A 111,737-nucleotide genomic window follows, 5' to 3' on the forward strand; every position below is an offset into this window, starting at 1 on the left:
CGCCCGCGTCCGGCGGGCTACTGCTGCGCGCCCCGCCCCAGCGCATGCTGGCCGGCATGCCCGCCCCCTTGCGTCACATCGTCATCGACACCCATGCTCTGCCCACCCCGGCCCGCCCCGCCCCGCTTCTGGGCGGAGGCACCGAGCCGGTGGGCATCTGCTTCACGCCGGTTTCGGGCCGCAAGGTCGTCACGAACCGTCTGCACCTCGACGCCCGCCGAGTTCTGCGGTGTCCGCCCAACCGCCCGTCCGCCCATCCGCCCGAAGGAGACCCCCAATCAGCCAAGGCGGCCCCCCCCCGGGCAAGCGGCCGTCACTGTTCCTCCCGCAGCCGCAGAAGGTACGTCGCTGTCAGCGCGACGGCGCGGTCCGTGTCCTGCGAGAGCTCGGTGAGCGCAGCTGACGCCCTCGCCCCGGGGACGCCTGCCAGCGCCTGGGTCAGGCGTCCGCGGGCCGGCGCTTCCGTGGTGGCGCGGGTGAGGCGGTCGACGAGCCTGGCCGCGATCTGATCAGCCCTCGCGGTGTCGCTCGACAACACGCTCAGCGCATCGGCCGCGTCGGTGTCGTTCCTGCCCGCCACGATCATGTCGACGAGCGTCGGGATCGCCTCGGCCGTTCCACGGGACCCGAGCGCCAGAGCCGCATGTCCCCGGACCACGACGTCGGAGTGCGCGAGAGCATCCCGCAGCCGCTCCGTGGCCTCGTCACCGGACAGCTCGGCCAGGGACTGAACGGCGCGTTCCCGCACCGCGGGCGCCGGTGAGCCGAGGCCCTCGGTCAGGAGGGCCGGGGCGCCGTCTCCCGATCGGGCCAGCGCCCAGCGAAGGGCCCCGGCGACGTTCGGATCCGCCTCGTTCAGGGCCGCGTCGACCAGGGCCTCCACCGGCACCGGAACCTCGTCGGCCGAGGAAAGGGCCGCGCGCTGGCGCGTGTCGGCGTTCTTCGAACCCAGTGCCTGGAGGAGCGCCACGACCTGGAGGACGTCCTCCCAGCCGGTGGGGTCCGCGGCATCGATCCGGCGCAGCCGCGTGAGCAAGTCGGTCTCGGCCGCGATGCGTTCACGCGTCCGACGGACGAGATCGCCGACGAGCGCCGACGGCGTGAAGCCGGGATCGTCGAGCGCGCGTCCGATCTCACGCAGCGAAAGCCCCAGTGACCGCAGGCTCTCGACATGGAAGATCCGCCGGATGTCCCCTCCGGAGTACTCCCTGTAGCCGGAGCCGGTACGGCCCGAGGGCCGTACCAGACCGAGCGACTCGTAATGCCGGAGCATGCGGGCACTCACACCGGACCGTCGCGACACCTCACCGATCAGCACGCCCTATTGTCCCTCCCGGCCGGACCCGCCGAGGGCCACGGCACGCTTCGCCTCCTCGATCGCGAACTCGAACCCGGCGTCCGGATCCCGCAGCAGCCGCTCTGTGGCGAGCGCGTGCGCCCGCATGCCCGGGCCTTGGGCCTTCGCCGCGGCACGCAGCGCCGGCACGATCACTTCACCCAGCGCGACCAGCGCTCGGCTGAGGCTCAGCTGCGTCTCCCGCCCACCGCGCCCGAGCTGCGTCGCCAGCACCGTGGCCAAGGCGGGCTCCTCGCCCTCCGGTACGAGCACGACCGCGGCCCGCCAGGCGCTCCGCGCCACCTCGTCGTCGGTGTCGGACAGGAGCGCCCGTGTGATGACCGGCCACGCCTGCCGGTCCCCGATCTTGGACAGGGTGTGCAGCGCCTGGCTCCGTGCCTGCGCACGCTCCGAGCGGACTTCGAGGACCAGCGCGGGGAGCGTCACGGACACCGGGTGACGGGTGAGCGCCCAGGTCAGCATGTCGCGAACGAAGAACTCTGGCTCGACCGCGCATCGCTCGACGAGCGTCTCGACGCAGCGCGGGTCGGGCTGCGTGCCGACCGCGAGAGCGGCCCGAAGCCGCACGGAGGAACGGCGGTCCTCCAGCCCTTGGAGTGCCCGTGTCGCATCTGTGTCCTGTCTCGTGATCGTCATGGAGACCACCTCCTTGGTCAACAGTGAAGGCCTTGTCACTGTGTCAAGGTCAACCGGTCAACCGGTGGTCACAGCCCGCCCCCCTAGTCGTCCAGCTGCGTCCGCAGCCACTCCTCCACCTCTCCCACGTGCGCCGCCGCCGCGGCCCTCGCCGCCTCCGGGTCCCGGGCGACCAGGGCCCGGTGGATCCGGGCATGCTCGCGGCGGGTGCGTTCGAAGGCGCCCTCCTCCTGGTAGCCGCGCCACACCCGTGCGCGGAACGTGCGTGACGACAGGCCCTCCAGGATCGCCGCCATCGTGTCGTTGCCCGCCGCGAAGGCGATCGTGCGGTGGAACGCCAGGTCGTGGGAGAGGATCTCCTCCGGGTCGTCCGTGGCGTTCATCGCCTCCAAGTGCTTTTCCACATCGGCCAGTTGATCCGCCGAGATGCGCGCAGCGGCCAGCGCCGTCGCCGTGGATTCGAGGACCCGGCGTACCTCAAGAAGCTCCACGAGGCGTGGTCCGCGGGACAGGTCCGCCACGACGCCGAAGGTTTCCAGGAGGTCACCGGCTTCCAGCTGGGTGACGTAGATGCCCGAGCCGTGCCGGGCCTCCAGGACCCCCATCACCGTGAGCGCGCGGATCGCTTCCCGCATGGAGCTGCGCGAGATGCCCAGCTGGGTGGCCAAGTCCCGTTCCGTGGGGAGCCGTTGGCCCGGTTCGAGCCTGCCCTCGCCGATCATCGCCTTGATCTGCTCGATGGCCCGCCCGGTCACGGTGCCCTTCTGCGGGGCGGTCTGGTCCACGTAACACTCCTCCACTAGCCGAGTGCGCCGCAGTCTAATCAGAGATGTGGTCGGACCACTACGGCTTGAAAGCGGGAAAACTTGGCGTCGAGGGGTGTTGTGAGCGCCAAGTGGTCTGATAAATATTCGCCCATCAGTCGCTAGGACTCCCGATCCACTCCCGATCCACTCCCGATCCAGACTCGATCCACACTCGACTCACGCTCGATGAGGAGCCGTCAGATGGCCGGCAGAACAGTGCGCAACAGGTCCAGCAGGGCGGGGACTTCGCGGGCGGCGCGGATCGCCGCCGCGGCGGCCTGCGCGTCCCTCGTGCTCACGGCATGCGGCAGTACGAAGGACAGTGCGGCGCCCGCGGGCGGGGAAGGCGGCGGGGAGGGCAAGGTCGGAGTGATCCTGCCCCTGCTGACCTCGCCGTTCTGGCAGTCGTACAACGACTACGTGCCGAAGATGGCGAAGTCCGAGGACGTCGACGCGATGAAGACCGTCAACTCCAACAGCGACCCCTCGCAGCAGATCACCGACATCAACAACCAGCTCAACCAGGGCATCAAGGGGCTTGTGGTCGCGCCGCTCGACAGCGCCGCGATCTCCGCCGGACTCGACCAGGCCGAGCGCAAGGGCGTGCCTGTGGTCGCCGTCGACGTCGCCCCCGAGAAGGGCAAGGTCGCCATGGTCGTGCGGGCCAACAACGTCGCGTACGGCGAGAAGGCCTGTGACTACCTCGGCGAGCAGGTCAAGACCGGCAAGGTCGTCCAGATCATGGGAGACCTCGCATCCGTCAACGGCCGTGAGCGCTCCGAGGCGTTCCGCACCTGCGTGAAGAAGAAGTTCCCCAAGCTCAAGGTGCTCGAAATTCCCGCCAAGTGGGAGTCCGACACGGCCGCTTCGAAGCTGGACACGCTGCTCAACTCCAACCCCGACATCAAGGGCATCTACATGCAGGCGGGCGGCGTCTACCTCGCGCCCACCCTGCAGACCCTGAAGTCCAAGGGAATGCTGAAGAAGGCGGGCGAGAAGGGGCACATCACCGTCATCTCGAACGACGGCATCCCGCAGGAGTTCGACGCCATCCGCAAGGGCCAGATCGACGCCACCGTCTCGCAGCCCGCCGACGCCTACGCCAAGTACGGGATGTACTACATCAAGGCCGCGATGAACGGGAAGAAGTTCAAGCCGGGCCCGACCGACCACGACTCGACCATCGTGAAGCTGCCCAGCGGCATTCTCGAGGACCAGCTGCCCGCACCGCTGGTCACCAAGGAGAACGTGGACGACTCCAAGTTGTGGGGCAACACGGTCAAATGAGTACGCCGATGACCGAGCCCCCGACCGGCAGGGCGACGACTCCGCTCGTCGAAGCGACCGGCATAGTCAAGCGGTACGGACCCACCGTCGCCCTCCAGGACGGGCAACTGACCGTCCTGCCTGGTGAGTCCCACGCCCTCGTCGGCCGCAACGGCGCGGGCAAGTCCACCCTCGTCACCATCCTCACCGGACTCCAGGCCCCGGACGCGGGCACCGTCCTCTTCGACGGCGAGCCCGCGCCACCGCTCACCGACCGCGACGCCTGGCGCCGCAAGGTGGCCTGCGTCTACCAGAAGCCAACTGTCGTTCCTGATCTGACCGTTGCCGAGAACCTCTTCATCAACCGGCAGCCCGAAGGGCGCGGCGGCTTCATCAGCTGGCGCAAGCTGCGCGCCCAGGCCGCCGAGGTGCTCGACACCTGGGACGTGCGGGTCGACCCGGACGCGCGCACCGCCGACCTCAAGGTCGAGGACCGTCAAATGGTCGAGATCGCAAGGGCGTTGAGCTTCGGAGCGCGCTTCATCGTCCTGGACGAGCCCACCGCGCAGCTCGACAACCGTGAGATCGAGCGGCTCTTCACGCGCATGCGAGCACTCCAGGAATCCGGGGTCACTTTTCTCTTCATCTCACACCACCTCCAAGAGGTGTACGAGGTGTGCCAGACCGTCACGGTCATGCGCGACGCCCGCTGGATCACCACAGCGCCCGTGGCCGACCTGCCGTGCGCCGCCCTGGTCGAGGCGATGGCGGGCGAGGAGGCCCTGCGGGAGAAGGAAGCCGCCGAGGAGTCCGTCGCCCGGACCGAGGTCCCCGCCGACGCCCCAGTGATGCTCGACGTCAGGGGTCTCACCAGCGAGTCGTACGCGGACGTCGACCTGACCGTCCGCAAGGGCGAGGTCGTCGGACTCGCCGGATCCAGCGGCAGCGGCAAGATCAACCTCGCCGAGACCATCGCGGGACTGCACGCGCCGACCGGCGGGAGTGCTCAACTAGACGGTAAGCAGCTGCCGTTCGGTGATGTCACCGCCGCGCTGCGGGCCGGCGTCGGCTGCGTACCGCGTGACCGGCACGACCAGGGTCTGGTCTTCGGGATGACGATCGGCGACAACGCCACGATGACCGTGCTCGACCGGCTCGGGAAGTACGGCTTCGTCGGCACCGAGCGCAAGCGCGGCTTCGCCGAGGAGCTGATCGACCGCCTCGACATCCACGCCGAGGGACCCGACCAGCCCGTGTCCGACCTCTCCGGCGGTAACGCCCAGAAGGTCGTCATGGCGCGCGCCCTCGCCTCCGACCCGCGGCTCCTCGTCCTGATCAACCCCACCGCGGGCGTGGACGTGAAGTCCAAGGAGTCACTGCTCGCCCGGATGGACAACGCCCGTGAGGACGGCACCGCCGTACTCGTCGTCTCCGACGAACTGGACGACCTGCGGCGCTGCGACCGCGTCCTGGTCCTCTTCCACGGCCGGGTCGTCGCGGAGCACGCGGCGGGCTTCACCGACAACGACCTGATCGCGTCGATCGAGGGGGTGGGCCCCGAAAGGGGCGCGGGGCCTTCACATGTGCGGCTCCGCCGCGCGGGCGCGACAAGCCCCCACCGGCCCGCGCCCGAAGAACAAGGAGAAGATCGTGGCTGACACGAAGGCCCCGTCGGCCTCGACCGCACCGGACCTGACCGCGAAGACCGACAACGCCCGAGCCCAGGCACGCTCAGTGCTGCTGAGGCGGGCCCGCGAACTCGCCCTGCTACCTGCCCTGTTGCTCCTCGTCCTGCTCGGTACCCTGGTGAACGACTCGTTCCTCACCGAGCGCAACCTCATCTCCATCCTGGGAGCATCCGCTGCCCTCGCGATGGTCGTGCTCGCCGAGTCGCTCGTCCTCATCACCGGCAAGTTCGACCTGTCCCTCGAATCGGTCGTCGGCATCGCGCCCGCCGTCGGCGCGCTGCTCGTGCTGCCCGCCGCCCAGGCCGGATTCGGTACCGAGATGCCCGCCGCGGTCGCCCTGCTCGCGATCCTCGTCGTCGGCGCGGTCATCGGCGCCTTCAACGGCATCCTCGTGGTGAAGCTCAAGCTCAACGCGTTCATCGTCACGCTCGCCATGCTCATCGTGCTGCGCGGGCTGCTCGTCGGCGCGACCGAGGGCAAGACGCTCTTCGGCATGCCCGACGCCTTCTACACCCTCGCCACCTCGACGTTCCTGACCATCCCGCTCTCCGTGTGGATAGCCGCCCTCGCCTTCGGTATCGCGGGCTTCGTGCTCAAGTACCACCGCGTGGGACGCGCCCTGTACGCGATCGGCGGCAACGCCGACGCGGCACGCGCCGCCGGCATCCGCGTCGAGCGCGTCATGCTCGGTGTGTTCATCGTCGCCGGGTGCCTCGCCGCCGTCGGCGGACTCATGCAGACCGGCTACGTCGGCGCGATCAACGCCAACCAGGGCCAGAACATGATCTTCACCGTGTTCGCGGCCGCGGTCATCGGCGGCATCAGCCTCGACGGCGGCAAGGGCACCATGTTCGGCGCCCTCACCGGCGTCCTGCTGCTCGGCGTCGTACAGAACCTGCTCACACTCGCCCAGGTGCCGTCCTTCTGGATCCAGGCCATCTACGGCGGAATCATCCTGGTCGCCCTGATGATCGCGCGCGTCACCACCGGCCGCGCACAGGACTGACCCCGCTCCGGGTTCCCCGTCTCCTTGCCCCTTTCCGGAAAGGCATCCTGTGTCCCCGACTCCCGCCCGCATCACCGCGGTTGACACCTATGACGTACGGTTCCCGACCTCACGGGAGCTGGACGGGTCCGACGCGATGAACCCGGACCCCGACTACTCCGCCGCCTACGTGGTCCTTCGCACCGATGCCGACGACGGCCTTGAGGGGCACGGCTTCACCTTCACCATCGGGCGCGGAAACGACGTCCAGGTGGCCGCGATCGAGGCGCTGCGCCACCACGTGCTCGGCCGGTCCGTCGATGAACTCTGCGCCGATCCGGGGACGTTGAACCGCGACCTGATCGGGGACAGTCAGCTGCGCTGGCTCGGCCCCGAGAAGGGCGTGATGCACATGGCCATCGGCGCCGTCGTCAACGCGCTGTGGGACCTGGCGGCCAAGCGTGCCCGTAAGCCGCTGTGGCGGTTCCTCGCGGACGCCGAGCCCCAATGGCTCGTCACCCAGATCGACTTCCGCTACATCGCCGACGCCATCTCCCCGCAAGAGGCCCTGGAAATGCTCCAGTTGGGCCGCCACGGGGCCGCGGAGCGGGAAGCCCTGCTGCTGGAGCGCGGCTACCCCGGCTACACGACGTCGCCGGGCTGGCTCGGCTACAGCGACGAGAAGCTGACCCGCCTCGCCCGGCAGGCCGTGGCGGACGGCTTCACCCAGATCAAGCTGAAGGTCGGCGCGGACCTCGCGGACGACGTACGCCGCTGCCGCACCGCCCGCGAGGCGATCGGGCCCGGCATCCGCATGGCGATCGACGCCAACCAGCGCTGGAACGTCGGCGAGGCCGTCGAATGGACGCGCGCCCTGGCGGAGTTCGACCCGTACTGGGTCGAGGAGCCCACGAGCCCCGACGACGTCCTCGGCCACGCGGCGATCCGTGAGGCGGTCGCCCCGGTCAAGGTCGCCACCGGCGAGCACGTGCAGAACCGCATCGTCTTCAAGCAGCTCCTCCAGGCGGGCGCCATCGACGTGCTCCAGATCGACGCCGCTCGCGTCGGCGGTGTCAACGAGAACCTCGCGATCCTGCTGCTCGCCGCCAAGTTCGGCGTCCCGGTCTGCCCGCACGCCGGCGGCGTGGGTCTGTGCGAACTCGTCCAGCACCTATCGATGTTCGACTACGTGGCGCTGTCCGGCACCACCGAGAACCGCGTCATCGAGTACGTCGACCATCTCCACGACCACTTCATCGACCCGGTCGTGCTGCGCGAGGGCCACTACCTGGCACCCGCCGCGCCGGGCTTCTCGGCCACCATGCGGGCCGAGTCCCTCGCCGAATTCACCTATCCGGACGGCGCCTTCTGGGCCGCCGACCTCGCTCAGGGCAAAGGAGCAGCCGCATGACTGACGCCCAGGATGCCCAGGACGTCACGGACTTCCAGGACTTCGAGGGCTTGAAGGCCCTGGTCACCGGCGGAGCCTCCGGCATCGGGCGGGCCACCGCCGAGCTGCTCGCCGCGCGCGGCGCCCACGTCGCCGTGCTCGACCTGGATCCGAGCAGCGTGGAGAAGCCGCTCACCGGCCACCGCGCCGACGTCTCCGACGACGCCTCGGTGCGCGAAGCCGTCGCCGCCGCGGTGGCCGGCCTCGGTGGACTCGACGTACTGATCAACAACGCGGGGATCGGCGCGCAGGGCACCGTCGAGGACAACGACGACGACCAGTGGCACAAGGTGCTCGACGTGAACGTCCTCGGGATAGTGCGCACCACCCGCGCCGCCCTTCCGCACCTGCGAGTCTCCACCCACGCGGCGATCGTCAACACCTGCTCCATAGCCGCCACGGCCGGTCTGCCGCAGCGCGCCCTCTACTCGGCGTCCAAGGGCGCGGTGCTCTCCCTGACACTCGCCATGGCCGCGGACCACGTACGCGAAGGGGTGCGCGTCAACTGCGTCAACCCCGGCACCGTCGACACCCCGTGGGTCGGCCGCCTCCTGGACGCCGCGCCCGACCCGGCGGCCGAGCGTGCCGCACTCGAAGCCCGGCAGCCGACCGGCCGCCTCGTGTCGGCGGACGAAGTCGCGGGCGCCATCGCCTACTTGGCGAGCCCCCTCTCCGGCGCCACCACCGGCACCGCGCTCGCCGTCGACGGCGGCATGCAGGGCCTGCGACTCCGCCCGGCGGGCCGGTGAGCGGCATAGCGCGGCGCCGCATCGGACCCGGTGGCGTCGAGGTGACCGAGCTGTCCTTCGGCGCCGCCGGCCTCGGCAACCTCTACACCCCGGTCACCGACGAGGAGGCCGCCGCGGCGATCGACGCCGCCTGGGACGCGGGCATCCGCTACTTCGACACGGCGCCGCACTACGGCATCGGCCTGTCCGAGCGGCGGCTGGGCGAGGCACTGCGGGCCCGCCCACGGGAGACGTACGCCCTCTCGACCAAGGCGGGCCGCCTCCTCGAACCGTTGGAGAGGCCCGGGGGCGACGACCTGGCCCACGGCTTCGCCGTGCCCGCCACGCACCGCCGGGTCTGGGACTTCAGCGCGGACGGCATCCGCCGCTCCCTGGAGGCCAGCCTCACCCGCCTCGGCCTCGACCACGTCGACATCGTCTACCTCCACGACCCGGACGACCACGCCGAACAGGCCTTCCGCGAGGGATACCCGGCCCTGGAGCGGCTGCGCGCCGAAGGTGTCGTCGGGGCGATCGGCGCGGGCATGAACCAGACGGCGATGCTCACCCGCTTCGTCCGCGACACCGACGTCGACGCAGTGCTGTGCGCCGGCCGCTACACGCTCCTGGACCGGAGCGCCCTGGCCGAACTGCTCCCGGCCGCGCACGAGCACGGCACGGCGGTGGTGGCCGGCGGCGTGTTCAACTCGGGCCTGCTCGCCGACCCCCGGCCCGGCGCGACCTACGACTACGCGACAGCACCCCGCGCCCTCCTGGACCGCGCCCTTCATCTGAATGCGACGGCCGAGCGGCACGGCACCACACTGCGCGCCGCAGCCCTTGCCTTCCCCCTGGCCCACCCGGCGGTGACCACCGTCCTGGTCGGGGCCCGTTCGCCGTACGAAGTCCACGACGCGGCGGCGCAGTTCGCGGACACCGTCCCCGACGAGTTCTGGAAGGAAGCCCGCGCCCAAGGCCTGCTGCCCGCAGACGTACCCGTCCCCGGAGAGGACCCCGCGTGAGAATCGCCCTGCACACCAAGGTCCGCGCCGACCGTCTCGCCGAGTACGACGCCGCGCACCGCGAGGTGCCCGCCGAGCTGGTCGTCGCCATCCGCGCGGCGGGCGCTACTTCCTGGACGATCTGGCGCAGCGGCACCGATCTCTTCCACGTCCTGGAGTGCGAGGACTACGCCCGTATGCTCGCCGAGCTGGACAAGCTGCCGGTCAACATCGCCTGGCAGGCGCGCATGGCCGAGCTGCTCGACGTCGTCCACGACTACTCGGCCGACGGCGCGGACGCGGGGCTGCCCGTCGTATGGGAGCTGCCGTGACACCACACGTCGTCGACTCCCACCACCACGTGTGGGACCTCTCCGTCCGCGACCAGGAATGGATCACCGGCGAGGCGCTCGCCCCGATCCGCCGGAGCTTCTCCCTGACCGACCTCCTGCCCGAGGCCCACGCGGCCGGTGTCGCCGCGACCGTGCTCGTCCAGACGGTCACCGTCGCGGAGGAGACCCCCGAGCTGCTCGCCGCGGCGGCGGACAGTGAGCTGGTGGCGGGAGTCGTGGGGTGGACCGACCTGACCCGGCCCGACATCACCGACACGCTCGCGGAGCTGGTACAACTCCCGGGCGGGCAGCACCTGGTGGGCATCAGGCACCAGGTGCAGGGCGAGCCCGACCCGCAGTGGCTGCTGCGGCCCGACGTGCGCCGGGGTCTGGCCGCGGTCGGCGCGGCAGGCCTCGCGTACGACCTCGTGGTCCTGCCTCACCAGCTCCCGGCCTGCGTCGAGGCGGCCCGGGAACACCCCGGACTCACCTTCGTCCTTGACCACTTGGGCAAGCCGCCCATCGCCTCCGGCGCCCTCGAACCCTGGGCCGCTTCGGTCCGCTCGCTCGCCGCGCTCCCCAACACCGTCTGCAAACTCTCCGGCCTGGTGACCGAGGCCGACCCGAAGTCCTGGACGGTGGATGACCTGCGCCCGTACGCGGACACGGTCCTGGACGCCTTCGGGCCCGAACGGCTGATGTTCGGCTCTGACTGGCCTGTCTGCACCCTGGCCGCCACATACGCCGAAGTCATGCACGCAGCACGGCAGTTGACCCACTCGTTCAGCGGCAGCGAACGCTCCGCCCTCTTCGCAGGGACCGCGACCCGCGTCTACCGCCTCTGACTCACCGGGGCGACGACACCCGCGTCGGCGGCAGAAACTCCCGCACGTACGTCCGCTCCCAGCAGGCGCCCGTCTCCCGCAGCTCGCGCCAGGTCGTGTAGCGGTAGCGGTAGAGACGGGCGCGGATGTACGTGGGAGGCGCGTCCGGCGGGAACGGGACGTGGCGCAGCAGCCGCAGCGTGTCCCGGTCGCCGTCCAGGAGCCGCTCCACCAGCGGGCCGAACCACGACCGCGCGTAGGCGGGGGAGAGCGCGGCGAACCACATCATCCAGTCGAGCCGCAGATGGTAGGGCGCGAACTGCCGCGGCCAGCGGCGCACATCGCCCGGCTTGCCCTTGAACTCGTACTCCCGCCACTCCGATTCCTGGCGGGGTGCCGTGTCCGCCGTGCCCTCGATGACCACTTCCTGGCGGACGCGGCTGACGCTGCCGAACGCGCCGTACGCGTTGACGAGATGGAGCGGGTCGAAGGAGTAGTTCATGATCTGCCGACGCGAGAACAGATTGCGCGCGGGCCGGTAACTCAGCCCTAGGATCAGGGCCGTCACCGCGATGACGCCCACCTCGTACCAGAGCGGGGGAGAGGGTGACGTCGACGGCGCTCCCGCGCCGCCCAGGTCCACGACGGACACGGCGAGCACGATCGTCAGCCAGTTCAGCCAGGCGAAGTTCCCCGAAAGGACGAGCCACAGCTGGGTGGCGATCATCAGGCAGGCCGCGGCCGTCGCGATCGGCTGCGGCGTGAACAGCAGGACGGGCACGACGAGTTGGGTGAAGTGGTTCGCCGCGACCTCCATCCGGTGGACCGGCTTGGGCAGATGGTGGAAGAACCAGCTCAGCGGGCCCGGCATCGGCTGCGTCTCGTGGTGGAAGTACAGGCAGGTGAGCTTGCGCCAGCACGCGTCGCCGCGCATCTTGATCAGCCCGGCCCCGAACTCGACACGGAACAGCACCCAGCGCAGCAGGAAGAGGACGAGCACCGGGGGCGCCGTCTCGTCGTTGCCGAGGAAGACGGCGAGGAAGCCCACCTCCAGGAGCAGCGACTCCCAGCCGAAGCCGTACCAGGTCTGCCCCACGTTCACGATCGAGAGGTACAGGACCCACGGCACCACCCACAGGAGCATGCCGCCCCACAGGGGGAGGAGACCGTCGGCGCCCGCGAGCAGCGCCACCGCGCAGGCGCAGCCCGACCACGCCACGAGGGCGAAGAAGCGGTCCGAGTAGTGCAGCTGGAAGAGACTCGGCGCCCGGCGGAAGGGCACGCGCTCGACGTAGCGCGGCACCGGCAGCATGCCGCGCTCCCCGATCAGCGCACGGAACTGCAGCGCCGCGCCGAGGAACGCGACGAGGTAGAGCACGGCGAGCGCCCGCTGGAAGACGAGGCGGCCGAGCCAGTACTGCTCCGCTGTGAACCACTCCACAAGGCCATCTTGCGTCAAACCGGCCCGGCTCCCCTCCCGGCCTGCGCGGCTGCCCGGCCCCCTCCCGGCTTGCGCGGCGGCTCCGACTGCCTCAGAGAATGGGGCAAAGTTCCCGACAGCAGGCGGGAGAACACGGTGCGTGTGCCCACCAGGCCCACCAGGACCTTCGCGACGGTCTTCGCGATATCCGCGGCCCTCGCCGTCGCGGGATGCTCCGGCGGAGGCGGCGAGAACTCCGCCGCCAGCGGCCCCGAACTGTTCATGCAGCCGGCCGCCGCCCAGGGCCCCGATCCGTTCACCGACTCCACCGCGACGTCCACGGCGACGCCCTCGCCCGTCACCCGTTCGCCGCAGCCGTCGCCGACGGGAACCTCCTCACCCACGGCCCAGGGCGTGCGCTCCCTGTCGGGCGGTACGCCGGGGCTGTACGGCGGCACGCACTCGCTCGGCAGCTGCGACGTCGGCGCCCAGGTCCGCTTCCTCACCGCCGACCAGGGCAAGGGCCGCGCCTTCGCCCAGGCGTCGGGCATCTCCCAGGCCGACATCCCGGGCTTCTTGCGAGGCCTGACGCCGGTCGTGCTGCGGGCCGACACCCGCGTCACCAACCACGGCTACCGCGACGGCGGTGCCACCAGCTTCCAGTCCGTGCTGCAGACGGGCACCGCCGTCCTCGTCGACAACCGGGGGCTGCCCCGCGTGCGGTGCGCCTGCGGGAACCCGCTGAAGCCGCCGGTCGCGCTCAAGGGCACCCCGAGCCACCAGGGCAAGCCGTGGTCCGGCTACCGCCCGGCGCAGGTCGTGGTGGTGACTCCGGCCCCGAAGATCATCGTGAACATCACCATCGTGAACATCGTCGACAACACCTGGATCGAGCGGAAGACCGGTGACGAGGACGGCGGCGACGACCACACCGTGCCGCCCCCGCACCCGACCCCGACGCCGACCCCCACCACGCCGACCCCGACCGACCCGGACGACAGCGACTCGCCCAGCGACAGTGGCACCCCGAGTGACAGCGACACCCCCAGTGACAGCGACTCGCCCAGCGACAGCGATACGCCGAGTGACAGCGACACCCCGAGCGACAGCGATACGCCCAGCGACAGTGACACCCCCAGCGACAGCGACTCGCCCAGTGACCGGGACGCCACCTCCACGGACTGCCCCACGCTCCCGCCCATCACGGGCACGGAGCCGCCCACCGGCACCCCGTCCGAGATCCCGCCGGGCTGCCCGACGCCCACGCCCGGCGGCTGAGCGTGCGCGCTCGGGCCCGACAGCGAAGAATCATGAAGTGTCATGACGCCCACGTCACTGCCGGACGACTGGCCAGCGGATCCACGGTCGATCCTGGCTCTCAACCACACAGGCTGCTTCGACTGGGACCTCGACAGCGGCCTGATGCATCTCGACGCCGCCGGCCACGAGGTCTTCGACCTGCGGGCCGGCGAGTACGACGGCCACCCGACGAGCCTCGCCGTCCGGGTCCCACCGGTGGAGGCGCACCGCCTCGACGCCTACGTCTCGCACGCCCTCAAGGACGGCAGCCGGACCTACGGCATCTACTTTCGCATCCGGCTGCGCGAGGGCGGACTCCGCTGGACCCATACCCAAGGGTTCATCCAGCGTGACGGGACGGGCCGGCCGCGCCGCATCGTGGGCATCATCCGTGACGCCACCCAGGAACTGGGCGACAGCACGGCCAGGCACCAGCGCGCCGACGAGGAGGAGGACCGCCGCCGCCGTACGAGCATCGTGCAGGGCACTACGGCGGCCCTCGCGCACGCCCGTACCGTCCGGGATGTCATCGACGTACTCAAGGACACCCACGGCCTCGCGCACCTGGGTGCGTCGAACCTGGTCATGGCCCTGGTCGAGGCGGGGCGGATCCGGCTGGTCGCGGAGGGACCTGAGGGCAGCTTCGTGCCGGGCACCAAGTTCACCCGGGTCGACGAGCGGTATCCGATGAGCGACGCGGTGCGCACGCTCTCGCCGCGCTTCATCGAGACGGCCGCGGAGTTCGCGGCCTCGTACCCGGACCTGTGGCCGCACATAGACAAGCTGGGCATCACAGCGGCCGCGTATCTGCCGCTGATCGCGCAGGCCAAGCCGATCGGCGTGCTCGGCCTGCTCTACCAGGACAAGACCGGCTTCACCGAGGAGGAGCGCAACGTCCTGGTCGCCCTCGGCAGCGGCATCGCGCAGAGCCTCCAGCGCGCCATGTTCTACGAGCAGGAGAAAGACCTCGCCCAGGGCCTCCAGCAGGCGATGCTGCCGCGCACCATCCCCGGCGTGCCCGGCGCCGACATCGCCGTCCGCTACCGCTCGGCGGCGCTCGGCCGCGACATCGGCGGCGACTGGTACGACGTGATCCCGCTGCCCGGCGGCCGCGTCGGGGCGGTCATCGGCGACGTACAGGGCCATGACACCCATGCGGCGGCCGTCATGGGCCAGCTGCGCATCGTGCTGCGCGCCTACGCCGCCGAGGGGCACACGCCGGCCACCGTCATGGCCCGCGCATCGGGGTTCCTGCACGAGCTGGACACCGAACGCTTCGCCACCTGTCTCTACGCGGAGGCCGACCTGAACTCGGGCGTGGTCCAGCTGGTGCGGGCCGGCCACATCGACCCGCTCCTCCAGCAGACCGACGGGAGCTGTCGCAGGGTGCCGGTCGACGGCGGTCTCCCGCTGGGGCTCTCGGCCGAGTTCGGCCGTCTCGAATACCCGGTCACCACCTTCGAACTCGACGCGGGCCAGACCCTGTTGCTCTTCACCGACGGCCTCATCGAGGAGCCGGGCGCCGACCTCGACGACGGTCTGCGCGCCCTGGGCGATCTCGCCTGCTCGGGGCCGCGCGACCTCCAGCAGCTCGCGGACCGGCTCTGCGAGATCGTGGACGAGCGGGGCGGCGAGGACGACGCGGCACTGCTCCTCCTGCGCCGCCGCCTGATCGACGCTCCCCGGTCCGGCGGCCGCCTCCAGCAGCATGTGGGCCCCGGGGACCCGGAGGCCCTTGCCGAGGCCCGGCACATGATCCGGGCCGCGGTGCGCGCCTGGGGCGCCCGGGAGCGCGCCGACGAGATCGAACTGGTGGCGGACGAGGTGATCACCAACGCGCTGATGCACACCGACGGCGCGGCGGTCGTGACCCTGCGGGTGATCAGCGGCGGCGACCGGCGCCTTCGCGTCGAGGTCGAGGACTCCTCCAGCGCACTGCCGCGCCGCCGGGAGGCGGGGGAATCGGGAGTGTCGGGGCGGGGGTTGCTGCTGGTGGACATGCTGGCGGACGTGTGGGGAGTCGAGTCGCGAGGCAGCGGCAAGTGCGTGTGGTGCGAGTTCATCGTGCCCGCGCGGGAAGGCCAGGGTCGGGAAGGCCAGGATCGAGAAAGTCAGAATCGGGAAAGCCAGGGTCGGGAAAGCCAGGGTTAGGAGCGAGCGGATGCCGGAACTCCCCGAGGTCGAGGCGCTGCGCGCCTTCCTCGACGACCACCTCGTGGGCCACGAGATCGTCCGGGTGCTGCCCGTGGCGATCAGCGTCCTCAAGACGTACGACCCGCCGCTCTCCGCCCTCGAAGGGCGCACCGTCACGGCGGTGACGCGCCACGGCAAGTTCCTCGACCTCGACGCGGACTGCCTGCATCTGGTCACCCACCTCGCCCGCGCGGGCTGGCTGCACTGGAAGGACCGCCTCCCCGACGGCACGCCCCGCCCCGGCAAGGGCCCCCTCGCGCTGCGCGTCGCCCTGGAGACGGGGGAGGGCTTCGATCTGACGGAGGCGGGCACGCAAAAACGCCTCGCGGTGTACGTGACCGACGCCCCGGCCCAGATCCCTGGCATCGCCCGCCTGGGCCCCGACCCGCTGGCCCCGGGCTTCGACGAGGACCGCTTCGCCGGGCTCCTGGCGGGCGAACGACGGCAGATCAAGGGCGCGTTGCGGGACCAGAGCCTGATCGCGGGCGTCGGGAACGCGTACAGCGACGAGATCCTGCACGCGGCCCGCATGTCCCCGTTCAAGCTCACGTCGAGCCTCACGGATGAGGAAGTCCATGGGCTCTATGCGGCGCTGCGGACCACGCTGACCGAGGCGGTGGAGCGCTCGCACGGAGTCGCTGCGGGCCGCCTCAAGGCGGAGAAGAAGAGCGGCCTGCGCGTCCACGGCCGCACCGGCGAGCCGTGCCCCGTGTGCGGCGACACCATCCGCGAGGTCTCCTTCAGTGACTCCTCGCTGCAGTACTGCCCCACCTGCCAGACGGGCGGGAAGACGCTGGCTGACCGGAGGATGTCGCGGCTGCTGAAGTAGCCGGGCGACAGGGGGAGTTCAGGGGGGCAGGGGGCCAGGGGGTTCAGGGGCGCCGCAAGGTCAGCAGACGCAGGCCGTCCGTCGTGCGCACCTCGTAGCGGGCGATGTCGTCGCGGGGCATCGCCGCGCCGCCTTGCGTCGACAGCGTGGCCGAGGGCTCGCCCGCGGGCACCTTCCACGTCGTCACCGTCTGCTCGGAGCCGTCGGTGCCGACGGCGACGAGCTCGCAGACGCGGGCGCCTTCCGGGTCGCGGATACGGAGCCCGATGTCCGTGCCCCAGTCGCGGCCCCGCGCGGTCAGGGTCGCCGAGACGCCGGTGCGGCCGTCGCGTGCGGAGATCTGTTCCGGTCCTGGCCCCTCGGCCCGCAGGACCGCCGTCGCGGGCACCGCGAGCGCCAGTACGACGCTCGCCGCGACCGCGCACAGCCACCGCCTGCGCCCGGCCCTGTGCAGCCGCCCGGCCTCGGCGAGCAGCCGGTCGGCGAGGCCGGGTCCTGGTGCGGCGAGCGGTTCGACGGGGGGCGGCGTGAGGCGGTCGTAGGCGGCCAACTGCTGGGCTGTCGGGCCGAGTTCCGCCACCAGGGCCCGGCACTCGGGGCAGTCCATGAGGTGGTCGTCGAAGCGGAAGGTGTCCGCCGCGTCGAGGACACCGAGCGCGTAGGCGCCGGCGTCGCGATGCCGCTCCAGGGACCTCATGGCGTTCCTTGCGTGACGAGTCGGGCAGGGGGTGCTTCCTGCCCTCCCGTACGCAGCGGACCGCCGAATCACTCAAGACGCGGGACGCGAACACACGCGCGGGGCGCCAGGGCGCCTCGTCGCGGTGTCGGAAGGTCTCCGCCGTGGTCTCAGAACAGATGGATCGCCAGGTGGCCGAGCGGCAGCCCCAGGCGCCAGGCCGCCGTCCACACCTTGGGCCCGTCGTCCTCGCCGCACGGCGACCCGCCGCCCGGCACCGCGTCCAGATCGGGCGCGAGCAGCTCCGTCTCCTCCAGCCACCGCCAGGCCAGGTCGGCGAGGTCCAGATCGGGCGTGGGCTCTCCGGAGGCGACGGCGTCCGCCGCGAGCGCGGCCATCCGCTCGCCGACCCAGTCCTGCCACGGCTGGTCGTAGGCCGTCAGGGACAGCCAGGTCTCCAGCTGGGAGACCACGCGAATGCCCGACAACTCGCCTTTTGTGTCGGAAAGGAAAATAGTCAGGGCCAGAGCGTCACGCCCCGCGCGGTATTCGAAAGATGTCGGCGGCATCAAATCGCCGGTACGCAGTAATTCGTCCGCGATGTACTCGGCGTACAACCACGCCATCGGTACGGCCAGTTCGCCACCACTCGGGCCCTCCGCGTTTCCTCGGCTCTCGTGCAGCATCCCGTCTCGCCTTCCTCCGATCCGTGCGCGTCGCCGGCCTCTGGCCCCCAATCCGGAACACGGATGAGGACAGCCGATTACCCGGAGGGGGCTCTGAGCAAGGCGCTTTACGGAGGTTTGACTCAGCCCCCGGTTTCGTCGCAGGTCGGAGCCGGTCTGTTCTTCGTGTCACATGGCCGGATGATTTAAGTCCTTTTCGGGGACTATGACGGCATTGCTGCTTGACTCGACAGTGTGTCCGAATGTGGATTCGTTTCGCCGAATATCCCCCATTCACGGAGCCTGGTCGATGACGCAGCGCACGCCGCAGGGAACAGCCGTTCTGACCGCCGTAACGATCGGAGCCACTCTCGCCGCGACCGCCGCCTGCACGGCGAATACAGAAGCCGCACAGGAGCGGAATCCGAAGCACCGGAACGAGAGACATCAGGAAGGGGCGCGGGACGGTGACCGGGAGGTTTCGCGCCCGGCGCCTTCGGCGGCCGGTGGCGGCCAGGACGCGCAGCGCGCCTTCACGCTCGTCGCCTCCGGGGACGTCCTCCCGCACTCCTCCATCATCCGCACGGCCAACGCCGACGCGGGCGGTGACGGCTACGACTTCAAGCCGATGTTCAAGGGGGTCAAACCCGTCGTGTCCAAGGCCGATCTGGCGATCTGTCACATGGAGACGGTCTACGGGGAGAACGGCGACTACACCGGCTACCCCAGCTTCAAGTCCCCGCCCCAGATCGCCCGCGCCCTGAAGGCCACCGGCTACGACGCCTGCTCCACCGCCTCCAACCACACGCTCGACGACGGCGCGGCGGGGGTGCGGCGTACGCTCGCCGCGCTCGACAAGGCAGGCGTCAAGCACGCGGGTTCGGGCCGCACGGCCGACGAGGCCAAGTCCCCCGCCTGGCTGCGGGCGGGCGGCGCGAAGGTGGCGCAGCTCGCGTACACGTACGGCACGAACGGCTATCCGATGCCCAAGGGCAAGCCCTGGACGGTCAACCTCATGAAGCGCGAGCGGATCATCGAGGACGCGCGCGCCGCGCGGAAGGCGGGCGCGGACGTGGTCGTCGTCTCGGTCCACTGGGGCACGGAGTGGCAGGACGCCCCTGACCGCCGCCAGCTGAGACTCGGCAAGCAGCTCACGGCGTCCCGCACGAAGGGCCGCCCCGACATCGACCTGATCCTGGGCACCCACGCGCACGTCCCGCAGGCGTACGAGAAGGTCAACAAGACCTGGGTCGTCTACGGCATGGGCGACCAGATCGCCGGCGACATGGTCAACCACGAGGGCGCGAACGACCCGCGGGGCAATCAGGGCACGCTCGGCCGCTTCACGTTCGCCCCGCCCGCGGCGCCCGGCGGACGCTGGAAGGTCAAGAAGGCCGAGTACATCCCCCAGTGGTTCGACACGGACGCGGGACGCGTGGTCAATCTGAACGCGGCGCTGGACCGCGGCGCGGACGTCGCCGACATCCGCGACCGGATCCGCCGGGTCGTCCTGAGCCGGGGCGCGGGGAAGGACGGCCTGGTCATGGGCCGGTAGTTCCAGAAGTCCATCGAGAGCCCCGCCTGTGCCGCCCGGCTAGGGAACGCGGTCGGTCTTGGCCAACTCCGACTTCCGGTACGAGTAAGCGAAGTAGATGACAAGGCCGAGCGCGAACCACACAGCGAACCGCGCCCACGTCTGCCACTGCAGGAACGTGATCAGCCAGATCGAGAAGACGACCCCGATGGCGGGCACCACCGGCATCCCGGGGCAGCGGAACGTACGCGGCAGATCGGGCTGCTTGTAGCGCAGCACGATCACCGCGACGCACACCACGACGAAGGCCAACAGGATCCCGATGTTGGTCAGTTCGGCCGCCTCGCCGATCGGCAGGAACCCGGCGATGGCGGCCGACGCGAACCCGACGATCCACGTCACCCGGGTCGGCACGTGCCGCGTCTTGTGCGTCTTGGCGAACCACTTCGGCAGCAGCCCGTCACGCGACATGCTGAACCAGACGCGCGTGACGCCGAGCATGAAGGTGAACATCACGGTGAGGATGCCGATGATCGCGCCGACCGCGATGACATCGGCGAGACCGCCCAGGCCCACCGACTTGAAGGCGGTGGAGAAGCCGCTCTCCGGGTCGATGTCCTTGTAGCTCTGCATGCCCGTGAGGACGAGGCAGGCCAGGACGTACAGGACCATCGAGATCGCGAGCGAGTAGAGGATCGCCTTCGGCATGTGGCGCTGCGCGTCCTTGGACTCCTCGGCGGCGGTGCTCATCGCGTCGTAGCCGAAGACAGCGAAGAACACGGTGGCCGCTCCTGTGAACGCCCCGCTGACGCCGAAGGGGAAGAACGGCTCGTAGTTCCCGGTGTTGATGTGGAAGAACCCGACCGCGATCACCACGAGCACGACGATGACCTTCAGCACGACGACGATCATCTCGAAGCGCGCCGCGTTCTTGATGCCGAGCGTCAGCAGATAGGCGATGAGCAGGCACAGCACCGCGGCGAACAGGTCGACCTTGTGGCCGTCGCCGGTGCCGGGGGCGCCCAGCATCCAGTTCGGCAACTGGGCGCCCATGTCGTTGAGCAGGAAGTTGAAGTAGCCCGAGATGCCGATCGCGACCACCGCCACGATCGCCGTGTACTCCAGGAGCAGGTCCCAGCCGATGAACCACCCGGTGAGCTCGCCGAGCACCACATAGCCGTAGGTGTACGCCGATCCCGCCTTCGGGATGAGGCCCGCGAACTCTGCGTACGAGAAGGCCGCCGCCGCGCTCGCGACACCGGCGATGAGGAAGGAGATGAGGACGGCGGGCCCGGCCGTGCCGTTGGCCACCGTCCCGGCGAGGGTGAAGATACCGGCGCCGATGATGCCGCCGACGCCGATCGCGGTCAGCTGCCAGAGGCCGAGCGTGCGAGTGAGCCCGCCACCCGCTTCCGCCTCGGTCTCTTCGATGTGTTCGATGGGCTTGCGGCGCAGTACGCCGTGCCCCATCCGGAGTCCCGCCATGAGCTCCACCTTTTCGCGGACGGCAGTCGGCTGATGGCGGATCATGATGGCGCAGGCGTGAGCATGACGGAAGACGCCACACCCCTCATAGGTATGAGGGTTCAGCAGTCTGGTGGCCGTGGGTCACGGAACGACGGTGACGGGCCAGCGGCCCGCCTTGACGAGGCGCACGGCGACCGAGCCGACGATCCGGTGGCCCGCCTGCTCGGAGGCGCCGACGACCACGGCATCCGCCTTGAGGTCGTCCGCCGCGGTGACCAGACCGCTGTAGGGGTCGCCACGGAAGGTGTGGAACTCCCAGCGGACATCGAATATGTCCTTCACCCGCTCGGCCGCGTCTCTGATCTCGGTGATCAGCCCCTCGGCGATCTCATCGGTCGCCTCGGCCACCGGGGCGCCGAGGGCGGCGCCCGCGGCCATCACCGGCTGCACGTAGACGACGGCGAGCAGGGCGCGCTGCCGCCGCGCAAGGCCTCCGGCATATGCCGCGGCCCTGAGCGAGGAGTCCGAACCGTCGACACCGACGACGATCACCTTCGGGCCGTCGGTGCCGCGTTCGAACTGGTGGGAGTGGTCTTCAGTCACAGCCGAGAGGTTAACGGAGAGCGCCGTTCCTGTTGAGGGCGCCCACGACCGGGGCGGCGCGCACCCTCTCGACAGGCGGCACCCTCTCGACGGGCGGCTCCGGCCCACCCTTCCTAGGGTCGATCCATGAGCACCAGCGTGGAGAGCCTCCGCACCGCGCCACCGCAGGGCGCGAGAGACCGTTTCCTCGGACGGGTGCCGGAAGGATTCGCCGCCTTCTTCGGCGCGCTGGGCCTCTTCTGCGCGATCCTCGCGGTCATCGCCCCGCTGCGCCACCTCCTGCGCCCGGTGGTCCGCGTACTGGACCTCCTCACGGTCCCGGTCAGCCCGAACCTGGCGTACGCCGTCTTCCTCTTCCTTCTCGCCGCGGCCACGGCGGCCCGCAAGAAGGTCGCGTGGTGGCTCGTCATCATCTATCTGGGGCTTCTCCTCGCCTTCGACGTACTCGGCATCGCCCTCGGCTTCTGGGCGGACTCGATCCCCTCGCTGATCGTCTGCGGTGCCGCCTTCGTCCTCCTGGTCCTGGCCCGCGGAGAGTTCTCCGCGGACTCCCGCCACGGCGCGGTCCTGCGGGCCGTGCTCGTGCTCGTCGCGGGCCTCGCCGTGGCGATCCTGGTCGGCTGGGGGCTCGTGGCGCTCTTCCCGGGTACGCTGCCGCGCGGCGAGGCCCTGCCATGGGCGGCGAACCGCGTCTGCGGCGGGCTCTTCACCGGCCACGACTACTTCGACGGCAGGCCACCGCGCACCCTGCACTTCTGGCTCGGCCTCTTCGGCGCCCTCGCCCTCCTGAACGCCGCCGCGACCCTCTTCCGCTCCCAGCGCATGGAAGCCGCCCTGCACGGCGACGAGGAACCCCGCATCCGCGCGCTCCTGGGCACATACGGCGCCCAGGACTCGCTCGGCTACTTCGCCACCCGGCGCGACAAGGCCGTCGTCTTCTCGCCCAGCGGCAAGGCCGCCGTCACCTACCGCGTCGAGGCGGGCGTCTGCCTGGCGAGCGGCGACCCCGTGGGTGACCGCGAGGCCTGGCCGCGCGCGATCGGCGCCTGGCTGGACGTGGCACGGCAGTACGCCTGGGCGCCCGCCGTCATGGGCGCGTCCGAGGAGGGCGCCACCGCCTACGCCCGCTCCGGGCTAGGCGCGCTCCAGCTCGGCGACGAGGCGATCCTGCACGTCGCGGGCTTCGACCTGGACGGCCGTGACATGCGGGTCACCCGCCAGGCGGTGAACCGCGTCCGCCGCACCGGCGCCACCACCCGTATCCGCCGTCACTCCACCCTCACCGACGAGGAGATGGAGGAGATCATCGACAAGGCGGACGCGTGGCGGGACACCGAGACCGAGCGCGGCTTCTCGATGGCGCTCGACCGCCTCGGCGACCCCGAGGACGGCGACTGTCTGCTCGTCGAGGCGCTGGACGCAGACGGCAGGCTCATCGCCCTGCTCTCCCTCGTCCCCTGGGGCAAGGACGGCATCTCCCTGGACCTGATGCGCCGCGACCGCGCGACCGCGCCCAACGGCGTCATGGAGTTCATGGTCGCCGAACTCTGCGCGGGCGCCGGCAAGTTCGGGGTGCGCCGCATCTCCCTGAACTTCGCCGTGTTCCGCTCGGTCTTCGAGGAGGGCGCCCGCATCGGAGCCGGGCCCGTCCTGCGGCTGTGGCGCAAGTTGCTCCTCTTCTTCTCCAAGTGGTGGCAGCTCGAAGCGCTCTACCGCTCCAACGCCAAGTACCACCCCGAGTGGTATCCCCGCTTCATCTGTTACGGCGACGCAGGCGCCCTCGCCCGCATCAGCCTCGCCTCGGGCATCGCCGAGGGCTTCGTCTCCGTGCCCTCGCTGCGCAAGCTCTGGGGGAAGGGCAGGCGGCCCAAGGGCGTCACCAAGCCCACGAGCACGGAGGGCCTCCCGCCGATCTCCGCCCTCGGCCTCGCGGGCCACGGGGAAGCCGCCGACGCCGACCCGACGGCCACGCTCCCCGACCAGGTCCGCGTCCGCCACCGCAAGCTCGACCGGCTGCGCGCCGACGGCGTCGACCCCTACCCCGTGGGCCTCCCGCCGCGCACCCACACCCTCGCCGCCGTGACACCCGCCCTGACGGGGGAGGAGGTCACGGTCGCGGGCCGCGTCATGCTCGTACGCGACTTCGGCGGGGTCGTCTTCGCCGTCCTGCGCGACTGGTCCGGTGACCGCCAACTCGCCCTGACCCGCGACCTGTCGGGCGCCGGGTCCCTGGACCGCTTCACGTCCGGCACCGACATCGGCGACCACATCACCGCCACCGGCACGGTCGGCGCCAGCGACAAGGGCGAGCTCACCGTCTTCGTCACCGGCTGGCAGCTCACCGGCAAGTGTCTGCGCCCGCTGCCCGACAAGCGCCGCGGTCTCGCCGACCCCGAGGCCAAGGTCCGCCGCCGCTACCTCGACCTGGTCGCCAGCCCGGGAGCCCGTGACGTCGTCCGGGCCCGCTCCACCGCCGTACAGGCCCTGCGGCAGGGCCTGTTGGACCGCGGCTATCTGGAGGTCGAGACCCCGATGCTCCAGCAGATCCACGGCGGCGCCAACGCCCGCCCCTTCACCACCCACATCAACGCCTACGACCTCGACCTCTATCTGCGCATCGCGCCCGAGCTGTATCTGAAGCGGCTCTGCGTCGGCGGCATGGAGAAGGTCTTCGAGATGGGCCGCACCTTCCGCAACGAAGGGGTGAGCTACAAGCACAACCCCGAGTTCACGATGCTGGAGGCCTACCAGGCGTTCGCCGACTACGACGTGATGCTCGACCTCACCCGCGAGCTCATCCAGGGCGCGGCCACCGCCGCCTTCGGCGCGCCCGTCGCCCGCAAGGCCGACGCGGAGGGGCGGCTCACCGAGCACGACATCTCCGGCCCCTGGCCGGTCAAGACGGTCTACGGGGCGATCTCCGAAGCGCTCGGCGACGAGGTCGACGCGGACACCCCGCTGCCGAGACTGCACCGGCTCTGCGACCGCGCGGACGTCCCGTACAGGCCCGAGGACGGTCGCGGTGACGTCGTACTGGAGATGTACGAGCGGCTTGTCGAGGAGAGGACGACGCTGCCCACCTTCTACAAGGACTTCCCGACCGACGTCTCGCCGCTGACCCGCCAGCACCGCACCGACCCGCGCCTCGCCGAGCGCTGGGACCTGGTCGCCTTCGGTACCGAACTGGGCACCGCCTACTCGGAGTTGACCGACCCCGTCGAGCAGCGCAGGCGCCTCACCGCGCAGTCGCTGCTCGCCGCCGGGGGAGACCCGGAGGCCATGGAGCTCGACGAGGACTTCCTGGACGCCCTGGAGTACGCGATGCCGCCCACCGGTGGTCTCGGCATCGGCGTCGACCGGCTCGTCATGTTCCTCACCGGCCTGACGATCCGGGAGACGCTGCCCTTCCCGCTCGTACGCCGCCGCTGATCCCCCTCGGTCGCTCCCTCTCGCCGCTGCTGGTCCCATCGGGTGCTTTCGCGGCCCGCCGTGGTGTTGATGATCCTCCCTGGCCTTCCGCCATGCGACGGATTAGTAATGAAAAAGGATCAGATGACTCCAGGGCGGCGCGCACTCCTGCGCGCCGCCGCTGTCTTCGGTCTGGCCGCGACCGCCGGCTGCGCGGGTACGGAGCGGTCTCCCGCGCCAGGCCCCACGGCTCCCAGCGGTGCGGCGGCCGGTGGCCCGCCCGCCGCACGCGCCCTCAAGCCCTCCGCGTACCGCCTCCAGCCCATGGCGGGCTACGGCCCGCCAGGTGCCGCCAGGACCCGGCCCCGTGTGCGCAGAGCGCCGATCCTGCGCATGGACGGGCAGGAACGCACCATGGTGCTCACCTTCGACGACGGACCGGACCCCCGCTACACGCCGGGCATCCTGAGCACCCTGCGCCGGTACGACGTCCGCGCGATGTTCTTCGTCTGCGGCGAGATGGCCGTCGACAACAAGGACCTGCTGCGCGAGATGGCCGACGACGGGCATCTGATCGGCAACCACACCTATACGCATCCACTGCTTCCGAAGATGAGCAGGAGCGCGATGCGCGAGGAGATCGAGCGCACCTGCGAGGTCGTCGAGGACGCCGTGGGCGAACCCCCCGCCTGGTTCCGCGCCCCCTACGGGGCCTGGAACCGCAACGCCTTCCAACTGGGCGCCGACCTGGGCATGGAGCCGCTCGCCTGGACCGTGGACACCCTGGACTGGACCGAGCCGGGCACGGGCACGATCATTCGGCGCGTACGGGCCGGTGCGGCGCCCGGAGTCGTGGTGCTCTCGCACGACGCGGGCGGCGACCGCTCCCAGAGCGTCGAGGCGCTGCGGACGTATCTCCCGGAACTCATCGACTCGGGATACCGGATCACCGTCCCGAGCCGCTACTCCACGTAGGACGTCTCAGGACGGCATTTCCCCCGCGATTTCGCCCGCCCGGTGCCGTGCTCCGCCGACGGATTCACCGTCAGCGCACGTCCACCAGGCGGGCGAAAGCGACGACGTTCCCGTCGTACCCGGACTGCTTGGAGAATCCACCGCCGCAGGTGATGACACGCAGTTCCGGAGCTCCCTTGTCCTTGTAGACGCGACTTCCCGGGAAATTGTTCTTCTCGAACACTTCGATCCCGTAGATCTCGAAAACCGCGGTCTTGCGGTCCCTGCGCAGGATCTCGACGCGATTTCCCTTCTTCAGTGAGCCAAGGCCGTAGAAGATGGCGGGACCCTGCTGATTGTCCACATGGCCGACGATCACGGACGTGCCCTTCTCGCCCGGCGAGACGGCCCCGGTGAACCAGCCGGCGAGGTTCGGGTCCTCCGGCGGCGGTGCGTCCACCCACCCATCCTCGTCGAGCCCGACCGGCATGACCGGCGCGTCCACCCGGATGCCCTTGATCCCCACACGCTCGGCGGGGGAGAACGTCAGCGGCGTGACAGCCTTCCCATCGGGTGCCTGGTCCGCCGCGGCGGCCGACTCCGGCTGGGGCGGGCCCACGTCGAATTCCCCCGAGCCGTTCCGGATCAGCGCGAGGCCGGTCAGCAGAACAAGCGCCATCACGCCCCAGGGCGCGCGCTTTCGCTGCGGTTCCTCTTCATCGGCCGGCTGGGACAAAGGCATTCTCTGATCCCCTCTCAACGCGGCATTCGAACCGCGTCCGTTGCGCGTACAAGAACGCTAAGCGCGGCGCGCGTGACGGGCGACAGAGCGGGAGCGAACGGGTGGCGCCCATACCGGGCATGCGCCATATGAGTCGTGGGCGGCAGGAAATTTCTGACGGTCCGTGACCTGCGGCAATATCGGCTTGTGCGTTCGCGCTTCGGCGTGTCGCCTCACCAGGACGGCCGAGCGTCGAAATGCGGGTCTGTGCACGGCAACTGAGGGTCTGTCTGGGAGGCGCTCTCGCCGATCGACCGGGGACGGTTACCCCGGGGCGTCTTCCGCGGAGGAATCACATGCGTACTTCTCGTATGCGCACCACTCGTGCCCTCGCGGTCGCCGTCACCGCGGGTGCCGTCGTCGGCCTCGCCGCCCCGACGGCATCGGCCTGGGCCGATCCGTCCAACATCGTCGCCATGCCGAGCGTGATCCCCCGCGGGGGACAGCTGACGGTCACGGTCGACGGCACGGCCTGCCACACGCCGGGCAGCAAGGTCACGTCGAACGCTTTCCCCGACACGCACCTGAAGACCATGGGCGGCGGCACGGCAAGCGCGAACCCCATCGTCTACCACCACGCAAGCCCCGGGGCCCACAGCATCACCGTGCACTGCGGCGGCAAGACCCTCACCAAGCCCGACGCGTTCACCGTCATCCACGGTGGTGTCCGCGGTGGTCTCGGCGGCAGCAGCAACGCCGGTGCGACCGGCACCGACATGGCGATCGGCGGGGCGCTGGTCGCGGTCGCGCTGGTCGGCGGCGGGGTGTTCTGGATGCGCCGCCGCTCGGAGAACGCCGGGCGCGGCCTCTGACCGTACGTCCCCGCTGCCGGCACGCCCGTCACTCGCACGTCGGGGTGCCCGCACGTCGGGTGTGAACCGTTCCGCCTCCCTGACCGGCGCGTCCCCCCTTCCGCGCCGGTCGGGCGGCGGTTCGACGGTTCGTGGGGCTTCGTCGGGTCAGGAGTTGCCGTCCCCGGTGCGGCGGCGCGTCCAGTAGTACGCGGTGCCGAGTGTGCCCACGATCAGGGCGCCGCCGAGGGCGATCTCGTGCAGATCGAGCCCGCCGAGGCTGCCGCCGACGCCGGCCTTGACTCCGTGGCGGACCGGGGCGGTGGGGTGATGAGTGGGCTGATGCGTGGGCTGATGGGTGGGGCGGCCTGTGGCGATGGTGAGGTCCGTGGTCCCCGTCTCGCCCTTGCAGTCGAAGGTCACCTCGTACATCGCGCCGGGTTTGGCGTCCTGGAAGACCATCGCGGCGACGGAATTCTGCCCTTTGGGGATGTGGGCGTCGTCGAAGACACCGGAGGTGACCTTGGTGTCGCCTTCACAGCCGTCCACGCTGAGCATGACCTGGCCGCCGGCGGCGATCGTGGACGGGGTGACGCGGAAGCCGAACGAGGTGATGTTGTTGTTCGTGTCGGTCTCGTCCGCGACGGCCGTCGAAGCGGTGGTGGCGGTGAGGGTCAGGGTCGTGGCGGCGAGAAGAGCGGCCGAGGCGACGCGTATCGCACGCATGATGATTCCTCCGGGTACCCGAGGAGCAGCCGCGGACCTTCTTCCGCTTTCACCTGATATGCACCTCGATGCCGGAAACGCTAAGCAGCCAGCAGCACCCCCGCGATCGCAGCCGCGCGAACGGGGCAACGGTGTGGGCCGGACAGGGGAACGGGGCGGGGTGTCGTGGGGGCGGTGAGGGGTGGGCGGGGGCGGGGCGTGTAGAGGGGGCCGGGACGGGCGAGTCGGGTCTGGGCGGGGCGGGCGCGGCTTCCGCGAGGGCGGCACCGCGCTCGTCGCGCGCCTGCGTGGGAGGGGTGGGCGAGCCCGGGAGCCGGGTGCTCGATTGGGTCGGGCGCCGGTTACGCCAGGGCGGTGCTCGGTTCGTCGCCGGCGTGCGTGGGAGGGGGAGGGGCGCCGGGGCAGGGCGGGCTCGGGTGGGTCGAGTCAGGTCGCTTGGGCAGTGGCCGTGCTCGGTTTGTTGCGAGGGTGTGCGGGAGGGGGGGAGTCGTGCGCGGGGTTCTGCTCGCGGGATGCTGCTCGGCGCCGTGGCGGCTCCTCGGCTGGTGGGCCTTGCGGTGGTCGCCTGCCGGGTCGCTCCGGAGTTGCTCACAGGTGTCGTTCGGTGCGTTGCCGCCGCGGTTGGCGCCGGGGCGGGGCGACTGCCCTGCGGGTGTCCTCGCGGGGCTCCGGGACCTCTCCGCCCCTGGCCGCAGGCCGCGCAGTGAGCAGCCCTATCGCCGCGGAGGTCTCCTCAACCGCGCCCAGGAGCGCGCCCAACTCGCCTTCCTGGAAGGTGAATCCGGCCCCGCTGCCGCCGCCGCTGCGTGCCCTCGCCCGCAGGTGGGTCAGGAACCCTTTGCCCACACATGTGCCCCGCCCCCGCGCCACTCCACGAGGTGAGGGTCGTCGAGGGCCATGTCCGCGTCGCCGAGACCCGCGCGGCGCAGGAACTCCACCAGGTCGCGGTCGTCCCGCGCGACGCCGACGGCCTGCCCGCGCACGGTGACCCGCCGTCCGCCGTCGGGAGCGGGCGGGTGGACGATGATGGGTGTCTGCCAGGTCATGCCACCAGAGTGCGCCGCGCGGAGCCGCCGCGCAGCACGGTTTACGGACCAGTGTGCGAAGCCGGGGCCGCGGACCCGGGGTACCCGCTGCGCCGATATCCTTCCCAGACACGCCCACCGCACGGCGCGAGCACCTCGTCCACCAGCGCGACGAGGCCCGAGGCCCTGCCCTCCAGGGCCTCCCGCGCCGCGGCCTCCAGCGCGGTGGAGAAGCCCGGCCACACCTCGTCCACACGCCGCGCCAGCCACTTCCCGCCGCCCAGCCACGTCCCCGTACGCAAGAGCACGAACTCGCCGGTCCTGCGGGCGATCTCGGTGACGATGAACAGTCGCTCGCCCGCCTGCCCGCACCCGGCGAGGTCGTCCATGGAGATCGGTGAGCGCGTAGCGCCGGTCCTCCAGTTCCTCCGCGGTCGCCTCGGGCGGCCCGGCCGCCACCAACTCGCGCGCCTCGCCCTGGAGTCGGGCACCAGTTCCGTCCCGGTCCACGATCACGACACCGTCGGCGCACATCGACAGGAGCGGCGAGCACCGCCGCGGAATCTCCGCCCGCACGAACCACCGCCAGCTGGCCTCGGTGTGCACGAACAGCTCGACCGGCCACCTGCCGAACCGCAGGTTCGACCGGGACGGATCCCGCTCGCCGGCCAGCACCACCACGACATCCAGGTCGGAGAACGGGGTGCGCCGCGCCGTCACCGCGCTTCCGCCCAGAAACGCCGCCAGCGCGTCGGGGTGCCTAGCCTCGACCAACTCCTTCGCGGTCCGAGTGAGTTCGATGAGCTCCATGGCTCAACTGTGCCAGCCACCCTGGTGGCGGGCTCGATCATCGTGGCGTACACGTGAACCCACCCGCGCGCCGCGGGTCAGGCGGCCGGTCCCGTGTGGTGGGCCCATAGGCTGGGCTTGATGATTGAGACCGTCGTGTTCGACGTGGGGGAGACCCTCACCAAAGATGACCGCTACTGGGCGTCCTGGGCCGATTGGCTCGGTGTGCCCCGCCACACTGTCTCCGCGCTCGTGGGAGGTGTCGTCACGCGGGGCCGCGACAACGCCGAAGCGCTGCGGCTGCTGAGCCCGGACATAGACGTCGCCGCCGCCTATCACGCCCGCGAGGTCGCGGGGCGCGGCGAGTACCTGGCCGAGACCGACCTCTACCCCGATGTGCGCCCCGCTCTCGGCGGGCTGCGCAAGCAGGGGCTGCGTGTCGTCATCGCCGGGAACCAGACGCCGCGCGTGGGCGAGTTGCTGCGTGACCTGGATCTTCCCGCCGACCTCATCGTCACCTCGGGGGAGTGGGGCGTGGCGAAGCCGGATCCGTCGTTCTTCGCCAGGGTCATCGAGGTGGCCCAGGCCGCGCCGGAGCAGACGCTGTACGTCGGTGACCACCCCGCGAACGACATCTACCCGGCGAAAGCTGCCGGGTTGAAGGCCGCGCACATCCGGCGCGGGCCCTGGGGGTACTGGTGGGCCGACGACCCGACCCTCGTCGACGCCGCGGACTGGCGGATCGACTCCCTCACCCAGGTCGCGTCGATCACCGCTGAGTGAGGGTGCGGGTGAGCGTGAGGGGCAGAGTTGCGGCCCCGCCCCCGCAGTTGAGGGTGGGGCCGCGCTTCCCTCATCCGCCTAGGTTGTCGAACAGCGCGCGGAACGGCTCCGGGGTCGCCGCGATGCCCCGGCTGTAGGGGGCGTCGAAGTCCCAGATGAGGAAGAGCAGGAAGGCGATCAAGGCCGAGAACAGACCCGCGAGGATGAGTTCGCGCGGGGTGCGGCGGATCTGCAGCGCGAAGATCATGCCGACGGTGACGAGACCGCCCGTGATCAGACCGAACCAGACCACACCGGGCATGGTCGCCCCGGCGCTGTCGCCACGGGAGCTGCGCGCGTCGGCCGCGGCCGCCACCGCGTCGACGAGCGGCTGGTAGGCCTGGGCCTCGAAGTCGGACTTGGGCTGGTAGTCGGTGACTTCGTGGCGTACACGGGAGAGGAGTTCGGAGCCGCGGTCGGTGAGTTCGCCGCGGTCGGCCATGACGTCCCACTCGGTGGTGACGACATGGCTGACGTACGCGTGCACGTCCGTACGGATGCGTTCGCGGACGTCGGCGGGGTAGACCCGCGCACGCTCGGACACCTCGTGCAACGCCTGGGCCTCGCTGTGTACATGGTCCTGGGCGACGCTGCGGGCCTCCCAGACGCCGGCGATGGCCAGGCCGAGGACGATGGCGTACACCACGCCGATCATCATCGTCATGTACTCGATGACGTCCGGAGTCTCCGAAGCGTCGTAATCCGGGCTCGTCCTGCGGTGCCGCAGGAAGGTGACGACGAGGACGACTCCGCACGCGGCCGCCATCGCGAGGGTGAGAACAAGCCATTCCGACATGGGACCTCCGACGGTTCAGCGCGGCCGCAGCGCGGCGACGGCGAGCACCGCGGGCGCGGTGATGAGCAGGGTGAGCGAGACCAGGGACGGGCCGCCGCGGGGCGGCGTCTTGCGTGGCGTGATGCGGTACGAGGGGTAACTCACCGGCGACGGCGTGACCTTGGCGGGAGCAGTGCGGGTCGGCTTCGGCTTCGGGCTCGGACGCGGCGGCGGTGGCGGGGGCGGCGGCGCGGGCTCAGGAGGGGCCGGGCGCGCGGGCGGTGGCGGTGGCGGGGGAGGAGGAGGCTCCGGCGCCGGTGGCTCAGGGCGGGGCGGTGGAGCCGGAGCGGGCGGTGGTGGTGGCGGGGGTGGCGGCGGCGGAGGCTTCGGAGGGCGCGAGGGGCCCGCACTGCAGACCACTCCGTCGCCCGAGACAGCCACCGCGCCACCGCCGGGCCCGTCACCGATCGAGGCATAGGCGCAGTTGTCGGCGGGCGCGGCAGCGGGAGCGGCGGGCGCGGCGGCGGAGGCGGTTGCCGGTACCGCGGCGGCCGTCGGCGCACCGAGCAGCCAGGCCAGCACCAGAAGCGCCAGTAAGCGTGTGACCAGGCCGGACGAGGCCCTAGTGGATCCATGCACGACAGGGATCATGGGCAGCATGTCGCCCTGCCACGCCGATGTGGGCCTCCTGTGACCCGAAGGGAGGAGACGCCGGGCGCGAGCTTGACGAACAAAAGAATCTTGAAGGCCGGTTGAACGCACCAGCCGTTCCCACCCGTACCTAGGGCCATGCGTGACGCACTCAGCGGCACGACACCCCAAGCAACAGCGGGAGTCAAAGATGAAGACCTGGCGGAGCGCCTCGCTCGTAGCGACAGCTGCGGCCATGCTGGCGCTGACGACGGCGTGCGGTCAGGACAAGGGGGACCAGTCGCCGAACGGACAGAACGTCGGCAACCAGGCCCCGGCCAAGTCGGACGGATACGGGGCGGGTGACGGATACGGCGCCGACACCGGCGACGCGAAGGAAGGCGCGGGGAAGGCGAAAGCGGCCGGTCAACTCGCCGTCTGGGACAGCAAGAAGCTCGGCAAGGTCGTCACCGACAGCGAGGGCCGCACGCTCTACCGCTTCGACAAGGACACCGCCCAGCCCCCCAAGTCGAACTGTGACGGCGCCTGCGCCACGACCTGGCCCGTCGTGTCGCCCGACGGCGCGGCCGCCGCACCCGGCGTCGACAAGTCCCTCCTCGGCGAGGTGACCCGCTCCGACGGCAGCAAGCAGCTGACGATCGACGGCTGGCCGATGTACCGGTACGCCAAGGACACCAAGGCCGGCGACGCCAAGGGCCAGGGCGTGGGCGGCACTTGGTACGCGGCCGCCCCCGACGGCAAGAAGGCCGCGCCCGGCGCCGAAGAGGCCGAACCCCCTGCCGAGACGGCTCCCGTCGACCCGGCAGGGCTCTCCACCCGCAAGGACCCCAAGCTCGGGGAGATCGTCGTCGACAAGAACGGCATGACCGTCTACCGCTTCACGAAGGACTCCGCCTGGCCGATGAAGTCCGCCTGCACCGGGGCCTGCCTGGAGAAGTGGCCGGTGGTTCCGCCCGTCGCCAAGAACGACACCAAGGGAATCCTCAAGAAGGGGTTCGTCGTCTTCGACCGCCCCGACGGACAGCGCCAGCAGACGATCGACTGCTGGCCGATGTACACCTTCGCCGGTGACAAGAAGCCCGGCGACACCAACGGGCAGGGTGTGGGCGGCACTTGGTACGCCGCCGGCCCTGACGGAAAGCCTGTCGGCGCCCCGAAGTAGACGTACAGGAAGTAGATGTACAGGAAGTAGACGTACGGGAAGCAGACGTACGGGAAATAGACGTACAGGAAATAGAGGTACAGAAGCAGTCGGCGCCGAAGGGCAAGTGCGAAGAAGAACTCAGCCAAGAAGGGGGGCCAGTCGGAAGTACCTCGCGTACGGTCTACCGGTCCGTTCCTTTCTCCCCTCCCGGGGAAGGAACGGACCGGTTCTTTGGGTTGATATTCGGCACTTGCCACAGGCAGTGACCGAGAACGGACGGCCAATTTCCGTTTTGACTCGCTCCCTTGGCGGACGATCAGTAGCCTCACCTTCGAACACCGGCTCGTCCCGCCTACGACTTGGAGTCCTGATGGAGCGTCCCGCCTGGGCCCCGCAGGGCATCGACATCACGATGCCCAGCGTGTCCCGCATCTACGACTACTACCTGGGCGGTTCGCACAACTTCGAGGTCGACCGGGACGCAGCCCGCCGGGCCATGGAGTTCATGCCGGGGCTGCCCAAGATCATGCAGGCGAATCGTGCCTTCATGCGCCGGGCGGTGCGCTTCGCCGTGGAGGAGGGCATCACCCAGTTCCTCGACATCGGTTCGGGCATCCCCACCTTCGGCAACGTCCACGAGGTCGCGCGGCTGGCGGATCCCGAGAGCCGCGTGGTGTACGTCGACCACGACCCTGTGGCCGTCGCGCACAGCCGGGCCGTGCTCGACGGTGACGAGAAGGCGGCCGTCGTCGCCGCGGACCTGCGCAAACCCCAGGAAATTCTGGGCAGTTCGGAGGTCGAGGCCCTGCTCGACCTGGACCGCCCGGTGGCCCTTCTTCTCGTCGCCGTCCTGCATTTCGTGGAGGACGCGTACGATCCCTGTACAGCGGTCGCCGAACTGCGGGACGCTCTCGCGCCCGGCAGCGTGATCGCCCTCACGCACGCCTCGTACGAAGGGATGCCGATCCCCGCCGAGCAGGCCGGTCAGGCCGTCGGCGTCTACAAGGACATCCGCAATCCACTGATCATGCGCTCGCGCGAAGAGATCGCGCGGTTCTTCGAGGGATACGACATGGTGGAACCCGGCCTCGTGCCGATGCCGCGTTGGCGGCCCGACACCGCGCCCGAGGAGGAGGACCCGTATGCCTTCTCCGGGTTCGCCGGCGTGGGGCGCAGGGCATGAGCGGGGAACCGGACGGCCCCGAGGACAGAGTGCGCAGGTTCGCCACCATCTGGAGCCGCGCCATCTTCCCGGTGACGGCGACCTCGCTGACCCGTCCCGAGTTCGAGCAGCAACTGGTGCCTCTGGCCCGGAGGTTGCGTGCCGCGCTGCATGAGCGGATCTTCGAATCGGCCGAGGGCCAGGCGATCGGCGCGGCGCTCGTCGGCACGCACTGCACCGATCCCGAGGCGCTGAGCCGCACGCTCGACTGCGTGGACGCCTATCTCGTCCTGTACTGCGGCGACGGCGGGCCCCAGGAGGAGCTGCGGGCCCGTTCCGCGCGCCTCCAGCACGCCGTGGCCGCCGGCTTCGCGGCAGCGCTTCGCGAGCGGACCCTCGCCGAGCAGGAGGCGATATCCCGCGCCGCCCTGGACGCCCGCAGCGCCGTGGCCGAAGCCCTGCACGCGAGCGAGGCACGCTTCCGTGCCGTCTTCCACGGCGCGGCGATCGGCATCGGCATAGCCGACCTCACGGGCACGGTCCTCGAGGTGAACGACGCGCTGATCCGCATGTTCGGCGGCCTGGAGAACCAGGTGCGCGGACGCAACGTCTCGGAGTGGACCCACCCCGACGACTCGCCCCACGTATGGAAGCTCTACGACGAGCTGGTGCGCGGCGAGCGCGAGCACTACCGCGTGGAGAAGGCCTTCTACCGGCCCGACGGCACCGTCCTGTGGACCAATCTGACGGTCTCGCTGCTGCGTGACGCGGACGGAGTCCCGCAATACCAGCTGGCGTTGATGGAGGACACCACCGAGCGCCGGCTGCTCAATCTCCGCCTTCGCTACGAGGCCACGCACGACGCGCTCACCGGACTGCCGAACCGCACCCTGTTCTTCGAGCGCCTGGAGAAGGCCCTCGCGGCGGGCGACGGCGCACGGTTCGGGCTCTGCTACCTCGACCTCGACGGCTTCAAGACCGTCAACGACAGCCTCGGCCACGCGGCGGGCGACCGACTCCTCGTCGAGGTCGCCGACCGGCTCCAGTCCTGCGCCACCGCGCCCGGCGAGATGGTCGCGCGGCTCGGCGGCGACGAGTTCGTGGCGCTGACCACCGGCCGCGACACCGAGGCCGAGGTGGACGAACTCGCGGGCCGCATCATGCACGCGCTCTCCACGCCCATCCGCGTCGAGGGCCGCGAACTGACCGTGCGCGGCAGCATCGGCATCGTCGAGGGCCCGGCAGGGGAGCGCGACGCGGCGGAGGTGCTGCGCAGCGCGGACATCACGATGTACCGCGCGAAGTCCGCGGGCGGCAACCGCTTCGAGCTCGCCGACCCCGAGGCCGACGCCCGCGCCATCACCCGGCACGGCCTGACCACCGCGCTGCCCGCCGCCCTGGAGCGGGGCGAGTTCTTCATCGAGTACCAGCCCCTGGTGCACCTGGGTGACGGCAGCGTGCGCGGCGCGGAGGCGCTGGTGCGGTGGCTGCATCCGCAGCACGGCATCATCGGCCCGGACCGGTTCATCCCGCTCGCCGAGCACACCGGCCTGATCGTGCCGCTGGGCCGCTGGGTACTGGAGGAATCCGTCCGCCAGGCCCGCACCTGGGAGGCGCGGCACAAGGACGCGGGGCCGCTGCGTGTGAACGTCAACCTCTCGCCCATGCAGCTGAACCACCCCGGCCTGGTCTCGGACACCGTGGAGATCCTGGAGCGCGCCGGGCTCGAACCGGGCGCCCTGTGCCTGGAAGTGACCGAGTCCGCGCTGATCGGCGCCGACGACGACCTGCTCAAGCCGCTGCGGCGGCTCGCCGAGATGGGCGTGGACATCGCGCTCGACGATTTCGGCACGGGCTACTCGAACCTCGCCAATCTGCGCCGCCTCCCGGTGAGCATCCTCAAGCTCGACCGCTCCTTCACGCAGGGCATGCAGCACTTCCCTGCCGACCCGGTCGACCTGAAGATCGTCGAGGGGATCGTCGCGCTCGCCCACAGCCTGGACCTCGCGGTCACGGTGGAGGGCGTCGAGACGGGCGCCCAGGCGGATCAGCTGCGAGAGTTGGGCTGCGACACGGCGCAGGGCTGGTACTACGCACGGCCTGGCCCGCCGGACCAGCTGCACGAGCTGGCACTCGCCGACGCGACGACCTGAGGAGTACGAGGATGGCCTCCGGAGAGATCCAGTGGGTGTACGCCTTCGTGGACCGGCCCAAGGACCGGTTCGCGAAGGCCCATGACTTCTGGGCGGCGGTCACCGGGACACGACTCTCCGCGTTCCGCGGCGACGACGACCAGTTCGTGACCCTCCTTCCTGACGGGGCCGACGCCTTCCTGAAGGCACAGGCGGTCGAAGGACCCGGCGGCGCGCACCTCGACTTCGCCGTGGAGGACGTGGCGGCCAAGGCGAGCGAGGCACGCGCGCTCGGAGCCACCCCGGTCTTCGCGGAGGAGGGCCTGGAGGTCCTGCGCTCTCCCGGCGGCCAGCTGTTCTGCGTGGTGAAGTGGGAGGGCGAGCGGGCACGCCCAGAGCCGCTCGCCGCGCCGGACGGGACGACGAGCCGCCTGGACCAGGTGTGCCTGGATGTGCCGCCGGCGGTGTTCGAGGCGGAGAAGGCGTTCTGGCCCGCGTTCACGGGGTGGCCCGAGCGCCCGGGCTCGCGCCCGGAGTTCCACCTCGTCGAGCCGACCCCGAGGCTGCCGATCCGGATCCTGCTCCAGCGCCTGGACGCGGCCGGTCCGCCGGGAGCGCACCCGGACTTCTCCTGCTCCGACCCCGAAGCGGACCGCGTCCGGCACGAGGCTCTCGGCGCCGAGACCGTATGGCGGGGCCCGCACTGGATCGTGATGCGGGACCCGGCGGGCGGGACGTACTGCTTGACGATCAGGGATCCCCAGACGGGCGCCTTGACCGCCCCGTAAGAGGCGCGGGGAACTGCGCGGCCAGCCCCCACCGGGCCCGCAGGAAAATCACGGCTCTCCCAGCGGAGCGAGCAGCATCCGCTGAAGCTCCCGCGCAGCCCGTGGCGGCGCCACGTCACTGCGGTGCGCGAGCGCGATCGTGCGGTGCAGGGTGGGGCGGGCCAGAGGCGTCATCCGCAGGCCGCGCCCCGCCCGCTCGGCCACCATGCGCGGCACGACCGCCACCCCGAGCCCCGCCCGCACGAAGCCGAGCACCGCGTCCATCTCGCCGCCCTCGACCGCGAACTCCGGCTCGAATCCCTCGGCCCGGCAGGCCGCGACCGTCAGCTCCCGTAGGTCGTAGCCGTGCCGGAACATCACGAGACGCTCCCGCTCCAGATCCGCGACGCGCACCGACTTGCCGCCGAACTTGCGCGCGTCCGGCGACGACACCACGACCAGGTCCTCGCGGAGCAGCTCCACGGTGGTCAGGGCGGGGGACGGCGACGGCAGGGGGAGCACGACGATGGCCAAGTCCAAGGCGCCGCGCGCCAGTTCGCGTACGAGGTCGTGGGAGCCGCCCTCCTCCAGGAGGAGCTGGATGCCGGGGTGGCGGTCGTGGAAGGCGCGAAGCACCTCGGGTAGCAGGCCCGTGCAGACGCTGGGCGTCGCCCCCAGGCGGATCCGGCCGCGGCGCAGCTGGGCCAGCTCCTGGACCTCGATGCGCGCGGTGTCGGCGTCCGCGAGGATCCGGCGGGCCAGGGGAAGCAGCGCCTCGCCCGCATCGGTCAGCGCGATGTTCCCCCGGGCCCTGCTGAACAGCTCGGCGCCCAGCTCCTTCTCCAGGGCGCGGACCTGCTGGGAGAGCGAGGGCTGCGATACGTGCACCTGCTCGGCGGCCCGGGTGAAATGCCTGGTCTCGGCCACCGCGACGAAGTAGAGAAGCTGCTGGAACTGCATACACGGCAGGATACGGCCGATGATAGCCACTCGCTATCGAGATGAGCTGATCCATCTCTTGGACCGATCGGGACTTCCGGCCTTAGCGTCGGTCCCATGGCTCTGGCAACGCGGACGGACCGACGGCCGTCGATGACGCGCACGATCTGGGACTCGTCCGTCGGCAAGAAGACAGTGATGGCAGTGAGCGGCCTGATCATGCTGCTCTATCTGATCGCCCACATGATCGGGAACCTGAAGATCTTCTTCGGGCCGGGGGAGTTCAATCATTACGGCCGCTGGCTGCGCACGGTCGGCGAGCCCTTCATGCACTACGAGTGGACCCTCTGGCTGATCCGCGTCGTACTCGTCGTCGCCGTGGTCGCGCACGCCACCTCCGCCTACCAGCTGAGCCGCCGCGACATCAAGGCGCGCCCCACCAAGTACGTGAACAAGAAGGCGGGCACGAGCTTCGCCACGCGCACGATGCGCTGGGGCGGGATCATCCTCGGCCTGTTCATCGTCTGGCACGTGCTCGACCTGACGACCGGCACCGTGCATCCGGGCGGCTACGAGCACCTGCACCCGTACCAGAACGTCATCGACACCTTCTCCACCTGGTACGGCAACGTCATCTACATCGTCGCGATGCTCGCCCTCGGCTTCCACATCCGCCATGGGCTCTGGAGCGCCGCGCAGACCCTCGGCGCGGGCAGGGCGACCCGTGACCGCGCCCTCAAGATCATCGCCAATGGCCTCGCGCTGGTACTGACGGCGGGTTTCATCGCCGTCCCCGTGGCCGTCATGACCGGAGTGGTGAGCTAGCAGATGAATTCCTCTCGTGAGTACTCCCGTGGGACCTCCTCTCGTGAGTACGCCGATTACGTGACCGGGGAGCCGGTCGTCGACACCAAGGCCCCGGCCGGGCCCGTCGCCGAGCGCTGGGACACCCGCCGCTTCGAGGCCAAGCTGGTCAACCCCGCCAACCGCCGCAAGCACACCGTGATCGTCGTCGGCACCGGCCTCGCGGGCGGCTCGGCGGGCGCCACGCTCGCCGAACAGGGCTACCACGTCGTGCAGTTCTGCTACCAGGACTCACCGCGCCGCGCCCACTCGATCGCTGCGCAGGGCGGCATCAACGCCGCGAAGAACTACCGCAACGACGGCGACTCCGTCCACCGGCTCTTCTACGACACCGTCAAGGGCGGCGACTTCCGCGCCCGCGAGTCCAACGTCCACCGCCTCGCGCAGATCTCGGTGGAGATCATCGACCAGTGCGTCGCGCAGGGTGTTCCGTTCGCGCGTGAGTACGGCGGACTGCTCGACACCCGCTCCTTCGGCGGCGTACAGGTCTCCCGGACGTTCTACGCACGCGGCCAGACGGGGCAGCAGCTCCTGCTCGGCGCCTACCAGGCGCTCTCGCGGCAGATCGCCGCCGGGAACGTCGAGATGCATCCGCGCACCGAGATGCTCGACGTCATCGTCGTGGACGGGCGCGCCCGCGGCATCGTCGCCCGCGACCTGATCACGGGCAAGATCGAGACCTACTTCGCCGACGCGGTGGTCCTCGCGTCCGGCGGCTACGGCAACGTCTTCTACCTGTCGACGAACGCCATGAACTCCAACGCCACGGCCGTATGGCGTGCCCACCGGCGCGGCGCCTACTTCGCCAACCCCTGCTTCACGCAGATCCACCCGACGTGCATTCCGCGCACCGGCGACCACCAGTCGAAGCTGACGCTGATGAGTGAGTCGCTGCGCAACGACGGCCGGATCTGGGTCCCCAAGGCCCAGGGCGACGACCGCCCCGCGAACAAGATCCCCGAGGATGAGCGCGACTACTACCTGGAGCGCATCTACCCCTCCTTCGGCAACCTCGTGCCCCGCGACATCGCCTCGCGCGCCGCGAAGAACGTGTGCGACGAGGGTCGCGGGGTCGGCCCCGGCGGGCAGGGCGTCTACCTCGACTTCGCCGACGCCATCAAGCGCATGGGCCGCAAGGCGGTCGAGGCCAAGTACGGCAACCTCTTCGACATGTACGCGCGGATCACCGACGAGGACCCGTACAAGACGCCGATGCGCATTTACCCCGCCGTGCACTACACGATGGGCGGACTCTGGGTCGACTACGACCTCCAGACCACCGTTCCGGGCCTGTTCGCGATCGGTGAGGCCAACTTCTCCGACCACGGAGCGAACCGGCTCGGCGCTTCGGCCCTGATGCAGGGCCTCGCCGACGGCTACTTCGTGCTGCCGTCCACGATCAACGACTACCTCGCCCGCAATCCGCACCACGACGAGATCTCCGACGAACACCCCGTCGTACGCGAGGTGTTGGACGAGACGACGGACCGCATCACCCGGCTCCTCGCCGTTGACGGCGACCGCACCCCCGACTCCTTCCACCGCGAACTCGGCGAGCTGATGTGGGAGTTCTGCGGCATGGCCCGTACGGAGACGGGTCTGCGCAAGGCGCTTGAGCGCATTCCGCAGATTCGCGAGGAGTTCTGGCGCCGGATCAAGGTGCCTGGCACCGGCGAGGAGTTCAACCAGTCCCTGGAGAAGGCGAACCGCATCGTCGACTACCTGGAACTCGCCGAGCTGATGTGCCTCGACGCCCTGCACCGCGCCGAATCCTGCGGCGGCCACTTCCGCGAGGAGTCGCAGACGCCGGACGGCGAAGCGGCGCGCGTGGACGAGGAGTTCTCGTACGCCGCCGCCTGGGAGTTCACGGCCACGGGTGAGGCTCCCACCCTCCACAAGGAAGACCTCGTCTTCGAGTACGTCCACCCCACTCAGCGGAGCTACGCATGAAGCTCACCCTGCGCGTCTGGCGCCAGCAGAACGCCGATGCCGAAGGCGCCATGTCCACCTACGAGGTGGACGGCATCTCGTCCGACATGTCCTTCCTGGAGATGCTGGACACCCTCAACGAAGAGCTCATCGTCAAGGGCGACGACCCCGTCGCCTTCGACCACGACTGCCGCGAGGGCATCTGCGGCGCGTGCTCGCTCGTCATCAACGGCGACGCGCACGGGCCCGAGCGCACCACCACCTGTCAGCTGCACATGCGGTCCTTCAAGGACGGCGACACGATCGACATCGAGCCGTGGCGCGCCGCCGCCTTCCCGGTCGTCAAGGACCTGGTCGTGGACCGCTCGTCCTTCGACCGGATCATCCAGTCCGGCGGCTACATCAGCGCTCCGACCGGAGCCGCCCCCGAGGCACACGCGGCGCCCGTGCCGAAGCCGGACGCGGACTTCGCGTTCGAGCACGCGGAGTGCATCGGCTGCGGCGCGTGCGTCGCCGCCTGCCCCAACGGCTCGGCGATGCTGTTCACTTCGGCCAAGGTCAACCACCTGGGTGTCCTGCCGCAGGGCGCGCCCGAGCGTGAGACGCGTGTCCTGGACATGGTGGCGCAGATGGACGAGGAAGGCTTCGGTGGCTGCACGCTTACTGGCGCCTGCGCCTCTGCCTGTCCCAAGGGGATCCCGTTGCCTTCCATCTCCGCGATGAACAAGGAGTGGTTGCGGGCGACGAGGAAGGTGAGTCGCTAGGGGCGGTCAGGGATCTGCGGGTCGTTCGTGGCTGAGCGCGCAGTTCCCCGCGCCCCTTCGGGGGCGTACCTTCGCGACATGCATCCGGGAGCGTACGACCCCGCCAGGACGGCCGTCGTCACCGCCGACGGCACACGGACCCTCACCTACGGACAGCTCGAAGAACGCTCCCTGCGGCTCGCGGATCATCTGCGGGCCGCAGGCTTGCGTCAGGGTGACCACTTCGCCCTCCTCTGCGACAACGACCCGCGCGCTCTGGAGGTCTACTGGGCGGCGCTGCGCTCGGGCCTCTATCTCACCGCCGTCAATCACCACCTCACGACGGACGAGGCCGCGTACATCGTCCGTGACTGCGGGGCGAAGGTGCTCATCGTCTCGGGCTCACTCGCCGAATTCGGCGCGGCGGTAACGGAGTTGGCGGGCGGCCCGCCGATCCAGCTCGGCCTCGACGACGGAACGTACGAGAAGGCCCTGGAGTCCGCGTCCGCCGAACCGCCCGCCCATCAGCCGCGCGGCACTGACATGCTCTACTCCTCCGGCACCACGGGCCGTCCCAAGGGCATCAAGCCCGCGCTGCCCGAGGGTGACGTGCGCGAGGAGCCGAGCACCTACGTGCTGATCTTCCAGGCCATGTACGGCTTCGGCGAGGACACCGTCTACCTCTCGCCCGCCCCGATCTACCACGCGGCTCCACTGCGCTTCTGCGGAGTCGTCACGGCGCTCGGCGGGACGGTCGTCCTCATGGACGCCTTCGACGCGGAAGGCGCCCTGGCCGCTGTCGAACGCCACCGGGTGACGCACAGTCAGTGGGTGCCGACCATGTTCGTACGGATGCTGAAGCTGCCCACTGAGGTGCGCGAGCGTTACGACCTGTCGTCGATGAAGACCGCCATCCACGCCGCCGCGCCCTGCGCCGTCGAGGTGAAGCGGCGGATGCTGGAGTGGTGGGGTCCGATCCTGTACGAGTACTACTCGTCGACGGAGGGCAACGGCATCACGTTCATCTCGCCCGAGGAATGGCTGCGCAAGCCCGGGTCGGTCGGCAAGGACGGACTCCTCGGGGAGCTGCGGATCTGTGACGAGGCGGGCGAGCTGCTGCCGAGCGGCGAGACCGGCATCGTCTACTTCGAGCGCGACGAACTGCCCTTCCGCTACCACGGCGACGAGGACCGCACCCGCGAGGCCCAGCACCCGGCGCATCCGAACTGGACCACCACGGGGGACATCGGGCACGTCGACGACGACGGCTATCTCTTCCTCACCGACCGCAAGGCATTCATGATCATCTCGGGTGGCGTGAACGTCTATCCGCAGGAAGCCGAGGACTGTCTCGTACTGCATCCGGCGGTCGCGGACGTCGCGGTGATCGGGGTGCCTGACCCGGAGATGGGGGAGGCCGTCAAGGCGGTGGTGCGCCCGGCCGAAGGAGTGACCGCGGGGCCCGAACTGGAGCGTGAACTGGTCGAGTTCGTGCGGGAGCGCATCGCCCACTACAAGGCGCCGCGTACCGTGGACTTCACGGACTCGCTGCCCCGCACGCCCACCGGGAAGCTGGCCAAGTCCTCGCTGCGCAGGTCGTACTGGCCGTGAACAGGCCGGGTCAGCCGACGGTGGCGCTCGCCAGGACCGTCTCGCGGAAGGACGCCACCACCGGCCGCAGATCGACGGCGTGCCAGGCCGCCCACAGGTGAACGGACGCCTTGTGCCAGGGCAGTTCACGTACGGCGACGTCGTCCGTCGTGCCGCGCACCATGCTCTTCTGGATGAGCGCGAGGCCGAGTCCGGAGGCGACGAGGCCGAGCGCGGTGAGCGGCTCGGCGGCGTCCAGGCGGATGTCCGGGGTGAAGCCGGACGCCACGCACGAGGCGAGGAAGGCGTCACGCCAGGCAGGATCCTGGGAGTTCTCGACGGCGATCCACGCCTGCCCGTCCAGGTCGCCCGGCGTCAACTCCGCCTGCGCGGCCAGTGGATGAGCCGCGGGCATCGCGAGCAGCAGCGGGTCTTCGAGGAGGGGAGCCGCAAGCAGGTCCGGGTCGTCCCGCGCCGGCGGTTCCTGGACCAGGGCGATGTCGAGGCTGCGCTGCCGCAGGCCCTCGAACTGTTCCGCCGCGGAGAGGCTGTAGAGGGCGACGTGGATGCCGGGGCGTTCCTCGTGCAGGGTGCGCAGCGCGCCCGGCAGTACGCCGGTGTGCATGGCGTCGCCCACGTATCCGATGCAGAGCCCGCCCTCCTCGCCCCGGCCGAGCCGCCGGCCCAGATTCTCGAGCCGGTCCGCGTGCCGCAGCAGGGCGCGGGCCTCGCTGAGGAAGACCTTGCCGTCGGCGGTGAGGCGGATGCGCTGCTGGCTGCGCTCGAACATGACGAGGCCGAGCTGCTTCTCCAGCTGGGCGATCTGGCGGCTGAGCGGGGACTGGGAGATGTGCAGTGCTTCCGCCGCCCTGCCGACGTGTTCCGTCTCCGCGACGGCCACGAAATAGCGGAGTTGTCGCAGGTCAAGCATGTAAGACCTCGGAGGACTCAAGTGCGTCCAAGCGAGTCTTGGACAGTCTCAAGCATCGATCCTAACCTCGAACTCGCAAGGCCGACGGATCATCCGGTCACCATCGGAACCGCCGCAAATCCCCCCATCGCGAGGACTCCCCATGAGCATCACCTCCCTCCTCCCCGGAGCGCTCGGCTTCGGCACCGCCCCGCTCGGCAACATGTTCCGCGCCATCCCCGACGAGGAGGCCGCGGCCACCGTCGAGGCCGCCTGGGACCAGGGCATCCACTACTACGACACCGCCCCCTTCTACGGCGCGGGCCTCTCCGAGATCCGTCTCGGCGACGTCCTCGCGGGACGCCCCCGCGACGAGTACGTCCTGAGCACGAAGGTCGGCCGCGTCATCCTCGACGAGGTCGAGGACCCCGCCGCCCGTGACCTCGGCGAGAAGGGCGGCCTCTTCGAGCACGGCCGTCCGAACAAGATGGTCAACGACTACACGGCCGACGCCACCCTCCGCTCCATCGAGGACAGCCTGAAGCGACTGAGGACGGACCGGCTCGACATCGTGTGGGTGCACGACGTCGCGCAGGACTTCTACGGCGACGAATGGCTGGCCGCGTACGAGACGGCCCGCACGGGCGCCTTCCGCACCCTGGACCGGCTGCGTGACGAGGGCGTCATCAAGGCCTGGGGCCTTGGCGTCAACCGCGTGGAGCCGCTCGAACTCACCCTCGACCTGGACGAACCCAGGCCCGACGCCTTCCTCCTCGCGGGCCGCTACACCCTCCTCGACCACGACCGCGCCCTCCAGCGCCTGCTCCCTGCCGCGGAGGCCCAGGGCGTCGACATCGTCGTGGGCGGGCCCTACAGCTCCGGCATCCTGGCGGGCGGCCGGCACTTCGAGTACCAGAAGGCACCCGCGGAGATCATCGCCAAGGTCGAGCGCATCAAGGCGCTCGCCGAGCGGCATGGCGTCGGCATCAAGTCCGCCGCGCTGCAGTTCTCCCTCGCCCACCCGGCGACGGTCGCGGCGATCCCCGGCGCCACCAAGCCGAGCCGCATCGCCGAGGACGTCGCCGCGCTCGGCGAGAAGGTCCCTGCCGCGTTCTGGGCGGACCTGCGCGCGGAGAAGCTGATCGCCGCGGACGCTCCGGTGCCCACCGCCTGACCGCCAACTGCCCCCGCCCACACCCCCGTACCTCTCACAAGGAGACACCATGGCTTCCACCTCCGCGTCCATCGAGCTCCCCGTACCGGCCGACCGCGTCTGGCAGCTCATCGGCGGCTTCGACTCGTTGCCCGACTGGCTTCCGTACATCCCCTCCAGCGAATCCAGCGAGGGCGGCCGCGTGCGCAGCCTCAAGAGCGAGGACGGCGGCGTCATCGTCGAGCGCCTCCTGACCTTCGACGAGAAGGCGCGCACCTACAGCTACTCCATCCTGCGGGCCCCGTTCCCCGCCACCGACTACGTGGCCACCCTCACGGTGCACGAACTCCCCGGTCAGGACGCGTCCCGCGTCGAGTGGTCCGGCGTCTTCACACCGGTGGGCGCCGGCGAGGACGAGGTCGTCGCCCTCTTCCACGGCATCTTCAGCGACGGCCTCGCCGCCCTGAAGCAGACCCTCGCCGCTTGAGGACGCAAGGGCCCAAGGACCCCGGGGCTCTGCCACCCCGGGGCCGCGTGGCCGCCCGTCAGACCCGGGCGATGAACTTGACCTCGACGAGCAGTTCGGGGAAGGCGAGCCGGGAGGTGCCGATCATGGTGCTCGCCACCTGCGGATCGGGCCGACCGTAGGCTTCCTTGCGCACCGGCCCCGCCGCGGCGTCGGCCGCGTCCACGTCGAGTGCGTAGATGACCTCTTCGACGACGTCGTCCAGCGATGCGCCGAAACGACGAAGGAGTTCCGCCGCGTTGGCATAGCACTGGCGCAACTGCTCGCCCATGAGGGAGAAGTCTGTGACCCGTCCTGCATCATTGATCGGAGCGGGTGCCACGACTTCCGTCCCGGTGTGGGCCACTTGGCCGGACAGGTAGATGGTGTCGCCGCGTTTGACCGCCTGCACGTACCCGTAAGTCTCTTCCCACGGGACTCCGAAACGTTCGACTTGCTGTGCGCTGTTCATGGTGTTGACGGTATGGGGCCTGTTCAGGGGCGGGCCAGGCTCGGCTGTGCCACTTACGGCAAGGATCGTGCCAGGGGCGGGCACCGGGTGAGCGAAGGTATGAGGGGGCGCAAGTGCGATCCACAGAGGGCGAGACGGTTGTCGCGGTCCTGGCGATGCCGCGTTTCTACGCGCTGGACGTCAGCATCCCCGAGCATGTCTTCGGACGGCATCTGGGATATCGCGTCTTGATATGTGGGGATGCGAGCGACGGATCGTCGTCGCTCGCCGCCGTGGAGCACGCCGATGTCGTCGTGGTCCCGGGCTACGAGGATCCGCACCTCCCGATCCCGGAGGACTACCTCAAAGCGCTGCGGAGCGCGGTCGACCGGGGCGCGCGCGTCGTGGCCGTCTGCACAGGTGTGTTCGCGCTCGCGGCCGGCGGCATCCTGGACGGCAGGTCGGCCACGACGCACTGGCGCCATACCGATGAACTCCGCCTGGCCCATCCTCGCGTCGACGTCGTCGAGAATCGGCTGTTCGTCGAGGACGGGCCCATCCTGACGTCGGCGGGTGGGGGCGCGGCGATCGACGCCTGTCTCCATGTCGTCCAGAGCGATTTCGGCGTCGCGGTCGCGGATGGCGTGGCGAAGGAAGTCGTCTTCTCTTCCGTCCGTGGCGCGAACGCGCCCCAGTACACAGAGGTGCCCGCACCTCCTCGCGACAGCCTGCGGGCGACACGGGAATGGGTGATGGAGAACATCGGCTCGTCGATCACCGTGCAGATGCTGGCCGATCACAGCCTCCTGTCGCGCAGAACCCTGATCCGGCGTTTCGCGCGTGAGACGGGAATGCCGCCGATGCAATGGGTCACCCTGCAGAGGATTCTCGGCGCGCGCCGGCTCCTTGAGACCTCCGACTGGTCCGTCGAGAAAATCGCCGGAGCGACGGGTTTCGGCTCGGCCGCGAACTTCCGGACCATCTTCCGCAGAGAGGTGGGAGTGACCCCGACCGCCTACCGGAAGCTACATGGCCCAGCCGTGGGGTGATCTACTGAATCTTGGGGGACAAGGCCGGGCCACGCCCCGGGGCCCACCCAGTCGCACCGCAGCAGGAGGTACGCAGCATGCTCGTCGATCTCTCCGGCAAGACCGCCCTCGTCACCGGATCGACCCAGGGGATCGGGGCGGCCATCGCGGTCGGCCTGGCCAGGGCCGGAGCCCGGGTGGCCGTCAACGGACGGTCCGCCGCCTCCGTCGACAAGGCCGTCGAGCGGCTGAAGGAGGAGCACGGCGGTGCCGAATTCCTCCCGGCGCCCGGTGACATCTCCACCGACGAAGGCGCCGCCCAGGTCTTCGCGGCCGTTCCCCACGTGGACATCCTCATCAACAACCTGGGCATCTTCGGCGCGGAGCAGGCACTCGACATCAGCGACGACGAATGGCGCCGCTACTTCGAGGTGAACGTACTGACCGCCGTCCGCATGATCCGGCACTATCTGCCCGGGATGAAGGACCGCTCCTGGGGGCGGATCCAGAACATCGCCAGCGACTCGGCGCTCGTCATCCCCGCCGAGATGATCCACTACGGCACGTCGAAGACGGCGCTCCTCGCGGTCTCCCGGGGCTTCGCGAAGGAGGCCGCCGGGTCGGGCGTGACCGTCAACTCCGTGATCGCGGGCCCCACGCACACCGGCGGTGTGGAGGACTTCGTGTACGAGCTGGTCGACTCATCCCTGCCCTGGGACGAGGCGCAGCGGGAGTTCATGGTCAAGCACCGCCCGCAGTCCCTGATCCAGCGGCTCATCGAGCCGGAGGAGATCGCGCACATGGTGGTCTATCTCAGCTCCCCGCTGGCCTCCGCCACGACGGGCGGCGCGATCCGCGTCGACGGCGGCTACGTGGACGCGATCGTCCCCTAGCCATGACCTCCGCAGCCTCGAATTCCGCAGCCATGACCTCCGCCACCGCGCCCCGTACCGGTCTTCTGCTCGGCGTCGACATCGGGACCTCTTCCTCCAAGGGCGTCCTCGTCCGCCCCGACGGGACGCTCGTCGCCCAGGCGCAGCGCGAGCACGCCACGTCCACACCGCATCCCGGCTGGTTCGAGCATGACGCGGACGGCGTGTGGTGGAACGAATTCCGCGCGCTGACACGGGAGTTGCTGGCCGCGCTGCCCGCCGGTGAATCGCTCGCCGGGGTCGGCGTCAGCGGCATCGGCCCCTGTCTGCTCCCCGTCGACGAGAAGGGCACGCCGGTCCGGCCCGCCATCCTGTACGGCGTCGACACCCGGGCCGGCGCCGAGATCGCCGAGCAGAACGAGCGCTACGGGCCCGACGACATCATCCGCCGCTGCGGTTCGCCTCTGACCAGCCAGGCGATCGGCCCCAAGCTCGCCTGGCTGCGCCGCCACGAACCGGCGGCCTACCGCAGCACCCGCCGCTGGTACATGGCGAGTTCGTACCTCGTGCACCGCCTCACCGGCCGCTACGTCCTCGACCACCACTCCGCGAGCCAGTGCACACCGCTGTACGACCTGGCCGCCCGCGCCTGGATGGATGACCGCTGCGAGGAGATCGCCCCGGGCCTGAAGTGGCCCGAGCTGGTCTGGCCCTCCGACGTCGTCGGCGCCGTGACCCCGGAGGCCGAGGCCCTCACGGGCCTCCCCGCGGGCACTCCCGTCGTCTCCGGCACGGTCGACGCCTGGGCGGAGGCGGCCGGCGTCGGCGTCGCCGCCCCGGGTGACCTCATGCTCATGTACGGCACGACGATGTTCCTGGTCGGCATCCTGCCGGAGCCGCTGACCAGCCCGCATCTGTGGGGCACGGCGGGCGCGTTCCCTGGCACGTACTGCCTGGCGGCCGGGATGGCGACGTCGGGCGCGGTCACCGGGTGGCTGCGTGACCTCACCGGGACTTCGTACGAGCAACTGACGGCGGAAGCGGGTGAGTTGCCGCCCGGCGCCGAGGGGCTGCTGATGCTGCCGTACTTCGCGGGGGAGCGCACCCCGCTCTTCGACCCCGACGCGCGGGGCCTCGTCCACGGCCTGACGCTGCGGCACGGCCGCGGCCACCTCTACCGGGCGGCGCTCGAGGCCACCGCGTACGGCGTGCGGCACAATCTCGCCGCCATGGCCGATGCGGGCGCCACCGCCGAACGCCTGGTCGCGGTCGGCGGTGGCGCCCGTGCGCTGTGGACCCGGATCGTCTCCGACGTGACCGGACGCGAGCAGCACCTGCCGCGCCACACCATCGGCGCCGCGTACGGCGACGCGTTCCTGGCGGCGGTCGGTGCCGGGCTCGCCGAGCCCGGCGACATCGCGCACTGGAACCCGACGGTCGAGGTGGTCGCGCCGGACGCCACCACCTCGGCCGTCTACGACCGGCTCTACGGGCTCTATCTGGACCTGTATCCGGCGACCCGCGAGGCCGCGCACGTGCTGGCGCGCCTCAACTGACGCGTGCCGCCTAGTTGTTGGTGGACACGCGCACGTAGTCGACGACGAGCTGTTGCGGGAAGGCCGTGCTGCCGTCCGGGTCGCCGGGCCAGTAGCCGCCGACCGCGAGGTTGAGGATCAGGAAGAACGGCTTGTCGAAGACCCACTGCTTGCCGCCAAGGTCGGCCGGGGTGCGGGTCTGGTAGACGGTGCCGTCCACGGACCACGTGACCTTGTTCGGTGACCAGTCCACCGCGAAGGTGTGGAACTTGTCCGCGAACGCCTCGCCGCCGGGCAGGGTGTAGCCCGCGCCGATCCCGCCCGATCCCGAGTAGCCGGGGCCGTGCAGGGTGCCGTGGACCGTGCTCGGCTCGAAGCCGACGTTCTCCATGACGTCGATCTCGCCGCTCTGGGGCCAGCCCACGCTGCCGATGTCGGCGCCGAGCATCCAGAAGGCGGGCCACATGCCCTGTCCCCGCGGCACCTTCATGCGGGCCTCGACATGGCCGTACGTCTGCGTGAACTTGCCCGAGGTGTTCAGGCGGGCCGAGGTGTACTCGCAACGCCCGTACCAGCACTGGTAGTTGCCGGGGTTCTCCTTGCGGGCGGTGATGACCAGGTTGCCCTGGCCGTCGAGGGCGGCGTTCCTGTTGCCCGAGGTGTAGTACTGCCGCTCGTGGTTGTTGACGTTGTCGCCGGTCTCGATCTGCCACTTGCCGCCGTCGACCGCCGAGCCCGCGGGCCCGTTGAAGTCGTCGGTGAAGGTGGCGGCCGCGGCGGAACCGGCGGGGGAGGGGGCCGCCGACGCTCCGCCGGGCAGTCCGGCCAGGGCAGAGGCGCAGCAAGCCAGGGCGACCGTGGAGAGCGCCGCACGGCGGCGCCAAGAGGTGTGCACTGTCATCACATCGCTTCACGTGGGGGGGCGAGAGAGTGGGGGGTGCGAGGCGCTGGGAGAGTCTCAGGCCATGCGCATGACAATCAGGCATCGAGAACTGAACGCGACGAGCGATCAACCCCGACGCTTTGTTCAGTACTTGATTTAAGGCAGACTCCCGTGTGCCGTCAAGGAGTTGGTGTGTACCAAACCTCAGCGGCCCCCGCCGATCGCCCGCGCCAGATACGGCGCCGTCCGGCTGCCCTCGGCCTCCGCCACCACCCCGGGCGGCCCCGAAGCGACCACGCGACCGCCCTCGTCGCCGCCGCCCGGACCCATGTCGATCACCCAGTCCGCTCCGGCCACCACCGCCATGTCGTGCTCGACGACCACCACCGAGTGGCCCGCGTCGACCAGGCCGTGCAGCTGGCGCATCAGGACCTCGACGTCCGCCGGGTGGAGTCCGGTCGTCGGCTCGTCCAGGAGGTAGAGCGTGTGCCCGCGCCGGACCCGCTGCAACTCGCTTGCCAGCTTGATGCGTTGGGCCTCGCCGCCCGACAGCTCCGTCGCGGGCTGCCCCAGGCGCAGATAGCCGAGGCCCACGTCGAGCAGGGTCCGCAGACTGCGGGCCACGGCCGGGGTGTCCGCGAAGAACTCCGCCGCCGTCTCCACCGTCAGGTCGAGCACCTCGGCGATGTTCCGTCCCTGGTACGTCACTTCGAGGGTCTCGGGGTTGTAGCGTGCGCCTGCGCAGTCGGGGCACGGCGCGTACGTACTGGGCAGGAAGAGCAGCTCCACGCTCACGAACCCCTCGCCCTGGCAGGTCTCGCACCGCCCGCCCGCGACGTTGAACGAGAAGCGCCCCACCCCGTAACCGCGTGTCCGTGCCGCGTCCGTGGCCGCGAAGACCTTCCGTACGACGTCGAAGAGACCGGTGTACGTGGCCAGGTTCGAGCGGGGCGTGCGGCCGATCGGCTTCTGGTCGACGCACACCAGACGCCCCACGCCGTCAAGGTCCTCGGTGACCTCGCCGATGAGCGTGGACTTGCCCGAGCCGGATACGCCGGTGACGGCGGTGAAGGCGCCGAGCGGGAACTCGGCCGTCACGTCGCGCAGGTTGTGCCGGCTGACGGGGCCGACCTTGAGCCAGCCGCGCGGGGTGCGCACCTCGCGTGCGGGAGCGGGCTCGCGATCGAAGAGGAACCGGGCCGTAGCGGACTCCGTGACGCCCTCCAAGTCCGCCACCGGGCCGCTGTGCAGCACCTGCCCGCCGTGCTCGCCCGCCTCCGGCCCCACGTCGACGAGCCAGTCCGCGTGGCGCATGACGTCGAGATGGTGCTCCACGACGAAGACCGAGTTCCCCGATGCCTTGAGCCGGTCGAGGACGGTGAGCAGGGATTCCGTGTCCGCCGGGTGCAGACCGGCCGACGGTTCGTCCAGGACGTACACGACGCCGAAGAGCCCGGAGCGCAACTGTGTTGCCAGACGCAGCCGTTGGAGCTCACCCGTGGACAGGGTCGGCGTGGCGCGGTCCGGGCTCAGATAGCCGAGGCCGAGCTCGGTGATCGTGGCGATGCGGGCGAGGAGGTCGGCGGCAAGGACCCGGGCCGCCTCCGAACCCGCCGCGCTCTCCAGGGACTTGGCGAGCTCCGACAGGGGCAGCGCGGCGAGATCGGCGATCGTACGGCCCGCGAAGGTGACCGCCATCGCCTCCGGACGCAGCCTGCTGCCGCCGCACGCCGGGCAGTCGGCGCTCGCCAGGAACCGCTCGGCCTTGGTGCGCAGGGCCTGGCTCTTGGAGTCCGCGAACGTCTTCATCACATAGCGCCGTGCGCTCATGTACGTGCCCTGGTACGGGCGTTGAATGCGGCCCGCGTCCCGCACCGGGTGCACCGTGACCACCGGCTGCTCGTCCGTGAACAGGATCCAGTCCCGGTCCGCCTGAGGCAGCTCCCGCCAGGGCCTGTCGACGTCGTGGCCCAGGGCGTCGAGCACGTCGCGGAGGTTCTTGCCCTGCCAGGCGCCGGGCCAGGCCGCGATGGCGCCCTCGCGGATGGAGAGCGACGGATCGGGGACGAGGAGCTCCTCGGTCGTGCGGTGCACCCGGCCGAGGCCGTGGCACTCCGGGCAAGCCCCGGCGGCCGTGTTCGGCGAGAAGGCGTCCGAGTCGAGCCGCTCGGCGCCCTCGGGGTAGGTGCCGGCGCGGGAGAACAGCATGCGCAGGGAGTTCGAGAGGTTCGTGACGGTGCCCACCGAGGAGCGGGACGTGGGCGCCGAGCGGCGCTGCTGGAGCGAGACCGCGGGGGGAAGCCCGGTGATCTCCCCGACCTTCGGCGCCCCCACCTGGTGGATCAGCCGCCTGGCGTACGGGGCGACGGACTCGAAGTAGCGGCGCTGGGCCTCCGCGTAGACCGTCCCGAAGGCGAGCGACGACTTCCCCGAGCCCGACACCCCGGTGAAGACCGCGATGACGTCACGCGGGATGTCCACGTCGACGTTCCGGAGGTTGTGCTCGCGGGCACCCCGGACGCGTACGAACGGATCGTGGGGGCTGTGCATGGGGACTCCGTACGCGGCTCGGGGGCAAACCCCACGATTCTAGGTCCCGGCCAGACCCGCGACCCGGGCCAGGCGCCGGAAGGAGTCGAGCAGGCCCTCACGGTCGTACGTACTGGTCGTGACCAGCACTTCCTGTGCGCCGCTCTCCTTGATCAGCGTCTCCAGATCGTCGGCCACCTGCTCCTCCGTGCCGTGGATGTGACCGGCGAGACCGGATTCGTAGAAGCCGCGCTCCTTCTCGGTCATCCGCATCTCCGGCGACTCGACGCGCTCGGCCGGGGGCAGGGGCGGGAACGTGCCGTGGGTGCGTGAGTACGCCATCGACCAGGCTTCCGGTATCAGCAGGCGGCGGGCCTCCTCGGGCGTCCCGGCGACGGCGATCGTGCCCGAGACGACCACGTACGGCTCGCTCGACCAGACGGAGGGCCGGAAGGACGTGCGGTAGTGCTCGATGCCGCGGAGCATCTTCTCGCGGCTCTTGATGTCGCCGATGACCATCGGGAGCCCGGCCCGCGCGGCGATGGTGGCGCCCTCGCCGATGGCCAGGACGAACGGCGGGACGGTCATGCCTTCGGAGGGGCGGGCGTGCGCTCCGGTGTCCGACGTGCCGCGGAACCAGCCGAGGAGCTCGGTGAGCTGCGTCTCGAAGTCGTCGGCGTCGTGCTTGTCCCGGCCGAGGGCCTTGCGCACCCCGTCGGTGAACCCCACCGAGCGCCCGAGCCCCATGTCGATGCGACCGGGGAAGAGAGCTTCGAGAACTCCGAACTGCTCGGCGACGACGAGGGGTTGGTGGTTCGGCAGCATCACGCCGCCCGTGCCGACCCGGATCGTGCGCGTCGCGGCGGCGACGGCGGCGGCGAGGACGGTCGGCGCGGAGCCCGCGACGCCAGGCACCGCGTGGTGTTCCGACACCCACAGACGGTGGTATCCGAGCCCTTCGAGCTCCTGGGCCAGGCGCACGGTGTCGCGCAGGGCCTCGGGTCCTTCGTGCCCCTCGCGGGTGCGGGAGCGGTCGAGGACGGAGAACCGGGTCGCTTCCACGCGAGATCCCTTCGCCGGGTGGGGATCGCGTTCTGATCTCCTCCGTGCTCTCCATGATCCGTCACGTGCGGGCGGCGGGCAAAGTGATTTCGATCGCCGTGGAGGACCGGAGCCTGCTATTCCTCGGGCACTCTCTGCCGCAGCCCCTGCACCCGGGCCACGAGGGCGGAATGCGTCTCTGTCCACTCGGCGGCGGGCACCATGGCGGTCAGGAGCTCTCGGGCCGGCGGGGCGAGGCGGTACGTCGTGGCGTACGGGAAGCCCGCCGTCCGCTCGCGTTCGATGAGTTCTCCCTGGGCGAGGCGCTGCAGAGTCCGGCTCAGCATGCCTTCCTGGAGGTAATGGTGCGCATTTCCGGGCCAGTTGCTGACGGGGGTCTGCGCGCGAACCGTATTCAACAGTTCTGTGTACCGAAGTGGTCGGTCATTCAGGGCCACCAGGACATCCCAATGCCATTCACCGTTCAATAAGTGGAAAAGGTCATGGATTCGCTGGAGGTATCGCCCGCCGGTCGGCGGAAGTCCCGCGTGGACCGGTCGTCGCATTGTTTTTGATTTCAACTTACGTGCTCTCACGGATAGTTGATCATTCCTTCGCTCGGCCCGGTCCGGGTCTTTCGCCATATGGAATAGGAACATACAAAGGGTTGTGCGCAGCGATTGCAAGATGCACAGTGTGCACGGCCCACAAGTTGCGGTAAGTGCCGGAAGGGGGGAGGTGTTTGTGGCTCGCGAACGATCCGGCCGGACCGTCGCGCACCTGGTTCTCGCCACCCGGCTGAAAACTCTGCGTGAATCGGTGGGGCTGAGTTTCCAGCAGGCCGCCGAGGCTCTCGGCGCCCATCCGGCGACCGTCCGCCGTATCGAGCAGGCCCAGACATCTCTGGACGCGGGTCAGGTCTCCACGCTCCTTTCGGTGTACGGGGCAGGTGCGGCGGAGACCGAGGAATTCCTCGGGAAGCTGACGGCCGCCAACCGCCCCGGATGGTGGCATCCGTGGCGTGCCGTCATGGATGCCTGGCAGCTGGACCTGATGAGCGTGGAGTCCGCTGCCAGCATCATCCGCACCTGGCACCCGGCGCTCGTCCCCGCCCTGCTGCGCACCCCGGACTACTCCCGTGCCGTCGACGACGTCCTGCGCCCTGACCTGTCCCCCGCGGACAAGGACCGCAGGACGGAGTTCCTGATGGAGCGTCAAGACCGGTTGCGCGCACAGCAGACACGCATCTGGGCCCTGATGTCGGCCGCCGCCCTCCATACGCGGGTAGGGGGCGCGGAGGTCATGGCCGGGCAGAAGAAATCGCTCGGATCCGCCGCGGAGCGACCCGAGGTGACCTTGCAGATCCACCCCCTTGACGGGCCCGCGCACGCCCTGACGGGCAAGGCCCCGCTGACCGTGTACCGCGTCGAGGTGCCGGAGATCTCCGACCATGTGGTCCGGGAGGGAGGCCTGCCCGGCACGGCCGACGTCTGGGACGCGCACCAGACCGTGACGGCCCACCTCATGCTTCTTGACTACTCCTGCACCGCCGCGCCCCACCCCCACAAGTCGAAAGAGGAACTGGCGTGACCGAACCGACGAAACTGCCCCCGGAGATAGACACTTCCGTCGCGCACAGCGCGCGTGTCTGGAACTACTGGCTGGGCGGCAAGGACAACTTCCCCGCAGACCAGCAGGCCGGGGATGCCTACAGCGACAAGTACCCCCTGATCGAGCAGTTCGCCCGTGAGTCACGCGACTTCCTGCGGCGCACCGTCAGCCATCTGGCACGGGACGCCAAGATCCGGCAGTTCCTCGACCTGGGCGCAGGATTACCGACTGCCAACAACACCCATGAGGTCGCCCAGCGCATCGCCCCGGAATCGCGGGTGGTCTATGTGGACCACGATCCGCTCGTCCTGCTGCATGTGCACGCGATGCGTACGAGTACCCCTGAGGGCGCCACCGCCTATGTGCTCGCGGACATGCGCGACACGGACGCGGTCCTGCGGGGCGCTGCCGAGACGCTGGACATGACCCAGCCCGTCGCCCTGGTGATCAACGACGTCCTCGGCCACATCGTCGACTGGGACGACGCCCTTTCCCTCGTGCGCCGCCTGGTGGAGAAGCTTCCCTCGGGGAGCTATCTGGCCCTGAGCCACTCCACCGCATCGGACGAGGAACACCGCAAGGTCCAGGAGGAATACAACAACTCCGGTGCGATTCCCTACATCTTCCGCGAGCCGGAGGTGACGATCGCGTTCTTCGAGGGCCTCGAACTCGTCGAGCCCGGCTTCGTCTCCTGGCCCAACTGGCGGCCCGACGCCAATACGGACCGCACCACCGAGCGGGCGGGCTGGGGCGCCGTCGCACGGATTCCGTGACGGAGAGCAGTGCGGGCCGCGCGCAGGACCGCGCGCGGCCCGCGCCCGCCTCTCCCGACTCTCCCGCCGAGGACACCCCGTACAGGGTGGCGCGACGGCTCACCCATGCGGCGGGCCGCTCCGGCGCCGAGCTGATCGCCGAGGCCGCCACCCTGGCCGACGGCTGGGCCGCGCTGGTGAACCCCGTGACCGGCGCCGTCCACAGCCACCCGCACACCGCCGGGCCCGCGGCGGTGCGCGCCGCCGCGCACCCCCGGGCCCACCCGCAGCTGACCGTCCAGCAGGTGGCCGACACCGTCCTCGTCCTCGGCCCCGGTGAAGAGACGCCCGCACCGCACGCCGTCCTGATCGCGCAGATCACCGCGGACCTGCTGCTGGTGCGGGCCCGGCAGGCGGACGAGACGCGAGGTGCCGAGCAGCGGCTGCACAGCGCCGCGCTGCACCTGCTCCTGAGCGGCCGGCACCGTCTGGCCGCCGACGTGCTCGGAGGCAGCACCGCCACGCACGCCACGGTGTACCGGCTCACCGGGAGCAACGCACCCGCCGCCCACCAGGCCTTGTGGCGAGCGGCGCGGCCCGGCGCGTCCCTCGGCGACACCCGCATGCTGGTCAGCCTGGACGCGAAGGAACTGGCGGTCGTCGACCTCCACGGCGCCCGCGACGACCAGAGCGCCACGCTCGCGCTCCTGGCCCGGATCGCCGAGCGCCACCAGCTGACCGGGGGCGCGGCGGACCCCGCGCCCCTGGACATGCTCCCCACGGCGTGGGCCGAGGCCGGAGCCGTGCGGCAGAGCGCGCCCGTCGGACGCCTCGTGCCCCCGGCCGGCCTCGGGGCGCACGGGCTGCTCCGCGTCCTGCCCAGGGACCGGCTCGCCGCATGGTCCGCGGCCGTCCTCAAGACCTTGGACCGTGAGCAGCGCCGGACACTGGAGGCCTGGCTGCGGTCGGGCTCGGCCCAGGCCGCGGCACCGGCCCTTGACGTCTCCGAGGGCACGGTCCGCTCACGCCTGCGCGGCATCAGCGCTCTGCTCGCGGCCGACCTCGACCACCCCACGGTCCAGGCGCAACTGCTGCTGGCCCTGCGCGCCCCGGCGCCACCGGAGCCCGCACCCTCGTACGTACGCCTTCCCGCCTCGCCGCTGCCCCCTGACCTGCTCGGCTCCGATCAGGCCGAGCGCTGGGCGTCCGCCCTGCTCGCGCCGTTGGACACGCGGCTGCGCACCGCACTCGGGTGCTGGCTCAGACAGCGCGGCCGGACCGCTCCCGCCGCCGCCGAGCTGGGACTGCACCGGACCACCCTCACCGCCTGGCTGACCAAGTGCGGCCGGCTCCTGGGCCTGGACCTGTCGTCCGCGACCGTCAGGGCGGAGTTGCACCTGGCCGCCGAAACCATCGCGCCTCCTGGCGGCGAGGCCACCGCTTTGCCCCGTCGCGGGGGCAGAACCTATCGGGGGCCGGGGCGATAGCTCAGGGTCCCGGGTGGGCCGCAAGGGGATTGCCTACGCTGGGCGCGTGACGGACGACAGCAGGCCACTCGCCGTATTCGACCTGGACAACACCCTCGCGGACACCGCGCACCGGCAGCGCTTCCTGGAGCGCAAGCCGCGGGACTGGGCGGCCTTCTTCGCGGCGGCCCCGGACGACCCGCCGCTGGAGCGTGGCGTGGCACTCGCCCTGGAGAGCGCGGGGGAGTGCGAGGTCGTCTACCTCACGGGCAGGCCCGAGCGCTGCCGCAAGGACACCGTGGCGTGGCTCGCGGCCCAGGGGCTTCCGGAGGGGCGTGTCTGGATGCGCCGCAACGACGACCGGCGGCCCGCCCGCCGCACCAAGCTGGAGATCCTGCAGAAGATCTCCAGGTCCCGCGAGGTCCGGATGCTGGTGGACGACGACGAGCTGGTGTGCGACGAGGCCGAGCGGGCGGGCTTCAAGGTCGTACGGGCGCGCTGGGCGAGCACGTCCGCCGCGCTGAAGGACGCTCAGGAGCGTGAAGGGCGGACGTGACCGCTCAGCGGTGGCGGACCTCTCCGTGGTGCGAGAGGTCCGGCGCTTCAGTGGTGAGAGGTCAGGCGCTGTCGCCGTCCTCAAGGCGGAACCCGACCTTCAGGCCCACCTGGTAGTGCTCGATCTCGCCGTTCTCGATGTGGCCGCGCACCTGGGTGACCTCGAACCAGTCCAGCGAGCGCAGCGTCTGCGAGGCGCGGGCGATGCCGTTGCGGATGGCCTGGTCGACTCCCTCGTGCGAGGTGCCGACGATCTCGGTGACCCGATAGGTGTGGTCGGACATGAGGGTGTTCCTCTCCGCCGTGTGGTGACCTCACAGCTGTGGGGTGACGTCACTCCACCGTGCCCCACCACGCGGCGGTGCGCGAGGTGGTGAGCGAGAGGCGTCCGGCAATCTCCGATTCCGGTGCCGTTCCCCCTTGACCGACCCATTGGTACAGACCAAAATCCAGCCATACCCGTTCGAGCCGCCAGCTCACCCCCCGCGTCGGGCCGACCTTCCCTGTCCGCAGGAAGAAAGTGACCCACGTGAAACCGCGCCGCCGCGTCGCCATGTCCCTGTCCCTCGCCCTCGCCGTCACCGCGCTGCTCCCCGGATGCGGCGTCCTGCCGGGCGGGGAAGAGGAGAAGCGGACCGTCACCGTGTGGCTCATGCGGGGCAGCGCGTCGGCGGAGTTCATCAAGCGGTTCACCACGGACTTCGAGAAGCGCAACGGCGACATCGACCTGGAGATACGCCTCCAGGAGTGGACCGGCATCGGCGGCAAGGTCAAGGCCGCCCTCAAGTCCGATGACGGGCCCGACGTCATCGAGGTCGGCAACACCCAGGTCGCTCAGTACGTCGACGAGGGCGGGCTCTACGACCTCACCCTGGAGTCCGCGCGCGACCTCGGCATGAAGGACTGGCTGCCGGGCCTGGCCGAGCCGGGGCGCTACAACGGCGGCCAGTACGGCATCCCTTGGTACGCCGCCAACCGCGTCGTCATCTACAACAAGGACCTCTTCGCCCAGGCAGGCATCGAGCAGCCGCCGAAGACGCGGGCGCAGTGGATCGCCGACACGGAACGGCTCAACTCCGGTGGCCGGCAGGGAATTTACCTGGCGGGCCAGGACTGGTACACCCTGGCCGGCTTCATCTGGGACGAGGGCGGCGACCTCGCCAAGGAGGCCAAGGGGTCGCAAGGCGTGTGGGCGGGCAGCCTGCACACGCCGGCGGCGCTGCGGGGCATGGAGTTCTACCGGCAGTTGCAGGCCTTGGGCCAGGGCCCCCGCGACGCGGACGAGGAGCATCCGCCGCAGGCCGGGGTGTTCGCCAAGGGGGACGTGGCGCAGATCGTCGCCGTGCCCGGCACCGCGCGGGCCATCGAGGAGGAGAACCCCGAACTGAAGGGAAAACTCGGCTACTTCCCGATCCCGGGCAAGACGGCGGCGAAGCCGGGAGCCGTCTTCACCGGCGGATCCGACCTCGTGGTGCGCGGGAAGACGGAGGACCGCGCGGGCGCGGTCGCCGTGATCGGGGCGCTCGCGGGCAAGAAGTGGCAGGTGGACCTGGCCCGGACCATGAACTACGTGCCGAACAAGACGACTCTCGCCTCCGCCGTCTCGGGCGAGGAGGGTGTCGCCGCGATGGCAGCGGGCGCCGCGCGGGGCCGGGCGACACCCGCCTCGCCGAAGTGGGCGGCGGTGGAGGCGGACAACCCCATCAAGGCGTACATGTCCAAGGTCCTCACCGGGGGTGACCCGGCGACGGAGGCGAAGGCGGCCTCGCGCCGGATCACCCGGGAGCTGGACGTCAGCGGGCCGTGATCATTCCCCGATCCCGCCCCGGGCCGCTTCGTCAAACGCCGGACGGGCTGGATTTCAGCCCGTCCGGCGTTTGAGGACGAACTCGGCGAAGCCGGTGATCAACGGTGCGCCCGGCTGGCAGAGCCGAAGACGCCCCCTTACCCCGCCACACTCAGCGAAAGCGCAAACCGTGCCCTCTCGTCCGTCCACCAGTGGGTCAGCTTCAGGTCGGCCGCGGCCAGCTCGGCCCGTACTCCCTCCTCCCGGAACTTCGCCGAGATCTCGGTGCGCATCTCCTCGTGGCGTTCGAAGTCGACCGCCAGGTCGAGCGCCGGGATCTTCACCGTCTGCGCCACCAGGGAGCGCAGGCGCATCTCGATCCACTCGTGCTCGCGGTCCCAGACGGCCACGTGCGAGAACGCGTCGGGGTCGAAGTCCGCGCCGAGCTCGCGGTTGATCACGGCCATGACGTTCTTGTTGAAGGAGGCCGTGACGCCCGAACCGTCGTCGTACGCAGAGACGAGCACCGACTCGTCCTTCACCAGGTCCGTGCCGAGCAGCAGCGCGTCACCGGGAGAGAGCAGGGTGCGCACCGACGCCAGGAACGCCGAGCGCTCCGCGGGCAGCAGGTTGCCGATCGTGCCGCCCAGGAAGGCGACGAGCCGCGGGCCCGGTGTGCCCGGCAGGGCGAGACCGCGGGTGAAGTCGGCGATCAGGGCGTGCACGTTGAGGGAGGGGCGTGAGGCGATCAGGGTGTTCGCGGCGCCGGTGAGCGCGCTCTCGCTCACGTCCACGGGGACGTACGTGTGCAGGTCCGCTAGCGCGTCGATCAGGTGGCGGGTCTTCTCCGAAGAGCCCGAGCCCAGCTCGATCAGGGTGCGCGCGCCCGTCGCCCCGGCGATCTCCACGGCGCGCGTCTGGAGGATCTCGCGCTCGGCGCGCGTCGGGTAGTACTCCGGGAGCGTGGTGATCTCGTCGAAGAGCGCGCTGCCCCGCGCGTCGTAGAACCACTTGGGCGGCAGTGTCTTGGGGTTACCGGTCAGGCCGTGCAGGACGTCGGCGCGCAGGGCGGCATCGGTGGCGTCCACGGGCAGGGTGCGGGTCAGCTGGAACGGGCTCACGCGGTGGGCTCCTTGAGCGGGGTCAGCAGGACATCGGTACGGCTGGCGGCGAGCAGCGTGTGGTCGGGCACCTGGCGCCAGTGCGGATCGTCGTCGTAGGGCTCGGAGGCCACGACGGTGCGGCGGCCCGGTTCGGAGAGATACCAGAGGGTGTCGCCCCAGGCGGTCGCGGCGATCGTCTCGCCGTTGGTGAGCAGCAGGTTGAGGCGTGAGCCGGGGGCCGCCTCGGCGACCTCGACCACGGTGTCGGCGAGGGCCTGGCCCTCGTCGTCGCCGCTGCGCAGCCGGTGCAGGACGAGCGCCCACACCAGCGCGGAGTCGCAGCGCGCCTCCATGGACAGGAGGTCCGCGGGCGGCAGGAGGCGGGACACAGCGGCCAGCGAGTGGGGCCAGCCCGTGACCGCGCCGTTGTGGCTGAACAGCCAGGTCCCGGCGGCGAACGGCGCCGCCGCGGCCTCACCGTCCGCGCCCGCCTCGGTCGCGTCGCGCACCGCGGCGAGCACGGCACCGGACCGGACGACCCGGGCGAGGTCCGCGAAGGACTGGTCGCCCCAGATCGGCCCGGAGCGGCGGTAGCGCGCGGGCGCCGGGTCGCCGTCGGCGTACCAGCCGACGCCGAATCCATCGGCGTTGACCGTGCCGTAGCGCTGCTGCCGAGGCGCCCATGATTGGCGGAACAGGCTGTGCAAGGGGTCCACGAGGAGCTTGCCGAGGGGCTCCTCAGGGCCCAGGAACGCCAGGTGACGGCACATCAGACGGCCTCCGTCGGGCCCGCGTCGCGCGCGGTGCGGAACCCGGAGAAGATCTGCCGCCGGACCGGATGGTCCCAGTTGCGGAACGTGCCACGGCACGCCACCTCGTCCACGGAGAACGCCCCGCCGCGCAGCACCTTGTAGTCGCCGCCGAAGAAGACGTCCGAGTACTCGCGGTACGGGAAGGGGGCGAACCCCGGATAGGGCAGGAAGTCGCTCGACGTCCACTCCCACACGTCGCCGATCAACTGGCGTACCCCGAGCGGCGATTCGCCGGCCGGATAGCTGCCCGCGGGGGCAGGGCGAAGATGGCGCTGCCCCAGATTCGCGCGCTCTGGTGTGGGATCCGTGTCGCCCCACGGGTAGCGCATCGAGCGGTCGGTCGCCGGGTCGTGCCGGGCGGCCTTCTCCCACTCCTCCTCGCTGGGCAGCCGCCGGCCCGCCCACCTGGCGTACGCGTCCGCCTCGTACCAACTGACGTGCAGCACCGGCTCGTCGGGCGGCACTGCCTCGACCGTCCCGAAGTGGCGGCGCAGCCACTGGCCTCCCTCGCGGCGCCAGAACAGCGGCGCCGAGAGGCCGTTGCCGCGGACCATGTCCCAGCCCGCGGGGGCCCACCACCGCTGCTCCTCATAGCCGCCGTCGGCGATGAAGCGCTGGTAGTCGGCGTTGGTCACCGGCGTCGTGTCGATGAAGAACGGCGGCACGAGGCGGTGGTGCGCAGGACGTTCGTTGTCCAGCGCCCAGGGCTCGGTGGAGGTGCCCATCGTGAACGGGCCTCCTGGTACGAGGACTTCGGCCGGGCCCTTGAACGGGGGCGCGGGAGCGGGGTCCGGCGCCTTCAGTGCCGTGGGGCCCGAGCGCAGCTGATGGGTGATCAGCATCGTCTCGTCGTGCTGCTGTTCATGCTGCGCGATCATGCCGAACGCGAAGCCCGCGTCGGTCAGCGGCGAACCGCGGAACGGCGTGCTCTCCAGGACGTCGAGGGCGCGTCCGCGCACCTCGGCCGCGTAACGGCGGGCCTCGGCGGGCGCGAGCAGCGGCAGGCTCGGCCGCTCGGACCGGGGGTGCTCGAAGGCGTCGTACAGGCCGTCGATCTCGGGCCGCATGGCGTCACGGCCCGCCACCGCCCGCAGCAGCCACATCTCCTCCTGGTTGCCGATGTGCGCCAGGTCCCAGACCAGCGGCGACATCAACGGCGAGTGCTGTGCGGTCAGTTCGGGTTCCTCGACGCACGTGGTGAGGAGCGAGGTGCGGTCCCTGGCGGCGAGCAGCGCCGCCAGGGCGCGCTGCCGGAGCGCATCGGGGTCGCTGACGGTTCCGGTCATCGGAGGATGCCCTTCTCGTGCTCGTGGTCGTAGTGATGGCCGTCCAGGTGCCCGTCGAGCAGGTCGTCCGCCGGGCAGCGGCCCCGCGCGACATACCGCTCGGCGTACGCGGCGACGGCTTCCCGCACCTCGGCGCTCGCGCCCATCCGGGGCAGCGCGTCGGCAGCCGCCGCGAAACACGCGGTCGCGGCCTCGCGCAGCTCCGCGTCGGCGAGCCCGTGCCGCGCCGCGTCCAGCCACAGCGGGCTGCGCGGCGCCGCGGGAGCGCCCGGCGGGCACGCGCGCTCGGCCAGCGGCTTCACGGTGCGGTAGGCGGTCTCGGCGGCCTGCGGGTCGTCGAACAGCGCGCTCGTCACGGCGAGCGGCACGATCCAGCCGCTGTGGCCCGGCTGGGCGTCGACCATCCGCAGCTCCAGGTGGCCGCGCGGGCGTACGGGCGGGAAGAGGGTGGTCAGGTGGTAGTCGAGATCGTCGCGGGTCGGCGGGCGCGGCCCGCCCGAGCGGGCCCAGGAGCGGAAGGTGAGCCCCTCCGGGACGGCCCAGGGCGCGTCCTGACCGGTGTCCTCGCCGCCCTCGCCCGTGAGGTCTCTGATGAACATCACCGGTGCGTCCAGCGCGTGCCGTGTCCAGGCCGCGCGTGGCTCCGCGTCCATCGAGGGGGCGCCGGACGTGCCCGGATCGATAGACGCCCACACGGCCTGCCGTGTGGAGCGCCAGCCGGTGGAACGCCCGTCCTGGACCGGAGAGTTGGCGAACGCCGCGACAAGGACGGGGCCAAGGAGATGCGCGAGCCGCCAGCGCCGTCCGTAGCCGAGCGGACCCGGCTCCTCGTGCCCCGCGTCCAGGCAGATCTGCACGGACGCCGTGGAGCACATCATGCGGCGGCCGGCCGGTCCCGTGCGGTCGAGATAGCGCTCCATCGCGTCATAGCGCGGCCGGTGCAGGATGCGGGACGGCGGGCGCCACGGATCGGCACCGAGACCGGTGAGCGTCAGATCCAGGGTGGCGAGTCGATCACGTACGAGGGAGAGATCGGCCGATACGGCGGATACGCACTCCATGAGCGAGGCGGCGGGGAGCGAGCTGAGCTCCAGCTGGCCGCCTGGTTCGACGGTGATCAGAGAGTGCAGGGGCAGGGCCCGCAGTGCGGCGTAGGCCGCTTCGAGGCGGGCGGGGGACACGGGCAGATGGAGCCTGTTCGGCTCGTGGATCAGCCATTCCAGTTCGACACCGGTGACGCGGGGTGGCCCGGTCTTGAAGCAGATGCCGGTGACCAGCGCCTCCGCTTCGGACTCGGATACCGCGGTGCCGTACTTCGCGCGGTACGTCGTACAGTCGCCCTCGGGCATGCAGGGGTCCTCCTGTTCAAGTTCTGCCTGGTCCAGCGGTTGTGGACCACCCGGTCAACTCGATATGGGATGGACCGAGTTGGCAGCGCTCGTCCCACCCAAGACCAGGTCGGCCATTCGCACAAGAGTGCCCCTGGGGTCGAGTCGATGCCAGGGAATTCTGTTGCGGCGGGCGACGGGAAGAGCTCACCATGCGTTCATGTGTGAGACGGGGGACAGGGCGGCGGACGCCGGGTCGGGGGAGCGGGCATGAGTGCGCGACTGCGCGGCATCGCGCAGCAGACCGAGGAGATCGTGGCGGCTGGGCGGTACGCCGCTCCGGGTGGCCGCGAGGTGGTGATCGCGGATGCGGTGGACGCCGCGCGCTCCGGCACGCGGATGTTCGGTCCGGCGGCCCTGTACGTGACTCCCGTGACTTCCGTGACTTCCGTGACGCCGCCCGAGGTGACCTCCACGGTAGTCGAGGTCACCGGCGAGAGCAGCTTGGAGGCCGCGCGCCGCCTGACGGACGCGGAAGGGGGCCCGGTGGCCGCCTTGAACTTCTCCTCCGCACGCAACCCCGGCGGCGGCTATCTGAACGGCGCCCAGGCACAGGAGGAGGCGCTGTGCCGGGCCTCGGCGCTGTATACGTGCGTGCGGTCGGCCCGTGAGTTCTACGACCACCACCGCGCCCACCGCGACCCCTTCTACAGCGACCGCGTGATCCACTCCCCGGCCGTGCCGGTATTCCGCGACGACCGGGGCCAGCTCCTCGACGCGGCGTACAGGGTCGGTTTCCTGACCTCGGCGGCGCCGAACGCGGGCGTCGTGCTGCGCCAGGCCCCCGAGCGCGTCGCGGAGCTTCCGACCGCCCTGGCCCGGCGCGCGGAGCGGGTCCTGGAGACCGCCGTCGTCTGCGGCTACCGGCGGCTCGTGCTCGGTGCGTGGGGCTGCGGGGTCTTCCAGAACGACCCCGCCCAGGTGGCGGACGCGTTCCGGGGGCTCCTCGACGAAGGCGGCCGGTTCCACGGGTACTTCGAGCACATAGTTTTCGGGGTGCTCGACCGTACGCGCGGCGCGGTGACGCGGGCCGCCTTCGAGGAGACGTTCGGCGCGGGGTTCAAGGGCGCCGCTCGTGCTGCCCAGCGGGGCTAACGCCAGCCGTAGCGCTCCTGGAGCCGCCGTACGACCAGATTGAACCGCATCCGGTCGAGCGCGCACGCCTCGCGCCGCATGCCCGCGTCGTGCACCCGTAGCACCCGGTCGATGGCGACCCATGACTCCCGGCCCTCACGGTCCCAGGGACCGCTGCCGATCGGCACCCAGTCGCGATCGTCGGCGTGCTGCTTGCTGGAGAGCTGCACGGCGAGCAGCGTGCCGCGCGCCTCGCGGGCGACGACCAGGACGGGACGGTCCTTGCCGCGCCCGTCGTTCTCCTCGTAGGGCACCCACGTCCAGACGATCTCGCCGGGGTCGGGATCGCCGTCGTGGGCGGGGGCGTACGTCGTCTGTACCCGGCCGACCTCGCGGGGCTCGGCCTCGGTGGTCGCGGTGCGGCCCGTGCGGCCCGGGTGCGCGGACATCTGCGGGTCATCGGTGTTGGCAGTCACGCGGGCCACCGTAGAACCTGTCCGGCCCAACCCGCGGGGCGGGTCCGTCAGATGCCCCGCAGGCTCGGTCCATGGCGATCGACGACACCTCAGCCGGGCCCGGGGCACCGCGGTCCTCGCCCTCTGCAGCACAGCACTTGCCCCCACGCTCCCGCAGCTTCCCCACCCCGCCGCCGCGCTCGGCCTCCGGATGGCTCCCCTACTGGGACCAGGAAGCCGCGTACAAGAAGGCCCTGAGCCAAGGTCGTGCCGACGGTCATGGAGCGGATGCCGCCCGGAGCGCTCGCGGCCGTCGTCACCGACAAGACCCGCCGCGCGGAGCACATCGAGGAGCTTCTGCGGATCGTCCGCAGCCGCGCGTACGACGGCATCGACCTGGACTACGAGAGCATCGCGCCCACCGGCGACTCCGTCTACAAGAAGGTGAGCGCGGGGTACGCGACGATGGTCGGCGACCGGTTGCGCGTCATGGCCTACGACCAGCACTGGGCCGAGGGCTCACCGGGCCCCTTGTCGTCCCCCGCCTGGTACGACGAGATCCTGCGCCGCGCCACCGCCGAAGTCCCGGCCGCCAAGCTGGAGATGGGCCTGCCCGGCTACGGCTGGGACTGGCAGGTCGGCAGCCGCGACCGCGCCAGGCACGTCACCTGGAAGGAAGCGGAGGCCCTGCGCCGCCGGATCGGCGCGCCCTACCGCATCGACCCGAAGTCGAGCACGCCCCACTTCACGTACACGGAAGGCGGCAAGCGCCGCACCGTCTGGTACCAGGACGCACGCGGCACCGCGGCGCACCTGCCCGTCCTGCGGAAGTACGGCGTCCGCCACACCGTCCTGTGGGCCATCGGCTTCGAGGACCCGGCGCTGTGGCGGACGCTGGCCACCGGCTAAGCGGCTTCGGGCCACTGCTCGTACCAGCGCTGGTCCGCCTCCAGCTGCGCGGCAAGGGAGATCAGCAGCGGCTCGCTGCCCTCGGGCCCGAGCAGCTGCGCGCCGACCGGGAGGCCGCCGTCCGCCTTGCCCGCGGGCACGTTGACGCCGGGCCAGCCGAGGACGTTCCACGTCCACGCGTAGGGGCAGGCGGCGATCATGGCCTGGTCGGTGCGCCAGCCGCTGAGGGCGGCCATGGTGCCGATCCGGGGCGGGGGAGTGGCGGTGGTGGGCGTGAGGACGACGTCGTACGTCGAGAAGATCGCCCCGACACGGCGGTGCAGGGCGGCTTCGGCGCGGCGGGCGAGACGCAGCGGGGCGCCGCCGAGCACGCGCCCCAGACGGGCCGCCTCCTTGGTCCGCGGGTCGAGCAGGTGCGGGTCGGGGATCTCGCGGGCCCAGTCGGTGATGCCCGCCGTGGCGCGCGGCACGAAGTCCAGGCCGATCTGGCCGTAGCGCGGGTCGGCCTCCTCCACGTCATGGCCGAGCGAGGCGAGCCGGTCCGCCAGGACCATCACCTTCCGGCGCACCACGGGATGCAGCCGCTTGGGGGTCGCGGTGAACGGCATGCGCAGGGAGAGAGCGATCCGCAGCCGCCCCGGTTCGCGGGTCGCCGCGTCCGTGGCGCTGATGGCGGACGGTTTGTGCAGGTCACCGCTGTGGTTGCCGCTCGCCGCGTCGAGCAGCAGGGCCGCGTCGGCGACGGTCCTCGCGAGGGGGCCGTTGACGGTGATGCCGTTGAAGGACTCGGGCCAGGGCCAGGTCGATATGCGGCCGCGCTGCGGCTTGATCCCGACGAGATGGGTCCAGGCCGCGGGGATGCGCACCGAGCCCGCGCCGTCGGAGCCGAGCGCGGCGGGGACCAGGCCCGCGGCGACCGCGGCCGCCGAGCCGCCCGACGAACCGCCGGGGGTGTGGTCGGTGTGCCACGGGTTGCGGGTGTCACCGAAGCCGGGGCCCTCCGTGAAGGGCCACTGCCCCAGCTCACAGGTGTTGGTCTTGCCGACGATCACGGCTCCGGCCGCCCGCAGCCGGCGTACCGACTCGGCGTCCTCCTTCTTCGGCGGGAAGTCACCCCGGCAGCCGAACGCGGTCGGCTCGCCCGCTATGTCGGTGTCGTCCTTCACGGCGAGCGGCACGCCGAGCAGCGGACGCCCCTGGGACCGCCCCGCCCCGCCGGACGCCAACTCCCGGTCGGCGGCGTCCGCTTCGGCGAGCGCGGCCTCGGCCCGGACCAGCTTGAAGGCGTTGAGCACGGGCTGTGAGGCCTCGATCCGCGCCAGTGTCCGCTCGGTCAGCTCACGTGCGGTCACTTCTCCGTCGGTCAGCGCGCGAGCGGTGCGCGCGAGGCCATCAGCACGGTCGACTGTCATGTGGGGGCACCTTTGATCGACGGGCAGGTGCACGCACGCTAACCGGCGTGGGAGGAACGCGGTACGTGTGCAGGGCAGTTCGCGCCGCGCACGGCATCCTGCGGAAGCCGAGGCACAGGTCGGGGGCGCCGCGCCGCCCGCCGGGGAGCGTTCCCGCGCCGTCTGGAAAGATGAGTCCTGCCATGGTGCAGATACCGAACAAGAGTGCACATCAGCAGACGCAGCAGTCCGCGCCGCAGTCCGCGCAGTACTCCGTGCCGACCAGCGCCGACGTGGCGCGTCTGGCGGGAGTCTCGCGCGCGACCGTCTCGTACGTCCTGAACAACACGAGCGCCGTCCGCATCAGCGAGCCCACCCGCCGCCGCGTGCACGAGGCGGCCAAGGAACTGGGGTACGTCCCGCACGCCGCGGCCCGCAGCCTGCGCGCCGGGCACACCCGTGTGGTCCTGATGCCCACGCCGCAGATCCCGGCGGGCCCGCTCTTCAGCGAGTTCTTCAACGAGCTGCAGTGGGCGCTCAGCCGCTTCGACTACACCGTCGTGCAGTACGGCAGCCTCGGCCTGACCGGCGAGGAGGCGGCCCGCGCCTGGGCCGAGCTGCGCCCGGTGGCGGTCCTCGCCCCCGACGCGTCGGGGCTCGGCGCGCGCGGTGTGAGCGTCCTGAAGCGCTCAGGTGCCAAGGCCGTCTTCACGATCGGCCCGCAGCGGGCCGAGGGCGCCCACGCCCTGCTCATGGACCAGCGTCTGGTGGGACAGTGCGCCGCCGCCCACCTCCTGGAGCGCGGCAGCCGGCACATCGGCGTCGTGATCCCCGAGGAGCGGGGCCTCGAGCCCTTCGCGCGCCCGCGCGCCGAAGGCATCCGCAGCGCCGTCGCACAGCACGGCACGGACGCCACGGCGACCGAGCTGCCCCTTGCCTACGACGAGGAGTCCGCGGCCCGGCTCGCGGCGCGCTGGCGCACGCTGGGGGTCGACGGAGTGTTCACGTACAACGACGAGTACGCGATGCTGCTGATGCGGGCGCTGCAGGACGAAGGCATCGCCGTCCCCGAGGAGACGGCGATGATCGGCGCCGACGACTTGATGCTCGGCAGGCTCCTGCGGCCGCGGCTCAGCACGGTCCGCATCGAGCTGCCGTCGGGTCAGAAGCTCGCGGAGCTCGTCGACCGGGTCGTGCGTGACCCGGGCATGGAGCCCGAGGTGCACGACGTGCTCGGTGCGAGCGCGGTGCACCGCGAGTCCAGCTGACCCTTCTGCCTGTGGGCTCTGCCTGAGGCTTTCGTGGTTTGTGGGGGTTGTGGGGGCTTCCTTACTGCTCCTGCGCCTGAGCCTTGGCCTGCTCCTCGGCGACGGACTGGCGGACCTCGTCCATGTCCAGCTTCCTGGCCTGCCCGATGACGTCCTCCAGGGCCTCCCCGGGCAGTGCGCCGGGCTGCGCGAACACGGCCACCTGATCGCGGACGATCATCAGCGTCGGGATCGACTGGATGCCGAAGGCCTGAGCGAGCTCAGGCTGCGCCTCCGTGTCCACCTTGCCGAAGACCATGTCGGGATTGGCCTCGGCGGCCTTCTCGTAGACGGGCGCGAACGACCGGCACGGACCGCACCACTCCGCCCAGAAGTCGATCAGGACGAATTCGTTGTCCGTGACCGTCTGGTCGAAGTTCTCCTTGGTGAGCTCCACAGTCGTGCTGCTCATGGTGTTTCCCTCTTCCTGCTGTCGGTCGAAGCCGCTGTGCACAACGGCCCGGGCGGCAGACGTATTCCACGCGCTCACCCGTGCTCGTTCCGCGCGCGTACCCATGTGGCCACGTCGCACACCTGCGACCACACTGGCTTCCATGACGGATTCGAAGACATACGACGTAGTGGTCCTGGGCGCCGGTCCCGTGGGGGAGAACGTCGCGGACCGGGCCCGTGCGGGGGGCCTGAGCGTGGCGCTCGTGGAGAGCGAACTCGTCGGGGGCGAATGTTCGTACTGGGCCTGCATGCCGAGCAAGGCGCTGCTGCGCCCGGTCATCGCCCGCTCGGACGCCCGCAAGGTGCCAGGACTGCGTCAGTCGGTGCAGGGTCCCCTGGACGCCGCGGCGGTCCTCGCGCACCGGGACGACTACACCTCGCACTGGAAGGACGACGGCCAGGTCGGCTGGCTGGACTCGATCGGCGTGGACCTCTACCGCGGTCACGGGCGCATCGCGGGAACACGCCAGGTGAGTGTCACGGGCTCGGACGGAACCGAGCAGACCCTCGCGGCCCGCCACGCGGTGGCGGTGTGCACCGGCACCCGCGCCGCACTGCCCGATCTGCCGGGCCTCGCCGATGTGAAGCCGTGGACGAGCCGCGAGGCCACCAGCGCGGATCATGTGCCCGGCCGCCTCGCGGTGGTCGGCGGTGGCGTCGTCGCGGTGGAGATGGCCACGGCCTGGCAGGCGCTCGGCTCGCAGGTCACCATGCTCGTCCGCGGTGAGGACGGGCTGCTGCCGCGCATGGAGCCGTTCGCCGGGGAGCTGGTCGCCAAGGCGCTGACGGAGGCGGGCGCGGAGGTCCGTACCGGCGTCTCCGTCACGGGCGTACGCAGGGAGAACGGCACGGTCACCGCGACCCTGAGCGACGGAGACACTCTCGAAGCCGACGAGATCCTCTTCGCCACGGGCCGCGCGCCGCGCACCGACGACCTGGGCCTGGAGACGATCGGCATGGACCCCGGCTCCTGGCTGCCGGTCGACGAGAGCCTGCGGGTGCAGGGCAGCGACTGGCTCTACGCGGTGGGCGACGCCAACCACCGCGCGCTCCTCACCCACCAGGGCAAGTACCAGGCCCGCATCGCCGGCGCCGCGATCACCGCCCGCGCCCAGGGCGTCCCCCTCCTGGAGACCGACACCTGGGGCGCGCACTCGGCCACCGCCGACCACGCCGCCGTACCCCAGGTGGTCTTCACCGACCCCGAGGCGGCATCGGCGGGCCTCACCCTCGCGGAGGCGGAGTCCGCGGGCCGCCGCGTGCGTGCCGTGGACTACGACATGGCGGGCGTAGCGGGAGCCGGCCTCTACGCGGACGGCTACGAAGGCCGCGCCCGCATGATCGTCGACCTCGACCGCGAGATCCTGCTCGGCGTGACCTTCGTGGGCCCCGGCGTAGGCGAACTCATCCACTCGGCGACGGTGGCGATCGCGGGGGAGGTGCCGATCGACCGGCTGTGGCATGCGGTCCCGGCCTATCCGACGGTCAGTGAGGTGTGGCTGCGGCTGTTGGAGACGTATCGGGGGTAATCCACGCGGCGCTCGCGCCGTGCGGCCCGGGGTCCCCCACCCCCGGTGGCCTCCTCTCCGGGGGAGGTCACCGGGACCACACCGAGCTCACTCACCCGCGTCCCGCCACGCCCCCTCCCGCAGCAGCCGCAGCCCGTTCAGCCCCACGATCACGGTGGAACCCTCGTGCCCGAGTACGCCGAGGGGGAGCGGCAGGCTGCCGACGAGGTCCCAGGTGACCAGGACGGCGATGAACGCCCCTGCGATCACCAGGTTCTGCACCACGAGCCCGCGGGCCCGCCGGGACAGGGCGATCACCCTTGGCACGGTGGCGAGTTCGTCCCGCACGATGACGGCGTCGGCGGTCTCCAGGGCGAGGTCGGAACCGGCCCGGCCCATCGCGATGCCGGTGTGGGCCGCGGCCAGGGCGGGCGCGTCGTTGACGCCGTCGCCGATGACCAGGACCTTGCGTCCCGCGCCCTCCGCCTCGCGTACCGCCGCGACCTTGTCCTGCGGGAGCAGTCCGGCCCGTACGTCATCGATGCCGACCTCCGTCGCGAGCCGGGCCGCGGCCTGCGCGTTGTCGCCGGTGAGCAGCATCGGAGCCGTGCCCGTGAGGGACTTCAGGGCGGTGACGGTCGTCGCCGCGTCCGGGCGCAGGCGGTCGGCGATGCCGAGGACGCCCACGGGGGCTCCGTCGCGCAGAACGAGCACCGCGGTCTGGCCGTCCTCGCCCAACTGCCGTGCGCGGGCGAGGGCTTCGGTGCTCGCCGCCTCCTGGGGCTCACCGGTCGGCATGGTCAGCAGCCGTGCCGGAGCGCCCACCCGGACGACCGCGCCCCCGACCGTGGCGCTCACGCCGACCCCCGGCGCCGATGCGAAGTCCGCCACCGCCGGAATCTCCAGGCCGCGAGCGCGCGCCGCGCTCACGACGGCGCGGGCCAGGGGATGTTCGCTGCGGTGCTCGGCCGCCGCCGCGAGCGTGAGGAGTGTGTCGTCCGTCAGGCCGCTGCCGGGGAGCGCGTGGACGGCGGTCACCCGGGGCGTTCCCTCGGTCAGGGTGCCCGTCTTGTCGAGGGCGACCGCGTCGACCTGCCCCAGACGTTCCATCACGACGGCCGACTTGACCAGGACGCCGTGCCGCCCCGCGTTCGCGATCGCCGAGAGCAGCGGCGGCATCGTGGCAAGGACCACCGCGCACGGCGAGGCCACGATCATGAACGTCATCGCCCGCAGCAGGGCCCCGGTCAGGTCGTCGCCGAGCGCGAGCGGCACGGCGAACACGGCGAGCGTGGCGACGACCATGCCGAGCGAGTACCGCTGCTCGACCTTCTCGATGAACAGCTGCGTCGGCGCCTTGGTCTCCGACGCCTCCTCGACCATCGCCACGATCCGCGCGATCACCGAGTCCGACGCGTCACGCCCGACCCGCACCCGCAGCGCCCCCGCCCCGTTCAGCGTGCCCGCGAACACCTCGTCCCCGGCCTCCTTGGCGACCGGCAGCGGCTCCCCGGTGATCGTCGCCTGGTCGACGTCACTGGCACCGTCGAGCACCTCGCCGTCCGCTCCGACCCGCTCACCGGGTCGTACGAGGATGACGTCGCCGACCTTCAACTCGGCCGTGTCGACGGTCTCTTCACCGCCCTCTTCACCGCCCCCGTCGGCCACCCGCGTGGCCGTGGTGGGCGCGAGGTCGAGCAGGCTGCGTACCGAATCGGCGGTACGAGCCGTGGCAAGGGCCTCAAGGGCGCCCGACGTGGCGAAGATGACGATGAGCAGAGCCCCGTCCATCACCTGCCCGATCGACGCCGCGCCGAGCGCTGCGACGATCATCAGCAGGTCGACGTCCAGGGTCTTCTCGCGCAGCGCGCGCAGCCCGGCGAGCGCCGGCTCCCAGCCACCGGCGACGTACGCGACGGCGTACAGCGCGCCCCACAGCCATGAGGCGGCCCCGGTCAGCTGGAGCGGCAGCGCGATCAGGAACGCGACGGTGGCCGCCGCCGCCCAGCGGGCCTCGGCGAGCGCGAGGACGCGGGTGCGGCGGCGCGGAGCCGCCGAGGGACCGGCGGAGGTTCCCTGGTCGGAGCGGGGGAGCAGGGCAGTGGGCATGACGAAGGAACCCTTCACGGGCTGGGGAACGGCAACGCCCACACCGTACAGGAACGAATGAACAGCTCTTCATGCGTACATGTGTCGTCGATAGGATGCTGCCATGGGTCACGGAGTCGACGACAAGAGCACCGCCACCACGCGCGAACGCCTGGACACCGTGGGGGCCGCCGACGTCGCCGCCACCCTCCAGGCCCTGGCGACGCCCTCACGGCTGCTGATCCTCGCCCGTCTGCAGGAGGGCCCCTGCGCGGCCGGTGATCTGGCCGAAGCGGTCGGCATGGAGCAGTCGGCCTGCTCCCACCAGTTGCGTCTGCTGCGCAACCTCGGCCTCATCACCGGCGAACGGCACGGCCGCTCCGTCATATACGCCCTCTACGACCACCACGTGGCCGAACTCCTCGACCAGGCGCTCTTCCACGTCGAGCACCTGCGCCTCGGTCTGCGGGACACGCCACCGGGCGGCTAGCCTGAAGGTGATCTTTACTGGGGACTACGTGGATCGGCGCAGGTGAGGGAGTACGGCGTGTGGCCCGTGGTGGCGGTCGTGGCCGTCGGCGGTGCGATCGGCGCGTCCGCCCGCTACGGCGCGTCCCTGATCTGGCCGACCGCCCCCGGCACCTTCCCCACGACGACGCTCCTGGTGAACGTCATCGGATGCGCGGTCATGGGTGTCCTCATGGTGGTCCTCGGCGAAATGCGGACGCCGCACCGCCTGTTGCGGCCCTTCTTCGGCACCGGCGTGCTCGGCGGCTTCACCACGTTCTCCACCTACGCGGTGGACATCGAGCGCCTGGTGGACGGCGGCCACGCCGGTACGGGCCTGGCCTACCTCGGACTGACGCTGCTCGCAGCCCTCGCGGCGGTGTGGAGTGCGTCGTGGGCGACCCGCCGCATCGTGGTGTGGAGGCGAACATGACCAGGTGGAGGCGGACATGACCAGACTGACGGGCACGGCCCTGCGCGTGACGGTCTTCATCGGCGAGACCGACATCTGGCACCACAAGCCGGTCTACTCGGAGATCGTCCACCGCGCCCGCAAGGCGGGCCTCGCGGGCGCCAGCGTCTTCCGCGGCATCGAGGGATTCGGCGCCTCGTCGCTCATCCACACGCAGCGGCTCCTCTCCCTGAGCGAGGACCTGCCGGTCGCGGTCGTGATCGTGGACGACGAGGACAAGATCCGCGCGTTCCTGCCGCAGCTCGACGAACTGGTCACCGAGGGGCTTGTGATCCTCGACGACTGCGAGGTCATCCGGTACGTGGGCCGGGGCGAGGCCGACCGGTGAACTGGCTCTGCGTGGTGGCAGGGGCGATGATCGGCGCCCCGCTGCGGTTCCTCACCGACCGTGCCGTGCAGGCCAGGCACGACACGGTCTTCCCGTGGGGGACGTTCGCGGTCAACGTGGCGGGCAGCCTGGTCCTCGGCGTGCTCACCGGCGCGACCGTCGCGGGCGCCGCCTCCTCCCACACCCAACTGCTCATCGGCACCGGCCTGTGCGGCGCCCTGACGACGTACTCGACCTTCTCGTACGAGACGCTGCGGCTCTCCGAGGGCGGGGCCAGGTTCTACGCGGCGGCCAATGTCGTGGCGAGTGTGGTCGCGGCGCTCGGCGCGGTCTTCGTGGGCGTCGCGGCGGCGGAGGCGGTGTGGGGCTGACAGGCCCTCAGCCACGATCAGGCCTCGGCGAAGTCCCCCGAGAGGGCTGCCGCCATCCGCAGGTGCGGGGCCGCGTCCGCGTCCCGTCCCTGCCGCTCGAGCGTGCGGCCGAGCAGCAGCCTGGCGTACTGCTCGACGGGGTCGAGCTCGATGACCGTACGCAACTCGGTCTCCGCGCGCCGCAGTTGCGCCGAGTGGTAGTAGGCGCGGGCCAGCAGCAGACGCGGGGCGACCTGCTCCGGTACCTCGTCGGCCAGGGCGGCGAGGATGCGCGCCGCCGTGGCGTACTCCTTGGTGTCGAAGAACTGCCGCGCGCGCTCCCAGCGCTCCGCCGCGGTTCCGTGGTCGTAGTACGTCGTGTCCACTGTTGCCTCCTTCGAGCCGTGCAACAGCCACGGGTAGTTAAAAATTCCACTAAGGGGCCCTCGGTGGCGGCGCCGGGACGACGGAGTCCGGAATGACCGGGGCGCGTGCCTGACGACCGGTGCCCCACGGGTCTAGGTTGTGCGACATGAGCAATCTTGATCGCGAGGCGGTCCCGTCCCTGTGCGGCGGTCGCGGGTTCGTCGTCGCCGAACCGGTCCGGGAACTCCTCAGCCCCCGAAAGGTCAAGCTCGGCGAGTCCACCGAGGTCCGCCGCCTGCTGCCCAACCTGGGCCGCCGCATGGTCGGCGCCTGGTGCTTCGTGGACCACTACGGCCCCGACGACATCGCGGACGAGCCCGGCATGCAGGTGGGGCCGCACCCCCACATGGGCCTGCAGACGGTGAGCTGGCTGCACGAAGGTGAGGTCCTGCACCGTGACTCCACGGGCAGCCTCCAGACGATCCGGCCCCGCGAGCTGGGCCTGATGACCTCGGGCCGGGCGATCTCGCACTCCGAGGAGAGCCCCAGGGCCCACGCCCGCCTCCTGCACGGCGCCCAGCTGTGGGTGGCGCTGCCCGACGCCCACCGCGGCACCGACCCGCGCTTCGAGCACCACGCGGAGCTGCCCCTGGTCACGGCCCCCGGCCTGACGGCGACCCTCATCCTGGGCACGGTCGACGGCGCCACGTCACCCGGCACGACCTACACCCCGATCGTCGGAGCCGACCTCACCCTGACCCGCGACGCGGACGTACGCCTCCCCTTGAACCCCGACTTCGAGTACGCGGTCCTCAGCATGTCCGGCGAAACCCGCGTGGACGGCGTCCCGGTCCTGCCCGGCTCGATGCTGTACCTGGGCTGCGGCCGCACCGAACTCCCCCTGCGCGCCGAGTCGGACGCGGGCCTGATGCTCCTGGGCGGCGAGCCGTTCGACGAGGAACTGATCATGTGGTGGAACTTCATCGGGCGGTCGAACGAGGAGATCGCACGGGCACGGGCCGACTGGATGGAAAGCACCCGCTTCGGAGAGGTGAAGGGGTACGACGGCGAACGGATCCCCGCGCCGGAACTGCCGCCGGTGCCGCTGAAGGCGCGGGGGCGCGTGCGCTGATCTGCCTCGCCAGGGAAATGCCATGGATGCGGATTTAGGTAAGTTGCCGAATGCCTGGCCATATTTGGCGTATTGCGATAGCCGTGTAACGCGCGGCGGTCATGCGACGCAGACTTACTCGGGCCCGTGCGGCGAATCGTGTGCGTGACGCGGCAGGAGATTTTCCTGAGGGGATCCCAGGGGTGTGTCCTGCCCCTGCCTCGGCCCGCAATGCGACGCGCCAGATTGGATACCTGTGAGCAATATCGACCCGATGTCCGGTCCCCACGCCTACGGTCAGTCCCCGCAATCCCCGCAGACCCTGCAGCCTCCGCAGCCCCCGCACCGCCACGAGCGGAACCAGAACACCGCTCGACGGGTGGCCCTGGCCGTCCACACGGTCGCTGACATCGCGGCCGTGTTCCTCGGTATGTGGATCGTTCTCTATCTGCTCGATGCGAATGAGGCGAATATCTTCGTTGATTTCGTGCACGGAACGGCCGACTGGCTTGCCTGGTGGTCACAGGATGTTTTCACGATGGACACAGAGGGGCTTCGAGTTCTCCTCAATTACGGTCTGCCGGCTGTGATTTATCTGCTGGTCGGTCATGGGATCGCGGCCCGGCTCAGCCGGGCGTGACGCATGGGAGCCTGCGCAAACCCTCCGTGTTCATCTCGCTACCCAGGCGTGCCTGGGGTCACCTACACGCCTGAACCGTCCTGAGCCGACGCGCGACTGTCAGTGCCGAGTGCAAGGCTGGTGGTGTCACAAGGACCTGCGAAGGGAATCGTCGTGATCACCACTGACCTCACTCCCGGCTCCCCCTGTTGGCTCGACCTCGGTGCCCCCGACGTCCCGGCCGCCGCGGCCTTCTACGGCGCGGTGCTCGGCTGGGACTACGAGTCCATGGGCGAGGCGGAGGACATGGAAGGCGGCATGTTCCAGAAGGACGGCAAGACCGTCGCCGGGCTCGGCAAGCTCACGGAGGAGGGCGCGCGCCCCGCCTGGATGATCTATTACACGGTCACGGACGCGGACGCCACGACTCAGGCCGTGGAGCGCGCGGGCGGCACGGTGCGGGTAGCGCCGAGGGACCTCGACGACTGGGGACGGATGGCGCAGTACAGCGACCCGCTGGGCGGCCAGTTCGCCGTCTGGCAGCCAGGGACGAACTCGGGCTTCGAGCTCGCGGACGACCCGGGCTCGCTGTCCTGGACCGAGCTGTTCACGAGCGACGTCGCCGCCGCGAAGGAGTTCTACGGCGGTGTGCTCGGCTGGCAGTTCAGCAACATGGAACTGCCGGGCGGCGCGGGGACGTACACCCTCGTCACTCCTGCCGGACTGCCCGATGAGCGCATGCAGGGCGGCCTGATGGAGCTCAGCAAGGACGACCTCGCGCTGGCGGGCGGGCGGCCGTACTGGCACCCGGTCTTCGCCGTCACCGACTGCGACGCGGCGGTCGCCCAGGTCACCGGGAACGGCGGCAGCGTGCAGATGGGGCCCGCGGACGTGGAGGGTGTCGGCCGCCTGGCCGTCTGCCTCGATCCGTCGAACGCGGACTTCGTGGTGCTCACGCCCGCCGAGAGCTGAGCCGGCCACACGTTCGTCACAGCCACACGTTGTCGTTGACCGAGCCCAGGCCCGTGCCGGACAGCCGGCGATGCAGTGCCAGCGCCTGGTCCTCGGTGAGCGAGGCGACATGGTCGGCGGCGGCACGCAGCCGGTCGCCGTGCAGCGCCAGTTCCTCGGCGCGGTCCGGCGGCAGCAGCTCGGGCGCGTCATGGCTCCACCGCAGGAGTTCGCCGACCACCCGGCGCTTGCCGTGCTGCTGGGTGGCGAGCGCCGGGCGGTCGATGACGTAGCACCACACCAGCTCCTTGAGCAGATCGCAGGCCGCCCGCCGCTCGGCCGGGATCACCAGGCGGGCCCCGTACCGGATCGCCGCGGTGCCGCCGACCTCCAGCTCGATCCCGCGGGTGAAGTACGCGATCAGGTCGGCGGTGCGGCGGTTGACCGCGACCGCGTCCTCGTGGCTGCCGCTGTAGGGGGCGTGCACCGCGAGCCGTTTGCCGATGTCCGCCATCAGCAGCAGCGCCGCGTCGCGGTCGAAGTCCTCGCCCGCCCGCACCCGCTTGGCCTGTACGTAGTCCAGGAAGCGGCGGGTCTCGCGCTCGGTGTCGCCGCCCGCTGCTCCGTCCGGAGGGAACAGCGCGGCCAGCGGGATCAGGCCCGTACGGTAGAAGTCCTCCACGTCATGGCAGGCGTAGGTGACATCGTCCGCCCAGTCCATCACCTGCTCCTCGACCGGCACCTCCGCGTCGGTGCGGCCCGCCCTCACCCACGCGAACGCCTCCCGGTCCGCGACGTACACGCCCCACTTCACGTGTCGCGCCGGATCCTGGTCGACCGGCGCCCGCTCCCACGGGTACTTGGTGGACGCGTCGAGACAGGCGCGGGTCAGATGCAGTCCGCGATGGCCCGGGTACTTGTGGGCGGCGAGGAAGGTCAGCACCCGCAAGGTCTGCGCATTGCCCTCGAAGCTGTCGAGGACGCCGTCCGCCAAGTGCAGCTCGTCCATCGTGTCGCGCAGGGCCAGCTCTCCGGCGTGCCCGAAGGGCGGATGGCCGATGTCGTGCGCCATGCAAGCCGCTTCGACGAGCGCCGGGTTGGGCCCGCCGTACTTGCGCTCAAGCCGCTCCGCCATCCGCCGGCCGAGCTGGGCCACCTTCATCGAGTGGGTCAGCCGGGTGTGGTAAGCGCCCAGCTCGGCGCTCGCCACCACCTGGCTCTTGCCCGCAAGCGCCCGCCATTGGGTCGAGTACAGGATGCGGTCCACGTCGTGCTCGAAGCCGGACCGCTGCCCGTCGTCGGGGACCCGGCGCCGCAGGGAGTGTTGTTCGAGATCCTCATGGCTGTACAGGGCTGGTCGCATGTGCGGATGCTACGTCCTGCTGAACAATCCGTGGCCTCCCCTGGTAGGGGCGTGGGTAGGGGCCGGGGCGGTACATCGCGTAGCGGGCCGGGGTGGTCGGGTCCGCCTGGTGGGCGCGGGAGTTGAGGGCCGACGGTGAGGTGTCGGCCCAGTGGCCCGTCGTGATCCTGTGGTCGATCGTGTGGACGGCGGCGAGTTGTTCGCCGGGGCTGAAGGTGCAGTGCCCGGCGTTCTCCGTGTACGCCTGGCGCAGCAGCGGGGCACGGCCCGCTCCGGTCACCGCGCGGCCGTAGGCGTTCTCCACCTGCACGGGCACGAGCGCGTCGCCGGTGGTGTGGATGGCGAACTGGGGCTTGCTCAGACGGCCGGACGGCGAGGCGTGGTCGGCCATGTAGCGCACCGCGCTCGGCTTCGCGCTGACGCGGGGCTCGCGGGCGAGGTCGCGCAGGTCGCTCCGGAGGGACAGGCCTGCCGACTTGTAGAGGGCCTTGACCTCCTTGTAGTGGGAGGAGCGGGCCAGCATCGCCGAGTAGTCGACGCCGGTGTTCCAGGACATGTTGCCGCCGGCGCGGCGCTCGGCCTCCTCCCGCCAGACGAAGCCGGGCTGCGCCACCAGGCCGCGTACCGCCGTGTACTGGTTCGCCTGCTGGCCGGGGTAGTCGTCCGGGGCCGGCCGTGGCGCGCCCGGGTCGTTCCAGCCCGGGATGTTGTGCAGCGCGGCGGCGAGCGCGATGCGGGCCCGGCCGTCCGCGGAGTTCTGCGCCGTGCCCAGGCTCGCGCCGAGCCGTTTGGCCGATGCGGCGGCTTCGGAGGCGTCCTTGAAGCCGGTCAGCGGGATGTCGGAGTCGCCGGAGCGGGGCGTGAGGAGAGTGCGGAGGGCGAACGTGGCGTCCAGCGTGGAGTTCCAGTTGGCGACCCCGCCGTGCACGAGGCCGCACATGGACAGGGAGCCGTCGACGCGTCCCGGATGGCGCTCGGCGATCGTCGTGGTGATCAGACCGCCGAGCGACTCGCCCCAGGCGACGGTCCGCCGGGCCTCGCCGACCTTCCCGGTGAACGCGTCGAGGGCGGCCAGCTGGTCGGGCACCGCCTGCTCCACGGACCAGCCGGTCGTCGCGTACGAGGAGCCGACGAGCGCGTAACCCTCCTTCAGGAGCAGCTTCTTGGTGGCATCGTCGGGGGCGTTCACGGCCGGGTTGGGGGCGCCCTCGGGACGGTATCCGTGGCTGAAGAGCAGGACGGTGCCGTTCCAGTGATCCGGAGTGTCGATCATGTACGCGGCGCCGGAGGGGAGGGTGCCCTCCAGGTGGCGGGCGGTGGTCTGCGGCGCGGCGGAGGACGGGGCCGCGGCAGCCATGAGGAGCAGCAGGGCCGCGAGACCGGCCGCGGGCTGCCGGGTGGCGCGTGTCATGTGGACTCTCCCTGTACGGAGGATGCGGAGGGCGCGGATGCCGGGGATGCAATGAGCGGAGGGCCCTGTTCGGCGAGGTCGCGCGTGTTGGTCTCCTTGACCCGCCAGACGGCCAGCACGGTGATCGCGCTGCCGGCCGTGAGCAGCAGGGCGACCGCGTCGCTGGAGTCGTACGTGGCGAGCAGCCCGCTCGCGATCAGCGGAGAGAACCCGGCGCCGAGCAGCGTCGCCGTCTGATAGCCGAGCGAGGCGCCCGTGTAGCGCACCCGCGTCGAGAACATCTCGCTGAACAGCGCGCCCAGCGGCCCGTACATCACGGACTGAGCGATCCCGTGCCCGATCACGCAGGCGAGGATCAGGAGTCCGGGCCGGTGGCTGTCCACGAGCGCGAAGACCGGGAAGGCGGTGGCCGCCGAGAGGAGCGCCCCGGCAAGGACCAGGGGGCGGCGCCCGAAGCGGTCCGAGAGCAGGTTCGCGCACGGCAGCACCACAAGGGCCACGCAGGACGCGACGGTGACTCCGGTGAGCACCTGCGGGCGTGTGTACCCCTCGTCGACGGCGTACGAGATCATGAAGCTCGTCATCAGCGCCTGCGCGGTGAACGGGCCGATGCCGACCGCCGAGGCGAGCAGGACCGGGCGCGGCGCGCGCAGGACTTCGAGCAGGGGCATCCGCGCGCGCTCCCGCCGCTGCGTGAGCGAGGCGAAGAGCGGGCTCTCCGCGACCTTGAGGCGGATGTAGAGGCCCGCCCCGAGCAGCAGGAAGGACAGCAGGAACGGCACGCGCCAGCCCCAGGCGCGGAAGTCGTCGTCGGGCAGAGTGCTCACCAGCGTGACGACCCCGGTGGAGAGCACCATGCCCAGCGGGGCGCCGAGTTGGGTGAAGCTGGTCCACAGGCCGCGCGGCCGGTCGCCCGCGTGTTCGGCGACCATGAGCGTGGCGCCGCCCCATTCGCCGCCGATCGCGATGCCCTGCACGACGCGGAGCAGGACGAGCAGGACGGGCGCCCAGACGCCGATCGCGTCGTACGTGGGAAGCAGGCCGATGAGGAAGCTGCCCGCGCCCATCAGGACCATGGTCAGGAGCATCATCGACTTGCGGCCGAGCCGGTCGCCGAAGTGGCCGAAGACGATGCCGCCGAGGGGGCGGGCGACATAGCCCGCGGCGAACGTGCCGAAGGCGGCCACCGTGCCCACCGCCGGATCGGCCTCGGGGAAGAAGAGGTCGCCGAAGACGAGCGCGGCGATGGTGCCGTACACGAGGAAGTCGTAGAACTCGATCGCGGTGCCGAGCAGCCCGGACAGGGCGACGCGGCGCAGTTGCCCCGAACTGTCTTCGGGTCCGGGTCCGGCCTCGGAGCTCGCCTTTCCGGCGGGTGGGTGCGTCATGGTGTCGGGCTCCTCAGGCGTAGAAGCGGGACAGGCTCCGCAGGACACAGGCGGGCTTGTCGCCGCCCTCGATCTCGACCGTGCCGTCGACGGCGATCTGCACCCCGCCGCGCACCTCTTCGACGGAGGCGAGCGTGGCGCGCAGACGTATCCGGGCGCCCGCCTTCACGGGGGAGGGGAAACGCACCTTGTCCAGGCCGTAGTTGACCTTCGTGGTGACGCACTGGACGTCGAGGAGATCGGTGAAGAGCGGGATGAAGAGGGACAGGGTGAGGTAGCCGTGCGCGATCGGCGCTCCGAAGGGTCCCTGCGCGGCCTTCTCCGGGTCGGTGTGAATCCACTGGTGGTCGTCGGTCGCGTCGGCGAAGGTGTCGATGCGGTCCTGGCCGACCTCGAGCCAGTCGGTGACGCCGAGTTCGCTGCCGGCGAGGGCGTGCAGTTCGTCAAGTCCGTTGGCGGTGACGGTCATTGGGGTGTTCCTTCCGGAGGGTTGGGTGTCGCCGCGCCGCCGTGGGCGCGGCGCAGGCTGGGCTTGTGGAGCTTCCCGGAGGCGGTGCGCGGCAGTTCGCTCACACACACCACCGATTTGGGGATCTTGTACTTGGCGAGCCGGCCCGCGAGGAAGCCGAGTACGTCGTCCGGTGCGGGGGTGGCGCCCTCGCGGGGCACGACGACGGCGCGCGGTACTTCGCCCCAGCGCGCGTCCGGCACGCCGATGACGGCGCACTCCACCACGTCGGGGTGGGCGAGCAGCGCGCTCTCGACCTCGGCGGGGTAGATGTTCTCGCCGCCGGAGATGATCATGTCTTTGAGGCGGTCGGCGATGGTGACGAAGCCGTCGGCGTCCACTCGTGCCGCGTCGCCGGTGCGGAACCATCCGTCGGCGAAGGCGGCGGCGGTCTCGTCGGGCAACTGCCAGTACCCGGCCATCACATGGGGCCCACGCACAAGGACTTCCCCAGTCTCCCCGACGGCCGCGGTGGAGAGGTCGGGACGCACGACGCGTACGTCGGTGAAGAAGTGCGGCACACCGGCCGAGCCCGCCTTGCGCTCCGCGTGCTCGGCGCCGAGGTAGAGAGCGCCGGGTGCGGCCTCCGTCATCCCGTACCCCTGCTGGAAGGAGAGCCCGCGCTCCGCGTACGCCTCGATCAGCGGCGTGGGCACGGGTGCGCCGCCGCACATCAGGATCCGCAGCGAGGACAGGTCGGCTGCCCGCCAGCGCGGCTCGCGGGTGAGGAGCTCGTACATCGTGGGCACCCCGAACATCGCGCCGATTCCGTGCCGTTCGACGAGTTCGAGGGCCTCGGCCGGGTCGAAGGACTCGACGAGCACGCAGTGGCCGCCCTTGAGGAGCACGGGCAGGGTGAGCATGCCGAGCGCGGCGGCGTGGAAGAGCGGGGCGGAGACCAGGGCGACGGTGTCGGCGGTGAGGTCGGCGTCGACCAGGACGTTGACGGCGTTCCAGGTGAGGTTGGCGTGGGTGAGCATGGCGCCCTTGGGGCGGCCCGTGGTGCCGGAGGTGTACATCAGGATGCACACGTCGTCTCCGCCGACCGCCTCGTCCAGGGGTTCCTCGACCGACTGCCCGATCAACTCCTCATAATCAGGGCCCACTTCGATGAAGAGACCCACCTGCCCTGACGCCTGCCGCAGCTCCGCCACGACAGGGGTGTGTGCGGGGGAGTGGATCAGCGTGCGGGCGCCCGCGTCGGCGAGTTGGTATCCGATCTCGGGAGCGGTCAGGCGGGTGTTGAGCGGCACGAAGACCGCGCCGAGCGCGCCTGCCGCGAAGAAGGTCTCCAGGAAGGCCGGGTGGTTGGGCCCGAGGTGGGCGACCCGGTCCCCGCGCCGGACGCCTCGGGCGCGCAGGGCATGGGCGAGCCGCAGGACGCGGGAGTGCAGGACGGCATAGCTGATGGGGCGGCCCTCATGGGTGAGGGCGGTGCGGTGCGGGGTCTTGCGGGCCCGGCGCGCGGGCCAGGAGCCGAGTCCTTCGTTGCGCATGGCGCCCCCCTCTACTTGAGCCCGAGCAGACGGGCGGCGTTCTCCTTGAGGATCTTGGGGCGGACCTCGTCCTTGATCGCCAGCTTCGCGAAGTCGGCGAGCCAGCGGTCGGGCGTGAGGACGGGGAAGTCGGAGCCGAAGAGCACCTTGTCCTTGAGCAAGGTGTTGGCGTAGTGCACGAGTTGAGGCGGGAAATACTTCGGCGACCACCCGGACAGATCGATGTGCACGCCCGGCTTGTGTGTGGCGACGGCGAGGGCCTCGTCCTGCCAGGGGAAGGACGGGTGCGCGAGGATGATCTTCAGCTGCGGGAAGTCGGCGGCGACGTCGTCGACGTACATCGGATTCGAGTACTTCAGGCGGATCCCGCCGCCTCCGGGCACGCCCGCGCCGATGCCGGTCTGCCCGGTGTGGAAGAGGGCGACGCAGCCGGTCTCCTCGATGACCTCGTACAACGCATAGGCGACAGAACGGTCGTTGGGGAAGAACCCCTGGATGCTCGGGTGGAACTTGAAGCCCTTGACCCCGTACTCCTCCACGAGCCGGCGGGCCTGTCGCACGCCCGCCTTCCCCCGGAACGGGTCGACGGACGCGAACGGGATCAGCACGTCGGGGTGGGCGGCCGCGGCCTCGGCGACCTCCTCGTTCGGGACGGGCACGGTGCCGGTGGCGGACTCGGCGTCCACGGTGAAGACGACGGCGGCCATCTTGCGCTCGCGGTAATAGGCGGCCATCTCTTCGAGGGTGGGCTTGCGCGTGCGCCCCTCGACCTTGAAGTACGCGCTGGAGGCGGCGTCCAGGTCCTCGTCGAGCGAGGCGTGCCCCTGGGAGGAGACCTCGGCGTGCGTGTGGACGTCGATCGCGGTGAGCTCGGAGAGGTCCAACTCCCTCACGCCCCCGGGATCTTGGGGGCGGGGATGCCGACCGTCTCCGGAGCGCTGCCCACCGAGGTGTGCCAGGCGGCGGCGATGGTATCCGGGGTCCAGCCGCCGTCCGCGTACGCCACGGCGGCCTCGTGCGGGTGCGACCACAGGGCGAGCCGGTCGCCGCCGATGCCGACGCACTGCCCCGTCACGTCACGGGCGAAGCCGGAGGCGAGGAAGGGCACGAGCGCGGCACAGTCGTCGGCCGTCCCGAACCCCTCGCCCTTGCGCAGGAAGTCCGGCAGCGGCTGACCCTCCTTCATGGCCTCGATGTACGGGGCGAAGGCGGGGATGGTCTCGGTCATCGCGGTGGCGGCCACCGGCACGATCGCGTTGACGGTGATGTCGGCCCTGGCCAGCTCCATCGACCACGTACGCACCATGGCCGCGATCCCGGCCTTGGCGGCGGCGTAGTTGGTCTGCCCGAAGTTGCCGCGCTGCCCGGCGGGGGAGCCGACCAGGATCAGGCTGCCGCCCTCACCCTGCTCCCGCATGCGTACGGCGGCGGCGCGGGCGCAGGTGAAGGTGCCCCGCAGATGGGTGGTGACGACCGCGTCGAAGTCCTCGTCGGTCATCTTCCACAGCACCCGGTCGCGCAGGATCCCGGCGTTGGTCACCATCGCGTCGAGCCGCCCGAACTCCTCGACGGCACGGGCGACCAGGCGGTCGGCGGCCTCGCCGCTGCCGACGGCCACCACTTCGGCGACGGCACGCCCGCCTTCCTCCGTGATGGCCTTGACGGCGCGCTCGGCGGCTTCCTGGTCAACGTCGTTCACCACTACGGCGGCCCCGGCGCGAGCGAGGGCCGAGGCATAGGCGAGACCGAGGCCGCGCCCCGATCCCGTGACGACGGTGACCTTGCCGCGCAGGTCCACGGCGTATGAGTCCAGCACTGGGAGATCCCTTCAACAGGCAGCGAAATGAGATGAGTTGGCGGGCGGGGGGAACACGACCCCGGTCGGCCGGGGGACACGCCCCCGACCGGAGTCGGCCCACAGAAAGGAAGCTAAGACAAACGATTGTTGTCGTCAATGATTGTTTCCAACATCGATAATGCGGCATGCTGGACACTGTCAACGACGACCGCCGTACGCCCGCGAACCACCGACCAGGGAGAGCGCCCCTCATGACCAGCCGGAAGACCACCGCCGAGCCCGTGGAGGAAGGATCCGTCGACGAGGGCGCGCCCTGGATGCAGGGCCTCCACGCGGACGCGGGCTATCTGCTCTACCGCCTCGGCCTGCGCTCGGGCCAGCTGTTCAACGCGGCGCTCCAGAGATCCGGCCTACGCCTGCGTCACTACGCGCTGCTGCGCTATCTGGCCACGGTGGAGGGCGCGGCCCAGCGCGAGCTGAGCCAGGAGCTGGGCTACGACCCCAGCGCGATCGTCGGCCTGGTCGACGACCTGGAACGCCTCGGCTTCGTCGAACGCCGCCCGGCCCCGGACGACCGCCGCCGCCGCATCGTGGCTCTCGCGCCTGCGGGCCACGACTTCCTGCGGGACTCCGATGAGGTGGCGCGGGGGGTCACTGACGAACTTCTGGCTCCGCTGGGGGTGGAGGAGCGGGAGATGCTGCATGTGCTGCTTTCGCGGGTGGCGCATACGGGAGGCGAGGCCTGACCCCCCGCATGCGCCCGGGTGCGTTCGGGTCAGGAGTCCGAGGGCAGTTCCGTCCTCACCTCGCGCGCAGCCGCGACCAGGTTCTCCAGGGAGGCCTTGGTCTCGGGCCAGCCGCGGGTCTTGAGGCCGCAGTCGGGGTTCACCCACAGCCGCTCGGCGGGGATGGCCTCAAGTCCCTTGCGCAGCAGGGCCGCTGCCTCCTCGGTGCTCGGTACGCGCGGGGAGTGGATGTCGTAGACGCCAGGTCCCGCCTCGCGCGGGTAGCCGTGCTCGGTCAGTTCGCGGGCCACCTGCATGTGCGAGCGCGCGGCCTCCAGGCTGATGACGTCGGCGTCGAGGTCGTCGATGGCCTGGACGATGTCTCCGAACTCGGCGTAGCACATGTGGGTGTGGATCTGCGTGTCCGGCCGGACGCCGCTCGTGGTGAGGCGGAAGGATTCCGTGGCCCAGTCCAGGTATGCGGCGTGCTCGGCGGTGCGCAGCGGCAGCGTCTCGCGCAGCGCGGGCTCGTCGACCTGGATGACCGAAGTCCCCGCGGTCTCCAGGTCGTTGACCTCGTCGCGCAGGGCCAGGGCGACCTGGCGTGCCGTGTCGCCCAGCGGCTGGTCGTCGCGGACGAAGGACCAGGCGAGCATGGTGACAGGACCGGTGAGCATGCCCTTCACGGGGCGGTCGGTGAGGGAGTTGGCGTACGAGGTCCAGCGCACCGTCATCGGCTCCGGCCGGGAGATGTCGCCCGCGAGGACCGGCGGGCGCACATAACGGGTGCCGTACGACTGGACCCAGCCGTGCTGCGTGGCGAGGTAGCCGGTGAGCTGCTCGGCGAAGTACTGCACCATGTCGTTGCGTTCGGGCTCGCCGTGCACCAGGACGTCGATGCCCGCCTTCTCCTGGAACGCGACGACCTCGCGGATCTCGGAGCGGATGCGCTCCTCGTAGCCGTCCGTGTCGATGCGGCCCGCCCGCAAGTCGGCCCGCGCGGTGCGCAGTTCGGTGGTCTGCGGGAACGAGCCGATGGTGGTCGTGGGAAGCAGCGGCAGACCGAGGCGGGTTCGCTGAGCCGCCGCACGCTCCGGATAGGCGTGCGCACGGCGGGCGTCGGCGCCCGTGACGGCGGCGACGCGGGAGCGTACGGCCGGGTCGTGGGTGAGGGCCGACCCGGAGCGGGACGCCAGGTCGGCGCGGTTGGCGGACAGTTCGGCCGTGATGGTGTCCCTGCCCTGCACCAGGCCTCGGGCCAGCGTGGCGATCTCGGTGGTCTTCTGGTGGGCGAAGGCGAGCCAGCGGGCGATCTGCGGGTCGATGTCCCGCTCGGCGGTGGCATCCAGGGGGACGTGCAGCAGGGAGCAGGACGCGGAGACGTCGACCCGGTCGGCGAGGCCCAGGAGCGTGCCCAGCGTGGACAGGGACTTCTCCAGGTCGTTGATCCAGATGTTGCGGCCGTTGACGACGCCCGCGACCAGCCGCTTGCCGGGCAGCCCGCCGACGGCGGCGAGGTCCTCGAGCTGGCTGGCGGCGGACTCCGTGAAGTCCAGGGCGAGGCCCTCGACCGGCGCCTTGGCGAGCACGGGCAGCGCCTCGCCGAGCCTGCCGAAGTAGGAGGCGACGAGCAGCTTCGGGCGGTCGGTGAGGGCGCCCAGGTCACGGTAGGCGCGTGCGACGGCGTTGAGCTCCGCCGGGGTGCGGTCCTGGACGAGGGCTGGCTCGTCGAGCTGCACCCACTCGGCGCCCGCCGCGCGCAGATCGGCGATGACCTCGGCGTACACGGGTAGCAGACGGTCAAGGAGCGTCAGGGGCTCGAAGTCGGCGGCCACGCCGGGCGCGGGCTTGGCAAGCAGCAGATAGGTCACCGGGCCGACCAACACCGGGCGTGCGGCGAGGCCGAGCGCGACGGCCTCCTTGAGCTCGGCGACCTGCTTGGCCGAGTCGGCGCTGAAGACGGTGTCGGGGCCCAACTCCGGGACCAGGTAGTGGTAGTTGGTGTCGAACCACTTGGTCATCTCAAGGGGCGCCACGTCCTGGGTGCCGCGTGCCATCGCGAAGTAGCCGTCGAGCGTGTCGGTGTCGACGGCCTCGCGGTGCCGCTGCGGGACGGCGCCGACCATGACGCTGGTGTCCAGGACATGGTCGTAGTACGAGAAGTCGCCGGTCGGCACTTCGTGGATACCGGCGTCGGACAGGCGCCGCCAGGTGGCCTTGCGCAGCCGCTCCGCGGTCTCCCGGAGGGCGTCGGCGGTGACGCGGCCCTTCCAATAGCCCTCGACGGCCTTCTTCAGTTCCCGGTCGGGGCCCTGGCGGGGGTAGCCGTACACGGTGGATCGTGCTGCCGCAGCCGCGGACTTCGCTGTCACGGAAATCTCCTTCGCGAGATGACTCCTGAGAATCCCGGGGACGGGACACGGACGCGAAGGGAGGACGAACCGGGTGGACCGGACGCGCGCCACCGGCGCGGTGCTCCACCTGATCTGTACGCCGACCCGCCCACGAGGTCACCGGGATATCCGCACGTGAGGGATCACATGCGGGCAACGGGCAGGTCTTCGGACTCGTGGGCACACCTGCCGAGGCAGATCCCTACTGGCCGTCGCTTCCCGGATCCTTCTCGGACCCAGTGCGTATGACGGCGGTCGTTCCCACTCACCGCTGCGGGGCAGTCCCGGATTCCCACCGGGTTCCCTCTTACGACGCGTCTGCCTGGCGGACAGGGCGAACCAGCTGCACAGGTCAGGCTAGAGGGTGGTCGGCCTCTTGGGCAGTGCTGATCACATTCCGGACCGTGAGGTGAGACACCCATGCCTTGGCCGGGGGGGGCAGGGGGGCGAACACGTGATGGGGCGCGGAACAGATCACCACTCTGTTCCGCGCCCCGCTCACAGCAGCCGCGGGCCCCTCAGCCCGGCGGCGGACCCGGGCCCCTCAGCCCCGGTCGTAGAGGTGGAACCCGCGCCCGCTCTTGCGGCCGAGCAGCCCGGCTTCCACCATGCGCAGGAGCAGCGGCGGCGGTGCGTACAGGGGTTCCTTGAACTCTTCGTAGAGAGACGCCGCGATGGAGGCGACCGTGTCCAGGCCGATCAGGTCCGCCAGCTTCAGCGGTCCCATCGGGTGCGCGCAGCCGAGCTCCATGCCCGCGTCCACGTCGGCGGCCGTCGCGAAGCCGGACTCCGTCATGCGGATCGCCGAGAGAAGGTAGGGCACGAGCAGCGCGTTGACGACGAAACCCGCCCTGTCCTTGGACCGTACGACCGTCCTGCCGAGCGTGTACGTGGCGAAGTCCTCGACGGCGGCCACGGTTTCCGCGGCCGTGTGCAGCGAGGAGACGACCTCGACCAGGGGAAGGACGGGGGCGGGGTTGAAGAAGTGCAGCCCGAGGACGCGGTCGGCACGCCGGGTCGCCATACCCAGACGCATGACCGGGATGGAGGAGGTGTTGGTGGCGAGGATCGCCCCTGGGTCCTCGACGACCTTGTCCAGGGTGGCGAAGACCTCCGTCTTCGCCGCGGTGTCCTCGACGACCGCCTCGATGACGAGCTGGCGGTCGGCCAGGTCGTCGAGGCTGCCGGTGAAGACCATGCGGGCCAGCGCTTCCTCGGCGCTGATGCGGTCCAACTTGCCGCGCTGGACGGCGCGTTCGAGCGAGACGGCGACGCGTTCGCGGGCGGCACGCGCCGCGAGGGCGTCGGCCTCGCAGACCACGGTGTCCAGGCCGGCGCGGGCGCACACCTCGGCGATTCCGGCACCCATCTGGCCTCCGCCCACCACACCGACCCGGCGTATGGCCGCTGTCATGACTGTCCCTCCGAACGGCGCGCGAGCGGCTGGTCCACAAGGTGGCGGCTGTAGGCATCGGTGGTGAAGAACGCGGGCAACTCCCTTGCCAGCGCGGTCCGTTCGAAGAGCCCGCGGATTTCGTCGAGCGGCGCCCACGGGTACTCCGCGCCCAGGGCGGCGAGTTCGTCCTCCACCAGCGCGAGCACCGTCGTGCGATCGGCGACCCGGTGGCGCAGCCACTGCCAGATCTGCACCCGGGCGAACTCGGCCGTGGCCGCGTCCTCCATCAGCCCGTAGAGGGCGACGGCCCCCTGTCCCCGCAGCCAGGCGGCGAAGTAGCGCAGGGCGACCGCGATGTTGGTGCGCACGCCCTCCGCTGTGGGCGGCGCGCTGACGCGGCGCACGGACAGCAGCTGAGCCGCCGTCACCTCGACGTCGTCGCGGGTACGGTCGATCTGGTGCGGGCGGGTGCCGAGCACCCCGTCGAACACCTCGCGGCAGACGGGGACAAGCGCGGGATGGGCGACCCAGGAGCCGTCGAAGCCGTCCTCGGCCTCGCGTTCCTTGTCGAGGCGCACCGTGGCGAGAGCCGCCTGATGGGCGTCCGGGTCCTTGCCGGGCACGTGGGCGGCCATGCCGCCGATCGCGTGGGCGCCCCGCTTGTGGCAGGTGCGTACGAGGAGATCGGTGTACGCGCGCATGAAGGGGGCGGTCATGGTGACCTTCGCCCGGTCGGGCAGCAGAAAGTCGGTGCGGTGCCCGAAGGTCTTGATGAGGCTGAAGAGGTAGTCCCAGCGGCCCGCGTTGAGGCCCGAGCTGTGCTCGCGGAGCTCGTAGAGGATCTCCTCCATCTGGAGGGCCGCCGTGATGGTCTCGATCAGGACGGTGGCCCGGATCGTGCCGCGCGGGATGCCCATGAGGTCCTGGGCGAGGACGAAAACGTCGTTCCACAGCCGCGCCTCGTCGCGGTTCTCCAGCTTCGGCAGATAGAAGTACGGACCGTGCCCGGCGTCGATCTGCCGCTGGGCGCAGTGGAAGAAGTAGAGCCCGAAGTCGACGAGGGAGGCGGGCGCGGGCCGCCCGTCGAACTCCAGGTGCTCCTCGGTCAGTTGCCAGCCGCGCGGGCGTACGACGATGGTCGCGAGGCGCTCGCCGAGCCGGTACGGCTTGCCCTCCGACGTGGTGAAGTCGATCCGCCGCTCGATCGCGTCGAGCAGGTTCAGCTGGCCTCCGATGATGTTGTCCCAGGTGGGTGAGGTGGCGTCCTCGAAGTCCGCCATCCAAACCTGCGCACCGGAGTTGAGGGCGTTGACCGCCATCGCGCGCTCGGGCGGCCCGGTGATCTCCACGCGGCGGTCGGTAAGTCCGGGGGCCGGGGGAGCCACCTGCCAGGAGTCGTCCGCCCGGACGCGGGCGGTGGCGATGGAGAAGTCGAGCGGGGAACCGGAAGCGAGGCGTGCGCCCACCCGCGCGCGTTCCTTGAGGATCTCCAGGCGGCGGTCGGCGAAGGCACCGACGAGGCGCCCGACGAACTCCAGCGCCTCGGGGGTGAGGATCTCGTCGTGCCGGTCGGCCGGTGGGCCGAGGACCTGGGCACGGCGGGTGGGAGCGGAGATGGACATGCGGGTCTCCTCAGCGGGGGGCGGATTGGGGACGGTGGGGGCGCCCCGAAGGGGCGCGGGGAACTGCGCGCCAAGCCCCCACCGACCCGCGGATGTCATTGCGGCGATCCAGCGAAGCGCCCTAGTGGAACTGCTCTTCCTCGGTGGAACCGGCGAGCGCGGTCGTGGAGGAGGCCGGGTTGACCACGGTGGACACCTGGTCGAAGTACCCGGTGCCGACCTCACGCTGGTGCTTCACGGCGGTGAAGCCCTGCGCCTGCGCGGCGAACTCGCGCTCCTGGAGGTCGACATAGGCGGTCATGCCGTGCTCGGCGTAACCGCGGGCCAGGTCGAACATGCCGTGGTTGAGGGAGTGGAAGCCGGCCAGGGTGATGAACTGGAAGCGGTAGCCCATCGCGCCCAACTCCCGCTGGAACTTGGCGATCTGGTCGTCGTCAAGGGCGGCACGCCAGTTGAAGGACGGCGAGCAGTTGTAGGCGAGCATCTGGTCGGGGTGCTCGGCGTGGATCGCCTCGGCGAATTCTCGGGCCTGAGCGAGGTCAGGGGTGCCGGTCTCGACCCAGATGAGATCCGCGTACGGGGCGTAGGCGAGGCCACGGGCGATGACGGGCGCCATGCCGCCGCGCACCCGGTAGAAGCCCTCGGCGGTGCGCTCGCCCGTGACGAACTCGGCGTCACGCTCGTCGACATCGCTGGTCAGCAGGTTCGCCGCGAGCGCGTCCGTGCGCGCCACGATCAGCGTCGGCACATCGGCGATGTCGGCGGCCAGGCGGGCCGCGTTGAGGGTACGGATGTGCTGGCCGGTCGGCACGAGGACCTTGCCGCCCAGGTGACCGCACTTCTTCTCCGAGGCCAGCTGGTCCTCGTAGTGGATGCCCGCGGCGCCCGCGGCGATCATCGCTTTGGTCAGCTCGAAGGCGTTGAGCGGTCCGCCGAAGCCCGCCTCCGCGTCGGCGACGATCGGCGCGAGCCAGTCGGTGGTGTCATCGCCGCCCTCGGCGGTGGCGATCTGGTCGGCGCGCAGCAGGGCGTTGTTGATCCGGCGGACCACCTGCGGCACGGAGTTGGCGGGGTAGAGCGACTGATCGGGGTAGGTGTGCCCGGCCTGGTTGGCGTCGGCGGCCACCTGCCAGCCGGACAGGTAGATGGCCTGAAGACCGGCCTTGACCTGCTGGACCGCCTGGCCGCCGGTCAGCGCGCCGAGCGCGTGGATGTAGTCCTGCTCGTGCAGTTGGCGCCACAGCCGCTCGGCGCCGCGCCGGGCCAGGGTGTGCTCCTCGCGGACGCTGCCGGAGAGCCTGACCACGTCCTCGGCGGAGTAGGTGCGCTCGATGCCCTTCCACCGGGCGTCGGCCGCCCACCGCTGAGCCAGCTCCTGGGCCGTAGCCGTAGTCGTAGCCGTAGTCGTCCCTGCCTGTGCCATGACCGTCTCCCGGAGAATCGTGAACTGTGCGAATGTTTGGCACTGAGTGCCGAACAAATGCAAGGTGCGGCCCGTCGGCGGAGCCCGGCGGGCCGCGGTACGACTCTGGCATCGGCACTCAGTGCCAACAACCGGGGAAAGATGCCAAGTTCTGTGCATCTTTCCCCGCCGGATTGCCAACTCTGTTAACGGGAGCCACGGGTGAGCAAGACGTACGCGGGAGCACGGCTGCGACGGCTGCGGGAGGAACGCCGCATGAGCCAGGCCGACCTGGCCCGTGCCCTGGCCATCTCGCCGAGCTATCTGAACCAGATGGAGCACGACTCCCGGCCGCTGACCGTGCCCGTACTGCTGCGTCTCACGGAGGCGTTCGGCGTCGACCCCGGCTTCTTCTCCGAGCGCGACACCAGCCGCCTGGTGGCCGACCTGCGGGACGCCCTCACCGGCGAGGTGGCCGCGGGACGCGTCTCCGCGTCCGACCTCTCGGACCTGGCGTCGCGCATGCCCGCCGTGGCGACGGTCCTGGTCGACCTCGGCCGCCGGAACCAGCACCTCACCGAACAGCTCTCCGAAGCCGCGGAGGGCCGGGGACCGGGAACGGCGGCACAGCCCCGCTCGGCGCACGAGGAGATCCGCGAGTTCTTCTACCGGCGCCAGAACTACCTGCACGACATGGACCTGGCCGCCGAGAGGTTCGCGGCGGAGATCGGCGTACGCCCCGGCGAGGTCGTGCGCGCCCTGTCGGCGCGCCTCGCCGAGCGCCACGGGGTACGCCTGGCGGCGGATGCCGAAGGGCTCCTGCACCACTACGACCCGACAGCCCGGGTCCTGCACCTCTCCAACCGGCTGCGCCCCGGCCAGCAGGCGTTCCGTATGGCCACCCAGCTCGCGCTCCTGGAGTACGCGGACGAGATCTCCGCGCTCGCGTCGGAGGACTTCGGCCAGGAGACCGCGGCCTGGCCGCTGGCCCGCATCGGCATCGCCAACTACTTCGCGGCCGCGCTGATCCTGCCGTACCGCCGCTTCCACACGGCCGCGGAGGAGTTCCGCTACGACATCGAGCGTCTCACCGACCACTTCGGCCTCGGCTACGAGACCATCTGCCACCGTCTCAGCACCCTGCAGCGCCCCCGGCTGCGCGGCGTGCCCTTCTCGTTCGTCCGCGTCGACCGGGCGGGCAACATGTCGAAGCGTCAGTCCGCCACCGCGTTCCACTTCTCCCGCGCGGGCGGCACCTGCCCGCTGTGGAACGTGTACGAGGCGTTCGCCGCGCCGGGCCGCATCCACGTCCAGGTCGCCTCGATGCCGGACGGGCAGCGTTTCCTGTGGACCGCCCGTGCGGTCACCCGGCACCGCGGCGGCTGGGGCGAGCCCGGCAAGACGTTCGCCATCGGCCTCGGCTGCGAGATCCGCCATGCCGGGCGGCTCGTCTACTCCGACGGCCTCGATCTCGACAGCGCCTCATCGGCCGTGCCCATCGGCATGGGCTGCCGCCTCTGCGAACGCACCGACTGCCCCCAGCGGGCGGTGCCCCCGCTGGACCGCCGCCTGGCGATCGACGAGAACAGCAGCACCTTCGTTCCCTACCCCGTGGCTGGGGAGCAGGTGAAGGACTGAAGGTCTTATTGCACATTACTTGCAACTACACTTCACATGCGGAAATGCAGCAAGACATGCGGAAACGCAGCAAGAAAGCTGTGGGTGAAGGAGACGCCGGTGGCAGCGGGGCGCATTGTGCTGGGGATCGAGTCGTCGTGCGACGAGACCGGGGCGGGGATCGTCTCGCAGGGGCGACTGCTCGCCCATGCGGTGGCGTCGAGCATGGACGAGCACGCCCGCTTCGGCGGAGTGGTCCCCGAGATCGCCGCGCGAGCGCATCTGCACTCCTTCACGCCGGTCGTCCGGCACGCCCTCGACCAGGCGGGCCTGAAGCTGTCCGACATCGGCGCGGTGGCGGTCACCACGGGCCCCGGCCTGTCCGGCGCGCTTCAGGTCGGCCTCGCGGGAGCCAAGACCCTGGCCTACTCGCTCGATGTTCCGTTGTACGGGGTGCACCACCTGGCCGGGCACGTCGCCGCCGACACGCTGGAGCACGGCCCGCTGCCCGACCCCTGCGTGGTCCTGATCGTCTCCGGCGGGCACACCTCCCTGCTGCTCGTCCGGGACCTGGCCCGCGATCCGATCGTGCACCTGGGGGACACCCTGGACGACGCGGCGGGCGAGTGCTTCGACAAGGTCGCCCGCGTCTTCGGCCTGCCGTATCCGGGCGGCCCCGCCATCGACCGCGCGGCCCGTAGCGGCGATCCGCGCGCGGTGACCTTCCCTCGCCCCCTCACCGGGCCGAAGGACGACCCGTACGCCTTCTCCTTCTCCGGCCTCAAGACCGCCGCCGCACGCTGGGCCGAGGGGCACGCCGGCCGCGATCTACCGGTGGCCGACGGTGCGGCCTCGCTCCAGGAGGCCGTCGCGGACGTACTGACCCGCAAGGCCCTGGCTGCCTGCCGGGATCACGGGGTCGGGACCCTCGTCGTGGTCGGCGGTGTCGCCGCCAACTCGCGGGTGCGGTCGCTCGCCGAGGAGCGGTGCGCGGCCGCGGGCGTGCGGCTGCGCGTACCCCCGATGACGCTGTGCACGGACAACGGCGCGATGATCGCCGCCGTCGGCGACCTGCTCGTACGTGCCGGGGCCGAGCCCGCCCCCTGGGACGTGTCGATCGACCCGTCCGCCCCCCTGGCGTACGCGGCCCTGCAGCCGAGGGCGGCCGAGGCGAGGGCTGCCTGATGGCGGCGGTCGTACGGGTGCTGCGCGGTGAGCAACTGCTCGCGCACGTAGATGAGTTGCGCACCGTCTACGCCGAAGCCTTCGGCGTGCCGCCCTGGTACGAGGACGAGGAGCGGGTGGCGGAGTTCCTGGTCCGGCTCGGTGACGACGTGCGGCGGCCCGGCTTCACCGCGGCGATCGCCCTGGAGGGGACGGGCATCGCCGGGTTCACCACCGGGTGGACCACGCCTGATCCCTTTCCCGCCGACCGCTGCTATCCGCAGGCGGCGGCCGGACTCGGCGCCGAGCGCGCCCTGTCGTGGCTGTGCGGGGCCCGTGAGATAGACGAACTGGCCGTGCGTCCCACGGCGCAGGGCACCGGAATCGGGGCGGCTCTCCTTGATGCGATGGCCTCCGGCGCTCCCGACGACCGTGTCTGGCTGCTGACTTCGGTCCGGTCACCGCAGGCCATGGGCTTCTACGGCCGCCAGGGCTGGACCCAGGCGACGCACCCCTCTCCCGACGGCAAGGGCGTCGTCGTCTTCCTCGGACCGCGCCACCCCGCCCGCGCTCTCGCGCTGTCCCGCGGCGGAGAGGGGTGGACTTACTAGGACGTCCAACTATATGTTCGTGGCACAAGGTCCGCGGTGCAGGGAAGCCGGTGTGAATCCGGCACGGTCCCGCCACTGTGACCGGGGAGTGTGCTGCCATCCACACGCCACTGGCGAGGTCTGCCGGGAAGGCGGGCGGCGCGCGGAGATCCGGGAGTCAGGATACCGGCCGCGGAATGTTCCGTGTTGTCCACGAGGATGGAGCAGACACGCATGGCACCGGTCCGTACCCACGACCCTGGTGATCCGGCGGAGCGCGCTCAACTCACCACGCGCTCATAGGACGTCGCGCCCTCCGGCGGTCTCGACGCACGCCTGAGAGTCCCGACGTCCGCTGTCCCACGGCTCGCACCGACAGCGCACACACCTGTGCGCCCGTCGGCGGCTCGCCGTGCCGTCCCCGGATCTCACCTGACGAGAGCAGGCACCCATGGTCCGTGAACTCACCCACTTCATCGGCGGCAAGCACACCGCAGGCACGTCGGGCCTCTTCGGCGACGTGTACGACCCCAACACCGGCACCGTCCAGGCCCGCGTACCGCTCGCGGGCCGGGCCGACACCGAGCGGGCGATCGCCGACGCGGTCACCGCGCAGCAGGAGTGGGGAAGTTGGAATCCGCAGCGGCGCGCCCGCGTGCTGCTGCGCTTCCTTCAGCTCGTCGAGGCCGAACGCGACTCCCTGGCACGGCTGTTGTCGGCCGAGCACGGCAAGACCGTGGCCGACGCGCACGGCGACATCCAACGCGGCCTGGAAGTGGTGGAGTTCGCCGCCGGGATCCCGCATCTGCTCAAGGGCGAGTTCACGGACAACGCGGGCACCGGCATCGACGTGCACTCGCTGCGCTCCCCGATCGGTGTGGTCGCCGGGATCACGCCCTTCAACTTCCCCGCGATGATCCCGCTGTGGAAGGTCGCGCCCGCTCTCGCCTGCGGCAACGCGTTCATCCTCAAACCCTCCGAGCGCGACCCGTCCGTACCCCTGCGTCTTGCCGAACTGTTCCTCGACGCAGGCCTGCCGCCCGGCGTCCTGAACGTCGTCAACGGCGGCAAGGAAGCGGTCGACACCCTCCTTGAGGACCCCAGGGTCGGCGCGCTCGGCTTCGTCGGCTCCACGCCGATCGCCGCGCACATCTACGCCACCGCCGCCGCCCACGGCAAGCGCGCCCAGTGCTTCGGGGGCGCCAAGAACCACATGATCGTCATGCCGGACGCCGACCTCGACCAGGCCGTCGACGCGCTCATCGGCGCCGGATACGGCTCGGCGGGCGAACGCTGCATGGCCATCTCGGTGGCCGTGCCCGTCGGTGAGGAGACCGCCGACGCGCTGGTCGCCGCGCTCAAGGAACGCATCGGCACGCTCCGCGTCGGCCGCAGCGACGACCCGGAGGCCGACTTCGGCCCGCTCGTGAGCAGGGACGCACTCGACCGGGTCCGCAGGTACGTGGACATCGGCGTCAACGAAGGTGCTGAACTCGTCGTCGACGGGCGGCAGTTCACGCTTCCGGGCCATCAGGACGGGTTCTTCGCGGGCGCCTCGCTCTTCGACCGGGTCGGTCCACGCATGCGGATCTACCGCGAGGAGATCTTCGGCCCCGTCCTGTGCGTCGTACGGGCCGCCGACTACGAGGAAGCCCTGCGGCTGCCCAGCGAGCACCCGTACGGCAACGGGGTCGCGATCTTCACCAGGGACGGCGACACCGCCCGCGACTTCACCCGCCGCGTCGACACCGGCATGGTCGGCGTCAACGTCCCCATTCCGGTCCCGGTGGCCTACCACACCTTCGGCGGCTGGAAGCGCTCCGGCTTCGGCGACCTGAACCAGCACGGCCCCGACGCCATCCGCTTCTACACCCGCACCAAGACCGTCACCTCGCGCTGGCCCTCAGGGGCCAGGGAAGGCGCGAGCTTCACCCTGCCCACCATGGGATGAGCGCCATGACCACCACATCACTCACCCAGGACCAACAGGCCCTCGTCGAGACCACGCTCGACTTCGCGGACGACCATCTCGCCCCCCGTGCCGTGCAGTGGGACCAGGACAAGCACTTCCCCCTCGACGTACTGCGCAAGGCGGCCGGGCTCGGGCTCGGCGGCGTGTACGTACGGGAGGACGCGGGCGGCAGCGGTCTCACGCGGGCCGACGGCGTCCTCGTCTTCGAGGCCCTCGCCTCCGGCTGCCCGTCCATCGCGGGCTACCTCTCCATCCACAACATGGTCGCCTGGATGATCGACACATACGGCGACCCCGCGCAACGGACGCGGTGGCTGCCCCGCCTGTGCTCCATGGACGACCTCGGCAGCTACTGCCTCACCGAACCGGGGGCCGGATCGGACGCCGGGTCCCTGCGCACCCGGGCGGTCCGCGACGGCGACGGCTACGTCCTCAGCGGCGTCAAGCAGTTCATCTCCGGTGCGGGCGCCGCGCAGGTGTACGTCGTCATGGCGCGCACCGACGGCGAGGGCCCCCGGGGGATCTCCGCGTTCCTCGTCGAACGGGACGACCCCGGGCTCTCGTTCGGCCCCGACGAGAAGAAGATGGGCTGGAACGCCCAGCCCACCCGTCAAGTGATCCTGGACGAGGTACGGGTGCCCGCCGACCGGCTGCTCGGCCGCGCGGGCGACGGCTTCAAGATCGCCATGAGCGGCCTGAACGGCGGCAGGCTCGGCATCGCCGCCTGCTCCCTGGGCGGCGCCCGCAGCGCCCTCAACAAGAGCCTCGCGTACCTCGCCGACCGGGAGGCTTTCGGCGCCCGGCTCCTCGACGCCCAGGCACTGCAGTTCCGCCTCGCCGACATGGCGACCGAACTCGCCGCCGCCCGCGCCCTGGTCAAGCAGGCCGCCGAGGCCCTGGACCGCGGGGACCCTCAGGCGCCGCAACTGTGCGCGATGGCCAAACGCTTCGCCACCGACACCGGCTACTCCGTCGCCGACCGGGCGCTCCAACTCCACGGCGGCTACGGCTACTTGAACGAGTACGGCATCGAGAAGATCGTCCGCGACCTCCGCGTCCACCAGATCCTGGAAGGAACCAACGAGATCATGCGCGTCATCGTGGCCCGAAGCCTGACCGAGGCACTGCGGTGACCGCGGCCGAGGACTTCGTCCTGCTCCGTACCGAGGGCCGCGCGGCCCACCTCACGCTCAACCGCCCCCAGGCCCTCAACGCCCTCACCCACGCCATGGTGCGCCGCATCGACGAGGCGCTCACCGCCTGGGAGAGCGATCCGGACGTACAGACCGTGATCATCCAAGGGGCCGGCGGGCGCGGCCTGTGCGCGGGCGGCGACATCCGCTCCATCTACGAGGACGCGCGTGCCGGGACGTCCGCCTCCGCCGGCTTCTGGCGGGACGAGTACCGGCTCAACGCCCGCATCGCCCGCTACCCCAAGCCGTACGTCGCCGTGATGGACGGGATCGTGATGGGCGGCGGCGTCGGTGTCTCCGCGCACGGCGACGTCCGCATCGTCACCGAGCGCTCCCGCGTCGCGATGCCGGAGACCGGCATCGGCTTCGTGCCCGACGTGGGCGGCACCTACCTGCTGGCCCTCGCTCCCGGGGAACTCGGCACCCACCTGGCGCTCACCGGCGCGCGGATCGGCGCGGGCGACGCCCTGCTGTGCGGGCTCGCCGATCACTTCGTGCCGAGCGAGGACCTGCCCCGGCTCCTTGACGGCCTTGCCGCGCAGCCGGTGTGGGACGTACTTCCGCGCTACGTAGGCGAGTTGCCGCCGGGTGAGCTCGCCGGACACCGGTCCTGGATCGACCACTGCTACGGCGCCGACACGGTGGAGGAGATCGTCGCCCGGCTGCGCGGCCATGGGGCGCGGGCCGCCGCGGAGGCGGCCGACACCCTCGCCACCAAGTCGCCCACCGCCCTGAAGGTCACGCTCGCCGCACTGCGCCGGGCGCGGCGGCTCGGCCCGTTGGAGCGCGTCCTGGAGCAGGAGTACCGGATCTCCTGCGCCGCGCTCACCTCGCACGACCTGGCCGAGGGGATCCGCGCCCAGGTCATCGACAAGGACCGCAGCCCTCGCTGGGCGCCTGCCTCGCTGGTAGAGGTCGGCGGCGCCGACGTGGAGCGCTACTTCGACCCGCCCGCCGGAGGCGAACTCGACCTGGCCTGGGTGCCGCAGGAGGTGGCGTGGTGAACGGCAAGCGCACGATCGGCTTCATCGGGCTCGGCCACATGGGCGGCCCGATGGCCGCCAACCTCGCCAAGGCCGGGCACCGGGTCCTCGGTCACGACCTGATGCCCGACCTGCTCACCGCCGCCGTCGCGAGCGGTGTGGAGGCGGCCGGATCGGCGGCGGGCGCCGCAGCGGAGGCGGACGTGGTGATCACCATGCTGCCCGCGGGACGGCATGTCCTCGGCCTCTACCAGGAGGAGGGACTCCTTGCCGCCGCCCGGCCGGGCACGCTGTTCATCGACTGCTCGACCATCGACGTGGCCGACGCGCGCGGCGCCCACGCGGCCGCGGTCGCGGCAGGGATGCGTGCGCTGGACGCCCCCGTCTCCGGGGGAGTGGTGGGCGCCGAGGCCGGCACCCTCACCTTCATGGCGGGCGGCGGCGAGACCGAGTTCACCGAGGCCGAGCCGCTCCTGACGGTCATGGGCAGGAAGGCGGTGCACTGCGGCGGACCCGGCGCCGGTCAGGCCGCGAAGATCTGCAACAACATGATCCTCGGCGTCTCGATGATCGCGGTGAGCGAGGCGTTCGTCCTCGGGGAGAGCCTGGGCCTCTCCCACCAGGCCCTGTTCGACGTGGCCTCCACCGCGTCCGGCCAATGCTGGGCCCTGAGCGTCAACTGCCCGGTGCCCGGCCCCGTTCCGGCCAGCCCCGCCAACCGCGACTACCGCCCCGGATTCGCGGCGCCGCTGATGGCCAAGGATCTGGGCCTGGCGGCCAACGCACTGCGAGCGGGCGGTATCCATGCGGAACTCGGCCTGAAGGCAGCCCAGTTGTACGCCACCTACGCCGAAGGCGCCGGAGCGGACCAGGACTTCTCCGGGATCGTCAACACCCTCAGGGAAAACGCGGCACGAGACGGAGAAGACAGCGCATGACCACGACCACGGAGCCGTACGAGACGATCCGCGTAGAACGAAAGGGCCGCACCGCACTCCTCACGCTCGACCGCCCCAAGGCACTCAACGCGCTCAACCTCCAGGTGATGAACGAGATCGTCGCCGCGACGGAGGATCTGGACCGGGACCCGGACATCGGCTGTGTCGTCCTCACCGGATCGGCGAAGGCGTTCGCGGCCGGTGCCGACATCAAGGAGATGCGGCCCCGGAGCTACATGGACATGTACCTCAGCGACTGGTTCACCGCTTGGGACCGGCTGGGGGCGCTGCGAACGCCGACGGTCGCCGCCGTCTCCGGGTACGCGCTCGGCGGCGGCTGTGAGCTGGCGATGCTGTGCGACATCCTGCTGGCCGCCGACACCGCCGTGTTCGGGCAGCCCGAGATCAAACTGGGTGTCATCCCGGGCATCGGCGGCTCGCAGCGGCTGACCCGCGCGGTGGGGAAGGCCAAGGCCATGGAGATGTGCCTGACCGGCCGCACCATGGATGCCGACGAGGCGGAGCGGGCCGGGCTCGTCTCCCGGGTGGTGCCCGCCGGCGAACTCGTCACAGAGGCCCTCGCCGTCGCGGAGACCGTCGCGGGCATGTCCCTGCCCGTCGCGATGATGGCGAAGGAAGCGGTGTCCCGCGCCTTCGAGACGACCCTCGCGGAGGGCGTCCGCTTCGAACGCCGCCTGTTCCACGCCGTGTTCGCGACCGCCGACCAGAAGGAGGGCATGGCCGCTTTCGTCGAGAAGCGGCCTCCGGGCTTCACGCACTCCTGAGCACGCTCCTTCGTTGTCGCGGCCCGGGGTGTCGTCCCAGGAGGGCGCCGCCACGGGCCGCGCACGGACCGAGGCACATGGGCTGACCAGGGGCGTACGCCCTGGTCGTGTGCGCTCGCGCGTGCCACAGGTGGCACGGTCCCGCAAGTTGTCAGGAAACTCGATTGCGCACTAAGGTCGCCACGCCTTGGTGCTCGGGAAATCCGGTGTGATGCCGGTGCGGCCCTCGCCACTGTGATCGGGAAGTCCGGCTCCAGCCCTCGCGGCAGCCACTGGGTACACGCGTACCCGGGAAGGCGGAGTCCGGTCGGTACGACCCGTCAGCCAGGAGACCGGCCAAGGCGCGTTGTCCATCCACGAGGTGCTGGAGAGGGTCTGCTTAGCCATGCACATAGCCGAGGGTTTCCTCCCACCGGCGCACGCGATCGCCTGGGGCGTAGCGTCCGCGCCGTTCGTCGTCCACGGAGTCCGCTCCCTCACCCGTGAAGTCAAGGAACACCCGGAGAGCACGCTGCTCCTGGGCGCCTCCGGAGCCTTCACCTTTGTCCTTTCCGCACTGAAAATCCCTTCCGTCACGGGCAGTTGCTCGCATCCGACGGGCACCGGACTCGGCGCGATCCTGTTCCGGCCGCCGATCATGACGGTGCTCGGCACCATCACGCTGCTGTTCCAGGCCCTGCTGCTCGCCCACGGCGGGCTCACCACGCTCGGCGCCAACGTCTTCTCCATGGCGATCATCGGGCCATGGGCGGGATACGCCGTCTACCGGCTCCTGAAGCGGTACGACGTACCGCTCATGGTCGCCGTGTTCTTCGGCGCGTTCGTCGCCGACCTGTCCACGTACTGCGTCACCAGCGTGCAGCTGGCCATGGCGTTCCCCGACCCCAGCAGCGGATTCATCGGCGCCCTTGGCAAGTTCGGCGGCATCTTCGCCGTCACGCAGATCCCCCTCGCGGTCAGCGAGGGACTGCTCACCGTCATCGTGATGCGGTTGCTCGTGCAGTCCAGCAAGGGGGAACTCACGCGGCTCGGCGTGCTGCTCCAGGGCAAGGGGTCGGGCGCGAAGACGGACGGGGACACCAAGTCGGTCGGGGACACCAAGTCGGACGGGAACACCAAGAGGGAGACGGGGGCCAGCGCCTGATGAGCCGGAACGCGAAGATCAACACTCTGCTCCTCCTCATCGTCGCCGCGCTCGCCGTGCTGCCGTTGGCGCTCGGCCTCGGCGACGACGAGAAGGAGCCGTTCACCGGGGCCGACGCCCAGGCCGAGACGGCGATCACCGAGATCAAGCCGGATTACGAGCCCTGGTTCTCGCCGCTGTACGAACCCCCCTCCGGGGAGGTCGAGTCGGCGCTCTTCGCCCTCCAGGCGGCGCTGGGGGCGGGCGTCCTCGCGTACTACTTCGGTCTGCGCAAGGGACGCCGTCAGGGCGCCGAGATCGCGCGGGCCGAGGCCGAGGGGGCGTCCGAGGGGAAGACCGCCGACGCGGAGAGCACCCGAGCCGAGACCGAGCAGGTCTGACCCCGCGTGCTGCCCATCGACGCGGCGGCGCACAGCAGTCGCTGGCGCCGCCGCCACCCCGTGGACAAAGCCGTGCTCGGGCTCGGCCTCACCGTCCTTGCGGTCTCCCTGCCGCCGTGGCCGGGTGCCGCCCTGGTCCTTGCCGCCGCGCTCGCCGTGCTGCTCGGGCCCGCCGGTGTGCCGCCGCGCAAACTGTGGCGCGCCTACCGCGTGCCGCTCGGCTTCTGCGTCACAGGCGCACTGACCCTCGTCGTCCAACTCGGCGGGCCCGAAGGGTTCGTCACACTCGCCGACGGCGGCCCCGCCCGTGCGGGCGGTCTGCTCCTGCGCACATCGGCGGCCTCCCTCGGCGTGCTCCTGTTCGCCTTCACCACGCCGATGTCGGACCTGCTGCCACGTCTGGTGAAGGCGGGTGTTCCGGCGCCGGTCGTCGACGTGGCCCTCGTCATGTACCGGATGAGCTTCCTGCTCCTGGACTCCATGACCCGGATCCGGCAGGCGCAGGCCGCGCGCCTCGGCCACACGACCCGCGCCGCCACCTGGCGTTCCCTCGGCGGTCTCGGTGCCACCGCGTTCGTACGGGCCTTCGACCGGGCGAGCAGGCTCCAGGCCGGGCTCGCCGGACGCGGGTACGACGGAACCCTGCGGGTGCTCGTGCCGGACGCCAGGATCTCCCGGAGCTTCGTGACGGCAAGCGCCGTGCTCCTCCTGGGCCTTGCGGCCCTCACCCTCGTACTGGAAAGGCTTCTTCCATGAGCGAGCCGAGCGGGTCCTTGGTCGCTCTTCGGGCCGCCTCCTACGCGTACGAAGACGGACCCACCGTGCTCAGCGGCCTGGACTTCGACGTCACCGAGGGGCGTGCCCTCGCGCTGCTCGGACGCAACGGCAGCGGCAAGACCACCCTGATGCGGCTGCTGAGCGGTGGACTGCGCCCGGACCAGGGTGGGTTGACGGTCGACGGCACCCCCGTGAAGTACGACCGCAGCGGGCTCACCCGGCTGCGCACCACCGTTCAGCTGGTCGTCCAGGACCCCGACGACCAGCTGTTCGCCGCCTCGGTCGAGCAGGACGTGTCCTTCGGGCCGCTGAACCTGGGGCTGCCGGACGACGAGGTGCGCGGCCGGGTCGCCGAGGCGCTCGCCGCGCTCGACATCAGCGCCCTCGCGGACCGCCCCACCCATCTGCTCTCCTACGGCCAGCGGAAGCGGACGGCCATCGCGGGCGCCGTGGCGATGCGCCCCCGCGTCCTGATCCTCGACGAGCCGACCGCGGGGCTCGACCCCGACGGCCAGGAGCGCCTCCTGGCGACCCTGCAAGGCCTGCGGGACGCGGGAACGACGGTGGTGATGGCCACCCACGACGTGGACCTGGCCCTGCGCTGGGCCGACGACGCGGCGCTGCTCACCCCCTCGGGAGTGCGCGCGGGACCAGTGGCGGAGATGCTCGCCCACAGGAACCTCCTCGCACAGGCAGGCCTCCGCCTACCGTGGGGAATCGCAGTCACGGAGCTGCTACGGACGAAGGGCCTGCTGCCCGGCGCGAACGACGGACCGCGCACGCCCGAGGAGTTGGCGGCGCTGATGGCTTCGGCGGTGCCTGGTGCGTCAGCGGGCTGATCGGGTGGGGACGGGTGATGGGCCGCGTGCTCCTGAGGAGTTGGCGGCGCTCATGGCCTTGGTGGTGCCGGGCGCTTTAGCGGGGTGACCGGCCCGGGGCCCGGGCTCGGCCGGGAGTGGGTCGCGGCGAACGCGGGGCATGGTGGCCAGGGTGGGGCTGCGCTGCGTGGAGGAGTGGGCCGGTCGCGGCGCTTTCGGCTGCGGTGGTGCTCGGTGCGTCAGCGGGGTGACTGGCCTGGGGCCCAGGGTTCGGCCGGGAGTGGGTCGGGGCGAGTGTGAGCCAGCGTGGGGCTGCGCTGTGTCGAGGAGTGGGCCGGCCCCGGTGGTGCCCCGGTGCGTCAGTGGGGTGACCGGCCCGGGGCCCCGGGCCGGTTGGGTAGGAGTGTCAGGGCCAGGAGTGGGATTGCGGCCAGTGTGAGCCAGGGGGTCCAGGGGGGCAGGCCTGCGTCCAGTAGTGAGCCCGTTGCTGCGCTGCCTGCCAGGACTATCAGGCCCGAGACCGAGGACAGGGCGCCGGTGTAGAGGCCGAGCCTGCCGTCCGGCGTGAGGTCTGGGACCCAGGCGCGGGCTGCCGGAGCGACCAGCATCTGGCCCGTCGTGAGGAGGACGACGAAGGCCGCGGCGGGCAGCAGCCCGGCCACCCCGGTCAGCGCGGCCGGGCGCGCGGCGGCCACCACGGCGAACCCTACGGAGATGAGGACCAGGCCCGTCGCCATCGAGCGCCGCTGGTCCAGCCGGCCCGCCGCCCAATGCGTGACCGGGAGCTGCGTGGTCACCACAAGCAGGGAGGAGAGGGCGAAGAGCCAGGCGAGCGGCGCCTGTGACCCGGCCGTGCGCTCCACCTCCTCCGGCAGGGCGAGATAGAGCTGGTTGTACGCCAAGAGGTAGGCGCCGTACGCGCCGCACACCGCCAGGAAGCGGCGGTTGCGCAGCAACTCGCCCACACCTCCTCGTACGCGGATCCGCTCGCGCCCCGGGATGCGCTGGGGCAGCAGCCACAGGTGCCCGGCGAGGACGAGGACGAAGACCCCGGCCCCGGCCAGGCAGACGGTGCGGAAGTCGACGGAGAGCAGCAGCGCGCCGAGGAGCGGGCCGAGGAACGCGCCTGCCTGGCCCGCCACCGTGAGCAGGGCCAGGACGCGGGTGCGCGGGCCGCGGCCCGACTCCTCCCAGAGCACCGCCTGCCGGGCGACCTCGGACTCCACGGCGGGCGAGAACAGGGCCGCGGCGAAGCCGATCAGGAGCACCGCGCCGATGACCGACCACGTCTGCTGCGCGTAACCGAGCCAGGCGAAACCGGCGATCCGCAGCAGGCAGCCGGTGAGCACGACCGGCCGTACGCCGTACCGATCGGTCAGCGCGCCGCCCACGACGAACAGCCCCTGCTGACTGAACGTCCGCAGGCCGAGCACGAGGCCGACGAGCCAGCCCGCCATGCCGATCGCCGCGCCCAGATGCTCCGCCAGGAAGGGCAGCACGGCGAAGAAGCCGACGTTGAAGGCGAGTTGGGTCAGGATCAGCAGGCGGAGCAGCGGCGACAGGTGCGGCCAGGTGCGTTCGCGTCGTGGGCGTTTCGCGGTCCGGAGTCGGGCGGGCGGGGACAGTTGACGTCGATCGCTCACCGGGCGGCCGTCCCGGCCGAGGCCAACTCCCGCTCGGCGGACCGTACGGCGGCCACCGGAGAGCGTTCACCGGGTCGCCCCTTGCGCCGCAGTCGCCGAGGGACCGGCACCCCGCCCGCCGCCGTCACCGCGAGAGCGCCGAGCAGGGCGAGCGCGGCCGCCGGAGCGAGCAGGGCCCAGGGGGCGCGTTCCGCGTAGGGCTGGTTCTCGGCGAGCAGCAGACCCCACTCGGGGGACGGCGGCTGCGCGCCGAGGCCGAGGAAGCCGAGTGCGGCCAGGGCCAGCGCGACGGCGGGCAGCCGCAGCAGCGCGTGGCGGGTGACGGGCGGCAGCACCGCGGGCAGCAGATGGTGCCGGAGCTGGTGCCGGCGGCCCGCGCCCAGACTCCGTGTCGCCGTCAAGTGCAGCGTGGCGCGTTCCTGGAGGAGCAGGGCGGCGGTATGGGCGGCCAGCGGAACCCATGCGACGGCGGCCACGGCGATCGCGGGGGTGGCCGCTCCGCTGCCCGCGACCCCGGCGACAAGGAGCCCCGCGAGCGTCGGCGGTATCGCGTTGAGCGTGTCGAGAAGCGGGCCGGAGAACCGCGGCAGAAGACCGAGCAGGACACCGGCCACCAGAGCGAAGGCACTGATCCCCAGAGCCAGCGCGAGGGTGTGGAGCGCCCCGTGCCCGACCCGGGCAAGCACATCGCGCCCCAGGGCATCGGTGCCGAACGGGTGCGCCCAGGACGGTGCTTGGAGCCGGGCCGCGGTGTCCAGGGCCAGAGGATCCCGGACCAGGCTCAACAGAATGACGCCCAGCAGCACACCGCCGTACAGCAGCGGCAGCCGACTGGGCGCGGGCGGCGCGGGCACGTGCAGCGTCGGCAGGGCCCCGTCGCGCAGCGCCGGACCACTCATGAGCCGGGACGCGACGCGGAAGAGACCGCCCGCCACGGCGGCGAGCAGTACGAGGGCGAGCGTGCCGGCCTGGAGGACGGGCAGATCCTGCGCCACCGCGGCCTGCAAGGTGGTGCGGCCGAGCCCGGGAATGTCGAAGACCTGCTCCACGGCGACCGCGCCCCCGGTCAGGCCCACGAGGAACAGACCGAGGTTCGGCAGCAGCCCGGGAACGCAGCGGCGCAGCGCCTGGTGCGCGACGCGTCCGCCCGGGATGCCGCGGGCCGCGGCGGCCCGAGCCCACGGCTCGGCGAAGGCGCCGGGCAGCAGGTCGTCGAGGAGCCGCCCGAGCAGCGCCCCGGCGGGAAGACCCAGCGATACGGCGGGCAGTACGAGCCACTTGGGCCCGTACCAGCCGAGGGCGGGCAGCCAGCCCAACTGCACGCCGACCACGGTGGCGAGCACCGATGCGGTCAGGAACTCGGGCAACGCGGCGACGACCGCGGCCCCACCGCCCGAGTGGCGGCGCCCGGAGAGCCGACGGCGGGAGCCGAGCCACAGGGTGCGGGAGCACACCGCGCCCGCCGTCACGACAGCCACCGCGAGCGCCGCCGACATGAGCAGCAACGAGACACCCAGGGCCTGCACCACGGAGGGCAGTACCGCATCGCCGGAGATCCACGACCGCCCGGCGTCCCCGTGCAGCAGCCCGCCCGTCCACTGGCCGAGGAGGCTCAACGGGCCGTCGTCCAGGCCGAGTTCGGCGCGGACGTCCGCCAGGTCCTCGGGGGTGGGTGTGCGCTCAGCCGACCGGGCCTTGAGCACGGTGAGCGCCGGGTCGGTGCGCGACAGCCAGGGCAGCAGACCGATCAGGCACAGCAGCGCCGCTGCGACGACCACGCGCCAGAGCAGCGCCGGACCGCGGAGGAGCCCGTTTCGCATGGGGTCCTCAGCGCCTGGTGCCGGTACCGACCAGCGTCCGCTCGTACGGGTCGAGGATCTCTCCCCGCACCGAGCCGCCGACGCCCGTGATGATCCGCTGGTGGACGAGCGGCACGACCGCGTCGGTGCCGAGGATCGCGGCCTCGGCGGCCATGGCCGCGTCCTGCCGCTTCGCGGGGTCGGCTGTTTTCTCGGCCTTCCGCACGGCCTTGTCGACCGAGGGGTCGCACAGCTGCGAGAGGTTGTAGCTGCCGTCGCAGGCGTAGTCGCTGGAGAGGATCGACACGGGGTCGCCGGTGTCGAGCATGGTGTTGCGGGCGCCGACGAACGCGTCGAACTTCCCGGCCAGCGCGTCGCCTTCGATACGGGACGACTCGCGCACCTCCAGCTTCACCTTGAACCCGGCCTTCTGCAGCTGCTGCTTGAGGACTTGGGCGACCTCGGGAAGCTCGGGCCGGTTGTCGTACGTGGCCAGGGTGATGGACTTCCCGCCGGGGGAAGCGGCCCGCTTCCGTCCCTCGGGCTTGTCCCGCTTGCCCTCGGCCCAGTTCAGGGCGGGGCCGAAGATGCCCTTGCCGGTGTCGGCGTGGCCCTCGTACACGTCCTTGGCGAGCGCGGAGGTGTCGATCGCGGCACGGGCGGCGGCGCGCAGGCCGGGGTCCTTGAAGGCGCCCTTCTCGGTGTTGAGCTGGAGTGCCGTGGTGCGTGCCGTGGCGGTCTCGCGGCCGTGGCCCTCGTCGAGGGAGGCGGCCTGGGAGACGGGGACGGCCTCGGCGATGTCCACCTCGCCGGTGCGCAGGGCGTTGGTGCGCGCGGTGCCGTCGGCGATGAACCGCGCGTCGACGCCGGACGCCTGGGCCAGGCCGCCCCAGTAGTCGTCGAAGCGGTCGAGGGTGGCCGCGGTGGCGCCGGTGGTCTTCGTGAGTTCGAAGGGCCCCGTGGCGGTGCCGACCGGGCTGACCTTGTTGCCCTTTTCGTACGCCTTCGGGGAGAGCACGGCGAGGCCGGGGCTGGACAGGCGCAGCGGAAGCGCCGGGTCCGGGTCGGCGGTGGTGATCCTGACCCGGTCGTCACCGACGGGCTCGGCGGTGAGGGAGGCCCCGGA

General features: G+C 71.0%; 103 protein-coding genes and 3 riboswitches (1 of these 106 cut by a window edge). Of the genes, 58 read left to right on the forward strand and 45 right to left on the reverse strand.

Going from position 1 to position 111,737, the window contains the following annotated elements:
* Window positions 1-313 precede the first annotated feature (313 nt).
* From ACWGI2_RS06300 to ACWGI2_RS06310, 3 genes are all read right to left on the reverse strand, one after another.
* A complete protein-coding gene (locus ACWGI2_RS06300) occupies window positions 314-1,318 on the reverse strand; it encodes a HEAT repeat domain-containing protein (protein WP_453694305.1) in 1,005 nt (334 codons plus the stop codon).
* Window positions 1,319-1,321: 3 nt separating this feature from the next.
* A complete protein-coding gene (locus ACWGI2_RS06305; protein WP_453694306.1) occupies window positions 1,322-1,993 on the reverse strand; it encodes a HEAT repeat domain-containing protein in 672 nt (223 codons plus the stop codon).
* A gap of 83 nt (window positions 1,994-2,076) precedes the next feature.
* On the reverse strand, window positions 2,077-2,778 hold the full coding sequence (locus ACWGI2_RS06310) for a FadR/GntR family transcriptional regulator (protein ID WP_453694307.1): 702 nt from the start codon (window positions 2,776-2,778) through the stop codon (window positions 2,077-2,079).
* 222 nt (window positions 2,779-3,000) lie between these two features.
* Here ACWGI2_RS06310 and ACWGI2_RS06315 point away from each other — a divergent pair, with 222 nt between their 5' ends.
* The 8 genes from ACWGI2_RS06315 to ACWGI2_RS06350 are packed head-to-tail and all read left to right on the forward strand — an operon-like array spanning window position 3,001 to window position 11,094.
* Window positions 3,001-4,086, forward strand: coding sequence for a sugar ABC transporter substrate-binding protein (locus ACWGI2_RS06315; RefSeq protein WP_453694308.1), 1,086 nt, complete (start codon window positions 3,001-3,003; stop codon window positions 4,084-4,086).
* 8 nt (window positions 4,087-4,094) lie between these two features.
* A complete protein-coding gene (locus ACWGI2_RS06320; protein ID WP_453694309.1) occupies window positions 4,095-5,723 on the forward strand; it encodes a sugar ABC transporter ATP-binding protein in 1,629 nt (542 codons plus the stop codon).
* Complete coding sequence (locus tag ACWGI2_RS06325; RefSeq protein WP_453694310.1) at window positions 5,716-6,759, forward strand: ABC transporter permease; 1,044 nt, start codon at window positions 5,716-5,718, stop codon at window positions 6,757-6,759. Before ACWGI2_RS06320 ends, ACWGI2_RS06325 begins: the two co-directional genes overlap by 8 nt.
* Window positions 6,760-6,808: 49 nt before the next feature.
* Entirely contained in the window at window positions 6,809-8,149 is a 1,341-nt protein-coding gene (locus tag ACWGI2_RS06330; protein ID WP_453694311.1) for an L-fuconate dehydratase, read from the forward strand.
* A complete protein-coding gene (locus tag ACWGI2_RS06335; RefSeq protein ID WP_453694312.1) occupies window positions 8,146-8,937 on the forward strand; it encodes an SDR family NAD(P)-dependent oxidoreductase in 792 nt (263 codons plus the stop codon). The genes ACWGI2_RS06330 and ACWGI2_RS06335 overlap by 4 nt, the downstream gene beginning before the upstream one ends.
* Window positions 8,934-9,938, forward strand: coding sequence for an aldo/keto reductase (locus tag ACWGI2_RS06340; protein WP_453694313.1), 1,005 nt, complete (start codon window positions 8,934-8,936; stop codon window positions 9,936-9,938). The genes ACWGI2_RS06335 and ACWGI2_RS06340 overlap by 4 nt, the downstream gene beginning before the upstream one ends.
* Window positions 9,935-10,249 (forward strand): L-rhamnose mutarotase, encoded by a 315-nt coding sequence (locus tag ACWGI2_RS06345; protein WP_453694314.1) that lies wholly within the window; start codon window positions 9,935-9,937, stop codon window positions 10,247-10,249. The genes ACWGI2_RS06340 and ACWGI2_RS06345 overlap by 4 nt, the downstream gene beginning before the upstream one ends.
* A complete protein-coding gene (locus ACWGI2_RS06350) occupies window positions 10,234-11,094 on the forward strand; it encodes an amidohydrolase family protein (RefSeq protein ID WP_453694315.1) in 861 nt (286 codons plus the stop codon). Before ACWGI2_RS06345 ends, ACWGI2_RS06350 begins: the two co-directional genes overlap by 16 nt.
* 1 nt (window position 11,095) lies before the next feature.
* Here ACWGI2_RS06350 and ACWGI2_RS06355 read toward each other — a convergent pair whose 3' ends face one another.
* Window positions 11,096-12,514, reverse strand: a complete 1,419-nt coding sequence (locus ACWGI2_RS06355) for a lipase maturation factor family protein (protein WP_453694316.1) — start codon at window positions 12,512-12,514, stop codon at window positions 11,096-11,098.
* Window positions 12,515-12,649: 135 nt separating this feature from the next.
* On the opposite strand from ACWGI2_RS06355, the gene ACWGI2_RS06360 reads away from it, so the two are divergent.
* The 3 genes from ACWGI2_RS06360 to ACWGI2_RS06370 are packed head-to-tail and all read left to right on the forward strand — an operon-like array spanning window position 12,650 to window position 16,814.
* Entirely contained in the window at window positions 12,650-13,771 is a 1,122-nt protein-coding gene (locus tag ACWGI2_RS06360) for a DUF6777 domain-containing protein (RefSeq protein ID WP_453395948.1), read from the forward strand.
* Window positions 13,772-13,813: 42 nt separating this feature from the next.
* Window positions 13,814-15,943 (forward strand): SpoIIE family protein phosphatase, encoded by a 2,130-nt coding sequence (locus tag ACWGI2_RS06365; protein WP_453694317.1) that lies wholly within the window; start codon window positions 13,814-13,816, stop codon window positions 15,941-15,943.
* A gap of 10 nt (window positions 15,944-15,953) precedes the next feature.
* A complete protein-coding gene (locus ACWGI2_RS06370; RefSeq protein ID WP_453694318.1) occupies window positions 15,954-16,814 on the forward strand; it encodes an Fpg/Nei family DNA glycosylase in 861 nt (286 codons plus the stop codon).
* 43 nt (window positions 16,815-16,857) lie between these two features.
* On the opposite strand, the gene ACWGI2_RS06375 is transcribed toward ACWGI2_RS06370, so the two are convergent.
* A complete protein-coding gene (locus ACWGI2_RS06375; protein ID WP_453694319.1) occupies window positions 16,858-17,511 on the reverse strand; it encodes a zf-HC2 domain-containing protein in 654 nt (217 codons plus the stop codon).
* A 149-nt stretch (window positions 17,512-17,660) separates the two neighbouring features.
* On the reverse strand, window positions 17,661-18,176 hold the full coding sequence (locus ACWGI2_RS06380; RefSeq protein ID WP_160509079.1) for a hypothetical protein: 516 nt from the start codon (window positions 18,174-18,176) through the stop codon (window positions 17,661-17,663).
* Window positions 18,177-18,465: 289 nt separating this feature from the next.
* Here ACWGI2_RS06380 and ACWGI2_RS06385 point away from each other — a divergent pair, with 289 nt between their 5' ends.
* Entirely contained in the window at window positions 18,466-19,710 is a 1,245-nt protein-coding gene (locus ACWGI2_RS06385) for a CapA family protein (protein WP_453694320.1), read from the forward strand.
* Between the two features lie 39 nt (window positions 19,711-19,749).
* Here the strand turns inward: ACWGI2_RS06385 and ACWGI2_RS06390 are convergent, their stop codons facing one another.
* Window positions 19,750-21,174 carry an amino acid permease gene (locus ACWGI2_RS06390; RefSeq protein WP_453395954.1) on the reverse strand — a complete coding sequence of 475 codons (1,425 nt, stop codon included), beginning with the start codon at window positions 21,172-21,174 and terminating at the stop codon, window positions 19,750-19,752.
* Between the two features lie 123 nt (window positions 21,175-21,297).
* The gene (locus ACWGI2_RS06395; RefSeq protein ID WP_453395955.1) at window positions 21,298-21,759 is read right to left on the reverse strand and encodes a universal stress protein; all 462 of its coding nucleotides are present in this window, start codon (window positions 21,757-21,759) and stop codon (window positions 21,298-21,300) included.
* Window positions 21,760-21,885: 126 nt separating this feature from the next.
* Between ACWGI2_RS06395 and lysX the strand changes: the two genes are divergently transcribed.
* Both lysX and ACWGI2_RS06405 read left to right on the forward strand, forming a co-directional pair.
* Complete coding sequence (gene lysX / locus ACWGI2_RS06400) at window positions 21,886-25,188, forward strand: bifunctional lysylphosphatidylglycerol synthetase/lysine--tRNA ligase LysX (protein WP_453694321.1); 3,303 nt, start codon at window positions 21,886-21,888, stop codon at window positions 25,186-25,188.
* A gap of 108 nt (window positions 25,189-25,296) precedes the next feature.
* A complete protein-coding gene (locus tag ACWGI2_RS06405; protein WP_453395957.1) occupies window positions 25,297-26,142 on the forward strand; it encodes a polysaccharide deacetylase family protein in 846 nt (281 codons plus the stop codon).
* Between the two features lie 70 nt (window positions 26,143-26,212).
* Here the strand turns inward: ACWGI2_RS06405 and ACWGI2_RS06410 are convergent, their stop codons facing one another.
* Window positions 26,213-26,863 carry a class F sortase gene (locus tag ACWGI2_RS06410; RefSeq protein WP_453395958.1) on the reverse strand — a complete coding sequence of 217 codons (651 nt, stop codon included), beginning with the start codon at window positions 26,861-26,863 and terminating at the stop codon, window positions 26,213-26,215.
* A 350-nt stretch (window positions 26,864-27,213) separates the two neighbouring features.
* On the opposite strand from ACWGI2_RS06410, the gene ACWGI2_RS06415 reads away from it, so the two are divergent.
* A complete protein-coding gene (locus ACWGI2_RS06415; protein WP_453694322.1) occupies window positions 27,214-27,714 on the forward strand; it encodes a hypothetical protein in 501 nt (166 codons plus the stop codon).
* A 147-nt stretch (window positions 27,715-27,861) separates the two neighbouring features.
* Here the strand turns inward: ACWGI2_RS06415 and ACWGI2_RS06420 are convergent, their stop codons facing one another.
* The 3 genes from ACWGI2_RS06420 to ACWGI2_RS06430 form a co-directional block, all read right to left on the reverse strand.
* A complete protein-coding gene (locus ACWGI2_RS06420) occupies window positions 27,862-28,419 on the reverse strand; it encodes a hypothetical protein (RefSeq protein ID WP_453694323.1) in 558 nt (185 codons plus the stop codon).
* 827 nt (window positions 28,420-29,246) lie between these two features.
* Window positions 29,247-29,465 (reverse strand): hypothetical protein, encoded by a 219-nt coding sequence (locus tag ACWGI2_RS06425; RefSeq protein ID WP_160509088.1) that lies wholly within the window; start codon window positions 29,463-29,465, stop codon window positions 29,247-29,249.
* Window positions 29,466-29,506: 41 nt separating this feature from the next.
* Window positions 29,507-29,833: a hypothetical protein gene (locus ACWGI2_RS06430; protein WP_453694324.1), complete on the reverse strand. Its 327-nt coding sequence runs from the start codon at window positions 29,831-29,833 to the stop codon at window positions 29,507-29,509.
* Window positions 29,834-30,374: 541 nt separating this feature from the next.
* Between ACWGI2_RS06430 and ACWGI2_RS06435 the strand changes: the two genes are divergently transcribed.
* Window positions 30,375-31,016, forward strand: a complete 642-nt coding sequence (locus ACWGI2_RS06435; RefSeq protein ID WP_453694325.1) for an HAD family hydrolase — start codon at window positions 30,375-30,377, stop codon at window positions 31,014-31,016.
* A 70-nt stretch (window positions 31,017-31,086) separates the two neighbouring features.
* Here the strand turns inward: ACWGI2_RS06435 and ACWGI2_RS06440 are convergent, their stop codons facing one another.
* A complete protein-coding gene (locus ACWGI2_RS06440) occupies window positions 31,087-31,851 on the reverse strand; it encodes a bestrophin-like domain (RefSeq protein WP_453395963.1) in 765 nt (254 codons plus the stop codon).
* A 15-nt stretch (window positions 31,852-31,866) separates the two neighbouring features.
* The gene (locus tag ACWGI2_RS06445) at window positions 31,867-32,469 is read right to left on the reverse strand and encodes a hypothetical protein (RefSeq protein ID WP_453694326.1); all 603 of its coding nucleotides are present in this window, start codon (window positions 32,467-32,469) and stop codon (window positions 31,867-31,869) included.
* Between the two features lie 202 nt (window positions 32,470-32,671).
* Here ACWGI2_RS06445 and ACWGI2_RS06450 point away from each other — a divergent pair, with 202 nt between their 5' ends.
* The 4 genes from ACWGI2_RS06450 to ACWGI2_RS06465 all read left to right on the forward strand — a co-directional run bounded on the left by ACWGI2_RS06450 (window position 32,672) and on the right by ACWGI2_RS06465 (window position 37,707).
* Window positions 32,672-33,643 carry an SCO0930 family lipoprotein gene (locus tag ACWGI2_RS06450; RefSeq protein WP_453694327.1) on the forward strand — a complete coding sequence of 324 codons (972 nt, stop codon included), beginning with the start codon at window positions 32,672-32,674 and terminating at the stop codon, window positions 33,641-33,643.
* A 352-nt stretch (window positions 33,644-33,995) separates the two neighbouring features.
* Window positions 33,996-34,808: an SAM-dependent methyltransferase gene (locus ACWGI2_RS06455; protein WP_453395966.1), complete on the forward strand. Its 813-nt coding sequence runs from the start codon at window positions 33,996-33,998 to the stop codon at window positions 34,806-34,808.
* A complete protein-coding gene (locus ACWGI2_RS06460; RefSeq protein WP_453694328.1) occupies window positions 34,805-36,940 on the forward strand; it encodes a putative bifunctional diguanylate cyclase/phosphodiesterase in 2,136 nt (711 codons plus the stop codon). The genes ACWGI2_RS06455 and ACWGI2_RS06460 overlap by 4 nt, the downstream gene beginning before the upstream one ends.
* An 11-nt stretch (window positions 36,941-36,951) precedes the next feature.
* Complete coding sequence (locus tag ACWGI2_RS06465) at window positions 36,952-37,707, forward strand: VOC family protein (RefSeq protein WP_453694329.1); 756 nt, start codon at window positions 36,952-36,954, stop codon at window positions 37,705-37,707.
* Between the two features lie 48 nt (window positions 37,708-37,755).
* On the opposite strand, the gene ACWGI2_RS06470 is transcribed toward ACWGI2_RS06465, so the two are convergent.
* Window positions 37,756-38,646, reverse strand: coding sequence for a LysR family transcriptional regulator (locus tag ACWGI2_RS06470; RefSeq protein WP_453694330.1), 891 nt, complete (start codon window positions 38,644-38,646; stop codon window positions 37,756-37,758).
* A gap of 132 nt (window positions 38,647-38,778) precedes the next feature.
* Here ACWGI2_RS06470 and ACWGI2_RS06475 point away from each other — a divergent pair, with 132 nt between their 5' ends.
* From ACWGI2_RS06475 to ACWGI2_RS06490, 4 genes are all read left to right on the forward strand, one after another.
* Complete coding sequence (locus tag ACWGI2_RS06475; RefSeq protein WP_453694675.1) at window positions 38,779-39,450, forward strand: succinate dehydrogenase; 672 nt, start codon at window positions 38,779-38,781, stop codon at window positions 39,448-39,450.
* 3 nt (window positions 39,451-39,453) lie between these two features.
* Window positions 39,454-41,439 carry a fumarate reductase/succinate dehydrogenase flavoprotein subunit gene (locus ACWGI2_RS06480; protein ID WP_453694331.1) on the forward strand — a complete coding sequence of 662 codons (1,986 nt, stop codon included), beginning with the start codon at window positions 39,454-39,456 and terminating at the stop codon, window positions 41,437-41,439.
* Window positions 41,436-42,182, forward strand: coding sequence for a succinate dehydrogenase/fumarate reductase iron-sulfur subunit (locus tag ACWGI2_RS06485; protein WP_160509097.1), 747 nt, complete (start codon window positions 41,436-41,438; stop codon window positions 42,180-42,182). Before ACWGI2_RS06480 ends, ACWGI2_RS06485 begins: the two co-directional genes overlap by 4 nt.
* Before the next feature lie 78 nt (window positions 42,183-42,260).
* The gene (locus ACWGI2_RS06490; RefSeq protein ID WP_453694332.1) at window positions 42,261-43,772 is read left to right on the forward strand and encodes an acyl-CoA synthetase; all 1,512 of its coding nucleotides are present in this window, start codon (window positions 42,261-42,263) and stop codon (window positions 43,770-43,772) included.
* A 10-nt stretch (window positions 43,773-43,782) separates the two neighbouring features.
* Here the strand turns inward: ACWGI2_RS06490 and ACWGI2_RS06495 are convergent, their stop codons facing one another.
* Window positions 43,783-44,682: a LysR substrate-binding domain-containing protein gene (locus tag ACWGI2_RS06495; RefSeq protein WP_453694333.1), complete on the reverse strand. Its 900-nt coding sequence runs from the start codon at window positions 44,680-44,682 to the stop codon at window positions 43,783-43,785.
* A 142-nt stretch (window positions 44,683-44,824) separates the two neighbouring features.
* Between ACWGI2_RS06495 and ACWGI2_RS06500 the strand changes: the two genes are divergently transcribed.
* Both ACWGI2_RS06500 and ACWGI2_RS06505 read left to right on the forward strand, forming a co-directional pair.
* Window positions 44,825-45,835 carry an aldo/keto reductase gene (locus tag ACWGI2_RS06500; RefSeq protein WP_453694334.1) on the forward strand — a complete coding sequence of 337 codons (1,011 nt, stop codon included), beginning with the start codon at window positions 44,825-44,827 and terminating at the stop codon, window positions 45,833-45,835.
* Between the two features lie 49 nt (window positions 45,836-45,884).
* Entirely contained in the window at window positions 45,885-46,301 is a 417-nt protein-coding gene (locus ACWGI2_RS06505; protein WP_453694335.1) for an SRPBCC family protein, read from the forward strand.
* Between the two features lie 58 nt (window positions 46,302-46,359).
* On the opposite strand, the gene ACWGI2_RS06510 is transcribed toward ACWGI2_RS06505, so the two are convergent.
* Complete coding sequence (locus ACWGI2_RS06510) at window positions 46,360-46,791, reverse strand: Rid family hydrolase (protein WP_453694336.1); 432 nt, start codon at window positions 46,789-46,791, stop codon at window positions 46,360-46,362.
* 113 nt (window positions 46,792-46,904) lie between these two features.
* On the opposite strand from ACWGI2_RS06510, the gene ACWGI2_RS06515 reads away from it, so the two are divergent.
* The 3 genes from ACWGI2_RS06515 to ACWGI2_RS06525 all read left to right on the forward strand — a co-directional run bounded on the left by ACWGI2_RS06515 (window position 46,905) and on the right by ACWGI2_RS06525 (window position 50,226).
* Entirely contained in the window at window positions 46,905-47,819 is a 915-nt protein-coding gene (locus tag ACWGI2_RS06515; RefSeq protein ID WP_453694337.1) for a GlxA family transcriptional regulator, read from the forward strand.
* Between the two features lie 77 nt (window positions 47,820-47,896).
* On the forward strand, window positions 47,897-48,691 hold the full coding sequence (locus ACWGI2_RS06520) for an SDR family NAD(P)-dependent oxidoreductase (protein ID WP_453395977.1): 795 nt from the start codon (window positions 47,897-47,899) through the stop codon (window positions 48,689-48,691).
* A gap of 32 nt (window positions 48,692-48,723) precedes the next feature.
* The gene (locus tag ACWGI2_RS06525) at window positions 48,724-50,226 is read left to right on the forward strand and encodes an FGGY-family carbohydrate kinase (protein ID WP_453694338.1); all 1,503 of its coding nucleotides are present in this window, start codon (window positions 48,724-48,726) and stop codon (window positions 50,224-50,226) included.
* Window positions 50,227-50,236: 10 nt separating this feature from the next.
* Here the strand turns inward: ACWGI2_RS06525 and ACWGI2_RS06530 are convergent, their stop codons facing one another.
* From ACWGI2_RS06530 to ACWGI2_RS06545, 4 genes are all read right to left on the reverse strand, one after another.
* Window positions 50,237-51,106 (reverse strand): glycoside hydrolase family 16 protein, encoded by an 870-nt coding sequence (locus ACWGI2_RS06530; RefSeq protein ID WP_453694339.1) that lies wholly within the window; start codon window positions 51,104-51,106, stop codon window positions 50,237-50,239.
* Window positions 51,107-51,292: 186 nt separating this feature from the next.
* Window positions 51,293-53,638, reverse strand: coding sequence for an ATP-binding cassette domain-containing protein (locus ACWGI2_RS06535; RefSeq protein ID WP_453694340.1), 2,346 nt, complete (start codon window positions 53,636-53,638; stop codon window positions 51,293-51,295).
* Window positions 53,639-53,677: 39 nt separating this feature from the next.
* A complete protein-coding gene (locus ACWGI2_RS06540) occupies window positions 53,678-54,679 on the reverse strand; it encodes an LLM class flavin-dependent oxidoreductase (RefSeq protein WP_453694341.1) in 1,002 nt (333 codons plus the stop codon).
* Window positions 54,680-54,795: 116 nt separating this feature from the next.
* Window positions 54,796-55,005 (reverse strand): winged helix-turn-helix transcriptional regulator, encoded by a 210-nt coding sequence (locus ACWGI2_RS06545; protein ID WP_453395982.1) that lies wholly within the window; start codon window positions 55,003-55,005, stop codon window positions 54,796-54,798.
* 397 nt (window positions 55,006-55,402) lie between these two features.
* Here ACWGI2_RS06545 and ACWGI2_RS06550 point away from each other — a divergent pair, with 397 nt between their 5' ends.
* The 4 genes from ACWGI2_RS06550 to ACWGI2_RS06565 are packed head-to-tail and all read left to right on the forward strand — an operon-like array spanning window position 55,403 to window position 59,043.
* Window positions 55,403-56,248, forward strand: a complete 846-nt coding sequence (locus ACWGI2_RS06550) for a helix-turn-helix domain-containing protein (RefSeq protein ID WP_453694342.1) — start codon at window positions 55,403-55,405, stop codon at window positions 56,246-56,248.
* A complete protein-coding gene (locus ACWGI2_RS06555) occupies window positions 56,245-57,042 on the forward strand; it encodes an SAM-dependent methyltransferase (RefSeq protein WP_453694343.1) in 798 nt (265 codons plus the stop codon). The genes ACWGI2_RS06550 and ACWGI2_RS06555 overlap by 4 nt, the downstream gene beginning before the upstream one ends.
* Complete coding sequence (locus ACWGI2_RS06560) at window positions 57,039-58,508, forward strand: helix-turn-helix domain-containing protein (RefSeq protein WP_453694344.1); 1,470 nt, start codon at window positions 57,039-57,041, stop codon at window positions 58,506-58,508. The genes ACWGI2_RS06555 and ACWGI2_RS06560 overlap by 4 nt, the downstream gene beginning before the upstream one ends.
* Before the next feature lie 46 nt (window positions 58,509-58,554).
* The gene (locus ACWGI2_RS06565) at window positions 58,555-59,043 is read left to right on the forward strand and encodes a phosphatase domain-containing protein (RefSeq protein WP_453694345.1); all 489 of its coding nucleotides are present in this window, start codon (window positions 58,555-58,557) and stop codon (window positions 59,041-59,043) included.
* 61 nt (window positions 59,044-59,104) lie between these two features.
* On the opposite strand, the gene ACWGI2_RS06570 is transcribed toward ACWGI2_RS06565, so the two are convergent.
* Entirely contained in the window at window positions 59,105-59,326 is a 222-nt protein-coding gene (locus tag ACWGI2_RS06570; RefSeq protein WP_160509111.1) for a dodecin, read from the reverse strand.
* Between the two features lie 269 nt (window positions 59,327-59,595).
* On the opposite strand from ACWGI2_RS06570, the gene ACWGI2_RS06575 reads away from it, so the two are divergent.
* Window positions 59,596-60,849, forward strand: coding sequence for an extracellular solute-binding protein (locus ACWGI2_RS06575; RefSeq protein WP_453694676.1), 1,254 nt, complete (start codon window positions 59,596-59,598; stop codon window positions 60,847-60,849).
* A 137-nt stretch (window positions 60,850-60,986) separates the two neighbouring features.
* On the opposite strand, the gene egtD is transcribed toward ACWGI2_RS06575, so the two are convergent.
* From egtD to egtA, 4 genes are read right to left on the reverse strand one after another with little or no spacing between them, the layout of a single operon-like run.
* On the reverse strand, window positions 60,987-61,949 hold the full coding sequence (gene egtD / locus ACWGI2_RS06580) for an L-histidine N(alpha)-methyltransferase (protein WP_453395987.1): 963 nt from the start codon (window positions 61,947-61,949) through the stop codon (window positions 60,987-60,989).
* Window positions 61,946-62,701, reverse strand: coding sequence for an ergothioneine biosynthesis protein EgtC (gene egtC, locus ACWGI2_RS06585; protein WP_453694346.1), 756 nt, complete (start codon window positions 62,699-62,701; stop codon window positions 61,946-61,948). The genes egtD and egtC overlap by 4 nt, the downstream gene beginning before the upstream one ends.
* Complete coding sequence (gene egtB, locus ACWGI2_RS06590) at window positions 62,701-64,029, reverse strand: ergothioneine biosynthesis protein EgtB (RefSeq protein WP_453694347.1); 1,329 nt, start codon at window positions 64,027-64,029, stop codon at window positions 62,701-62,703. Before egtB ends, egtC begins: the two co-directional genes overlap by 1 nt.
* Window positions 64,026-65,378 carry an ergothioneine biosynthesis glutamate--cysteine ligase EgtA gene (gene egtA / locus ACWGI2_RS06595; RefSeq protein WP_453694348.1) on the reverse strand — a complete coding sequence of 451 codons (1,353 nt, stop codon included), beginning with the start codon at window positions 65,376-65,378 and terminating at the stop codon, window positions 64,026-64,028. Before egtA ends, egtB begins: the two co-directional genes overlap by 4 nt.
* Before the next feature lie 249 nt (window positions 65,379-65,627).
* Between egtA and ACWGI2_RS06600 the strand changes: the two genes are divergently transcribed.
* Entirely contained in the window at window positions 65,628-66,512 is an 885-nt protein-coding gene (locus ACWGI2_RS06600) for a TIGR02452 family protein (protein WP_453694349.1), read from the forward strand.
* Here ACWGI2_RS06600 and ACWGI2_RS06605 read toward each other — a convergent pair.
* A complete protein-coding gene (locus tag ACWGI2_RS06605; protein WP_453395992.1) occupies window positions 66,509-66,967 on the reverse strand; it encodes a type II toxin-antitoxin system PemK/MazF family toxin in 459 nt (152 codons plus the stop codon). The two genes, ACWGI2_RS06600 and ACWGI2_RS06605, sit on opposite strands and share 4 nt — an antisense overlap.
* 246 nt (window positions 66,968-67,213) lie before the next feature.
* Here ACWGI2_RS06605 and ACWGI2_RS06610 point away from each other — a divergent pair, with 246 nt between their 5' ends.
* Window positions 67,214-67,855 (forward strand): hypothetical protein, encoded by a 642-nt coding sequence (locus ACWGI2_RS06610; protein WP_453694350.1) that lies wholly within the window; start codon window positions 67,214-67,216, stop codon window positions 67,853-67,855.
* Here ACWGI2_RS06610 and ACWGI2_RS06615 read toward each other — a convergent pair.
* Window positions 67,852-69,267 carry an amidase gene (locus tag ACWGI2_RS06615; RefSeq protein WP_453694351.1) on the reverse strand — a complete coding sequence of 472 codons (1,416 nt, stop codon included), beginning with the start codon at window positions 69,265-69,267 and terminating at the stop codon, window positions 67,852-67,854. The genes ACWGI2_RS06610 and ACWGI2_RS06615 overlap by 4 nt on opposite strands.
* 182 nt (window positions 69,268-69,449) lie before the next feature.
* On the opposite strand from ACWGI2_RS06615, the gene ACWGI2_RS06620 reads away from it, so the two are divergent.
* Complete coding sequence (locus tag ACWGI2_RS06620) at window positions 69,450-70,514, forward strand: LacI family DNA-binding transcriptional regulator (RefSeq protein ID WP_453694352.1); 1,065 nt, start codon at window positions 69,450-69,452, stop codon at window positions 70,512-70,514.
* A 61-nt stretch (window positions 70,515-70,575) separates the two neighbouring features.
* Here the strand turns inward: ACWGI2_RS06620 and trxA are convergent, their stop codons facing one another.
* Window positions 70,576-70,965, reverse strand: coding sequence for a thioredoxin (gene trxA / locus ACWGI2_RS06625; RefSeq protein ID WP_160509119.1), 390 nt, complete (start codon window positions 70,963-70,965; stop codon window positions 70,576-70,578).
* A gap of 142 nt (window positions 70,966-71,107) precedes the next feature.
* On the opposite strand from trxA, the gene ACWGI2_RS06630 reads away from it, so the two are divergent.
* Complete coding sequence (locus tag ACWGI2_RS06630; protein WP_453395997.1) at window positions 71,108-72,535, forward strand: dihydrolipoyl dehydrogenase family protein; 1,428 nt, start codon at window positions 71,108-71,110, stop codon at window positions 72,533-72,535.
* A gap of 87 nt (window positions 72,536-72,622) precedes the next feature.
* Here the strand turns inward: ACWGI2_RS06630 and ACWGI2_RS06635 are convergent, their stop codons facing one another.
* On the reverse strand, window positions 72,623-74,623 hold the full coding sequence (locus ACWGI2_RS06635; protein ID WP_453694353.1) for a heavy metal translocating P-type ATPase: 2,001 nt from the start codon (window positions 74,621-74,623) through the stop codon (window positions 72,623-72,625).
* A 103-nt stretch (window positions 74,624-74,726) separates the two neighbouring features.
* Between ACWGI2_RS06635 and ACWGI2_RS06640 the strand changes: the two genes are divergently transcribed.
* Genes ACWGI2_RS06640 through crcB (ACWGI2_RS06655) form a run of 4 tightly spaced genes read left to right on the forward strand, consistent with a single transcriptional unit; the run spans window position 74,727 to window position 76,280 of the window.
* Window positions 74,727-75,092: an ArsR/SmtB family transcription factor gene (locus ACWGI2_RS06640; protein ID WP_453395999.1), complete on the forward strand. Its 366-nt coding sequence runs from the start codon at window positions 74,727-74,729 to the stop codon at window positions 75,090-75,092.
* Window positions 75,093-75,134: 42 nt separating this feature from the next.
* On the forward strand, window positions 75,135-75,542 hold the full coding sequence (gene crcB / locus ACWGI2_RS06645) for a fluoride efflux transporter CrcB (RefSeq protein WP_453694354.1): 408 nt from the start codon (window positions 75,135-75,137) through the stop codon (window positions 75,540-75,542).
* 16 nt (window positions 75,543-75,558) lie between these two features.
* Window positions 75,559-75,909 carry a DUF190 domain-containing protein gene (locus ACWGI2_RS06650; RefSeq protein WP_453396001.1) on the forward strand — a complete coding sequence of 117 codons (351 nt, stop codon included), beginning with the start codon at window positions 75,559-75,561 and terminating at the stop codon, window positions 75,907-75,909.
* Window positions 75,906-76,280, forward strand: a complete 375-nt coding sequence (crcB, locus tag ACWGI2_RS06655; RefSeq protein ID WP_453694355.1) for a fluoride efflux transporter CrcB — start codon at window positions 75,906-75,908, stop codon at window positions 76,278-76,280. Before ACWGI2_RS06650 ends, crcB (ACWGI2_RS06655) begins: the two co-directional genes overlap by 4 nt.
* 17 nt (window positions 76,281-76,297) lie before the next feature.
* Here crcB (ACWGI2_RS06655) and ACWGI2_RS06660 read toward each other — a convergent pair whose 3' ends face one another.
* A complete protein-coding gene (locus ACWGI2_RS06660) occupies window positions 76,298-76,645 on the reverse strand; it encodes a tetratricopeptide repeat protein (RefSeq protein ID WP_453694356.1) in 348 nt (115 codons plus the stop codon).
* A 146-nt stretch (window positions 76,646-76,791) separates the two neighbouring features.
* Between ACWGI2_RS06660 and ACWGI2_RS06665 the strand changes: the two genes are divergently transcribed.
* The 3 genes from ACWGI2_RS06665 to ACWGI2_RS06675 all read left to right on the forward strand — a co-directional run bounded on the left by ACWGI2_RS06665 (window position 76,792) and on the right by ACWGI2_RS06675 (window position 79,327).
* A complete protein-coding gene (locus tag ACWGI2_RS06665) occupies window positions 76,792-77,757 on the forward strand; it encodes a pirin family protein (RefSeq protein WP_453694357.1) in 966 nt (321 codons plus the stop codon).
* 235 nt (window positions 77,758-77,992) lie between these two features.
* The gene (locus tag ACWGI2_RS06670; RefSeq protein WP_453694358.1) at window positions 77,993-78,376 is read left to right on the forward strand and encodes a hypothetical protein; all 384 of its coding nucleotides are present in this window, start codon (window positions 77,993-77,995) and stop codon (window positions 78,374-78,376) included.
* 153 nt (window positions 78,377-78,529) lie between these two features.
* Window positions 78,530-79,327, forward strand: a complete 798-nt coding sequence (locus ACWGI2_RS06675) for a VOC family protein (protein ID WP_453396006.1) — start codon at window positions 78,530-78,532, stop codon at window positions 79,325-79,327.
* Window positions 79,328-79,343: 16 nt separating this feature from the next.
* Here the strand turns inward: ACWGI2_RS06675 and dgt are convergent, their stop codons facing one another.
* From dgt to ACWGI2_RS06710, 7 genes are read right to left on the reverse strand one after another with little or no spacing between them, the layout of a single operon-like run.
* Window positions 79,344-80,669, reverse strand: a complete 1,326-nt coding sequence (gene dgt, locus ACWGI2_RS06680) for a dGTP triphosphohydrolase (protein ID WP_453694359.1) — start codon at window positions 80,667-80,669, stop codon at window positions 79,344-79,346.
* Entirely contained in the window at window positions 80,644-82,080 is a 1,437-nt protein-coding gene (locus tag ACWGI2_RS06685; RefSeq protein ID WP_453694360.1) for a DUF6351 family protein, read from the reverse strand. Before ACWGI2_RS06685 ends, dgt begins: the two co-directional genes overlap by 26 nt.
* Window positions 82,077-83,468: an MFS transporter gene (locus tag ACWGI2_RS06690; protein WP_453694361.1), complete on the reverse strand. Its 1,392-nt coding sequence runs from the start codon at window positions 83,466-83,468 to the stop codon at window positions 82,077-82,079. Before ACWGI2_RS06690 ends, ACWGI2_RS06685 begins: the two co-directional genes overlap by 4 nt.
* Window positions 83,469-83,481: 13 nt before the next feature.
* Complete coding sequence (locus ACWGI2_RS06695) at window positions 83,482-83,937, reverse strand: MaoC family dehydratase (protein ID WP_453694362.1); 456 nt, start codon at window positions 83,935-83,937, stop codon at window positions 83,482-83,484.
* Window positions 83,934-85,472, reverse strand: coding sequence for an acyl-CoA synthetase (locus tag ACWGI2_RS06700; protein ID WP_453694363.1), 1,539 nt, complete (start codon window positions 85,470-85,472; stop codon window positions 83,934-83,936). The genes ACWGI2_RS06695 and ACWGI2_RS06700 overlap by 4 nt, the downstream gene beginning before the upstream one ends.
* An 11-nt stretch (window positions 85,473-85,483) precedes the next feature.
* On the reverse strand, window positions 85,484-86,356 hold the full coding sequence (locus tag ACWGI2_RS06705) for an amidohydrolase family protein (RefSeq protein WP_453694677.1): 873 nt from the start codon (window positions 86,354-86,356) through the stop codon (window positions 85,484-85,486).
* A gap of 5 nt (window positions 86,357-86,361) precedes the next feature.
* Window positions 86,362-87,285 carry an SDR family NAD(P)-dependent oxidoreductase gene (locus tag ACWGI2_RS06710; protein WP_453694678.1) on the reverse strand — a complete coding sequence of 308 codons (924 nt, stop codon included), beginning with the start codon at window positions 87,283-87,285 and terminating at the stop codon, window positions 86,362-86,364.
* A 236-nt stretch (window positions 87,286-87,521) separates the two neighbouring features.
* Here ACWGI2_RS06710 and ACWGI2_RS06715 point away from each other — a divergent pair, with 236 nt between their 5' ends.
* Complete coding sequence (locus tag ACWGI2_RS06715) at window positions 87,522-88,016, forward strand: MarR family winged helix-turn-helix transcriptional regulator (protein WP_453694364.1); 495 nt, start codon at window positions 87,522-87,524, stop codon at window positions 88,014-88,016.
* A gap of 29 nt (window positions 88,017-88,045) precedes the next feature.
* Here the strand turns inward: ACWGI2_RS06715 and metE are convergent, their stop codons facing one another.
* The 4 genes from metE to aceA all read right to left on the reverse strand — a co-directional run bounded on the left by metE (window position 88,046) and on the right by aceA (window position 94,829).
* Entirely contained in the window at window positions 88,046-90,367 is a 2,322-nt protein-coding gene (gene metE / locus ACWGI2_RS06720; RefSeq protein ID WP_453694365.1) for a 5-methyltetrahydropteroyltriglutamate--homocysteine S-methyltransferase, read from the reverse strand.
* A 163-nt stretch (window positions 90,368-90,530) separates the two neighbouring features.
* A riboswitch (cobalamin riboswitch) is annotated at window positions 90,531-90,747 on the reverse strand.
* 185 nt (window positions 90,748-90,932) lie between these two features.
* On the reverse strand, window positions 90,933-91,802 hold the full coding sequence (locus ACWGI2_RS06725; protein ID WP_453694366.1) for a 3-hydroxybutyryl-CoA dehydrogenase: 870 nt from the start codon (window positions 91,800-91,802) through the stop codon (window positions 90,933-90,935).
* Window positions 91,799-93,406 carry a malate synthase A gene (gene aceB, locus ACWGI2_RS06730; RefSeq protein ID WP_453694367.1) on the reverse strand — a complete coding sequence of 536 codons (1,608 nt, stop codon included), beginning with the start codon at window positions 93,404-93,406 and terminating at the stop codon, window positions 91,799-91,801. The genes ACWGI2_RS06725 and aceB overlap by 4 nt, the downstream gene beginning before the upstream one ends.
* A gap of 121 nt (window positions 93,407-93,527) precedes the next feature.
* Window positions 93,528-94,829: an isocitrate lyase gene (gene aceA / locus ACWGI2_RS06735; protein WP_453694368.1), complete on the reverse strand. Its 1,302-nt coding sequence runs from the start codon at window positions 94,827-94,829 to the stop codon at window positions 93,528-93,530.
* A 201-nt stretch (window positions 94,830-95,030) separates the two neighbouring features.
* Here aceA and ACWGI2_RS06740 point away from each other — a divergent pair, with 201 nt between their 5' ends.
* The 12 genes from ACWGI2_RS06740 to ACWGI2_RS06795 all read left to right on the forward strand — a co-directional run bounded on the left by ACWGI2_RS06740 (window position 95,031) and on the right by ACWGI2_RS06795 (window position 107,190).
* Window positions 95,031-96,446 carry a short-chain fatty acyl-CoA regulator family protein gene (locus tag ACWGI2_RS06740; RefSeq protein WP_453694369.1) on the forward strand — a complete coding sequence of 472 codons (1,416 nt, stop codon included), beginning with the start codon at window positions 95,031-95,033 and terminating at the stop codon, window positions 96,444-96,446.
* 99 nt (window positions 96,447-96,545) lie between these two features.
* A complete protein-coding gene (gene tsaD / locus ACWGI2_RS06745; protein WP_453694370.1) occupies window positions 96,546-97,610 on the forward strand; it encodes a tRNA (adenosine(37)-N6)-threonylcarbamoyltransferase complex transferase subunit TsaD in 1,065 nt (354 codons plus the stop codon).
* A complete protein-coding gene (locus tag ACWGI2_RS06750) occupies window positions 97,610-98,200 on the forward strand; it encodes a GNAT family N-acetyltransferase (RefSeq protein WP_453694371.1) in 591 nt (196 codons plus the stop codon). The genes tsaD and ACWGI2_RS06750 overlap by 1 nt, the downstream gene beginning before the upstream one ends.
* A gap of 3 nt (window positions 98,201-98,203) precedes the next feature.
* Window positions 98,204-98,388, forward strand: a riboswitch (cobalamin riboswitch).
* Window positions 98,389-98,630: 242 nt separating this feature from the next.
* Window positions 98,631-100,130: a CoA-acylating methylmalonate-semialdehyde dehydrogenase gene (locus ACWGI2_RS06755; protein ID WP_453694372.1), complete on the forward strand. Its 1,500-nt coding sequence runs from the start codon at window positions 98,631-98,633 to the stop codon at window positions 100,128-100,130.
* A 5-nt stretch (window positions 100,131-100,135) separates the two neighbouring features.
* Window positions 100,136-101,284: an acyl-CoA dehydrogenase family protein gene (locus ACWGI2_RS06760; RefSeq protein WP_453694373.1), complete on the forward strand. Its 1,149-nt coding sequence runs from the start codon at window positions 100,136-100,138 to the stop codon at window positions 101,282-101,284.
* Window positions 101,281-102,348, forward strand: a complete 1,068-nt coding sequence (locus tag ACWGI2_RS06765) for an enoyl-CoA hydratase/isomerase family protein (RefSeq protein WP_453694374.1) — start codon at window positions 101,281-101,283, stop codon at window positions 102,346-102,348. Before ACWGI2_RS06760 ends, ACWGI2_RS06765 begins: the two co-directional genes overlap by 4 nt.
* 38 nt (window positions 102,349-102,386) lie before the next feature.
* Window positions 102,387-103,265 carry a 3-hydroxyisobutyrate dehydrogenase gene (gene mmsB, locus ACWGI2_RS06770; RefSeq protein WP_453694679.1) on the forward strand — a complete coding sequence of 293 codons (879 nt, stop codon included), beginning with the start codon at window positions 102,387-102,389 and terminating at the stop codon, window positions 103,263-103,265.
* Window positions 103,262-104,050 (forward strand): enoyl-CoA hydratase, encoded by a 789-nt coding sequence (locus tag ACWGI2_RS06775; protein WP_453396023.1) that lies wholly within the window; start codon window positions 103,262-103,264, stop codon window positions 104,048-104,050. Before mmsB ends, ACWGI2_RS06775 begins: the two co-directional genes overlap by 4 nt.
* Before the next feature lie 171 nt (window positions 104,051-104,221).
* A riboswitch (cobalamin riboswitch) is annotated at window positions 104,222-104,405 on the forward strand.
* 30 nt (window positions 104,406-104,435) lie between these two features.
* Complete coding sequence (locus ACWGI2_RS06780; protein WP_453694375.1) at window positions 104,436-105,194, forward strand: energy-coupling factor ABC transporter permease; 759 nt, start codon at window positions 104,436-104,438, stop codon at window positions 105,192-105,194.
* On the forward strand, window positions 105,194-105,574 hold the full coding sequence (locus ACWGI2_RS06785; RefSeq protein WP_453694376.1) for an energy-coupling factor ABC transporter substrate-binding protein: 381 nt from the start codon (window positions 105,194-105,196) through the stop codon (window positions 105,572-105,574). The genes ACWGI2_RS06780 and ACWGI2_RS06785 overlap by 1 nt, the downstream gene beginning before the upstream one ends.
* Window positions 105,575-105,580: 6 nt before the next feature.
* Entirely contained in the window at window positions 105,581-106,330 is a 750-nt protein-coding gene (gene cbiQ, locus ACWGI2_RS06790; protein ID WP_453694377.1) for a cobalt ECF transporter T component CbiQ, read from the forward strand.
* Complete coding sequence (locus ACWGI2_RS06795; RefSeq protein ID WP_453694378.1) at window positions 106,327-107,190, forward strand: energy-coupling factor ABC transporter ATP-binding protein; 864 nt, start codon at window positions 106,327-106,329, stop codon at window positions 107,188-107,190. The genes cbiQ and ACWGI2_RS06795 overlap by 4 nt, the downstream gene beginning before the upstream one ends.
* Window positions 107,191-107,528: 338 nt before the next feature.
* Here the strand turns inward: ACWGI2_RS06795 and ACWGI2_RS06800 are convergent, their stop codons facing one another.
* From ACWGI2_RS06800 to ACWGI2_RS06810, 3 genes are all read right to left on the reverse strand, one after another.
* Entirely contained in the window at window positions 107,529-108,731 is a 1,203-nt protein-coding gene (locus ACWGI2_RS06800) for an MDR family MFS transporter (protein WP_453694680.1), read from the reverse strand.
* Window positions 108,732-108,808: 77 nt separating this feature from the next.
* Complete coding sequence (locus tag ACWGI2_RS06805; RefSeq protein ID WP_453694379.1) at window positions 108,809-110,632, reverse strand: ABC transporter permease subunit; 1,824 nt, start codon at window positions 110,630-110,632, stop codon at window positions 108,809-108,811.
* Window positions 110,633-110,639: 7 nt separating this feature from the next.
* Window positions 110,640-111,737, reverse strand: the 3' portion of a protein-coding gene (locus ACWGI2_RS06810; protein WP_453694380.1) for an ABC transporter substrate-binding protein. 396 nt of this gene lie beyond the right edge of the window; 1,098 of the gene's 1,494 nt are visible here — the last part of the coding sequence; the start codon falls outside the window, past its right edge; its stop codon occupies window positions 110,640-110,642.

This window comes from Streptomyces sp. NPDC054866 (assembly GCF_053610745.1).

What these genes read in the sequence shown, in the direction of transcription:
- ACWGI2_RS06475 (WP_453694675.1), top strand. Translation starts at nt 38,779, where the DNA reads ATGACGCGCACGATCTGGGACTCGTCCGTCGGCAAGAAGACAGTGATG.
- ACWGI2_RS06620 (WP_453694352.1), top strand. Translation starts at nt 69,450, where the DNA reads ATGGTGCAGATACCGAACAAGAGTGCACATCAGCAGACGCAGCAGTCC.
- ACWGI2_RS06715 (WP_453694364.1), top strand. Translation starts at nt 87,522, where the DNA reads ATGACCAGCCGGAAGACCACCGCCGAGCCCGTGGAGGAAGGATCCGTC.
- ACWGI2_RS06485 (WP_160509097.1), top strand. Translation starts at nt 41,436, where the DNA reads ATGAAGCTCACCCTGCGCGTCTGGCGCCAGCAGAACGCCGATGCCGAA.
- ACWGI2_RS06640 (WP_453395999.1), top strand. Translation starts at nt 74,727, where the DNA reads ATGGGTCACGGAGTCGACGACAAGAGCACCGCCACCACGCGCGAACGC.
- ACWGI2_RS06785 (WP_453694376.1), top strand. Translation starts at nt 105,194, where the DNA reads ATGAGCCGGAACGCGAAGATCAACACTCTGCTCCTCCTCATCGTCGCC.
- ACWGI2_RS06510 (WP_453694336.1), bottom strand. Translation starts at nt 46,791, where the DNA reads ATGAACAGCGCACAGCAAGTCGAACGTTTCGGAGTCCCGTGGGAAGAG.
- ACWGI2_RS06335 (WP_453694312.1), top strand. Translation starts at nt 8,146, where the DNA reads ATGACTGACGCCCAGGATGCCCAGGACGTCACGGACTTCCAGGACTTC.
- ACWGI2_RS06805 (WP_453694379.1), bottom strand. Translation starts at nt 110,632, where the DNA reads ATGCGAAACGGGCTCCTCCGCGGTCCGGCGCTGCTCTGGCGCGTGGTC.
- ACWGI2_RS06350 (WP_453694315.1), top strand. Translation starts at nt 10,234, where the DNA reads ATGGGAGCTGCCGTGACACCACACGTCGTCGACTCCCACCACCACGTG.
- ACWGI2_RS06525 (WP_453694338.1), top strand. Translation starts at nt 48,724, where the DNA reads ATGACCTCCGCCACCGCGCCCCGTACCGGTCTTCTGCTCGGCGTCGAC.
- ACWGI2_RS06405 (WP_453395957.1), top strand. Translation starts at nt 25,297, where the DNA reads ATGAAAAAGGATCAGATGACTCCAGGGCGGCGCGCACTCCTGCGCGCC.
- aceA (WP_453694368.1), bottom strand. Translation starts at nt 94,829, where the DNA reads ATGGCACAGGCAGGGACGACTACGGCTACGACTACGGCTACGGCCCAG.
- ACWGI2_RS06755 (WP_453694372.1), top strand. Translation starts at nt 98,631, where the DNA reads ATGGTCCGTGAACTCACCCACTTCATCGGCGGCAAGCACACCGCAGGC.
- ACWGI2_RS06490 (WP_453694332.1), top strand. Translation starts at nt 42,261, where the DNA reads ATGCATCCGGGAGCGTACGACCCCGCCAGGACGGCCGTCGTCACCGCC.
- ACWGI2_RS06320 (WP_453694309.1), top strand. Translation starts at nt 4,095, where the DNA reads ATGACCGAGCCCCCGACCGGCAGGGCGACGACTCCGCTCGTCGAAGCG.
- ACWGI2_RS06435 (WP_453694325.1), top strand. Translation starts at nt 30,375, where the DNA reads ATGATTGAGACCGTCGTGTTCGACGTGGGGGAGACCCTCACCAAAGAT.
- ACWGI2_RS06420 (WP_453694323.1), bottom strand. Translation starts at nt 28,419, where the DNA reads ATGCGTGCGATACGCGTCGCCTCGGCCGCTCTTCTCGCCGCCACGACC.
- ACWGI2_RS06315 (WP_453694308.1), top strand. Translation starts at nt 3,001, where the DNA reads ATGGCCGGCAGAACAGTGCGCAACAGGTCCAGCAGGGCGGGGACTTCG.
- ACWGI2_RS06450 (WP_453694327.1), top strand. Translation starts at nt 32,672, where the DNA reads ATGAAGACCTGGCGGAGCGCCTCGCTCGTAGCGACAGCTGCGGCCATG.
- ACWGI2_RS06575 (WP_453694676.1), top strand. Translation starts at nt 59,596, where the DNA reads ATGTCCCTGTCCCTCGCCCTCGCCGTCACCGCGCTGCTCCCCGGATGC.
- ACWGI2_RS06725 (WP_453694366.1), bottom strand. Translation starts at nt 91,802, where the DNA reads ATGACAGCGGCCATACGCCGGGTCGGTGTGGTGGGCGGAGGCCAGATG.
- ACWGI2_RS06455 (WP_453395966.1), top strand. Translation starts at nt 33,996, where the DNA reads ATGGAGCGTCCCGCCTGGGCCCCGCAGGGCATCGACATCACGATGCCC.
- ACWGI2_RS06305 (WP_453694306.1), bottom strand. Translation starts at nt 1,993, where the DNA reads ATGACGATCACGAGACAGGACACAGATGCGACACGGGCACTCCAAGGG.
- ACWGI2_RS06470 (WP_453694330.1), bottom strand. Translation starts at nt 38,646, where the DNA reads ATGCAGTTCCAGCAGCTTCTCTACTTCGTCGCGGTGGCCGAGACCAGG.
- ACWGI2_RS06650 (WP_453396001.1), top strand. Translation starts at nt 75,559, where the DNA reads ATGACCAGACTGACGGGCACGGCCCTGCGCGTGACGGTCTTCATCGGC.
- ACWGI2_RS06425 (WP_160509088.1), bottom strand. Translation starts at nt 29,465, where the DNA reads ATGACCTGGCAGACACCCATCATCGTCCACCCGCCCGCTCCCGACGGC.
- ACWGI2_RS06700 (WP_453694363.1), bottom strand. Translation starts at nt 85,472, where the DNA reads ATGCGCAACGAAGGACTCGGCTCCTGGCCCGCGCGCCGGGCCCGCAAG.
- ACWGI2_RS06390 (WP_453395954.1), bottom strand. Translation starts at nt 21,174, where the DNA reads ATGGCGGGACTCCGGATGGGGCACGGCGTACTGCGCCGCAAGCCCATC.
- ACWGI2_RS06500 (WP_453694334.1), top strand. Translation starts at nt 44,825, where the DNA reads ATGAGCATCACCTCCCTCCTCCCCGGAGCGCTCGGCTTCGGCACCGCC.
- ACWGI2_RS06430 (WP_453694324.1), bottom strand. Translation starts at nt 29,833, where the DNA reads ATGGACGACCTCGCCGGGTGCGGGCAGGCGGGCGAGCGACTGTTCATC.
- egtC (WP_453694346.1), bottom strand. Translation starts at nt 62,701, where the DNA reads ATGTGCCGTCACCTGGCGTTCCTGGGCCCTGAGGAGCCCCTCGGCAAG.
- ACWGI2_RS06365 (WP_453694317.1), top strand. Translation starts at nt 13,814, where the DNA reads ATGACGCCCACGTCACTGCCGGACGACTGGCCAGCGGATCCACGGTCG.
- ACWGI2_RS06370 (WP_453694318.1), top strand. Translation starts at nt 15,954, where the DNA reads ATGCCGGAACTCCCCGAGGTCGAGGCGCTGCGCGCCTTCCTCGACGAC.
- ACWGI2_RS06775 (WP_453396023.1), top strand. Translation starts at nt 103,262, where the DNA reads ATGACCACGACCACGGAGCCGTACGAGACGATCCGCGTAGAACGAAAG.
- ACWGI2_RS06570 (WP_160509111.1), bottom strand. Translation starts at nt 59,326, where the DNA reads ATGTCCGACCACACCTATCGGGTCACCGAGATCGTCGGCACCTCGCAC.
- ACWGI2_RS06665 (WP_453694357.1), top strand. Translation starts at nt 76,792, where the DNA reads ATGAGCAATCTTGATCGCGAGGCGGTCCCGTCCCTGTGCGGCGGTCGC.
- egtB (WP_453694347.1), bottom strand. Translation starts at nt 64,029, where the DNA reads ATGACCGGAACCGTCAGCGACCCCGATGCGCTCCGGCAGCGCGCCCTG.
- ACWGI2_RS06440 (WP_453395963.1), bottom strand. Translation starts at nt 31,851, where the DNA reads ATGTCGGAATGGCTTGTTCTCACCCTCGCGATGGCGGCCGCGTGCGGA.
- ACWGI2_RS06415 (WP_453694322.1), top strand. Translation starts at nt 27,214, where the DNA reads ATGCGCACCACTCGTGCCCTCGCGGTCGCCGTCACCGCGGGTGCCGTC.
- ACWGI2_RS06535 (WP_453694340.1), bottom strand. Translation starts at nt 53,638, where the DNA reads ATGCACAGCCCCCACGATCCGTTCGTACGCGTCCGGGGTGCCCGCGAG.
- trxA (WP_160509119.1), bottom strand. Translation starts at nt 70,965, where the DNA reads ATGAGCAGCACGACTGTGGAGCTCACCAAGGAGAACTTCGACCAGACG.
- ACWGI2_RS06465 (WP_453694329.1), top strand. Translation starts at nt 36,952, where the DNA reads ATGGCCTCCGGAGAGATCCAGTGGGTGTACGCCTTCGTGGACCGGCCC.
- ACWGI2_RS06495 (WP_453694333.1), bottom strand. Translation starts at nt 44,682, where the DNA reads ATGCTTGACCTGCGACAACTCCGCTATTTCGTGGCCGTCGCGGAGACG.
- ACWGI2_RS06600 (WP_453694349.1), top strand. Translation starts at nt 65,628, where the DNA reads ATGAGTGCGCGACTGCGCGGCATCGCGCAGCAGACCGAGGAGATCGTG.
- ACWGI2_RS06695 (WP_453694362.1), bottom strand. Translation starts at nt 83,937, where the DNA reads ATGACCGTCACCGCCAACGGACTTGACGAACTGCACGCCCTCGCCGGC.
- ACWGI2_RS06530 (WP_453694339.1), bottom strand. Translation starts at nt 51,106, where the DNA reads ATGACAGTGCACACCTCTTGGCGCCGCCGTGCGGCGCTCTCCACGGTC.
- ACWGI2_RS06410 (WP_453395958.1), bottom strand. Translation starts at nt 26,863, where the DNA reads ATGCCTTTGTCCCAGCCGGCCGATGAAGAGGAACCGCAGCGAAAGCGC.
- ACWGI2_RS06685 (WP_453694360.1), bottom strand. Translation starts at nt 82,080, where the DNA reads ATGACACGCGCCACCCGGCAGCCCGCGGCCGGTCTCGCGGCCCTGCTG.
- ACWGI2_RS06780 (WP_453694375.1), top strand. Translation starts at nt 104,436, where the DNA reads ATGCACATAGCCGAGGGTTTCCTCCCACCGGCGCACGCGATCGCCTGG.
- mmsB (WP_453694679.1), top strand. Translation starts at nt 102,387, where the DNA reads ATGGGCGGCCCGATGGCCGCCAACCTCGCCAAGGCCGGGCACCGGGTC.
- ACWGI2_RS06460 (WP_453694328.1), top strand. Translation starts at nt 34,805, where the DNA reads ATGAGCGGGGAACCGGACGGCCCCGAGGACAGAGTGCGCAGGTTCGCC.
- ACWGI2_RS06545 (WP_453395982.1), bottom strand. Translation starts at nt 55,005, where the DNA reads ATGCTGAGCCGGACTCTGCAGCGCCTCGCCCAGGGAGAACTCATCGAA.
- egtA (WP_453694348.1), bottom strand. Translation starts at nt 65,378, where the DNA reads ATGCCCGAGGGCGACTGTACGACGTACCGCGCGAAGTACGGCACCGCG.
- ACWGI2_RS06375 (WP_453694319.1), bottom strand. Translation starts at nt 17,511, where the DNA reads ATGAGGTCCCTGGAGCGGCATCGCGACGCCGGCGCCTACGCGCTCGGT.
- ACWGI2_RS06690 (WP_453694361.1), bottom strand. Translation starts at nt 83,468, where the DNA reads ATGACGCACCCACCCGCCGGAAAGGCGAGCTCCGAGGCCGGACCCGGA.
- ACWGI2_RS06380 (WP_160509079.1), bottom strand. Translation starts at nt 18,176, where the DNA reads ATGCTGCACGAGAGCCGAGGAAACGCGGAGGGCCCGAGTGGTGGCGAA.
- ACWGI2_RS06630 (WP_453395997.1), top strand. Translation starts at nt 71,108, where the DNA reads ATGACGGATTCGAAGACATACGACGTAGTGGTCCTGGGCGCCGGTCCC.
- ACWGI2_RS06615 (WP_453694351.1), bottom strand. Translation starts at nt 69,267, where the DNA reads ATGACAGTCGACCGTGCTGATGGCCTCGCGCGCACCGCTCGCGCGCTG.
- ACWGI2_RS06385 (WP_453694320.1), top strand. Translation starts at nt 18,466, where the DNA reads ATGACGCAGCGCACGCCGCAGGGAACAGCCGTTCTGACCGCCGTAACG.
- dgt (WP_453694359.1), bottom strand. Translation starts at nt 80,669, where the DNA reads ATGCGACCAGCCCTGTACAGCCATGAGGATCTCGAACAACACTCCCTG.
- ACWGI2_RS06635 (WP_453694353.1), bottom strand. Translation starts at nt 74,623, where the DNA reads ATGCCCACTGCCCTGCTCCCCCGCTCCGACCAGGGAACCTCCGCCGGT.
- ACWGI2_RS06750 (WP_453694371.1), top strand. Translation starts at nt 97,610, where the DNA reads ATGGCGGCGGTCGTACGGGTGCTGCGCGGTGAGCAACTGCTCGCGCAC.
- ACWGI2_RS06480 (WP_453694331.1), top strand. Translation starts at nt 39,454, where the DNA reads ATGAATTCCTCTCGTGAGTACTCCCGTGGGACCTCCTCTCGTGAGTAC.
- ACWGI2_RS06505 (WP_453694335.1), top strand. Translation starts at nt 45,885, where the DNA reads ATGGCTTCCACCTCCGCGTCCATCGAGCTCCCCGTACCGGCCGACCGC.
- lysX (WP_453694321.1), top strand. Translation starts at nt 21,886, where the DNA reads ATGAGCACCAGCGTGGAGAGCCTCCGCACCGCGCCACCGCAGGGCGCG.
- ACWGI2_RS06795 (WP_453694378.1), top strand. Translation starts at nt 106,327, where the DNA reads ATGAGCGAGCCGAGCGGGTCCTTGGTCGCTCTTCGGGCCGCCTCCTAC.
- ACWGI2_RS06760 (WP_453694373.1), top strand. Translation starts at nt 100,136, where the DNA reads ATGACCACCACATCACTCACCCAGGACCAACAGGCCCTCGTCGAGACC.
- aceB (WP_453694367.1), bottom strand. Translation starts at nt 93,406, where the DNA reads ATGTCCATCTCCGCTCCCACCCGCCGTGCCCAGGTCCTCGGCCCACCG.
- ACWGI2_RS06520 (WP_453395977.1), top strand. Translation starts at nt 47,897, where the DNA reads ATGCTCGTCGATCTCTCCGGCAAGACCGCCCTCGTCACCGGATCGACC.